Raw genomic sequence first — 115,343 nt, forward strand, 5'->3', positions numbered from 1 at the left:
CAAACCACCCAGGAATAAAATGACAGCCTGCCCGGTAAAATCTCCTTCAAACCAGCCCCAATGAATGCTAAAAAGGGTCGCTTTCATAGCAATGAGGTACGAAATTCCCATCAGCAGGGCGATACGTATAAACATTGCTAAAAACAGACCAATTCGGGTAGCTCGCTTTCGGTCTTCCTCCGGCAACTTTCCGGTAACAATCGATATAAAAATAATATTATCGATTCCCAGTACAATTTCCAGAAAAGTCAGTGTCAGTAAGGCGATCCATGCATCAGGATTTAAAAATACTTCCATGCTAAAAGTGTTTTAGAACATTTAATAGATTATTTACTCCACTCTTACCACCGTACCGCGTTGTTTTTGATCAGAGCCTACCATTCCAAATTCAAAAGTATAAGAATCTTTAGAAGTGGTTAGGATTTTCATGCTGATGGCTTTTTCTTCAGCCATGTTTTTGGGATGTTTTTTCTGCAAAATGTATTCGCAATCACTTACCCAGCGTACGGTTGAAGTATCTGTTTTTCCTTCAAAAGTTTCGATTTCGATATTGTCTTTGCGCTCAAAAACCGTTGTTTTTTTAACGCCATTTACTTCAAACTCAAATTTGAATTTTCCGTTTTTAAAATCTTTGCAGTTGTGTTCTGCATTATAACAGGAGAATAAAGTGATTAAGGGTAATAGGAATATAATTTTTTTCATTTTAAGTTTTAATTATTTTATGGGTAATAGTAGAGAGGGGGGCTTCGACTTCGCTCAGCCTGACATCGGCTTTGCTCAGCTTGGCTTTGACTTCGCTCAGCCGGACATTGAGATTGTTAATCAAAATTCTAAGGCCTCTTCAGTTCATCATCTGTAAAGTTCTTGATTTCTTTTTCTTTGGCAAACTTTTCGGCATTGTAATTTCCGGATTTATTTTTAGGAATGGATAAACTGTCCCAGTCACCTTTTTTTAGCTGTTTGGCATAAAAAACAATCTGCCCGATATGATAAGGATAATGTGCCAGTTGCCGATTGATAGCCTCAATTACGGTGTGACCTTCGTTACGGATGTAGATGATGTCGGAAAGCTGTTCGGGTTCTAAACTGTTTAAGGCATTAAAAAAGCAATCCCAGCCTTTGTTCCAGCTCGTCATAACTTCTTCTTTTGATTGCAGATCATTTTCAAACTCCGAATCACGATTGCGCCATTCTTTTTCGCCGTCAGAAGTCAGAAAATCTGTCCAGCGCGAAAGCATGTTACCCGAGACATGTTTGACAATGGTGGCAATGCTGTTGGTATCTTCATTTAGGGTAACAAAAAGCTGCTCAGGTTCTAATTGTGCGATCGCTTTTTCGCCCAGCATTTTATAGTACAAAAACTGTTTTTTAACGCTTTCTAAATAGGAATCAGTTGCTTTCATAATGATACATTTGGTTTAGCGGAAATAGAATTTTATTCTTTGGCACAAATTTCCGAATGACATTAATTCTTTATCGTAAAAATTATTCGGGAATTCGCGACAGCAAACTATACAATTTTAATATCATATTTGTCTAATAACCCGGTAATTCCCTGAGTTGAAAATTGAGCTTTTCGCATTGGATTAAACTCCGGGTCAATTTTATAATTGTAAGCGGTCCTGAAATCGGTACTTGCCAGTTGTGTATCGTTAAAAATAGCCCCTTCAAGATTACAATTGTCAAATAAAGAACTGGTCAGATTGCATCCAATAAAAGTCACTTCCCGTAAAGAGGAATTGATGAATTTAGTTTTAGGCATCTTTTTGTTCGAAAAAGCAGCATAATCTAAAGTGCTGTCTTCAAAATAAACCTGAAATAAAAAATCATCACATTCGTTAAAAGCGATTCCCAGAAGTTTGCAATTTTTGAAGGTAACATTTTTCAGACTGGTACTAAAGAGACTTGTCATTGATAAATTACAATCAATAAACTCACAGTCTAAAAAGGTATTGTAAGCAAAATTGCTGTTCGAGAAGTCACAATTCTTAAAAACACAATCTTCAAACTCCCGATTGTTTATTTTCTTATCAATATAAGCGACTTTTTCGAAGGTTTTCTGAATGTGAATTAGACTTTCCATGAGTGTTTTTTGGATTTTCGTGCATTGTGACGTACCCTAAGGATATAAATGATTTCCTCTGTTATTTGATAGGAGACGGAGTAATTGTAAACAGTATAAACTCTAAAACTACCATCATTATTGGTTTTTTGTATGTCGGGTTTATAAATTTCAGGTTGTGTTTTAAGAATTTCGGTACTGTCAAAAATAGTATTGACTACTTTATCAGCAATTGCAATTGATTTGCTTTCGAAGAAAATGTAAAAATGAATGTCCTCTAACTGATTTAAAGCATTGCTAGACCAAATTATTTTCTTCCCCATTTTTTCGCAATCTCTTTAGCCTGATCTTCTGTATAAAAGTTGCCTTTTTTGATGTTTTCCAGGGCGTCTTCGATATCTAAATTATATGCTCTGTCTGAATCAACTGTAGTGTTGTTTACAGACTGTAAAAGATGTTTTAGCTTTTCGACAAACGAAGGGTCTTTTACTTTATCAATTTCCTGATGAATCCACTTTAGTTCTGCTTGAATATCCATAATAAAGAATTTGAGTAAAGATACAAATTAGTCATTAAACAAACCTTTCATAATGATTTTCAATCCGTAAAAGATCAAAAACATAGCGCTTAAACAAGCTACAATCCCAATCCCCAGAACCAGATAGTGCCAGTTGGTATGCTGGTTCATAAAAGCATTGTAAATTAATGATGGCCCAATAAACAATAAAGGCAATGAACCCGATAAATATTTAATTCCTTTTCCCAGTAATTCTTTATTTGTTGCCATTTTTTTTGTTTCAGGTTTTTGAAAGTTTCAAGTTTCAAGTTTCAGGTTTCAGGTTTCAAGTTTGAAGTTTCAAGTTTGAAGTTTCAAGTTTGAAGTTTCAAGTTTGAAGTTTCAAGTTTCGGGTTCGAAACCTTGCGAAATTTGCAATCAGATAATCATCTCACATTTCACATCTCACATTTCACATCTTACAAAAAACCTCTGACTTTAAAGATTATAATTATCAACAGCATTTCTAACACTGCCGTATTTTTTTAATAATTCACTGGCTTCTTCGTAGGATACAGGAATTTCCCCATAATCATTTTTACACCACGATCTACCAGTTTTACATTGCTCAATTGCATATCGACCATTTTGTTGCCTTTTACTTTTCCAAGCTGAATCATTGCGGCAGTCGAAATCATGTTGAGTACTAATTTTTGAGCTGTTCCGGCTTTCATTCGGGAACTACCTGTGATAAATTCCGGGCCTACAACCACTTCAATTGGAAATTGAGCCGTAAGCGCCAAAGGACTTCCCGCATTGTTGGTGATACAGCCTGTAAGGATATTGTTTTGATTACAGCTTTCTAAACCACCTATCACATAAGGTGTCGTTCCAGAAGCAGCAATACCAATCACAACATCATTTTTATCAATATTATTGGCCTGCAAGTCAATCCAGGCTTGTGTGGCGTTATCTTCGGCATTTTCAACAGCACGACGAATGGCAGTGTCACCACCGGCAATAATTCCGTTTACCAAATCAAAAGGAACGCCAAAGGTTGGGGGACATTCTGAAGCATCCACTACGCCTAAACGCCCTGATGTTCCTGCTCCGATATAAAATAAGCGGCCGCCCAATTTTAATTTGGAAACCACCTGCGTTATTAAAGTTTCAATTTGCGGAATCGCTTTTTCGACTGCATCCGGAACAGTTTTGTCTTCCTGATTGATGTTAACCAAAAGTTCATGAACTGACATTTCTTCTAAATGTTCGTATTTTGAGGCCTGTTCTGTGGTTTTTGTAAAGGTCATTTTTTCATGTTAATTGAACTGGGTCAAAATTAATCTTTTTTATTGCAATCCCGAAATTTAGAACGTAAACTCACAAAGATTTAGAATCGTAGTGGCTGTAATTTTTGATAAAAGGATTGCTTTATTGGACTTCTGTTGCAACAACTAAAATATTATATTTGTTAAATAATTAAAAAATCGGAATGGATATAATTAGCTTTTTAACGAGTATCGCAAAAATATCAGTTTTTGTTTCATTATTACTCGCCTTCTTTTTACTCAATGTAAAAACGAAAAATAAACTGGCAAACCGGTTATTTGCGTTCTATTTAATATTTTTTGCCATAGACAATAGCGGGATTTTTATCGATGATGAGTTTATTAAAGCTCATTTTAATTTAGAATTTTTCAGATGGTCGGTTTGTTCTTTAGTATTGCCTCCGTTCTATCTGTATGTGTTATCGGTTTGTTTTGCCGATTTTCGATTAAAAGCAAAGCATTTATTGCATGCAATTCCATTTGTACTCATCAATATTTTTTACCTGTTCCGACTTTACTTTTTAACAGATGAGGCTAAAATAGCGTTTTACAACCACCGTGATCAGTCGCCTGAAATGTCTTCTTTGTTTTTGGTTCTGGCGCTGCAAATTGTATTTTATAGTATAGGAGTGTTTTTGGTTTTAAAAAAATACAAAGCAATATATCAGGAAAATTATGCGAATCCCAGAAGTTCTGTTTTTAAATGGCTGCTTCAAATAGCGATTATATTCTTTGTTTTGTACTACTTATGTATCGCCAAGAATTTTTTAAGATATGTTGACTTCGATTCGTTATGGATTTGGACCAATGTTATGTTACAGGGTATGGTTTTAGTAATAACCTGTTGGTTTGTATTAAAAGCCCTGAATCATCCGGAACTTTTTCGCGGGATAGATTCCAAATTGCAATTGGCCAAAGATATTCGTCCAAAAGAGAATGAAAGTACTACCGAGGTAAAAGAACATCAAAGCGAGGCAATTGCAGATCAAATTTCGACCTTGAAGCTTTATATGACCGAAAAAGAACCTTTTCTTGATCCGTCGCTTACCATTCAGGAACTTTCCAACCAAATTAATATTCCGGTTCGTGATTTATCGGTTTTGATTAACCATCATATCGACCAGCACTTTTTTGATTTTGTGAATGAATATCGCATTCAGAAGGCAATGAATATCTTGAAAGATCAGTCCAAAAGCCAGCTTACGGTACTGGAAATTTTGTATGAAGTAGGTTTTAATTCAAAATCTTCGTTCAATACCTCTTTTAAAAAATATACTAATTTAACGCCTACAGCTTTTCGGAACGCCTCATAATAAAGGCTTTGCATAAAGTACTACTTTGTGCTGTAAAAAGTCGAACTCATTTCTTCTGAGAAAATGAGTTCGACTTTTTTTTGTCGGTCGAATTCTCAAAATTTCCAGGGCAACTTTGCTTCAAATTAATCGAACAAGTTTAAAACCAGAAATTATGAAAAAAGTTTGCCTCCTTATTATTTTAGCATTGCCAGTGTTTGGTTTAGCACAAACAACTGCAAAATTAAAAGGAAAAATAGCCAGCGAAACAACTGCATTAGAATGGGCAGATGTTTCGGTATTTAATTCAGAAGGAAAAATTATAGAAGGAACAACAAGTAAACAAGACGGCTCTTTTGAGATGAGTTTAAAAGAGGGTTCTTATAAAATAGGAATAAGTCTGTTGGGATTTGTGGACTACGAAAAACAGATTACGATTGAAAAAGATATCGATTTAAAGACCATAGTTTTGAAGGAGAACACCACCCAATTAGGCGAAGTTGTGATCAAAGCCCAAAAAAGCACGATCGAGCAAAAAACGGACCGTCTGGTTTATAATCTTGAAAACAATGTAACAACGGTTGGCGGTGATGCTTTGAGCGCCATCAATACAGCGCCGGGTGTTGTGGTACAAAAAGACGTGATTAATATTTTAGGAAAAGGCGCTTCCCGCGTGATGATCGATGGACGTATCGTTGAATTAACCGGTGAGGAACTAAACAATTACTTAAAATCGATATCGGCAGCAGATATCAAAAACATTGAGATTATCAGTAATCCTCCGGCAAAATACGAAGCCGAGGGAACAGGTGGACTCATTAATATTATACTGAAAAAAGGTGCCCGAAATTCCTGGAAAAATACAATCACTACCTCTTACGATCAAAATAAGTACGGGGCTCTGACCTTGAGAGACAATTTCTTTTACAACAAAAACAAGTTTCGATTCTCGGCCAGCATTAATGGAAAAACAGGACATAAATATGCTGATGAATTTCTGGACATGTATTTTCCTGATGGACTATCTGAAATGATTATTAACACAAAATTCAAGGATCAGAATTTATCCGGAAAACTAGCCCTGGATTATGATTTTTCAGATCGTATTACAGTTGGTTTTCAGTTTTTAAACGATAGAAGTAACCCGGACTTTAATTCGGATATCAGAATCAATAATTACAATACTAAAAATGAACTGGATAATTTTATTCTGAATAATAGTTTTGTAGATAAGCAGTCCGGTAATCAGACCTATCACGGGCATGTGATTGCAAAACTGGATTCGTTGAACAGAAAGCTGTCTTTTGATGTGGATTACTTTAATTACGATTCAAAATTTGACAGAAGTTCTATTGCCAATAATTACAGACCAGACAACACCTTCGTTGGTATCAATCAGTCTGCCAGAAATATTTCGAATCAGGATATTGATAACTGGAGTTTTAAGGCAGATATGGAGCATCCGCTTGAAGCCTTTAACTTGTCGTATGGAGCAAAAATGAGTTTTACAAACAGCAAAAGTTATATACTTTATTACGATACAATTACGGGAGTACCGGTACTGGATCCTAACCAGTCCAACCGATTTACATATACCGAGAACAATCAGGCGGTTTACATTAACGGAGATAAAAAAATCAACGAAAATTGGAATTTTCAACTGGGTTTACGACTTGAAAATACCAAAACAAATGGTTTTTCGGAGACTTTAAACGAGGAGACCAAGAATAATTATCTGAGATTGTTTCCAACGGTCTATGTTTCGTACAAGAAAAATGAAAACAACAATTTCAGCTTGAATTATGGAAAAAGAATCAGCAGACCTCAGTTTGATCTGATGAATCCATTTCGCAACTACATTAACAGTAACAGTTATTCAGAGGGGAATCCGTTTTTAAGACCTTCTTTCAGTGATAATTTCGAATTTACCCATTCGTACAAAGGAGTTCTGAGAACCAGTGTATTCTTAAATGTTATTAATGATGGTTATGGGGTAATTTTTACTTCAATTCCGGAAACCAGTACACAGATTGTAACGAGAGAAAATTACTTCAGAGATCTTAAATATGGAGTAGGAGAGAGCTATTCTGCCAGTTTTGCAGCGTGGTGGCAGAGTGAAAACACCCTGTATTTCTTAGGATCAAAAACAAAGTTTATAAAAGATATTCATGCCACTCCATCGAACAGTTTAGAAGTTAATTTTTCAACCAATAACACGTTCTCATTAGGAAAATCTTCCAAGCTACAGATTGATTTTAACTACAATACACCTTCTAAAAGCGGTTTGTACAAAACAGGCTATATGTCGAGTTTTGATATTGGTTTTAAGCAGGAACTGTTGGGGAAATCGATGCAAATCGCCTTTTTGGCCAATGATATTTTTAATACCTCTTATTTAAAAGATCTGGTTTCGGTTGTAAATGGTGTAAAGCAGGTGTACAGTCAGAATTTCTCCAACAGATTTTTGCGTTTGTCTGTTATTTATAATTTCGGGAATAAAAAGATAAACGTAAAACAACGTGACTTCGGAAATCAGGAAGAGAAAAACAGAACCGGGAATTAAAAATAAGCTGTAAAGTGATTGCTGATTTTTGATTAACGATTGTAGATTTCGGATTTATGAAATCTGGAAAAATAGATAATAAAGTAACACCAAATTAGAAATCTACAATCGTTAATCTGCAATCTAAAATATTTTAACTTAATGACGTTGGTGTCGAACCTACGGCTCTTTTTATTATGATGTTTGTTTTTTACGACGGATTAAAATCCATCGCTACAATATGGGTCGAACCGATGGTTCTTTTTATTATGATGTCTTTTTCTACGACGGATTTTAATCCGTCGTTACAATATCATTCGAACCTATGGCTCTTTTGCAACGTTAACGCTTTGTTTTATGAAAATCGATTATGTGTAGAACCTATTTTTTATGGTTCTGTTTAGCTTATGTGTATGGATTATGTTCTGTTAACAACAAAAACAATTAAGTTCCGAAGGAACGACAATTTTTGTAGCAACGGATTTTAATCCGTTGAAAATAAGATGTGTTCAAAATAAGTTCCAGCGGAACGACACATTTCGCAACAATTTTAATCCATGACAATGATTTTTGCTTCTTTTTGAGATTAAATTAACCTGAATCATTTCAATATTATTCGAGCCTATGGCTCTTTTGGAACGTTAACGCTTTATTTTATGGAAATCGAATTGTGCAGAACCTATTATGTTTTTATGGTTCTATTTAGCTTATATGAATGGATTATGTTCTGTTAACAACAAAAACAATCAAACAATCAAGTTCCGAAGGAACGATAAATTTGTAGCAACGGATTTTAATCCGTTGAAAATAAGATGTGTTCAAAACAAGTTCCGGCGGAACGACACATTTCGCAGCAATTTTAAGCCATGACAATGATTTTCATTTCTTTTTGAGATTACAGTATAAAGGCCAAAAGAACTCCAAGAACAATCATAGAGACTTTGGCAACATTGAATTTATGTCCTTCGCTGCTTTCGAAAATAATGGTTGAGGAGATGTGAAATAAAATTCCAATTACGATAGCAGTAATCTCTGTGTAATATTTGTTTAAAATAGGCAAATATTCAGAAGCAACCGTACCTAGCGGTGTCATCACTGCAAACGTAAGCATAAAAGCAAAAATGGCTTTTTTATTTAGGTCAGCATTGATAAAAAAAGTAGTCAAAATTACGGCGATTGGCAAATGATGAATAGCAATTCCAAGTGCCAAACCGTGATGGTGACTTACCGGAAAACCTTCCAGAAAAGCATGAATACACAAACTGGCAAACAGCAGCCAAGGGATCTGTGACATTTTAGCATGTCCGTGTACGTGACCGTGTTCGGCTCCTTTAGAGAAAAATTCAAGTATGATCTGGAATAAAATTCCAACCATAATGAAAATCCCAATATTGGCATTGTGTGTTTCGTAAACTTCCGGAAGCAAATGCATTACGGTTAGTGACAATAAAAATGAACCGCTAAAAGCAAGCAATAGTTTTAGATTGGTTTTGCTTTTTGGTTTTAAAAACAAAGCCACCAGATAACCTAAAAGTACAGAAAATAAGGGTAATAGATAATTCATTTTTTATTGTTTAATCGTTGATTTGTTTAATCGGTTAATTGTTTTTTTTGTTCAGCGATCAAACGGTTAAACAATTAAACGATTGCCCAATTTTATTTAAAAATCATGATTAATCGTTCGCTTTCGGTTTTGTGGAATTTTTTTAGTCTGTAATCTCCAAAAATATCCAACAGGAAGATACCGGCTTCGGCCATTAGATCCTCAAAATCTTTTAAAGTTAAGGCTTTTACTTTTTCGGTGAAATGGTACTTTCTTCCCTGATCCTCAAAATCGATTTCTTTAAAAATATGTCCGTCTTCAACATATCGTTTGATTTTAAAATCAATTCCGTCCACATTTTTTACTTCTTCGGGTACCAATGTTTCGATAACCTGAGTAACATTCATGAAATCGATTACCGCAAAACCATATTCAGATAAACTTTCTTTAATGGCTTTAAGCGTTGTCAGATTGTCGTCGTCACTTTCGAAATATCCAAAACTGGTGAACAAGTTAAAAATAGCATCAAATTTTTCGTCAAAAGGCTCACGCATATCGTGTACCTTAAAATGCAGGGTATCGTTGCTGTTTTTAGTGGCTTCGGCGATACTGTTTTCAGATAAATCGGCTCCTAAAACGTTAAATCCTAACTGATTTAAGTAGATGGAGTGACGGCCTTTTCCGCAGGCTAAATCCAGTACTTTTGCTTTTTCAGGAAGATTCAGATAATGGGTCAGATTGTCCATGAAAATCTGAGCTTCGCGATAATTTCGGTCTTTATAAAGGATATGATAATATGGAGTGTCAAACCATGAAGTAAACCAATTTTCGGTATTACGTTCCTGATTTGGTGAGGATGAGTTTGCTGCTTCAGACATTTATTCTATTTCAATTAATTCAAAGTCCCGCAAATTTAGTGTATTTTTGCCGAAAAATAACTATTTCGCAACGATACCTCACGAATCATTGCAGAGATGCAGCAGGTGTACAGAGATGCAGATGCAGAGATGAACAACAGTGCATTTGAAATAATTCAAAAATAAAGATGGAAGAAAATTTTAGAATGATAGCCAAATGTTTTTTTGGTTTTGAAGAAATATTAGAGAATGAATTGCGTGCTCTTGGTGCTCAGGATGTCGAAAAAGGAGTACGAATGGTAAGTTTTAAAGGAGATAAGGGTTTTATGTACAAAGCCAATTTATCGCTTCGTACAGCGCTTAAAGTTTTAAAACCTATTTATTCGTTCAGAGCCAATAACGAACAGGCTTTGTACAAAGGAATCTCAGGTGTAAACTGGTCAAAACTGTTAAATGCCAATCAGACTTTTGTGATCGATGCAACAGTACATTCAACTTATTTTAACCACTCTGAATTTGTTTCTCAAAAATGTAAAGATGCTATTGTAGATCAGTTTAGAGAAAGAACCGGACAGCGTCCGAGTATCGATAAAGCTTTTCCTGATTTAAGAATCAATGTGCATATCGATAAAGATCAGGTTTCGGTAGCACTGGATACTTCCGGAAATTCACTGCATCAACGTGGTTACAGAACTGCGACGAATATTGCGCCAATCAACGAAGTTTTGGCGGCAGGAGTATTATTATTGTCAGGATGGGAAGGGCAAAGTCACTTTTTAGACCCAATGTGTGGTTCGGGGACCTTTTTGGCCGAAGCTGCTATGATCGCTTGTAATATTCCGGCGAATATTAACCGTAAAGAATTTGCATTCGAAAAATGGAAAGACTGGGATAATGATCTTTTCGATCAGATTGTAAACAGTCTGATGAAAAAAACAAAAGAATTTCATTATACCATAAAAGGTTTTGACAAAGCACCAAGTGCTGTAAGCAAAGCCAAAGACAATATCAGAAATGCCAATTTGGAGGATTATGTTACCATAAGTGAAGACAACTTTTTTGATACAGAAAAAGCTGTGGAAGGAAAGCTACACATGGTTTTCAACCCACCTTATGACGAGCGTTTAGATATTCATATGGAGGAATTCTATAAAAGCATAGGAGATACTCTAAAGAAAAGCTATCCAGGAACAAATGCCTGGTTTATTACAGCAAATCTGGAAGCCCTGAAATTTGTAGGCCTAAAACCATCCCGAAAAATTAAACTTTTCAACGGAAGCCTTGAAGCACGTTTGGTAAAATACGAAATGTACGAGGGAAGTAAGAGAACGAAATTTCAAGTTAACGAATAGTTGCAAAGAGGCAAAGGTTCAGAGGTACAAAGAAAATACACTTTGTCGCTTTGAACCTTTGTACCTTTGAACCTTTAAAAAGAGAAAAATGACAAAACTACAAGTAAGAGCTTTTTTATACCAATTAGGGTGTTTCGCAATTCTATTTATTTTAGGAAGATTTTTGGTAGCTTCTTATACCGGATTAACCGGATTTTGGATTCCGATGACCGCTTTTATTGTGGCGACTTTGATTTCGCCTAAATTTCAGTCGGTGAAAACCAAAGACGGAGAAAAGCTTTTCATGAAATGGATTTTTATAAAAGGAATTAGAGAAATTGGATAATTAATTGATTTTTATATGAGGGTAATTGGACTTATAGGCGGAATTAGCTGGGTTTCTACAGCAGATTATTACAAACTTATAAACGAGGGAATTAATGATAAGCTGGGAGGGCTTAATTTCTCAGAGTGTCTGATTTATTCTTTCAATTATGCTGATATTAAAAAAAATAACGATGCCAACGACTGGGATTCGACTTTTAAGATGCTTTTAAAAGGATGTCAGTTTCTTCAGCAGGGTGGAGCCGAAGCTATTGTTTTGTGCGCTAATACCATGCATTTAATTGCTGATCGGTTAGAAGAAGCTATCGACATACCAATCATTCATATTGCAACGGCAACCGCAGTAGAAATTCAGAAGAAGGAAGTTAAAAAAGTAGGTTTATTGGGAACTAAGTTCACCATGGAACTCGATTTTTTTAAAGATAAATTAGCTGCAAACGGAATTGAAACGATTATTCCGAAAAATGATGCCGACCGGGATTTCATGCACACCACAATTTTTGAAGAGTTGGGGAGAGGTTTGGTAACCGAGGCAACTAAAAAACGTTATCTGGAAATTGCCAATCAATTGATCGAAGAGGGTGCGGAGGGAATTATTTTAGGTTGTACCGAAATTCCTTTAGTGATAAAACCCGAAGATGTTACTGTCCCCGTTTTTGATACCACATTAATTCACTCGGTGGCTGCAGTTGAATTTCAATTGTCCTAAATAAAAAAAAATCCAAATTCTAATATAACTATTGGAATTTGGATTTTTTAATAAGTAAGGTTTGTTATTTTCTAATCGTTTCCTTTTTTATTAATTCAGGAATGATTGTCTTTTTCTTATAAAGCGGAATGAAGTAAGAAACGGTATAGTTAAAACCAATTCCGAAACTACCGTCATACGTTCTGTTAAAACCCGGGATATATAGATTATCAAATCCGGAAGGTTTTTGGTTGGCAACTAAAAGTTTCAGTTGAACCCCAAAACCAACAAACACATTGTTAAAAACTTTTGCTTTTATTCCCAATGCAACTTCAGCCCAACCTGCTGTAAGACCATTGTATTTTTCACCGGAAGCAATTGCCGGCTGTTCTCCCCAATACGGATTTGGATTGTAAATCTTATACGTATTCAGTTGCTGACTAAAAGTACTGAAACCGCCTCGCAAACCTATTGTAATTAAATTTTCCATGTCCAGCCAGTTTTGATACAAATTGTAGTCAAAACCTCCTTTAATATAAGTTCCGGTCGTGGTTGAATTTAATCGGTCGTCATCTGTGGTTTTATCTTCAAAACCAAGCTCGGCAGCCAGATAGTATTTTTTTGTCAGACGAAAATCACCTGTAACCTCAATACCTTTGTAGTTTTTATCGTACAGTCCGCGGGTTAATTTGTACAAATCAACTCCTACGCGAAGTCCGTAGCGATCTGTTTTGATACTGTCTCGTTTGGTTTCCTGAATAGCAGGTTTGGCCGCTTGTGACTTCGGTTTTTCTTTTGTTACTGTTGTGGTTGATGTTTCCTGAGACTGACCCAAAAACATTGAAAACAATAAGCAAATACTAAAAATAGATCTCAATGTGTGTTTCATTTTCAAGTTCAACATTAAATTGCTTTACAAAAATCTGTTTGATCCATGCTCCGTCACCTGTCGGATCTGTTTTTACGAAAGGGTTTATTTCGGGAAGAGTAAAAGTGGTCTTAAAACCACAGGCTCTTGATACGTAAACATTTTGATGTGTGTAATTAAAAGTGATAACATCGGTGTTTTTAGCCGCCAGATTGGTGGTTAAAGAGTTATAAACGAATCGATATGTTGTAGTATTCTGATCTGTTCTCAAAGGTATTGAAACAGTGTTTGAATTGGTTACATATCTTGTAAGATCTTTTTCGTCTGTTATGCTTTTATTAAAAACAATTCCTTTGTTATCTCCCTCTGCTCCTCCAATAACCATCAGATCTTTTACATTTTGTTTTTGAGTGGGTTCACTGTCTTTGTAAAATGTAATCACTAATCTTGGAGTAGTGGGAGTGTTGGCATCGCAAATGTCATCTTTCTCACAACTGGACAGACCAAAAGTAAAGATTAATAAAAGAGAGATTATTTTTTTCATTTAAGTTTTATTATCGAAGTTCTAAAAGTACAACATTTTCGACATGATGCGTTTGCGGAAACATATCAACAGGTCTAACACGGGTTACCTTGTATTTCTCGTCCATTAATGCCAAATCACGTGCCTGAGTTGCCGAATTACAACTTACATAAACTACTTTTTTAGGCGCAATTTTCAAAATTTGATCAATAACGGCAGCGTGCATACCATCTCTTGGCGGATCTGTGATAATCACATCCGGTTTTCCGTGCTGAGCAATGAAAGCTTCGTTAAAAACGACTTTCATGTCACCTACAAAAAACTCACAATTGGTAATATTATTGCGTTCTGCATTGGCTTTAGCATCTAAAATCGCTTCAGGAACACTTTCAACACCAATTACTTTTTTTGCTTTTTTAGAAACAAACTGTGCAATTGTTCCGGTTCCGGTGTACAAATCATAAACCGTTTCGTTGCCGGTAAGTCCTGCAAAATCACGGGTTATTTTGTACAATTCATAAGCCTGATCCGAATTGGTCTGGTAGAAAGATTTAGCGTTGATGCTGAATTTTAAACCTTCCATTTCTTCCAGGATATAATCTCTTCCTTTGTACAGTTTAATATCCTGATCGTAAATAGTATCATTTTGCTTAGCATTTACCACATATTGCAAGGAAGTAATCTGTGGAAACTTTTCGTAAAGATGATCTAAAATCAATTCACGGTTTTTAGGGTCATTTTCAAAAAACTGAATCAGGACCATGATTTCACCGGTAGAAGCCGTACGAATCATTACTGTTCTTAATAAACCGGAATGTTCTCTCGGATTAAAGAAAGCCAGATTGTGGTCGTTTGCAAAAGCTCTGATTTCATTTCGGATAGCATTTGACGGATCTTCCTGTAAATGACATTTTTGAATGTCCAGAATTTTGTCCCACATTTTCGGAATATGAAAACCTAAGGCATTTCGGTTGCCTAAGTCTTCTGTACTTTCGATTTCCTTTTCGGTCAACCAACGGCTGTTAGAAAATGAAAACTCCATCTTGTTTCTGTAAAAAAACTGTTTTTCAGAACCTAAGATGTTTTCGAATTCAGGAAGTTCGACTTTCCCGATACGCTGCAAATGATTTTTTACTTCGTTTTGTTTGTAATACAACTGTTGGCTGTATTTCATATTTTGCCATTTACATCCTCCACAAACGCCAAAATGATCGCAGATTGGTTCAATACGATGTTCTGATAATTCGTGAAATTTTACGGCTTTGCCTTCATAATAGGCTTTTCTTTTCTTAAAGGTTTGTACGTCTACTACATCGCCAGGAACGACATTCGGAATAAAGATTACTTTTCCGTCAGGAGCCTTTGCTACTGATACTCCTTTTGCTCCTGCATCAAGAACCTGAATTTGATGAAAGACAACTTTGTCTGTATTTTTTCTTCCCATAGCGCAAAAATAAGGGTTTGTAAACTTTTATAAATTTAATTTTTAAAATATTTTATCAAATTCCCTAATTTAGTGGTTTAATCGAGTTTAAAAGTTAACTTTGTTTATAACAAACCCCCTGAATGCTGCGTTTTTAACCTATTACTATTGTTGTCTTTTATGAAGTTGTATCATAGTCTGTCTCAAATTGGCTTTTTGAAGAAAAGTTATGCGTTTAAATTTTTGTTTGTTGCTTTTATCGGTATTCACATTCCACTGATTGGAATCTTATTTTATGTGCTGTATTACAATCACAGCATTTCGGCTACCTCTATTTTAATTTTCTCTCTCGTCATGACTTTATTGGCGACATTGATCACATTATTAGTTCTAAATCACTTAATTAAACCTATTTCGATAGCTTCGAAAGCTCTGGACGATTACCGAAACAATAGAAGATTATCTATTTTACCTACAGAATATAGTGATGAGGCAGGTTTGTTGCTGTGTAACATTCAGGAATCTATTTATGAATCAGAAAGTTTTATCAATGAAAAACAGGATCTGATCTATATGCTTTCGCATGATTTGAAGAATTTTGCAGGAAATCCGCAAGGGTTGGCGAGGCTGATTATAAGCGAAAATCCATCAGAATCCGTTCGTCAGTTGGCAGAATTGATTTGCGAATCCACTAATCTGCAATTCCGATACATTGAAAACTTCATTAAACTATTGCAGGAACAGGATAGAGTGGTCAAAGGGAATTTAGAGATGAGAATGATTTCATTTCCTAATATTTTGCCTTTTATCAACGAACAGGTCGAACAGCGTTTGATCGATAAGAACATTAAATTGAGTCTGAACTTAGAACTGGTTGAAGCAAAACTACGAATTGACGAAGGTTTACTCGTTCAGGTTCTGGTGAATTTGATTAGCAATGCGGTTAAATTCTCTTATTTTGACAGTGAAGTTAAAGTTCGAATGTACACGGAAGATGGTCGATTTATTGTAACCGTTACCGACAACGGAATTGGCTTTGATAAAACTCAGATTGACGAGCTCTTTAAAAAATTCACAAAAATGAGCCGATTGGGTACTGCTAACGAATCCTCTACAGGAATTGGTTTGTATTTGTGCAAAAAAATAATCGAGAAGAACAAAGGGAAGCTTACAGCATCCAGCGAAGGTAAAAACAAAGGCGCTGAATTTAAAATTGAGTTTGATTTGTAGTCCATAGATATCTCCATTTTCCTGAATATATAAAAAGTATAAAACTGCTAAGACTAATATTGTAAGATATTTTTAGTGACTTTAGGAAATGATTTATCGTATTTATATCAAATTAGGAATTGGCGAAGTATAGTCAAAAGTACTAAAAGACATCAGAAATAGTCATCTTGGACGCATCGTAACCATATCCAGCATTATCATATTACCTCCCCCTCATCAATAAGTGCTAATATTCTTTTTAGGGAACATGTTCAAATTGTTCTACAGTATCTCCACATAATTAAGCTTGTATTAAATGTGGGAAAATGGTAGTGATGTATTAGAAATGGATACTAAAAATATTATAGAAAATTGAGGGATTAACAATTTACATCAGTAAGGAAAACAAAGGTAATTTAGATCTTAAACAAAAAATAGAAAAATTAGAAAAAGAAAACAACACATTTAAATTATTATCTAAAAAGCTCCCTAAGCTTGAGAATTAAATCAAATATTATATCATGAAAAAAACTATACTCAGTACTTTAATTTTAATATCTTCTATATTTTCAATGAAAGCTCAGATATATGGAACAATAAAAGGAAACTCTACTAATGATAACGTAGGTATTGGAACTAAAACTCCTATTGAAAAGCTTGATATTAATGGTGGAACTGGAGATGGGGCTTCATTTGATGCAAGAATGGCATTAACAAAAGTTTCAAGTACGGGAAATGTTTTGAGCGCAAAATTAGTTTTAAACGATGCGGATACTAATTTTGGTAATCTAAGTTTTAAAGTAAAAACAACTCCTAGTGAATGGGAACTCGAAGAGTTCTATACCAATGCTCTGACTATAAAAGGATTTAATGCCTTTGTAGGTATTGGTACCAATAATCCTATCGAAAAACTTAACATTAATGGTGGAACTGGGGATGGTGCTTCATTTGATGCAAAAATGGCATTAACAAAAGTTTCAAGTTCAGGAAATACTCTAGCTGCAAAAATAGTTTTAAGTGATGCAGATACTAATTTTGGTAATTTATCATTTAGAGTAAAAACAACTGCTAGTAAGTGGGAACTTGAAGATTTCTATACAGATGCTCTAACAATAAAAGGATCAAATGCAAATGTAGGAATCGGTACAACAAAACCAGATGAGAAACTTACTGTTAACGGAAAAATTCATGCTCAGGAAATTAGGATAGACCTTTCTGGTCCGATGACTAAGGTTCCTGACTATGTCTTTACTAATGATTACAAGTTAAAATCACTACAAGAAGTAGAAGAATTCATAAAACAAAATAGTCACTTACCAGAAATACCTTCTGCAAAAGAAATTGAGAAAAATGGTCTTATGCTTGCTGAAATGAACATGAGTTTATTGAAAAAAATTGAGGAACTTACACTTTACTCTATTGCTCAGGAAAAGAAAATAAATTCGCAAGCACAAGAAATTGAAATCTTAAAAGATTTTGCTCTTCGCATAGTGAAAATGGAAAATGAATTAGCTAATATAAAAAAAATAAAACAATAGAATTTCAAAATCTAAATTAGGTGTATTCAGAAGTAAGCTAACATTTGAGTAAAACAATAAAAAATGACCGATTTTGATTTTCAAAATCGGTCATTTTTGTATTTCATGTTTTTTATGGATATTCTTAAGTTGAAAAATGATTTTTTGTTCTCAAAAAGACACCGATATTCTGTCGGATTTTGCTACGTCGCTATTTTTAAAAATACTTTTTCCTGTTTCAAGTTCATTTGCGGTATACCGCTCCACCGGAGCTCTTTTGTTAGGGGATAACTGGACTATATTTATTTCGCCCCTTCGGAGCTTACAAAAACTTTTGTTTAATAATAAATAAATCGGTGTCAATTCGCGTTTTCGCTTTAGCGAATCCGTTTCATCCGCGTACCATATTCGCAAAGTTCTTGTATCAAAATTTATAGTTTATGGTTCTGAATCAATCTTACTTTTGGATAAAAATATTTCTAACTCAGAACCATAAAGTTTTTTTAGTCAAATAAATCAGAAGATAAATAACGGTCACCGCGATCGCAAATTACCGCAACGACAACCCCTGACTCCAGTTGCTCAGCAATTTTTAGAGCTACAGCTACAGATCCTCCGCTGCTCATTCCGGCAAAAACGCCTTCTTCAAGAGCAAGTCTTTTAGTCATTTCTCTGGCTTCTTTTTCGCTGACATCAATAACGGTATCTACTTTTGAGGCATCGAAAATTTTTGGTAAATATTCCTGAGGCCATTTTCTAATTCCCGGGATCTGCGAACCATCGCTAGGCTGGGCTCCTATGATCTGAATGTTTTTGTTTTTTTCTTTTAAATAAGTCGATGTTCCTATGATAGTTCCTGTGGTTCCCATAGCTGAAACAAAATGGGTTACCGTTCCGTCGGTATCTCTCCAGATTTCAGGACCTGTTGTTTTGTAATGTGCTTTCCAGTTGTCGTCATTTGCAAACTGATTTAACATCAAATAACCGCCTTCAGCAACTTTTTTGTCGGCATAGTCCCTTGAACCGATAATTCCTTCGCTAGCGGGCGTTAAAATAACTGTAGCGCCATAAGCACGCATGGTTTGAGTTCGTTCTTTTGTAGAATCTTCCGGCAGCACCAATTCAATTTCAATTTGAAACAATTGTGCAATCATGGCCAAAGCGATTCCGGTATTTCCGCTGGTAGCTTCAATCAGCTTGTCGCCTTTTTTAATATCGCCTCTTTCGATAGCGGATGCAATCATGTTGTATGCCGCTCTGTCTTTTACACTTCCTCCGGGATTGTTCCCTTCGAGTTTCAGTAAAAGTTTTACGTTTTTATTTTTAACCAAATTGACAGTTTCCATCAAAGGAGTGTTTCCAATTAGGTTAAGCAATTTCTGTGGACCCATTTTTATCTTTTTTCTTTTATTTTGACTTCAGTAGTAGTGGTGTTTAAAACGATCGAATCTTCTGGAATCGATTTGGTAATCCATGCATTTCCGCCTACAACGCTGTTTTTTCCAATGGTAGTTTCACCTCCCAAAATAGTAGCGTTGGCATAAATGCACACATTTGCTTCTACAGTCGGGTGTCTTTTAGCATTTTTCATTTCTTTGCTTACACTCAGGGCTCCCAAAGTAACACCCTGGTAGATTTTGACATGTTTTTTAATTACGGTAGTCTCGCCAATCACAATTCCGGTCGCGTGATCAATAAAAAATGGAGAGGCAATATCGGCTCCGGCATGAATGTCGGTTCCGGTAATACGATGGGCATACTCGCTCATTAAACGCGAAAAAAGCAATAAATCCAAAAGATACAATTCATGACTTAATCGGTAAATGGCAATCGCGTAAAAGCCGGGATAGCCCAGATAAACTTCGTCGATGCTATTAGATGCAGGGTCGTTTTCAAGGATGTATTCGGCATCATGATTTAGTTTTTCTAAAACCCCAGGCAGTTTCTCCAGAAAACGCTCCCAAATGGATTCACACAGATTTTCCGATTTTTTGCACGCCAGAACAGCGATTTCCTTAAAACGAATTTCCAGTTCTTCGATGCTTTCGTCTAAAGCTGCATTGGAATCAAAAAGGGTGTAAAAAAGCTTTTCGGTAAAATCTTCTGTTTTGGTTTTGATGCCGTAATTGATGTTAGAATGACTTTTTAAAGCTTTTATGTTTTGTATGATAGTGTCTTTTGTCACAATTGTAAAATTGAATGGATAATAAGAAACGCTAAAAGTAAGGTGTTTTTTGTAAATAAAGGCACGAATTATATAAAGAAATTTTCTTTTGAGAACTGTATTTGTGATAAATAAAAGAAATGCAAATGCTGGTGTTTTATGCAATTCTTAAGGAGTTAAATGCGTAAATTAGCAAGTAAAATTTATAAAAATGAAAAACAATTCGACTTTTAAAAGCGCTATCTCTGATATTTCCTTTCCTGAAACCGATAAAATTTACGGAAAATCGATACATGATCCCATATTAGGATTGATCATTAAAGACCATCCTTCTTTTAGTGATGAGGATTGTATTGCTGTAAAAGAATTGAATGAATACCGTCAGCGATACATTTCGAACTATTTATCAACCGAAATAGGAGCGCTTTCCGATCTTGAAAGAAGTGTTATTTCCTCGCTAAAAGAAGACAAGTCGATTGTGAGTACTGTGGAAGATGAAGTGGAAACCCGAAATTTTGGGCAGAGAGTGGCGGATCAGGTGGCAGATTTTGGCGGAAGCTGGACGTTTATCATTTCGTTTCTGCTTTTCATTATAGTCTGGATTAGTGCGAATGTTTATATTTTGGTCAACAAAGGTTTTGATCCGTACCCGTTTATTTTGCTGAATTTGATCTTATCGTGTATTGCGGCATTGCAGGCTCCGGTCATTATGATGAGTCAGAATCGTCAGGAAGAGAAGGATCGAAATCGTGCCAAAAAAGATTATATGATCAATCTGAAATCGGAATTGGAGATTAGAATGATTCACGATAAAATTGACCATTTGATTATGCATCAACAACAGGAATTGATCGAAATTCAAAAAGTTCAAATCGAAATGATGAATGATATTTTGAATCAGATTAAAAAATAATTCTTACAAAATTAAGAAGAAGAGAGCTGATTCGAGATTGTAAAAGAATGAATTTTTTGGTTTAAGCGTATGGACTGTTTTGGGCAATTGAATTTATTCTTTTGCTAAAACAAGAACTTCGGTTTTTGAAAATTAAGATGCGGTAGGGTGAATGAAATGCGCTTTGGGTACTACTGAAAATTAGTGTAAAAAAGTAGGAAGAAAGCAGGTTTTAAATCTACTGGATTGTACTTGTAAAAAGAGACGGTTTTGAAGTGCTGAAAGTGTATTTGTTTTGCTGAAGTTAACGGCTTGTTTTTTTTAGAAAGAAGGAAAGTAGTTTTGGGAGGAGGGAGTTGCTATTTTAAAGTTTCATACTTTTGGACTTTCAATACTTATAAAAAATGAAAGCGTTTAAAATTTTAATAATGATTCTTGCTATTTCGGTAGCGTTATACGAGCAGGTATCAGCAGAAAAAAACATCTACATCATGGTTATTGCGATAGCGGTTTTCATGTATGGAATGATGCAGTTGAGTGCAAAAACACCAAGTAAAAATCAAGATAAAGAAGAGCAGGATGTTGACTAAAGGAGATAAGGTTTCGGTTTTAGACGAAGCCATAAATGGAACAGTAGTTTCAGTGAAAAACAATGAGGTTTTGATTGAAACTGAGGATGGATTTACGATGACATTTTTTGTCAACGAATTACTTAAAGTGCAAGATTCCAGTAATTTAATGAATTCTATTAAAAGAATTGATTTAGATGAGATTTCAAAGGAGAAAACCGAACCAAAACCAAGAAGTTTTGTCAAAGAAAAGAAGGATAAGCGCGAAATTTCAGCTCCTGAATTTGATTTGCATATCGAAAAACTGGTACCAAACAAACGCGGAATGTCTAACTACGATATTCTCACCTTACAGACAGAAACGGCAAAAAGACATATTGAATTTGCGATCAGAAATCGCATTCCGAAAATCGTTTTTATTCATGGTGTCGGCGAGGGAATTTTAAAAGCCGAACTTGACTTTTTGTTGGGCCGTTACGACGGAATCGATTTTCAGGATGCCAATTATCAAAAATATGGCTTAGGGGCTACTGAAGTTTATTTTAGACAAAATCAAAAATAAGGCCTTGTTTCGATAGTAAAATATTGAGGATAAAGCATAAAAAAACGTCCGTTTTTCTTTCTGAATTTGTAGTAAAATCAGACTTGAAAACGGACGTTTTTTTGTAGGAAATAAAGCGTCGGCAAAAAACCGCGTTTTAACTTTTTTATGGGGCAGCTACAACCTCAAGGGTTCCGTAGTTATAAGTGCTTGGTAGTTTAAAGCTGCTGTTGCCTTTTGTGAATCTCACGCCTTTAAGAACAATAGTATGGAAGTAAGTAGTTCCAACAAGTGATGTGCTTACTTCAATAATTCCACTTACATTTTGTTCGCCATTATCTGCGATCCAAACTTCGTTTACCGAAGGAGTACTTGGTAGTGGTGAAGAGCAAAAATAATTCTGATCCAACGAACCGTTGTTATAAGTACGCACAAAAACCCTGTTTGTAGTGGCATTGATTAAGCCTCTTTTAGGCTGATTTGTGGGAGTAACTACCTTTTCAAGTAAAGCGGTATCGATATTGTCAATGGTTAAAGCAGTTGAGGCGCTAAAGTTAAACAGCTGCTTTGTAGTAGGACATTGTCTGACAACACCTAAGAAAGTTGTAGTAGGAGAAGCGTAAGTGGTTTTGAACACTCCGAAAGAGTATTCGGCCTCTACCTGTGGTCCTGAAGGTTTTAGGAAAGTAATGTTCTGGAAAACTAGACTGTGGTTGTAGCCTGTAATTTTAGAACTTCCATCAGGATTGTCTGCTACTTCTGCAGTACTGATATCTATGATTTTTCCGGCTGTAGCCTGCCATTCCTCCGTTACGCTTGGTGTTGTTGGAGGGATCGCACCACAGATATTTGCAGTACCAACCAAACCATTATAGGCTCTGTATACTACACGGGTTGTGGTGTTGTTGATGTCGAAAGATAAGGGTTTGCCTGGTGCTGTTGCATCGTTTACAAGAGTGTTTTCAGGAAACTGAATCATTAAAGATTCTTGTTTTTTAAGTTTGTATATAAGATTATTTGTTGTGGTATTACAGGTCTGAGCTGTAATAGTTGGGTCACTAAAATCAATTGTATCTACTGTTAGATCTCCATCATCGCAGCCGTTTAATAAAAGCGCAAAGAAGAGAAGGCTTGCATATTTTTTCATCGTAATTTTATTTGAGGTCAAAAATAGTGAAAAATTTGGCAAATGATATTCAACATTTGACAATTGATATTTCATAACTTTGCAGCAATGAAAAAAGTATACCTCGATAACGCCTCTACAACCGCCATGCGTCCTGAAGTAATTCAGGAAATGACAAAAGTAATGACAGAAGATTTTGGTAATCCGTCTTCTACACACAGTTTCGGAAGAAATGGAAGGACCATTTTGGAGCTCTCCAGAAAAAGTATTGCCAAGCACTTAAATTGTACCGCACAGGAGATTATTTTTACTTCTGGAGGTACTGAAGCCGATAATTGGATTCTTCGTTCTGCAATCGAAGATCTTAAGGTCGAACGCATCATTACAACCAGAATCGAACATCATGCGGTGCTGCATACCGCAATGGTTTTAGAATCGGAGTACAAGGTTCAGGTTGATTATGTGAATATCAACCCTGATGGGAGTATCGATGTAACGCATTTATCAAATTTATTAGCCGAAGAGAAAAAGACAATTGTTAGTCTGATGCACATAAACAATGAAACCGGGACTGTTTTAGATCTGGATAGAGTTGGTGTCATCTGTAAGCAATACAATGCTTTGTTTCATTCGGATACCGTTCAGTCTGTTGGAAAAACAGAGATCGATTTGCAAAAAATCCCTGTTGATTTTATTGTGGCAAGTGCACATAAATTTCACGGTCCAAAAGGAGTGGGGTTTGCCTTTGTTCGAAAAAACTCCGGATTACAGCCTTTAATTTTTGGCGGAGAGCAGGAAAAAGGACTTCGTGCGGGTACAGAAGCGGTGCATCAGATTGCCGGAATGGCAAAAGCACTGTCGCTTTCGTACGAGAATTTAGATCAGGAAAGAAGTTATATCACTGATTTGAAAATGTATTTGATTGATCAGCTCGAAATTCATTTCCCGGGTTTCAGAATCAATGGCAAAAAAGAGGATTTTTATAACATCATCAACATTATCTTGCCTTTTTCGGCCGATAAAACGTCCATGTTGCTGTTTAGTCTGGATATGAAAGGAATTGCAGTTTCAAGAGGTAGTGCCTGCCAGTCCGGGAGCGTGAAACCATCGCATGTTTTGAAAGAAATGCTTTCGGAGACTGATTTAAAATTACCAAATCTCCGAATTTCATTTAGTCATTTCAATACCAAAGAAGATATTGACTGGTTGATTGAGAGTTTAAAAGGAGTTTAGAGGTGCTGAGATACTAAGGAGCTAAGGTTCTGAGGTTTTATAGTTGCAAAGGTTCAAAGGTTCAAAGCTGCAAAGGTACAAAGGGTTGTATTGCGATTGTTGTAGTGAAACCTGAAACTATTTACTCACGAGTCGCTATTTTTTTTGCATTTAGCGAATCAAAAATCAGCAATCTAAAGTCTACAATCTACAATCTACAATCTAAAATTACTTACGAATCACTTTTACCTGTGAATCCTTTGTTAGTTTTATGATGGTGGAAGGTTTTCCGGCAATTTTATCGTGATATAGGTTTACAACATAATCTACGCCTTTTACAATCTCGGGATTGATATCTTTAAAGGCAATAGGAGTAGGCTGTCCTGAAATATTGGCCGAAGTAGACACCAACGGCTTCTTCATTCGTTCTAGTAATTTGAAACAGAATGGCTCTTTTACCAAGCGTACCGCAAGCGAATTGTCTGCTGCGATAATGTTTGGAGCAACATTACGCGGTTCGTCTAATATTAAAGTAGTTGGTTTTTCGGATAAATCTAAAATTTGCCAAGCTACTTCAGGGATGTCTTTAAATACATTGTACATCATTTTTTCCCGTTCATCAATACAATCATGCTTTGTGTTTCAGCACGTTGTTTGAGTTTGTATATTTTGGCAACAGCCTCCGGATTTGTTGCGTCGCAGCCAATTCCCCATACCGTATCCGTAGGGTAGAGAATGATTCCGCCTTCTTTTATGACTTCGTACGCTTTGGTTATTTCTTCGTTCATATTACAAGTCAATTATTTTGTATGATGGGACTCCTTTTATTTTGAAGTTATGGTGATACATATAAAGATTGATTAATCTTTCGGATATAAAACCAAAAATTCGTGCCTGATAAGCATCTTCCGGAATTGTAATTCGGGATTCCAGTTCAAATAGTATGGAAAAAAGCCAGGTGTAGTAAGCATCAAATTTTTCTTTTGAACTAACCATCATATTTCCCATATGAAACAGAGTTCCTTCATCAAGAAACTGAGTAATGCTGTTTTTGTATTCCGGGTATTTTTCCAGAATGATCTGTTTGGTTAAATCCCAGTCCTCTTTTCTGTGTTCTTCAACATAATTTTGGGTCAAAGATCCTTTTTTGAACTTATAAGGACGGCATAGAATTACATCATACTCTGAAAGAATAGAGGCTATTTTTTTCTCCAGTTTTTCAGAAGATACGTTGTACAGTTTAGTATTTTTGAAATCTTCGTTTTTGATTTTTTTCTGTGCCGAAGGTTTTAAATTGTACCAGTCGTTGTAAAAGTTAAGATATCTTCTGTAATGACAAATCCCTACATAGTCTGCTTCTTTTTCATTTTTCCAAATCCAGTAAGCAGCGGTTAGTTCACAATAATTACTGTTTTTGTTTCCAATATTGTCCTGTGTGTTATCTCTCAGGATAGTAGCAGTGATTGGTTCGTTTGTTCCAACCTGAATTGGAACGAGAATATCATTGGATAATACCGGGTTTTCTTTATGAGTTACGATAAAAATCTTAATCATTTGTCAATTCTGTTTTAGATCGTTTTAAAGCTATGGCGATGATCTGGTGCATGTCGTAATACTTGTATTCAGATAATCTTCCTCCAAATATTACATTCGTTTGTTCTAACGACAACTTTTTGTATTCTTCAAACAGTGTTTGGTTTTTAGCATCGTTTATCGGGTAAAATGCTTCATTAGAAGGATTCCATTCACAAGGATATTCTTTTGTGATAACCGTTTTCTTCTGTTTGCCAAATTCAAAATGTTTGTGCTCGATTATTCGGGTAAAAGGGTAGCTGGCATCGTTGTAATTAATAACCGCATTTCCTTGAAAATTGTCGGTGTCAAGTGTTTCGTTTTCAAAACGCAGCGATCTGTATTCAAGAACACCTAACTTATAATCAAAATATTCGTCAATTTTTCCGGTGTAGACAATTTTATCTGCAAGTCCGTCAAATCTTGCTCTGTCTGAGAAATAATTGGTATTGGTTATTACTTCAATTCCGTCTAATAACTTTTCGATAAGTTTATTATAACCACCAATTGGGATTCCCTGATAGGTGTCGTTAAAGTAATTGTTGTCAAAAGTAAATCGAACCGGAAGTCTTTTTATGATAAAAGCAGGTAATTCAGTAGCTTTTCTTCCCCACTGTTTTTCGGTATATTCCTTTATGAAATTATCATAGATATCTTTTCCAACAAGACTTAGGGCTTGTTCTTCCAGATTTTGAGGATTTTTTACACCATAAGCGGCTACTTGTTCATCAATTTTTGCTTTGGCTTCCTGAGGAGTTTTGGTTCCCCAAAGCTGATAAAAAGTATTCATGTTAAAAGGCAAATTGTACATTTTACCTTTAGAAAGTGACATTGGGGAATTTGTAAAATTGTTGAATTCAACAAATTGATTCACATAATCCCATATCGCTTTATCGTTGGTATGAAATATATGTGCGCCGTATTTGTGAACATTAATTCCCTCGATATTTTCGCAATATACATTTCCTCCTATGTGTTCTCTTTTGTCAATTACCAGGCATTTTTTTCCTGCTTTTGTGGCTTCATGAGCGAACACACTACCGTAGAGTCCTGATCCAATTATTAAATAGTCATATTGCTTTTTCATGATGCAAAAGTAGAGATTAATTAGTAAATTGCAACAAATTACAAAAGTAAAAATGACAGGAAAAATACAAGTAGGCTATCTGGTTTCGTATGATTATGAATTGTTAAAAACGTCACTTCCAACGGTGTATAATGAGGCAGATGCGGTTTTTATCGCCATTGATAAAAATAGAAATACTTGGAATGGCGGAAGCTTTACGATCGACGACTCTTTTTTTGAGTGGATTAAGACCTTTGATGTCGATAAGAAAGTAGTGGTTTACGAGGATGATTTTTATGTTCCGACGCTGACAACAATGGAATGTGAAATTAGAGAGCGAAAAATGCTTGCCGAAAAAATGGGAATCGGAAATTGGATTGTCCAGGTGGATTGCGACGAGTATTTTGTTGATTTTAAAAAGTTCGTTTCAGATCTAAGACGATACGATTCTTATTTGATTAATCCCGAGAAAAATCCAATACAAATTTGTGCTTTTTGGGTGATGCTTTATAAGTATACCGATAAAGGAATTTTGTATGTAGATAAACCGTTAAAAGCAATTTTTGCTACCAATTATCCTAATTATAAAAGCGGACGCAGAATTAAAGAACGTCAGATTTATACCAACAACATTGTTTTGCATGAATCGTTGTCAAGAACCGAAGAGGACTTGCGTTTTAAGCTTGACAATTGGGGACACAATGTAGATGTAGATAAAGGGTTTTTGGACAAATGGCTCGTTGTGAATGAAAATAATTACAAAGACTATAAGGATTTTTACTATTTGCAGCCTAAAAGATGGAAGAAACTGGGATTCTTTTCAACCAAAAGTATTCCTCAGATAAAAGAGATTATTGAAAAGGAAAAAAGATTGAACGTACCTAAGTTTACGCTTTATTTTAAGAATTTCGGACAGTGGTTGAAATACTCTCTAAAAAAGAAAAAGGCATAGGTTAAAAAGCAAATTTAATCTCAGAATAATTGATTTTTCTTAATTATAAGATTAATTTTGCCTGCTTGCATTTCGCGGGCAGTCGGGCGGAAAATAAGCTGCTTTTGGCCGTTCAGGTTGGAATAAGTCCTTTTGGAAACCGGTACTAATTAATATCAAAGATATATTTAATGATCTCAAAATTTAAATTTTCAACAGCAGTAAAAAGCTCCAGGGATATACTGTCTTTTATTAAAAACTTTAAGACTTCAGGCGAGTTGTTTGGAAATGGAGATCGCAATGTGATTAAACTGTTTGATCTTGATGGAAAAACAATCAACATCAAATCGTTCAAAATTCCGAATTTAATTAATAAAGTAGCTTATCGTTATTTTAGAAAATCAAAGGCAAGACGTTCGTATGAATATGCTACAATTTTATTGGAAAAAGGTATTGGGACTCCACAGCCAATGGCATTTTTAGAGAACTTTAATTTTGTTGGTTTGAGAGACAGTTATTATGCGAGTGAGCATTTGGTAACTGATTTAACCTACAGAGAACTTGTAGAAATTCCCGATTACCCGGATCATGATAACATTCTGAGACAATTTACCCGATTTAGCTTTGAGCTTCACGAAAAGGGGATAGAATTTTTAGATCATTCCCCGGGAAATACTTTGATTAAAAAGAAGCCGGACGGAAATTATGAATTCTTTTTAGTCGATTTAAACAGAATGGAATTTCACGAGTCCATGTCTTTTGAGATGCGAATGAAAAACTTGTGCCGTCTGACTCCCTTAAAAGAAATGGTGGCGGTTATGAGTAATGAGTATGCCAAGTTTTATAAAGAATCAGAACAAAAAACATTTGATACTTTATGGAAATACACAGCTGATTTTCAGGAGCAATTTTACAGAAAAAAGCGTTTGAAAAAGAAACTTAAGTTCTGGAAGAAGTAATTCGGGAAAGCTCTTTATAACGGAGAAAAAATACTATTTAAAATTACAAAGAGGACAGAAAATCATCATTAAACAAGATGATTTTCTGTCCTTTTTTTTGTTTATTAATTCTTGTACTCCTGAAAATAAGTGGCTAGTTTTTCAAGCATTAGATCCAGGGGGTACTCGTCGTAGTACTGTAAAGTATGTTCTTTTATGTATTGTTCAGTATGCTGTTGGTATATTTCCGGCTTTAAATCTTTTAAGTGAATGGAGAAATTTTTGGCTTCATTTTCAAATATCTGCCAGGTTTCTTTTCTGACAGAGGGTGTGAAGATTGAGAAAGTTGGAACCTCAAGGGCTTTGGCCATGTTTACGGCTCCGCCTTCATTTCCAATTAACATTTCACATTGCGAAAGTAGCGCCAGAAAAGGTCTTAGTTCGGTGCAATACAAATCAAAAACAATGTGTTTTTTGGTTTCGGCACTGCAATGGTTGTAGACTTCGAGGGCCTGTTCTTTCTGATCCGGAATATAATTGAAAATAATAGTAGCATTGGTTTTGGCAACAGTAAAATTGATTATTTTAGCCATCCCTTCCAACGGATAAGTTTTGTAAACTTCGCTTCCTAAAATTCCAAACATAATTAATGGTTTTTCGCTATCAACCTTATAGCTTTTCAAAAGGTTTTTGGCGTCATTAATTTCAGATTCTTTCAGGAATATCTTTGGTTTTACATCTGTAATCTTTTCAGAAATAAACGGTTTTAAAAGCATTAAACGATTTTCAATGGCCAGTCCGTGTTCAGATTCCACAGCATCTAAGCGTTTGTAGTTGTAGTTGTAGAATATTTGGCTGTACCATTTGTGATACGAAACCTTATATTTTGCTCCCGAAAATAAGGTAATTAAATTCGTTTCCAGCTTAGAGTACACGTCTATAACGGCATCGTATTTATTACGTCGGATTTGAAAAATAAACTTAAACAGAGAAAGAGTTGATTTTCTAACCTTATTCGTCAAAGGAATAATGTTGTCAATATTCTTGTTTTCTTTTAGTACATCGACAGAATTTGGGTAACACATATAATCGATAACCGAATCCGGGTATTTGCTTTTTAGGTTGTTACAGATTATCGTACTTGTTAATACATCTCCAATTCTTTTTTGCTGAATGACTAATATTCTCATTTATCTAAAATTCAATTTGTGTGCTAAATTACTAATAAAATTATGAAGTGTGCAAACGCACGATTAAGATACAGTAACTAAAATAAAAAGCTGTATTTTTGCAAAAAACAAAATTACCCCCTCCAAATGCAAATTAGCGGTCTTATTATTACTTTCAATGAAGAAAAAAACATTGGTAAATGCATCGATGCTTTACTTAGAGTTTGTGATGAAGTGATCATAGTGGATTCATTTAGCAAGGATCGTACGGTAGAAATTGCGAAAGAAAAAGGCGCAATAGTTATCGAACAGGCCTTTTTAGGCGATGGTCCTCAACGTACACATGGTTTACCTTATTGCAAAAATGACTGGATTTTAAATCTCGATGCCGATGAATTTCTGGATCAGGATGCCGAGAAATTTATTGTAGAACAAAAGTATCTTGAAGGAAACTACGATGCTTTTAGTTTTAGAGTAAAAAACTTTCTGGCAGATAAACTCATCGATTTTTCGGGCTGGTATCCTGATCATAAAGTGCGTTTTTTCAACAAACAAACGGCACATCCTTCTGATTCAAAAGTGCATCAGAAAATAATAACTCAAAATGAGAAAAAAGTAGCGGTACACATCTTACACTACGGTTGGGATTCTCTGGATCAGATCATTGCGAAGAAAAACCAATACTCGGGCTGGCACGCACAACAATTGTTTGATCAGGGGAGAAGAATAAATGTCTTCAAGCCAATTACAAACGGAGCTGTTGCCTTTATTAGGTGTTATTTTTTTAAGAAAGGGATCTTTAATGGTCTGGACGGCTTGACGATCGCAATGATTCAGAGCTTCTTTTCTTATATCAAATATGCCAAGCTTTTAAAACTTCAGAAGAAGTTAAAATAAATGTTTTATTACATTTTATAAAATGCACTAAATAGAGACTTATTTAGTGCATTTTTTATTGTAGGACGTTTCCTTAATTGTGACCGTTTAACGGATATTTTATACATCTTGTCGTAAATAATGGTTGAATTTGATCTCCTCGTAAAAGAGGTTTTTTTTCTCTTTCTTTTTTTTTGCTTAAATCTAGTTTTTTTGTGAAATATAATACTATTAATTATAGCTTTGTCAAAAAAAGAGAGATGTCAAAGCTGCCAGTTTTAATGTATCATAATGTCGTTGTAGAGGAAGCGAAGTCTTTAAATTTGAGTGTGTCGGTATCTAAGTTAGAATCTCAGTTTAGATTTTTACAGGAGAACAATTACACCACATTTCATTTTAAGGATTTAGAAGGTTTAAAAGAGTTACCTCAAAAAAGTATCATCATTACTTTTGATGATGTTACCGAATGTCAGCTTCTGTATGCCGTGCCTTTGCTTGAAAAGTACCAATTAAAAGCCTCTTTTTTTATACCGTTTTCTTTTGTTGGAAATTATGACTACTGGATTGAGGGAAAAGAAAAAATCATGAGTGTCGAGCAGTTAAAAGGCTTAGATACTACCTTGATTGAGCTGGGCTATCATTCTTTTGAACATAGAAAGTACAGTTCGTTAGCTGAAGAAGAGTTAGAAGCTGATTTTAACAGGTCTAATAAATTTATACAGGAGAATCACTTAGATATAAAACCAGTCTTGGCTTACCCTTTTGGGAATTATGCGAAGAAGAAGGAGGAGTTTGCTGTTTTCGAGAAAATCATGCGCAAAAATGGCATAAAATATGGTTTGCGAATAGGGAACAGAGTGAATAAATTCCCTTTTAAAGATAACTATTTGGTAAAAAGGATTGACATAAAGGGGGAAGATAGTTTATTTAAATTTAAACTAAAATTGAAAATAGGTAAGCTTAAATTATTTTGAAAACAGTATGAAAATTAGTGGACTTGTAATAACGTACAATGAGGAGAAGAACATAGGTAAATGTATTGATGCGCTGTTTAGAATTTGTGACGAAGTAATTGTTGTAGACTCTTTCAGTAAAGACAATACCGTTAAAATTGCGGAAGAAAAAGGAGCTAAAGTAATTCTGCAGTGCTTTTTAGGTGACGGACCTCAAAGAATTCACGGTCTCTCTTATTGTAAAAATGATTGGATTTTAAATCTGGATGCCGATGAGATTTTGGCTGAAGATGCTGAGAAATTTATATTGTCAGGAAAATATGAAAATCAGGATTATGATGTCTATGCTTTTTGTTTGTACAATTATTTAGGGGATAAGCTGATAAATTTTGCCGGTTGGTACCCAGATAAAACTTCACGATTTTTTAACAAACAAACAGCTTCTCCGTCAAAAGATTTCGTACACCAGAAGGTTTCAGGAAATAAAAAAACATGTGTGAAAGTTCATATTAACCATTATGCCTGGGAGAATTTGGATCAGTTTATTGCTAAGAAAAACCTGTATTCGACCTGGCATGCTCAACAACTTTTTGACCGGAATAAAAGGGTCAACAGTTTTAAGCCTGTATTGAATGGTACAGTATCCTTTTTCAGATGTTATTTTTTTAAGAAAGGATTTTTAAACGGGTTGGATGGTCTTACGTTTTCGATGATTCAGGGGGCTTCTTCTTATATGAAATATGCTAAGCTTTTAAAACTGCAGGAAAAACATAAAAAAATAAAAGGAATAGAATAAAAAAAACGGAATGAGCTTTTTCTCATTCCGTTTTTTTATTATTTATAAGACTGTCAATTAAACCGCAACATCGTATTCGCGAAGCGCATTGTTTAAAGATGTTTTCAAATCTGTTGATGGCTTACGCGTACCGATAATCAAAGCACACGGAACCTGAAACTCACCAGCAGCGAATTTTTTAGTATAACTTCCAGGAATCACAACCGAACGGGCAGGAACAAAACCTTTCATTTCAACAGGTTCGTCACCAGTCACATCGATAATTTTTGTTGAAGCAGTTAAGCAAACATTCGCACCAAGAACAGCTTCTTTACCAACGTGAACACCTTCTACTACAATACAACGAGAACCGATAAAGGCACCGTCTTCGATAATAACCGGAGAAGCCTGAAGCGGCTCTAATACACCACCGATTCCAACACCACCACTTAAGTGAACGTTTTTACCAATTTGTGCGCAGCTACCTACAGTCGCCCAAGTGTCAACCATTGTACCTTCGTCAACATAAGCACCAATATTTACATAACTTGGCATCAAAATTACACCGCTCGAAATATAAGCTCCATAACGTGCTACAGCATTAGGTACTACACGAATTCCTTTTTCAGCATAACCTGTTTTTAGCAACATTTTATCGTGATATTCAAAAATACCTGATTCCCATGTTTCCATTTTCTGAATTGGGAAATACATTACTACCGCTTTCTTAACCCATTCGTTTACCTGCCACTTGTCACCAACCGGTTCAGCGCAACGTAATTTTCCTGCGTCAATCAATGCAATAACCTCTCTGATAGCGTCAGTTGTGGTTGTTTCTTGTAATAAAGCTCTGTTTTCCCAAGCTTGTTCTATTATAGTCTGTAAAGAATTCATAAGTTTTAATTTTTGGCAAAGATAAGGTATTTGCGGAAAAGCAGAAAAGTAAAACCCTTGTAAAATGTTACAGGTATAACTTTTTGTTTGTAATTTGATAAATAAGTCAGCTGTCCTAAAAATGTAAGAATGACATAGATTTATTAACGTTTTTTTAAAATAGAAAAACATGATAAATATCAGATTTTAGACTTTTCATTCTCTTTAATTTCGCGGTATAATTCCCGAAAGATTGGGGGGAACTACAAAATACCATTCCAAAAACAAATTATTAAATTAGTAAGAAATGAATCAAGAAAATCAAGTTCAGAACCGTGTCGCGGTTGTCGATAAAGAGGTCACGTGGGATAAAACACAGGTGATTATGAGTAAAACAAATGCCTTTGGGATTATTGAATATGCCAACGAAGTATTTGTAGATGTATGTGGTTACGAAGATTATGAATTAATGGGGCAACCACACAATATAATTCGTCATCCGGATATGCCAAGGGTTATTTTTAAAGTGCTTTGGGAAAATCTTAAAAGCGGAAAGAATTTCCATGCGATTGTAAAAAACTTAGCCAAATCAGGACGTTATTACTGGGTAATTACCGATTTTGAAATTGCAAAAGACGAGAACGGTGTTATTGTAAATTATTTTGGAAGACGACAAGCGGTTCCTCAGGAAGTTATTGCGCTGCACATCGAACCATTGTATAAAAAATTACTGCAAATTGAAGCAGCAAGCGGTATGGAGTTTAGTGAGAAGTACCTTATTGGGTTTCTGGAAGAAAAGAAAAGAACTTATGTTGAATATATTAAAGAGTTAATATACGAACATGAGAAATCGCAGGCAAAGTTTGCGCAGTATGAAGTACAGGACAATGATGAAGAGGAGGAAAGAGGTTTTTTTAGGAGATTGTTCAATAGATAGAGTTATTTTTTTTAGGTTTTGAATATTTGGGGAAAATCCGTTTTGAGCTTTCAAAACGGATTTTTTAAATTTAATTTGGAAGAGGGAATGAATTGCTTTTTTGAGGTACGTTAAATTATAAAAACATCAATTCAAAAAGCTTTATATTTGTATTGTAAATGAAAGTATTATGGAAGCAATTAGATTAGAGTTTCAACCGGAAATAAAAGAGAGAATATTAAAATTGTTAAGTTCGTTTTCTTCAGAAGAGCTTAAAATAATTCCGGAAGATTCAGGATTTGAAGAGGATAAGAGGAAATTGAGAGAGAGAGCTGAAAAAATTGCAAACGGAACAGCACAATACAGTACGTTTGAAGAATTAGATGTTTTACTTGAAGAGACTATTAAAAAATATGAAAGTTAATTTAACGATTGAGTTTAATTATGATTTGAATGATATAGTGCATTTTATTTCAAAAGATAAACCAATTGCAGCAAGAAATTTTAAAAATGAATTAGTAAAAAAGCTGAAGAAGGATTTGGTAAATCCTTTTCATTTTAAAAAATCTATATATTTTGATGATGAAAATTTTAGAGATTATGTTTTTAAAGGATACACTACAATCGTAAAAATTGATTCTAAGAATGAAATTGTTCATGTTATTGGTATTTTAAAGCATCGAGCACTATTTTAAATTAAGTTTGCAATAAAATAAAATAAAATAAAATGCCAAGAATTCTTTCCATAGACTACGGACAAAAACGTACCGGAATTGCGGTTACCGATGAAATGCAAATTATTGCTTCAGGTTTAACCACAATCCCGACCAATACCCTGATTGATTTTCTGAAAGATTATTTTGCAAAAGAAAAAGTTGAAGCCGTCTTAATTGGAGAGCCAAAGCAAATGAATGGTCAGCCATCAGAAAGTGCTTCGATAATTAAAGGATTTGTTACCCACTTCTCAAACATTTTCCCCGATATGAAAGTGGTTCGTGTAGACGAACGTTTTACATCCAAAATGGCATTTCAAACCATGATTGATAGCGGACTTAGTAAAAAGCAGCGTCAGAACAAAGGTTTAATCGATGAAATTTCGGCTACTATCATGCTTCAGGACTACCTTTCGGCAAAACGTTTTTAAATTTTTTCATACTCAGTCTTCAGACCTTTTATTTTTTAGAAAAACATAACTTTTATCATGCAATTTTAGTTTTTTTTTGCAATTATAAAAAGTACCTTTGCACTTTTAAAACAATACTGTTATGTCTAACGAAACAATACGTTCTAATAGTGAAGTAGTACTGATTGGAGCGGGAATTATGAGTGCCACTCTTGGAGTAATTTTGAAAGAATTACAACCGGATATAAAAATTGAAATTTACGAAAGATTAGATGTTGCTGCTGCCGAAAGTTCAGATGCCTGGAATAATGCAGGAACAGGACACTCAGCCTTCTGTGAACTAAATTACACTCCCGAAAAGGCTGACGGAAGTATTGATCCAAAAAAAGCAATAAGTATAGCAGAATCTTTTGAGATCTCACGCCAATTCTGGTCTTATTTGGTAGAAGAGAAAAAGATACCATCTCCTGATAATTTTATAAAAAGCGTTCCTCATATGAGTTTTGTATGGGGCGAAAAAAATGTGGAATATCTTAAAAAGAGATTTGAAGCATTACAGAGCAATCCGATTTTTTCTCAAATGGAATTTAGTTCTGATTTTGAGCAATTAAAGAAATGGATGCCGCTTGTGATGGAAGGCAGAGAAGCTAATGAAAAATTGGCTGCTACTCATATGGAAATAGGTACCGATGTGAATTTTGGAGCCTTAACCAGAAGCATGTTTAATTATTTAGCGACGCTTGACGGTGTTTCTTTGCATTTTAATCATGAAGTTAAAAAATTAAAACAGCGTGAAGATAAATCATGGCGTATTAAAATTACCGATCTTGCTACTGGTAATGTGAGAAAAGCCTATACCCAATTTGTATTTATTGGAGCTGGGGGAGGTTCGTTGCCTTTATTGGAAAAAGCAAATGTTCCGGAAGGAAATGGATACGGAGGTTTTCCGGTGAGCGGACAATGGTTAAAATGTACCAATCCGGAGGTAATTGCTAAACATCAGGCAAAAGTTTACGGAAAAGCAAGTGTTGGAGCACCTCCAATGTCTGTGCCACATATCGATACCCGTGTAATTGATGGCGAAAAAGCATTGCTTTTTGGTCCGTTTGCAGGATTTTCAACTCGTTTCTTAAAAAATGGTTCTTACTTAGACTTACCATTATCTATAAAACCGAACAATTTAATCCCAATGTTGTCTGCAGGATACCACAACATCCCTTTGACAAAATATTTGATTGAGCAGGTTCGTCAGTCTCCAAAAGACAGAATGAAAGCCTTACGCGAATATTTGCCTACAGCACGTTCTAAAGACTGGAAATTAGAAAGAGCCGGACAACGCGTTCAGGTGATTAAAAAAGATGAAAAAGAAGGTGGAGTTTTGGAGTTTGGAACAGAAGTAATCAATACACATGACGGAAGTCTTGCCGTATTGCTGGGAGCTTCTCCAGGAGCTTCAACTGCCGTTGGTATTATGGTGGATCTGATCAGCAGATGTTTTACCAATCAGGTGAAAACACCGGAATGGCAGGCAAAGATGAAAAATATGATTCCTTCATACGGTCAGACTTTAAATGACAAACCGGAGCTTTTAGCAGAACTTAGAAAACACACCTCTGAAGTTTTAAAACTAAAAAATAATTAAGTTCAGATTTTACTTTGGGAAACTAACGTGCTAATTTGGGTGTAATTGAGATAAGTAGCAAAAGATTGAAATGAAAAAAATCAACATTATGAAGAGCGGAATTGTGTTATCCTTTTTGTTTGCTTTGCAGATTAGTTTTGCACAAAATACGTATAATGGGAATTTTGGTATTGGAGTAGAATATCCTTCGCAAAAATTAGAGGTAGCTGGTAGTGGGTTGTTTAATGGAAGAGTAATCAGTACCGTATCAGGAGATATAGGGGGTGAAATTGTAATCAATAATCCTTCAAAAGTGTCTAATGGTACTGCGAGATCGTGGAGTATCTTAAATATGACTGGTGGTTATGGTAATAGTTTGCAGTTTTGGGCCTATGATTATTTAGGCTGTGCCGCTGGAGGATTATGTGCCAATCGCTTTACTATAATGGACAACGGAAATGTAGGTATAGGGGTTTTGAATCCAAATAATAAATTAGACGTAAAAGGTGTAATTCATTCTCAGGAAGTAAAAGTTGATATGTTAGGGTGGTCAGATTTTGTATTTAAAAAAGGACATAATTTACCAACTCTTGAAGAAGTTGAGAAACATATAGCCGAAAAAGGGCATCTGGAAAATATCCCAAGCGAAGAAGAGGTTTTGAAGAATGGAATTAATGTGGGAGAGATGAATGCAAAATTGCTTCAGAAGATTGAGGAACTTACTTTGTATATGATCGAAATGAAAAAAGAGAATCAAAGAGTTACCGATGAAAATCTTCTAATGAAAAAGAATCAGACAGCATTAGAAAAAAGAATAATTAAGCTTGAAAGAAAGTAAGATAAAAACAAATCCAGATGAATTAATCTGGATTTGTTGCTTTAAATTCCTTTGTAATCTTTAAAATCTTTTCTGCCAGATTGCTCATCCAGATCAATTGCTCAATGACCATTTGAGCTTCCTGCATTTTGGCTTGTCGCGTTTCTTTATCCAAATCATCATCATCGGCCAGACGCTTAAAATTAACACGTTTAAGCTCTTCAAATTGCAAAGTCACATCTTCCTTGTCAAAATAAGTATCGTTTACTATTTTTTCATTTCTTAAAACGGCAATGGCATGGTCCAGATTTGAAAGAATTGTTTTTATAATGTAATTAAACGATTCCGAAGCTGAAGTAGTTTGATGAGACTGAATATAAGTAGATAAAGAGGCCAGAGCCGATAAGATCGAATGGTTTAACACCACCAGTTTGTTGACCAGCGGAAGTGTTTTTTGCTTTGATTTAGGCTCCTGCATCATGCGCTGAAAAGAAGTCATCAGGTTACCGACCTCAACAAAAGCATTTTTTCGGGACAATCGGTATGAGGTAGGAACTTCCCCTTTTTTATTGTAGAAATCGGCAATCTCTTTCAGGTAATTTCGATTGGCACGTATCGAATTTTCAATGTGTATCGGCGTGTTGATAAACTCCCAGGCAGGCCATAAAAACTGATTGGCTAAAAACGCTAAAATGGCTCCGGCAAGTGAATCCAAAATTCGAAACTGAATTACCTGAACTACATCCGGGGTTAAAATTCCATAAATAAAAACCACATACATCGTCACGAAAGTGGCGCTTATTTTATAGTTAATCTGTGTAAACGAAATACCAAGAAGCATACAAACAATAGAGAAGATGCTTAGTACAACGTGATTTTGAACCAAAGAAACGATTCCGAACGCTAACAAACCACCTAAAATAGTACCGAAAATTCGATTATAGGATCGTTCTTTTGTTAAACCGTAACCCGGACGCATGATCACGACTATGGTGAGTAAAATCCAATAGACATTTTGAAACGGAAGAAATTTTCCAATGACAAAACCAATTAAGATAGTTGTCGTTAGTCGTATCGAATGTCGGAAAATAGAAGACGAATACGATAAATTCTCAGTCAGAGTGCGCAATGGATAGTACTGGGGAGTAAGAAACTTTTCCAGCTCTTTGTCCTTGTCCTTTAATTTATAAGACTGCATGGCAAGCGAAAAAGCACGCTGGATAATTTTAATTTTTCCAACCTGATTTTTAGCATATTTCAGCATATTGGTTAACATCAAAACCCCTTCGGCTGCTTCTTCTTTGCCTAAGGTTTTTTCGTAATCAAAAATGGCAAATTCAAGAGCGTCCAGCTCATTCTTTAAATCATTCTTGTCTACATATACACTGATATTGTGCACATTTTTAGAAAGTTTTTTTAAAGTAGAAGCCAGTTTATAAGCCACATTCTGGTAGGTTCGAAGCACTTCGGGATGTGCGGCAAATTTTTCATGCAGTTTATCGTGGTCAAAAGAAGTGTATAAGGCCAGTTCCTGAATCTCCACCAGAGTGATAAAAACAAGCAGCATCTTTCGATTCTGACTTGTAGCTCCCGAGGTATTTTGATTGCCAATAAGCATCTTTCTTAAATCCTCATGAATCAGGTTTAGTTCGACCTGGACACTTAATTGTTTCTCGATAATGGCTTTTCTGTTGGCTTCGGGGTTCCATAAGTCACCTCTGAGTTTTAAATATTTGGCGGTTAGTTTTATGCCTTCAGCAATTTGAAGTTCGACATATTTATACGGCTGTACAAAATGAAATACAAGGGATACGATAAGATACAAAATTCCTCCAATAAAAATAAAACCCGAATACTCAAAAGCTTCCCAGTCTTCATGCAAATGACCAAATGATAAGGAAATCGATAGTAAAGCAGAGAAAGAAACCAAAGTAGCACGCTGACCGTACACCGAAATCATCGAACACAAAAACAATAAAAAGCCTAAAAAGGGATAAAACAAAAAGGGATAAGGGTAGGCGAGATTTACTAGTAAGTTGACTCCCGAAACAATAAAGGAAGCCACAATAAGACCTTTTATTTTATGGCTTAATGAACTCGGAACATCACTTGGGTACGTATAAAATGCACCTAATGCAATGGTAAAACCTATTTCGAAGTGTCCAAGAAAATTTAAAATTAAGACGGGAACGACTGAAGCAATAGTTACTTTTGAGGCATTTAAAAAAGAAGTACTGTTGGTAAATTTCGAGATACGATCAAACATATATTGAGGTTTACAAACAAAGGTAAGAATTGTACGAATTAATTTGGCATAATTATGGATGAGTTTTTGGCGAGATTGCAAAAAATGATATATAATATAGCTTTCGAATTATTCATTGACTATTTTTTACTATTTTTGCCAGCTGAATTAAAGGAATTAAATTCAGTGTTTTTCAGTAGATAATACATTAAAATATTACAAATGATTTTACCAATTGTAGGATATGGTGATCCTGTTTTAAGAAAAGTGGGTGAGGCTATTACGCCGGATTATCCAAACTTAAAAGAAACAATAGCAAACATGTACGAAACCATGTACAACGCTTTAGGAGTTGGGCTTGCCGCGCCTCAGGTAGGTGTGCCTATTCGTTTGTTTGTTATTGATACGACTCCTTTTAGTGATGATGAGGATTTGCCGTTAAATGAGCAGGAAAATTTAAAAGGTTTCAAAAAAACTTTTATCAATGCTAAGATTCTGAAAGAAGAAGGCGAGGAATGGAGCTTTAACGAAGGCTGTCTGAGTATTCCGGATGTTCGCGAAGACGTTTACAGAAAACCAACCGTTACAATTGAATATTGTGAGGAAGATTTTGTAATGAAAACCGAAGTTTTTGATGGTTTAATTGCAAGAGTTATTCAGCACGAATACGACCATATTGAAGGAGTTCTGTTTACAGATAAAATTTCGTCTTTGAAGAAACGTCTGATCCAGAAAAAATTAAAAAACATTACAGAAGGTAAAACATTTCAGGAGTACAGAATGAAATTTTTTGCTGCAAAAAAAGGAAGATAGTATTCTAAAGTATGAATTTAGAATCAAAGAAATATAATAAATCAAATTCTTAATACTAATTTTAATAAACATGAATTTAGAGAAAATTTTAGCCATTTCTGGGAAACCAGGTTTATATGTATTGAAAGTACAAACCCGTACTGGTTTTGTGGCAGAATCATTAACAGATGGAAAAAAAATCACAGTAAACTTAAAAAGTAATGTAAGTTTATTATCAGAGATTTCAATTTATACTTACGAAGGCGAAAAACCATTAACAGAAGTAATGCAGCGTATTGCTACTAAAGAAAATAAAGGGCAAGCCATTTCACATAAAGAAGACAATGCTACATTAGCGGCTTATTTTAAAGAAATTTTACCTGAATACGACGAAGAAAGAGTGTATCCTTCTGATATTAAAAAAGTATTAAACTGGTACAATACACTTCAGGCTAAAGGTTTGGTAACAGATTTGGCTCCTGCTGCGGTTGAAGCGGTTGAAGAAGCTCCTGCTGTTGAAGAAAAACCAAAAAAAGCAGCTGCTCCTAAAAAAGCAAAAGCTAAAAAAGAAGAATAGTAGTTTATAACATTCTTTAAAGGTTCTAAGGCACTAAGTTTTGAAGTGACTAAGTTCATTCTAGATTGTTAAAAAAGGATTAGGCTCAGGATCTTAGAACCTCAAAATCTTAGAACCTCAGAACCTAAAAACTTAAAATATATTAATCCTGTTAAGATGTTTTCTTGACAGGATTTTTTACTTTTACAAACAATCGTCGCAACCCCGATAAAACTTCAAAAATGAGCAAAGAACTTCAACTAAAAGCCTTCGAAAGATTACTAATTATCATGGATGAACTTCGTGAGCAGTGTCCGTGGGATAAAAAGCAAACCTTGCAAACGCTCAGACATCTTACCATTGAAGAAACCTATGAGTTAGGAGATGCTATTTTGGACAATGATTTAAATGAGGTGAAAAAAGAATTGGGTGATTTGCTGCTGCATATTGTTTTTTATGCAAAAATAGGCTCAGAAACCAATGATTTTGATATGGCAGATGTGTGTAACGAGATTTGCGATAAACTCATTCACCGTCATCCTCACATCTACAGCGATACCAAAGTTAAAGACGAAGAAGAAGTAAAGCAAAACTGGGAAAAACTAAAACTAAAAGAAGGTAAAAAATCAGTGTTGGAAGGCGTTCCAAGAAGTTTACCAGCATTGGTTAAAGCCAGTCGAATTCAGGACAAAGTAAAAGGAGTTGGTTTTGACTGGGAAGAACCGCATCAGGTTTGGGATAAAGTGCAGGAAGAACTCGAAGAATTACAAATTGAAGTAAAAGCCGGAGATCAGGATAAAATAGAGGCCGAATTTGGTGATGTACTATTCTCCATGATCAATTATGCCCGATTTTTAAATATAAATCCTGAAGATGCTTTGGAGCGCACCAACAAAAAGTTTATCAAACGCTTTCAGTACCTTGAAAGTAAAGCGGGCGAATTGGGGAAACCTTTAATGGACATGACTTTGGCTGAAATGGACGTTTTTTGGAATGAAGCAAAAAAACTGTAATTATTCTGCCAGTTTTTTTAAAGCTTTGATGTCCTGAAGTTTGATTTTTTTACCGGTTAGTTCAATTAATTTCAGCTTGTTGAAATCAGATAATAGGCGGATGCAGCTTTCTGTGGCTGTACCAATAATACCGGCGAGTTCTTCTCTTGTGAGCTGAACTTTAAGGGTTTTATCCGGGTTTTCACCAAAATCGTCGTGCAATTGCAGTAAAGTTTCTGCCAAACGTTGTTTTACCGTTTTCTGAACCAATGCAATTTTATCGTTTTCAGATTCTTTTAAATCTTCACAAATCGACTGCATCAAATTCATAGAAAACTGATTGTTGTTATTAAAAAAGTGAAGAATTTCAGCTTTCGGAATAAAACAAACCTCCATATCAGCAACCGCTTTGGCCGATAAGTTGGCAGGTTCATTGCTAATCATAGAGCGCTGACCTAAAAGTTCTCCTGATTTTACCAGTTTTACAATTTGATCTTTTCCGTTAGCACTTAATTTAGAGAGCTTTCCAACCCCGTCTTTTACACAAAAAACGCCATTGGTAACTTCGCCTTCCTCAAAAAGAGCATCTCCTTTTTTAATCGTATAGGTCGTCTTGCTATTGGCCAGCTTCACAACTTCATCTTTATTAAGCGCTTTTAGAGAAGAAAGCTGTCTTACGATACATTGGTCACATTTATTCATAGCAAAAGGATTTGCTGCAAAATTAACCAATATTCGCTTTCGCAGCTAGTGTTCGGACAGAAAAAACACATAAAAAATAGGATGTCGTTATTTGGCAGATTTATTTTATTAAATTAGAAATCGATTTCCGGGTAATATGATAAATGTCATATTAAAAGTCACCTCTTATTCTGAATATTTGTAGTATCAAAAAAAAACAAATTATGAGTGAGCAAAGTTGTTTTCATTGTGGTCTTACGATTCCTAAAAATGAAGAGATCAATTTTGATGAAAAAAAGTTTTGTTGTGCCGGTTGTAAAACCGTTTACGAAATTTTTAGTCTTCATGATTTAACCTGTTACTACGATTTTGAAAAGTCCCCGGGTGCTACTCCACAGGATATAAAAGGGAAGTATGACTTTTTAGACAATGAAGCTATCCTTTCAAAAGTACTGGAATTTCAGGAGGGGAATACTGCAATTGCTTCTTTGAATATCCCCTACATTCATTGCAGTTCCTGTATCTGGATTCTCGAAAATTTAAACAGAATTCAGCCCGGAATAAGCCTCTCTCAGGTGAACTTTCCCGAAAAGAGAGTCCGAATTACATTTAATTCGGATACGGTTTCTTTAAAAACTATAGTTTATATGCTCAGCTCCATAGGCTATGAACCCTATATAAGCTTAGAAAATTACGAGTCCGGAAAAAATAATGTTGACAGAAGTCTGACCTATAAATTAGGCGTTGCCTTTTTTTGTTTCGGAAACATCATGTTGCTTTCATTTCCGGAGTACTTCGAAATAAAGGAATTTTGGCTGGACAATTATAAACCCTTTTTCAGAATCCTGATTTTTATACTCGCGCTGCCCAGCTTTTTATATTCGGCAAGTGGTTACTATGTTTCGGCTTACAAGAGTATCAAATCGGGGATGTTGAATATTGACATTCCAATTGCGTTGGGAATTATCGTAATGTTTGTCCGCAGTACTTTTGATATTGTAATGAATTACGGATCTGGTTTTTTTGACAGCTTAACAGGTTTGGTTTTCTTTATGCTGTTGGGAAAGATGTTTCAGATCAAAACCTATAGTTTTTTAAGTTTCGAAAGAGATTTTAAATCTTATTTCCCAATTGCAGTCACAAGAATTAATCCCGACACCTCCGAAGAAAGTGTTCCTGTTTATGATGTTTTAAAAGGAAACAGACTGCTCATTCGAAATCAGGAACTTATTCCGGTTGACGGAATTCTGATTAGCGAAAAAGCCGAGATAGACTATAGTTTTGTAACTGGAGAAGCGGTTCCGATTACTAAAAAGTCAGGCGATAAAGTTTTTGCCGGAGGAAAACACATCGGTAAGGTGATCGAAATGGAAGTATTGCATTCGGTATCTCAAAGTTATCTGACGCAATTGTGGAGTAATGAAATTTTCCAGAAAAAGGTGCTTCAAAAACACAAAACTATCACAGATACGATAAGTCGTTATTTTACTCCCTTATTATTATTAATTGCTTTTGCCGGTTTTGGATATTGGATTTCGATTGATGCCAATACCGCTTTTAATGTTTTTACTGCTGTTTTAATTGTGGCTTGTCCGTGTGCATTAGCCCTTACGGCACCGTTTACCTTTGGTAACATATTGCGAATCATGGGCAAACAAAAAATGTATTTGAAGAATGCTTTGGTTATCGAGCAACTCGCCAAAGTAGACACCATTGTTTTTGATAAAACCGGTACCCTCACGACCAATAAGAAATCGAATATTGTATATGAGGGGAATCCTCTTTCGGAAGAAAATTACAGACTGATCAAAAATGTGCTTCGTGCTTCAAATCACCCTTTGAGCCGAATGTTATATGATTTTCTGCCGGAGGCAACTAAAATTAAAATTGATGATTTTCAGGAGATTACCGGTAAAGGAATTCAGGCAACCGCAGAAAACACCATCTTAAAAATTGGATCGGGAACCTTTGTTGATAGCCCTGGTACGGAATCTTCTGAAATTGAAAAAACAAGTCTCCACATCAGAATCAATGACACTTATTATGGAAAATTTACATTCCAGAATCAATATAGGGATGGTTTAGAAGCGCTTTTTTCGGCATTGAGTCAGGAATATCAAATAAAAGTGCTTTCCGGAGATAATGACGGAGAGCGTACCACCCTCGAAACCATTCTGCCCAAACATACCGAGCTGATCTTTAATCAAAAGCCAGAGCAGAAGTTAGAGTTTATCAAAAAGCTGCAGGAGGATGGCCATAATGTTATGATGGTTGGAGACGGTTTAAACGATGCCGGTGCTTTGGCACAAAGTAATGTAGGAATTTCGATCTCTGAGAATGTCAATGTTTTTTCACCTGCCTGCGATGCAATTTTAGATGCAAGCGAGTTTTCAAGACTGAATTATTTTTTAAAATTATCGCACAAATCGATTGCGATTATTAAGATGAGTTTTGTTTTGTCGTTGCTGTATAATGTTGTAGGACTTTTTTTCGCAATTACAGGAAATTTACTGCCTTTGGTGGCCGCTATTATTATGCCTTTGAGCACAATTACGATCGTAAGTTTTGTGACTTTGATGTCTAACTACTTCAGCAAGAGTAATTTAAAATAATTATAAATAATTCAATTGTTATTTTTTTATAAATTTAACATTTAGACTTAGTCAATGATAATTATCATATTTTACCTGCCAATAACCCAGTAATTTTGTTAATATAAACTTAAGGTATGAGTGTTATCTATCTATTAATTACAGTAAGTATTTTCGTAGCAATCGGGTTCTTCATTGCTTTTATTCTAGCTGTCAAATCTGGACAGTATGATGACGATTATACACCTTCAGTCAGAATGCTTTTTGATGATGAGACTAAAATTGCCCCAGAGAAGAACAATTTACCAATAAAAGAAAAACAAGTATAATTATGGAAATGGAACAGTTTTATTACGACAACAAAATTGTTAAAAAATTCATTTACGCCACTATCTTATTTGGGGTAGTGGGGATGTTAGTGGGGCTTACCTTAGCGGTAATGTACCTTTTTCCCAACATTACAGATGGGATCTCCTGGCTTAGTTATGGTCGATTACGACCTTTACACACCAATGCGGTTATTTTTGCCTTCGTTGGAAATGCCTTTTTTGCCGGAATGTATTATTCCTTGCAGCGTTTGTTAAAAGCCAGAATGTTCAGTGACTTTTTGAGTAATTTACATTTTTGGGGTTGGCAACTTATTATTGTGGCGGCGGCTATTACATTGCCCTTAGGGTATACTTCTTCAAAGGAGTATGCGGAGCTGGAATGGCCAATTGATATTGCCATTGCGCTTATCTGGGTCGTAATGGGGATCAATATGATTGGTACCATGCTGCGTCGTAGAGAACGTCATTTGTATGTAGCCATTTGGTTTTATCTGGCAACATTTGTTACCGTTGCGGTACTGCACATTTTCAATAATATCGAGATTCCGGTTTCGGCTTTAAAAAGTTACTCGGTTTACGCAGGGGTTCAGGATGCTTTAGTGCAATGGTGGTATGGTCACAATGCGGTTGCATTTTTTCTTACTACACCCTTTTTAGGATTAATGTATTACTTCGTTCCAAAAGTAGCCAATCGTCCGGTATACTCTTATAGATTATCAATTATACACTTCTGGTCCCTGATCTTTATTTACATCTGGGCTGGTCCGCACCACTTATTGTATTCTGCTTTACCAAACTGGGCTCAGAATTTAGGAGTTGCATTTTCAGTAATGCTTATTGCACCATCCTGGGGAGGTATGATCAACGGACTTTTAACTTTAAGAGGAGCGTGGGATAAAGTCCGTGAAGAACCGGTTTTGAAATTCTTTGTAGTAGCTATTACAGGTTACGGAATGGCCACTTTTGAAGGACCGATGCTTTCACTTAAAAATGTAAATGCTATCGCGCATTATACAGACTGGATCGTTGCACACGTACACGTAGGAGCTTTAGCCTGGAATGGTTTCATGTCATTTGGTATTATTTACTGGTTGATTCCCCGTATGACCAAATCGGAGTTGTTTTCTAAAAAATTAGCCAACTTTCATTTCTGGATAGGCACCTTAGGAATCATTGTTTATACCATTCCGTTGTATGTAGCAGGTTTTCAACAAGCTTCTATGTGGAAACAATTTAATCCCGATGGAACTTTAGTTTACGGTAACTTCCTTGAGACCGTTACGGCTATTATGCCAATGTACTGGATGAGAGCCATTGGAGGTAGTTTGTATTTAATAGGAATGCTGACATTGGTTTACAATATTATTATGACCGTAAAAGCGGGTAATACCATTGAAGATGAACTGGCACAAGCTCCGGCTTTACAAAGAATTAGCAGTGGAAGACTTAATGGAGAGAAATTCCATACCTGGTTGGAGAGAAAACCAATTCAGTTAACCATTCTGGCAACAATTGCTATTTTAATTGGAGGTATCATTCAAATTGTACCTACGATTATGGTCAAATCGAATATTCCGACGATTTCAAGTGTAAAACCATACACCCCTTTAGAATTGGAAGGACGTGATTTGTATATCAGAGAAGGTTGTGTGGGATGTCATTCACAATCCGTTCGTCCGTTCAGAAGTGAAGTAGAGCGTTACGGACCGCAATCAAAAGCAGGAGAGTTTGTATACGATCATCCATTTTTATGGGGATCAAAACGTACAGGTCCCGATTTGTTAAGAGTAGGTGGGAAGTATAATGACAACTGGCATTTTAATCATATGTGGAATCCACAAAGTACTTCAGCAGGTTCAATCATGCCGGGTTACAAATGGCTGTTTGACAATGAAGCGATGGACATTTCGCTGACGCAGAAGAAAATGAAGGCTATGGTGTCACTTGGAGTTCCTTATACCGAAGCAGAAATTGCAAATGCTCCTAAAACATTAAAGGCACAGGCCATGAAAATCGAAAAAAGCCTGGAGAATGATCCTGATTATGTAAAAAGTTATGAGGACAGTAAGAAAAAAGCAATTGCAAAAGGCGAAAAATTCGTTCCGATGAATGAGAGAGAAATTGTGGCTTTAATTGCTTACATACAAAGACTTGGAACGGATATTAAAGTAAAGCAACCTTCTAAATAACAGCATTATGTTTGAGCAAATAAAACACAATATGGAGAACATTTCGGGTATAGAGATTTACCCGATACTTTCTCTGTTGATATTCTTTTTCTTCTTTGTAGGCCTGGGAATCTGGGTGTTTTCCTATAAGAAAGAAAAAATTGAAGAAATGAGTGCGATACCTTTGAATGAAGGGCTTATTATAATTTCAAAAGATAAATAAAAATGAAAAGATTTTTCCCAGTATATGTAAGAGTGCCATTGATTTTCTTCATTGTCTTTGCTTTGATGGAGTACTTTATAGATTCGGGCGACAAACCAGCTTTTATTAAGTATCCGATGGTTTCTGTTTTTCTGCTTGTTTTTCTGTTTATTCTGATTGCCATCGAAATAACGCTGAGCGCTGTTAATAGGGTCATGTACCAATTGATGTCGCCTGAAGAAAAAGCAAAACTAGAGCATGAAAAGAGTTTAAGCCTCACAGAAAGTACCTGGTACAAAGAGCTGATGCATAAACTTACCAAAACAGAGCCCATTGAAAAAGAAGGCGACTTGTTGATGGATCATGATTATGACGGTATTAAAGAGTTGGATAATAACTTACCGCCTTGGTGGGTGTACCTGTTTTATATCTGTATTGCCTTTGGTGTAATCTATGTAGCACGTTACGATGTTTTTGGTGCTGATGATCAGGAAATGGAGCTGAAAAAAGAAATGGCTCAGGCCAAAATAGATGTAGAAGAATACCTGAAAACAGCCCCGGATTTGATGGACGAAAAAACAGTAGTATTGTTGACAGATGATGCAAGTTTAGCTGCCGGTAAAGAAATCTTTATGACCAATTGCGCAGCTTGCCACAGAGCAGACGGTGGAGGACAAATTGGACCCAACCTGACCGACGACCATTGGATTTTAGGAGGTGGTATTAAAGAGATTTTCCACACCATTACCAATGGGGGACGTGACGGAAAGGGAATGGTTTCCTGGAAAACCAACGGTATGAAACCTAAAGAAATTCAAAAAGTAGCAAGTTACATCTTGTCTTTACAAGGTAGTAACCCTAAAGATCCAAAAGAACCGGAAGGTGAGGTTTGGGTAGATAAAAGTGCTCCTAAAAAGGGCGATACAGCAGAAAAAACAAAAGATAGTACAGAAGTTAAAAAATAATACCATGTCAAATTTACCAGACGAAGCTTTTAGAGATACCATTGGAACTATTGATGAGGGCGGCAAGAGAAAATTTATTTTTCCTAAAAAACCGTCTGGTAAATTTTACGAATACCGGAAAATAGTCAGTTATATTTTGCTGGTCATTTTAATTGCGAATCCGTTTATCAAAATAAATGGAAACCAATTCATGATGTTCAATGTCATCGAACGACGTTTTAATATTTTCGGATTTCCATTTTGGCCTCAGGATTTTTATCTCTTTGTGATCTCAATGCTCGTCGGAATTGTATTCATCATCTTGTTTACAGTGGTTTTTGGAAGAATATTTTGCGGATGGATTTGTCCGCAGACCATTTTTCTGGAGATGGTTTTCAGACGAATTGAATACTGGATCGATGGAGACCGTGGTGCACAAATGCGATTGGCAAAACAGGAATGGAACGCCGAGAAAATTCGAAAAAGAGGAACCAAATGGACCATCTTTTTTCTGATCTCTTTTGGAATTGCCAATGTGTTTTTAGCCTATCTCGTTGGTAGCGATGAACTTTTTTTAATGGTTGAACAAGGACCAATTCAGCAGGCCAGTAATTTTATAGCATTGCTTATTTTTACAGGAGTCTTCTATTTTGTATTTGTTTGGTTTCGGGAGCAGGTTTGTATCATTGCCTGTCCGTATGGGCGACTGCAAGGGGTACTTCTGGACAATAAATCGATCAATGTGGCGTATGATTTTGTACGTGGAGAGAAGGAGGAAGGCCGTGCTAAATTCAATAAAAAAGAAGACAGAGCCTTAACCGGAAAAGGAGATTGCATCGACTGTCACCAATGTGTACACGTTTGCCCGATGGGTATCGACATTAGAAACGGAACTCAGCTGGAATGTACCAACTGTACAGCCTGTATCGATGAATGTGACACTATTATGGAAAACGTTGGTTTGCCTAAAGGACTGATTCGTTATGCATCTGAAGATGAAATTGAGAAAAAAGCACCTTTTAAATTCACCACAAGAATGAAAGGTTATACCGCCGTTTTATTCATCTTGCTGAGTGTGTTTGTCGGAATGCTGTTTTTAAGAACCGATCTGCAGGCTGTTATTCTGCGTTTACCGGGACAGTTGTTTCAGCATAAAGGAGACAAAATCAGTAATGTGTATACCTATAAAATTGTCAATAAAACAGTAAAAGATTATAACGATATTCATTTTGAGCTCATCGATCAGAAAGGGGAGATTAAAAAGGTTGGAAAAACACATTTTAAAGTAGCTAAAGAAGGCATTTCGCAAGGAACATTATTTATAGAAATAGACGAAGTGCTTTTGGAAAGCGATAAAACAAAAGTGAAAATTGGGGTTTACAATGGCAAAGAATTGTTGGAAACCACCACCACTAACTTTTTAGGACCGCGAAGTTTTAATTAAAAAATACGATTATGAAAATAAATTGGGGAACCGGGATTGTCATTGCATTTGCATTGTTTATGACTTTTATTTTATATTTTGTTTTTGAAGTACAATCCAACAGTAAATACGACAACGATTTGGTTGTAGAAGAATATTACAAGCACGATTCACATTTTCAGGAAGAAATGGCACGTGTTCAGAATGCTCAGGATTTACAGCAAAAACCTTCAATTGCCTATCACAAAGATGGAGTTGAAATTGTCTTTCCTGCCACTTTTGAAAATGATAAAGTCAAAGGGAACATCTTATTGTACCGCCCGTCAAATAAAAAGTTTGATTTTAATACCCGAATTGCTTTAACCAACTCAGCCTTGTTGATTCCAAAAAACAAACTGGTAAAAGGGCGCTGGGACGTTAACATGGAATGGCAGTACGATGGCAAAAAATACCTGTCAAAAGAGGTAATCTATGTAAACTAATAGTATAAAATGACTTGTCAAAAGAAGAATTTTTCAATTGACAAGTCATTGTTTTTTAATCCTTATTAAGGATCTAATCTGTAGTAAAAAAAATAAAAAAAAATGTTGTACTCCGCTTTCATATTTGGATTAATCAGCAGCTTACATTGTATCGGAATGTGTGGTCCAATTGCCATGATGTTGCCTGTAGACCGCCAGAATGAAGCTAAAAAGGTAACTCAGATGATTACCTATCATTTAGGACGATTAACCGCTTACGCCACCATCGGACTGATTTTTGGATTGTTGGGAAGAGGATTCTTTTTGGCCGGACTTCAGCAAAAAATGTCCATTTTTATTGGTCTCGCAATGATAGTCGTTGTTTTGGTTCCGGAGAAAATCTTCTCCAAATACAACTTTTCTAAACCAGTCTATAAAGTAATCTCCAGGATAAAATCGAGCTTAGGCAATCAATTTAAAGACCGTAGCTATAAATCTCTTTTTACGATCGGATTGTTGAATGGCTTTCTGCCTTGCGGAATGGTTTATGTAGCCTTATTTGGTGCTATTGCCATGCAAAGCGCCAGTTTGGGAGTGCTGTATATGCTGCTGTTTGGATTGGGCACTGTACCGCTTATGACCCTTGTAGTATATGTAAATTCGTTGATCAAACTTCCTTTTAGAAATAAAATACAAAAAGCAATCCCTTATGTTGCTGTGGTCATTGGTGTTTTATTTATCCTTAGAGGCTTAGGTTTGGGGATTCCTTATATTTCCCCATCTAATATGAGTTTGTTTGTTCAGTCGACTCCTAACTGTCATTAAACAGTCATAGAGAACAGGTTGGTTTCGGGAGATTTTCTTTTTAAGTGCAAATCAAAAGCCATACAGATATTACGAACAAAAGGTCGGCCAGCTTCGGTAATGCTAATTTTGTTTTCTTCAATTACAAGTAATGCATCGCTTTCCATTTCTTTTAAATCCGATAAAACAGTTGGGATTTCTTTAAAATATAAAGAGGCATCAGCCCATGAAGTTTCAAATTCGCAGGTTAAATTTAAAATGTGTTTTCGAATTATTAAATCTTCATCATCCAGTATGTGACCTTTTACCACCGGTAATTTGCCGCATTCCAACAATTGATAATACTCTTCCAGGGTTTTGGTGTTTTGAGCAAAGCTATACCAGCTGTCACTAATAGACGAAACACCCAGACCTATCATCAACTGTGTTTTTGAAGCACTGTAGCCCATAAAGTTTCGATGCAATTCTTTATTTTGAGCTGCTTTGTACAAACTATCCGTTGCAAAAGCAAAATGATCCATACCAATTTCATGATAACCATTTTGAGCAAGCAATTGTTTGCCCACCTCATATAGTTTTCTTTTTTCGGCATCCTTTGGAATGTTTTCATCATTAAATCCACGTTGACCATTTCCTTTGATCCAGGGCACGTGTGCATAACTGTAAAAGGCCAAGCGATCCGGTTTTAACGAGTTTGTTTTCTCAACCGTATCAATAATATTTTCGACAGTCTGAAAGGGCAGGCCAAATATAATATCGTGGCCAATAGAAGTATAACCTATCTCTTTTGCCCACAAGGTAACTTTGGCAACATTGTGAAAAGGCTGAATGCGATGAATCGCCTTTTGAACTTTCGCTGCATAATCCTGAACGCCAAAACTAACCCTGCGAAAACCTAAATCGTATAATTTTTTAAGCTGTTCGTAGGTGGTATTGTTAGGATGGCCTTCAAAACTAAACTCATGATTTTCGGCTTTTTGAGCACTATTGAAAATACCATTAATGAGTTGTTCCAGGTTGTTTTTGGAGAAAAAGGTTGGAGTTCCTCCTCCTAAGTGAATCTCTTTTATAATTGGCTTTTCCGGAAGTAAAGTACAATAAAGGCTCCATTCTTTTAAAAGCGCTTTAATATAAGTTTCTTCCACAGCGTGATTTTTTGTAATTCGTTTGTTGCATCCGCAAAAAGTGCACAAGCTTTCACAAAAGGGTAAGTGAATGTATAAACTGATTCCGTTTTGTGAATTGCTTTCTGCAAAAGCCCTTTGTAATGTTGTCACCCATTTTTGCTCGTTAAAATTACTTTCATTCCAATAAGGAACGGTTGGATAACTGGTATAACGCGGACCGGGAACATTGTATTTCTGTGTCAGTGAAATTTTCATAAAAAAGGATTTTTGGATACTCAAAATTAGAATACCGACACCAAAAATAAAATGACAAATATCATATATAAAAAAAGAGACCCATTTTGAGCTACAGTAAGAACACAAGTATAAAAAGTAACACAAATTGCACGGATTATCACCAATTTGTTTGTGGAATTCATTTTACAAACAAGGTTAACGTATTAAAATTTGTGCAAATTCGTGGAATTTGTGTTCAGACTGTAGCCCATTTTGAGCCTCTTTTAGTGAATTAATTAACTAACATTAAATAGAATCCTGAATGATTTTAAGCCATTTTTTGGCAAACATATGATCCTGATAAGCGCTTATTTGTTTGATGCGGTCATCGTCGAAATCATAGAATGCGATTGTAATTTTTTTAGAAGTTTCTCTGTCCAGAAATTCAAAATCAATTTTTAGTATAGTGTCTGAGTTTCCGTCGGTAGTCAGTACTAGTTTACAGGAAGAGACACTTCTTAGATCAACGTAAGTAGATTCTTCCTGATTTGGATTGAAGTTCATCAGGATAAATTTTCTGTTTTTCTGATCGATCGTCAGCGTTTTATTGCTTTGAGATTCTGTCAGATCAAAGTCTTCCGGATGAGTTGGATTGAATTTCTTTTTTATGTTTAAGATTTTTGTTTTGCTTGCAGCGCTTGATCTGGCTGAAAAATAAATAGGAATGGCTACTATGATGGCGATCACAATACCAATTATGGTTACACTCGTTTCCATTTTTGATGTAAAATTTGATAAATTAGTATGAAATAGTAAGCTGCTTTCAGGATGAAAACGGCTTATGGTTTTGGAAAAGAAAAGTCTTCTCCGCCAGAATTTCATAAAGTAATCTACCAGAAAAAATGGAAGGGATAGAGCATTAAAAGAACCTTTTTGCTCTGGGTATTGAATTGATTGGCAAAGTTTGAAGCTGCATGTACAGCCTGATGCTGTGGAATAGCAACCAATAAAGAGTCAAACCACTTAAGTAAGGCGGGATGATTGGTTTTTATATTTCCGACCAGATTGTAACCCGTTTGTGGCTGTATAAAAGCCAAAGAATCGGTATAGTCGATAGAAAACGTAGTATCCGCTTTTTTGCTTTCCGTTTTTTCAATAGCAGATTCGTTTGCCTGAGCAGCAAAAAATGCGATGATCAAAAGTGATGCAAATATAATGGCCTTACGAATCCAATTCATGGTCGCGAATTTAACTCTTAAAAGACAATTAAAGAAATTTTAAAGGATTAATTAACTTTAAAAAAGGACTAATTATTTTATCCTCAACATTTAATTGGTGCAGTTGAGGATAAAACAAAGTTATTGTTGCATTTTGAAATAATAATCAGCTGAGTGTTTTCCGCTTCCGTAGAATAAAAAGAATACACAAACCAGCAAAACTACAATAGCAAGAATTAAGCTTTCGGAATGCATGTGTCCCATAAAATTAATCAGAATGGCCCCAAAAAGGATGGGCAACTGAGCAGCTATTGCCCAACGGGTGAGTAACCCAAAAACAATCATGATACCACCAATCATATGGGCTGGTGCTATATAATGTAATAAAAACATTCCGCCACCAAACTTGTCAATGGGAGAAATTAAATCATGCAGATATTGAACATTCGTTACAAATGAAACTCCTTTCATAAATAAAAAAATCCCCAATACAATACGTACTAAATCTACAGGTAAATAAGTGTGCGAATTCGCCCATTTATTTAAACTTTTTACATTTTCCATGATACTACGTGATTAAAAATTACCCACTAAAGTTACTGATTTTTAATGATATATTTATTTTTAAGTAACTGAAAATAAGTTTTTTACTTTTAATTTAACGTATTTATAAGAATGATTGAAAATCTAAACCTGTATCACTCCTAAATTGAATGGTTTTTGAATCGGAGCGTGGTTGGCCGCTTCAATTCCCATAGAAATCCAGGTACGGGTGTCTAATGGGTCAATGATAGCATCAGTCCACAACCTTGAAGCCGCATAATACGGAGAAGTTTGTGCGTCGTAACGCGCTTTTATTTTGTTAAACAATTCGGTTTCCTTTTCTTCGTCTACGATTTCTCCTTTTGCTTTTAGCGAAGAAGCTTCGATTTGAGCAAGCACTTTTGCAGCCTGAGTTCCACCCATAACGGCAAGTTCTGCACTTGGCCAGGCAAAAATTAATCTCGGATCATAAGCTTTTCCACACATTGCGTAGTTTCCGGCTCCGTAAGAGTTTCCAACAATGACAGTAAATTTAGGAACAACCGAATTACTTACTGCATTCACCATTTTAGCACCGTCTTTGATGATTCCGCCATGTTCTGACTTTGATCCTACCATAAAACCGGTAACATCCTGTAAAAAGACTAAAGGTATTTTTTTCTGATTGCAATTGGCAATAAAACGAGTGGCTTTATCAGCACTATCCGAGTAAATTACGCCTCCAAACTGCATTTCTCCTTTCTTCGTTTTTACTACTTTTCTCTGGTTGGCTACAATTCCAACGGCCCAACCGTCAATTCGGGCATATCCCGTGATCAGCGACTGACCGTAACCTTCTTTGTAAGCTTCAAATTCTGAATTGTCAACCAAACGATTGATGATCTCCATCATATCGTATTGCTCGTTTCTTGCTTTTGGCAAAATTCCGTAGATATCTTTAGGTTCCAAGGCAGGTTTTTCGGCTTTGATACGGCTGTAACCAGCTTTGTCAAAATCGCCAATTTTATCTACGATGTTTTTTATTTTTTCAAGGGCATCTTTATCGTCTTTGGCTTTGTAATCGGTAACACCTGAGATTTCGCAGTGTGTTGTGGCACCACCCAGAGTTTCATTGTCGATGGTTTCTCCAATTGCAGCTTTAACCAAATAACTTCCTGCAAGGAAAATACTTCCGGTTTTGTCCACAATTAAAGCCTCGTCACTCATGATAGGCAGGTAGGCACCTCCGGCAACACAGCTTCCCATTACGGCAGCAATTTGAGTGATTCCCATGCTGCTCATTTGGGCATTGTTTCTAAAAATTCTTCCGAAGTGTTCTTTGTCCGGGAAAATTTCATCCTGAAGCGGTAAATAAACACCGGCACTGTCTACTAAATAAATGATGGGTAATCTGTTTTCCATGGCAATTTCCTGTGCACGCAGGTTTTTCTTCCCGGTAATAGGAAACCAGGCACCGGCTTTTACAGTAGCATCATTGGCTACCACAATGCATTGTTTTCCTCTGATGTATCCTATTTTAATGACAACTCCTCCAGACGGACAGCCACCATGTTCCGCATACATTCCTTCTCCAACGAAACCTCCAATCTCAATGCTTTTCGAATTTTCATCCAGCAGGTAGTCAATACGTTCACGTGCGGTCATTTTACCTTCGGCATGTAGCTTTTCAATGCGTTTTTCGCCTCCGCCCAATTTTACTTTGGCAAATTTGTGTTTTAATTCAGAAAGTAGTAATTTATTGTGATCTTCGTTTTTATTGAAGTTTAAATCCATAATATTTTAATGTTTTAACAAAATAGTGTTGGCTAATTTACAAAATCAATTGAAACCCACATAATAAATATCATGCGGATATGAAATAAAATTGAGGTGCTGTTATTCCATATTTAAGTGCCTTTTTAGAAGAAATAAAAGGTGTATTTAAGAAGCGTGCATAAAAAAACCAGAAGCTGTCTTCTGGTTTTTTATCATATATTGTTTGGTTTATTTTTTAGAATCGCCAACCATTCGTTTTAGAATGGCCCATTGTTTTAAAGCGTCACGAGCTTCTACAGCAGGATAGCCTAACATGGTTTTTCCGGCAGCAACATCACAGATAACTCCCGAACCTGCTCCAACTACGGCACCATCGCCAATAGTGGTGTGGTCTTTTATAGAAGCACTTCCTCCAATGATAACACCGTTTCCTAAAGTTACAGAACCGGCAAGACCACTGTTTCCAGCCATGATACAAAATTTACCTAATTTACTATTATGTCCGATTTGTACTAAGTTGTCAATTTTACAGCCGTCTCCCACAATAGTCGAGCTGAATTTCCCACGGTCTACGCAGGTATTGGCACCAATTTCAACGCAGTTTCCGATAATTACATTTCCGATTTGCGGAATTTTTACCAGTCCTTTTTCATTGCAGGGACGGAATCCAAAACCGTCTGCACCAATTGTTGCATTAGGATGAATGATGCAATCGTTACCAATATGACAACGCTCACGTACCACTGTCCCTGACCAGATAATAGTGTTTTTTCCAACAGTCGATTCGTCAAGAATGGTCACGTTTGGATAAATAGTGGCATGAGCACCAATGGTTACTTTTGGACCAATGTAGCAACCGGCACCAATTTTTGCGCCTTCACCAATAATGGCGGTTTCATCGACAGTAGCGGTTTTGTGAATATTAGTGTGAAATATTGGGGTAGGTGGGGCAAAAAGGGCTAAAATTTGTGACATGGCTAAATCGGCATTCTTTACTTTGATGAAGGCACGATTTTCCCCTGGCTCTATTGAAATATCTTCGTTAACTACTGCAATCGATGCATTTGAAGTTGACCAGTATTTTTCATATTTTTTGTTTCCTATAAACGAAATTTCTGAAGTTGTCGCTTTTTCTAGTTGCTCTGTGGCTGTAATGCTTTGCGAAGTAGTGCCGTAGATTACGCCATTGATTACTTCGTTAATTTCTTGAATTGAATAGGATTTCATTTAATGAATGTAATAGATTATAGGGTTAATTTTTCCCAAATAAAATCAATTAGATTTTAATTACCTAATATTATTTTTGGGTTTATTGAAATATGTTTAAAATAATAGCTTAAATATTACAATATTAACATTTTAACAGACGATCTGTTAATGGTCTTTTAGTTTGTGTTAAGGTAGTACTGCTGGTTTTTTGATACGAATGTAGAGGGATTCGATTTGAATTTGGAACTTAAAAATAATAGTAAATTATTGGTAAGTAGTGGTTTACAAATATAATATAAATCTTTTAAAAAAAATGCATGAGGTAAAAAAAAATCGATTCGCTTTGTTGAAAGGAATCGATTTTTATTTTTTTAATCTTTTATTTTAGAAAGAGAAATGGCGTTAATGCAATAGCGCAAACCGCTGGGTTCCGGACCATCAGGAAAGACGTGCCCTAAATGTGCATCACAGGTATTACAGACTACTTCAACGCGGATCATTCCGTACGATTTGTCGGCATGGTATCCAATTGCATTTTCTTTTAAAGGTTGTGTAAAGGAGGGCCAGCCTGTTCCGGATTCAAATTTCTCGGAAGCATCAAAAAGCAAAGTTCCGCAGCATTTACACTCATAGATTCCGGGATCAAACAAACTGCAGAGCTCAGAACTGAAAGATCTTTCAGTGCCTTTCAATCGAGTTACCTGAAATTCTTCCGGTGTTAAAAGCTGTTTCCATTCTTCTTCTGTTTTTTCTATTCGCTTTTCCGGGATCGGATTTCCTTTATTGGTAAAACGAATTACATCTGCCCATTTTATCATAACTGTTTTTTTAAGTTTTCGGTTCTCAGTCTCAGTCTCAGTTTTCAGTCTCAGTCTCAGTCTCAGTATTCAGTTTACTGCGACTGTATACTGTGACTGAAAACTAAGCATTCAGTTTACTGCGACTGAGAACTGTGACTGCAAACTAATAAAAAATTACTCTTCCTCTTTCTGTCCCATCATCATTAGAAATGCTTTCAGGAACGGATCGATGTTACCGTTCATTACGCCGTCAACGTCACTGGTTTCATAGCCTGTACGAACGTCTTTTACCAGTTTATAAGGTTGCATTACATAGTTGCGTATTTGCGAACCCCATTCGATTTTCATTTTTCCGGCTTCGATATCGGCACGTTGAGCCTGCTGTTTTTTCAGCTCGATTTCGTACAACTGCGAACGTAACATTTGCATAGCACGTTGTCGGTTGTCTTGCTGAGACCGCGTTTCGGAACATTGAATCTGAATTCCGGTTGGCTTGTGCACCAATTGTACTTTGGTTTCAACTTTATTTACGTTTTGCCCTCCGGCACCACTTGAACGTGAAGTGGTAATTTCGATATCGGCAGGATTGATGTCAATCTCGATACTGTCGTCTACCAATGGATACACATAAACAGAGGCAAATGAGGTGTGGCGTTTGGCATTACTGTCAAAAGGCGAGATTCGGACTAAACGATGTACTCCGTTTTCTCCTTTTAAATATCCAAAAGAATAATCGCCTTCAAATTCTAAGGTAACGGTTTTGATTCCGGCAACCTCGCCAGCCTGAAAGTTCAGTTCTTTTATTTTGTAACCGTAACTTTCTCCCCACATCATGTACATTCGCATCAGCATTCCGGCCCAGTCGCAACTTTCAGTTCCACCTGCTCCGGCTGTAATTTGCACTACGGCGCTTAAACTGTCGCCTTCATCTGAAAGCATGTTTTTAAACTCAATGTTTTCAATATGTGCCTGAGTGGTGTTGTAATGTTCGTCTAATTCTTCTGCAGAAAGCTCGCCTTCTTTGTAAAAATCATACGCCAGTTGCAATTCATCTGTCAGTTCGATTGCTTTGTTGTAGTCTTCGATCCATTTTTTCTTGTTTCGAAGGTTTTTTACAATAGCTTCGGCTTCTTTTGCATTGTTCCAGAAATCAGGCGCAAAGGTCTTTTCTTCTTCGTTTGCAATTTCGATTAGCTTGGCATCAACGTCAAAGATACCTCCTCAACGCACCAAGGCGCTCCACAATACCTTTTATTTGTTCGGTCGTTGTCATAAATTAATAGTAGTTTTATATGTTTTTTACAAATATTACGTTAATTTGGTTCTGTAGTAATAGGGAAGTTAAAATTTACTGAAACTTACCAAAATTAACTAACAGTAATACGTAATTTTGCTGTACAAAAATAAGATATAGTTTTTAGAATATGGAAATAAATTTAATTAGCGATACCATTACTAAACCAACATATGAAATGTTGCAGTATATGTTTAATGCTCATGTTGGCGATGACGTATACAGGCAGGATCCTACAGTTATCGAATTAGAGACTAGAGTAGCTGAGTTTTTTGGTATGGAAGCCGGGCTTTTTTTTCCGTCTGGAACTATGGCAAATCAAACCGCAATTAAATTACACACCCAACCCGGAGAACAATTGATCGCAGATAAATATGCCCACGTTTATCATTATGAAGGAGGAGGAGTTTCGTTTAACAGCGGGGTTTCCTGTTGTTTGTTAGACGGACATCGCGGGATGATCAATGCGAGTCAGGTTGCTGCGGCAATCAATGATCCCGAGTTTTATCACAGTCCATTAACCAGTTTGGTTTGCGTAGAGAATACCACTAATAAAGGAGGTGGGGCTTGTTATGAATTAGAAGATTTAAGAGAGATAAAAAAAGTTTGCGATGCCAATAATCTGAAATTCCATTTAGACGGAGCCAGGATTTGGAATGCCTTGGTCGCAAAAAGACAAAACCCAAAAGAATTTGGAGCAATTTTCGATACTATTTCGGTTTGTTTGTCTAAAGGATTAGGTGCTCCAATAGGTTCTGTGCTGCTTGGAACCAAAGAAGATATCCGTAGAGCGTTGAGAATAAGGAAGATACTAGGTGGTGGAATGCGTCAGGTAGGTTATTTAGCCGCAGCGGGATTGTTTGCTTTGGCACATAATATCGAACGACTGGCAGAAGATCACAGAAGAGCCAAGGAAATTGCCGCTGTTTTAAGCACGAAATCCTGGGTATCAGCAATAGAGCCGTGGAAACGAACATTTTGATTTTCTCTTTGGCAGAGGGATACAGCGATCAGTTGCTGATTGAAAAGTTAAAACAAAAAAATATCCTCATAAGCTCAATGGGACATAATAAACTTAGAATTGTAACGCATTTAGATTATAAAGAGGTAATGCATACTTATGTGATTGAAACGTTGCAGAAGTTTTAGCGAAAAAGGGGCTAAGGTACTAAGGTTCTGAGATACTAAGGCTTGATTCTAAATGCTACAAGTAAAAAAAAGCTGTCCTTTTAGGACAGCTTTTTTTTGAACCTCAGAACCTCAGAACCTCAGAACCTCAGAACCTCAGAACCTCAGAACCTCAGAACCTCAGAACCTCAGAACCTCAGAACCTCAGAACCTCAGAACCTCAGAACCTCAGAACCTCAGAACCTCCGTTATTTAAAAAGATTATCCATCCTGGAATCATTGGCATATCCATTTTAGCAACGGCATCCAGTTCTCTTTCGTTTACGCTTGTTGCTTTTTCTATTGCTTTATTTAACGTTACAATAAGATAGTCTTCCAGTTGTTCTTTATCTTCTAGTAAAGAGTCGTCAATGCTGATTGATGTTACTTTTCTATTTGCGGTTAATGTTACTTTTAATAATCCGTCAGCGCTTTGTTCATCAATCAAAACGGTGTCTAAACGCTTTTTTGTATCTTCAATTTTTTGTTGGGTTTCTTTAAGTTTACCCATCATTCCCATTAAATCCATTTTTGTTGATTTTTAAATTATTTCATACAAAATTAGTATATTGCTGTATGAAAGCAATAGATATTTTATGAAAAAATTAATTTGGTTCTGTTGTGTTTATAGTATTTTTGCTGCTTCGTATTTAAAAACTAATGCTCAATCAATGCAAAACGATATACTGGCTCCAAAAGCCAAAGAGGTTTCAAAATCATTAAAAAAACATAAAGAGACTAGAGTAGACAATTATTTTTGGTTAAATGACCGCGAAAATCCTGAGGTAATTGATTATCTGAATCAGGAAAATGCCTATTACCAAAATATGACTTCGCATACAAAAGGACTTCAGGAAGATTTGTATGAGGAAATGAAGGGAAGAGTGAAAGAAGACGATTCCTCGGTTCCTTATTTTTATAACGGTTATTTTTATATCACCCGTTTTGAGACAGGACAGGACTATCCAATTTTTGCCAGAAAAAAAGGCAGCCTTTCAGCAGAGGAAGAAATTTTATTCAACTGCAATGAATTGGCAAAAGGACATGCTTACTTTAAATTAGGAGGTTTAAGCATTAGTCCCGACAATAAATTTGCAAGTTTTGGAGTGGATATTGTGGGGAGAAGAATTTACACCATTCAGTTTAAAAACTTAGAGACCGGAGAAATTTTATCGGATAAAATTGAAAATGCAACTGGAGGATCTGTTTGGGCAAATGATAATAAAACCGTTTTTTATACCAAACAGGACGAAGTAACTTTAAGAGCGGATAAAATTTTCAGACACAAATTAAATACAGATTCGGCGACCGATGTTTTGGTTTTTAATGAAACCGATGATACCTTCAATGTTTCGGTTAGTAAAGAGAAATCAAGAAAATATATTGTAATTGGTTCCGGAAGTACTCTAACAACGGAATACAGAATTTTAAATTCAGATAATCCCGACGGAGAGTTTGAAGTGTTTCAGACACGTGTTCGCGGGCTGGAGTACAGTATTTCACATTTTGAAGACTCCTTTTATATTTTAACGAATAAAGACAAGGCGACGAACTTCAAGTTAATGAAAACGCCTGAAAACAAAACAGGAAAAAGAAATTGGGTAGACCTTATTCCGCATCGTGAAGATGTTTTATTAGAAGATATTGAAATTTTTAAAAACTATTTGGTTGTAGAAGAACGCTCCAATGGTTTGAACCACATTCGCATTATGCCGTGGAATGGTGAACCGGATTATTACCTTCCTTTTGGAAGCGAAACCTATAATGCCTACACGACAACAAATGTTGATTTTGATACCGATGTTTTGCGCTACAGCTATCAATCGCTGGCAACACCATCTTCGGTAATCGACTTTAATATGAAGACTAAAGCAAAGGAGGTTTTAAAAGAACAACAGGTTTTAGGAGGAAAATTTGATAAAGAAAATTACATCGAAGAACGTGTGTGGGCAACAGCCAGAGACGGTGTTAAGGTGCCAATTTCGATGATTTATAGAAAAGGACTCGAGAAGAATGGTAAAAACCCATTACTTCTTTATGCTTATGGTTCGTATGGAATTACAATGGATACCTATTTTTCTTCTACAAGACTTTCATTGCTGGATCGTGGTTTTGTTTATGCAATTGCCCATATCAGAGGGGGAGAAGACTTAGGAAGACAATGGTATGAGGATGGAAAACTGTTAAAAAAGAAAAATACCTTTACAGATTTCATCGATTGCTCTAAATTTGTCATTAACGAAAAATACACTTCTTCTAAACATTTGTACGCAGAAGGAGGATCAGCCGGAGGACTTTTGATGGGGGTTATCGTAAATGAAGCACCCGAATTGTACAACGGAGTGATCGCTCAGGTGCCTTTTGTAGATGTTATTACCACAATGCTGGATGACAGTATTCCGTTGACAACAGGAGAATATGATGAATGGGGAAATCCCAACAATAAAAAATATTACGATTATATGTTGTCGTATTCACCGTACGATAATGTAAAAGCACAAAATTATCCAAATATGTACGTTTCAACCGGATTACATGATTCGCAGGTACAGTATTGGGAACCTGCCAAGTGGGTAGCCAAATTAAGAAACTTGAAAACAAATAACAATTTATTGTTTTTAGATACCAATATGGATGCCGGACATGGCGGAGCTTCAGGGCGCTTTGAAGCCCTAAAAGACTTAGCAAAAGAATTTAGTTTTTTATTAGATTTAGAAAAAATTAAAAGCTAATTAGAAATTTTTTGTTAAATTTGCAACCTATCAAGGTTATTTTAAAATGCCTTTGATTAACTATTTTTTTATGAAAGAAGAAATAAACGCTTATAATAATGTTTTAGAATTAATAGGTAATACCCCGCTTATTAAGCTAAATAAAATCACCGAAGAGTTAGAAGGAAATTTCTACGCAAAGGTAGAAGCTTTTAATCCAGGACATTCCTCAAAAGATAGAATAGCGTTATACATTATTGAAGAGGCTGAAAAAAGAGGGATTCTATCACCAGGTGATACCATCATTGAAACGACATCCGGTAACACAGGTTTTAGTTTAGCTATGGTAAGCATTATAAAAGGTTATAATTGTATTCTGGCCGTAAGTTCAAAATCATCCAAAGATAAAATTGACATGTTGAGAAGTTTAGGTGCCAAGGTATATGTTTGCCCGGCCCACGTTTCAGCAGATGACGAGAGATCTTACTATAATGTAGCAAAACGTTTACATGAAGAAACAAAAGGCTCTGTATACATCAATCAGTATTTTAATCAGTTGAATATTGATGCACATTACAACTCTACAGGACCAGAAATCTGGGAACAGACAAAAGGAAAAATAACACATCTTATTGCCTGCAGCGGAACAGGAGGAACGATCTCAGGAACTGCAAAATTCTTAAAAGAACAAAATCCGAATATCAGAATTTTAGGTGTAGATGCTTTTGGATCGGTGTTAAAGAAATACCATGAAACAAAAGAATTTGATAGCAAAGAAATTTATCCGTACCGTATTGAAGGTTTAGGTAAAAACTTAATTCCTTCGGCTACTGACTTTGATATCATTGATAAGTTCATGAAAGTGACAGATGAGGAAAGTGCTCACTCTGCCAGAGAGATCACCAGAAAAGAAGGTTTGTTTGTAGGATATACTTCAGGAGCAGTAATGCAGGCGATCAAACAATATGCAGAAGAAGGCGAGTTTACAAAAGACAGTAATATCATTGCCATTTTTCCGGATCACGGTTCTCGTTATATGAGTAAAGTATTCAGTGATGACTGGATGAACGAACAAGGGTTCTTTGACAGTGTCAATGAAGAAGAAGTTCAAAAAATTGAATTTGTAAAGTAGTACATTAAACTGCTTTCTTACTATAACAACTCCATTCGTTTTACGGATGGAGTTTTTTTATGCCTGAATTTGTTTTAAACGGCTGATTTTAACTTTTTTATCGCTTTATAAGTGTTTGTGTAGAATGTTAATTTTTCTTCTTTTGTTGTAAATGATTTTATTATTTGTAGTAATTATATGATTTATTTATGATAAGTTTATATTTTTAACAAAATAAAGTGAAGTATAAGTAAATGTAATTATAGGTTTTAAATCATCAATTTTGGTTATTTAACGGTTATTTTGGTCCGTTGTCGAATAAATTTCCGTCCATATGCATAATAATTTAGTTTAGAGGCATTAGAACGACACTTTGTTTTTTTAATCCCTAAACCTACCTATTATGAAAAAATTACTACTTACTTTGATGTTTGTTAGTTATTTGAATACTAATGCTCAGAATCCAATACAGGAATTTAATTTTAATGCTACTTTAAACAATACCGCCAATACCGCTTCTTTTGTCGGAGCTGCAAATTTTGTTGCAGATCGGGCAGGAGTGGCCAAAAGTGCGCAACGTCTCACCAATAAAGCTCTGGAAGCTGTTGTTGAGAATCTTCCTCAGGGCAATAGCGCCAGATCTGTAAGCATCTGGGTAAAACTAAACGATATTGCATCGGCAAATTATATATGGGGTTACGGAACAGCTTATAATGCACAGTATTTCGGATTGTTGCAGCAAGGTACGGCTTCGTCTAATTCTGATTTAAGTTTAGCAGGCTGGGGTGCTTCCAATGACGTGATCGTTTCTACTCCGCTTGCCAAAGACAGCTGGTATCAATATACAATAACGTATGATGGAAAGACAGCTAAAATATACCGCAACGGTGTTTTGTTAAAAGCCGCAGAAGGGATTAGCCGCTCTACAAAAGGAAATATTTTCAGATTGGGGGAAATAAACACCACCGTGGGTATCAACGCTGATATAGACGATTTAAAAATTTATGATGTTGCGATGACCAGCGAACAGGTTGAAGCTTCTTACGAGAGCTCAAAAGCAATTACTCCTGTTGTAGCAAATGCTGAAACTGTTGCTGTTTCAAAGACAGTAAAAAATACAGCGGTAAAAATTAAGGTTGTACCAACTGCCAGTCCGGCAATGGGGGATTCGAATAAAGTTTTAAAAAATGTTGAGGTATTCTCACAAGGGCAAAAAATTCTGGGAAGCAGCAATACGATCAATATTAATGATCTGCCTGAAGGGACTTATTTGTTGAAAATTACCAATATGCCTCCAAAAAAATAACTTAAAATTAGAGACAAGGTTTTGGTTAATAGGAAATTGTCAATTAGTTTTTATTTTTTCACCGTTGCTTAACAGCAATAAATTTTTTGAATAGTGAGAGAGCCTTCCGAAGTTTAACTAAAGAAGGCTTTTTGATTTTTTACTATTGCTTTTTTTGCTGTCCCGGAGCATAAGCTTTGGCACTTTTGCTTCCTGACATTTTTTTGGCTTGTCCCGGTGGGATTTTTCCCGAACCAGAAGCAGTACTGTGCGTATGAACTGTGCAGCTGATCACACTGAGGATTACAAATACAATAACCAAAAGTATTACTGCGTATTTGGTGTATTTTGATGTTTTCATTGTTTTATTTTTTTGTAAATATAGCAGATAATTTGCATCCAATCTTATTTTTTGAAATCGATATGGAGGCAAAGAGCGAATTTTTTTTTAGACTCTTCCCAACCTTTTGATGTAAAATGTACTCTATAGAAGTATAATCATTGTTGCATGATTTTAACTAAAAAGAGTATAGTATGAAAAAGAAATTCACTTTAGAAATAGCCAACCCTTGTTCTGAAAATTTTGACCAGATGATTCCTAATGCACAAGGTTCGTTTTGCAGTTCCTGTGCCAAGAATGTAATTGATTTAAGCAGAAAGACAAACGCTGAAGTGGCCCGATTCGTTGCCAACAATAAAGACCAGAATATTTGTGCCCGTTTGAAAACAACGCAGTTGGAAGAGGAGTTTACACAACATGAAATTTCCAAAATCAATACGCTGAAGTATGCGGCAGTTGCAGCTTCAATTCTGTTAGCATCAAATGTTACAGGACAGGAGAAATCACCGGTTCAAACGGAAGTAAATGTACCGGTACCCAATCACGCTATTATGGGGAAGATAGCTGTTAATCAAACTGCCGAGCAGGAAATTTTGATTACGATTAAAGGAAAGTTGCTAGATGCCAAAACAAACAGGCCTTTAAGTGGTAAAGTCTATCCAGATTTGACGCTTAGTATCAATGACGCCCAACCTGCGATGCAAATAAATCCAAAAACGGGTGAGTTTTCTATTTCGTCAATGGTTTCTAAAAATAGTGAAGCCCTCATGATCACAATCAAAAGTGGTGATTATTATTTATCCAAAACGATCCCCTTTGATATAAAAAATGTCAAAAAGAATGTTTTGCTGCAAAATATCATCATAAATACCGAAGAGCTGATTAAAGTGTACATTGCCGGAGGATTAGGGATTATTTATACAGAGAAAAAAGTGATTAAAGAGAATTGATTGATTTGTTGTTTTTTGAATAAAAAAAGCTCTGGATTTCCAGAGCTTTTTGTGTTTATTGAAAGTAAATGTTTTGAGAAATAGCGGAGAGTTAATTTTCAAGATATTTAGCAAACAATGTTTTGTCATTTTTGTACAAGTCATAAAGTTTACTGATATTTAATACATCCAAATTACCTCTTGTGTTTTTGTATAAAATATCTTGTTTTTGTGATTCAGGGGCATTCATAGAAGGGGATAAATCACCGAAAATTTGAAGATTTAGATTTTCGAATAAAAAAATAACTTCTGAGATTTGTTTAGACGAAACATCTAATGTACTATCTAATAACTGCGTTTTAATAGTTGATTTACCAGTAGAGTTAATTAAATTATACTTTATTACGGAATAATTTTGACCATTATAATCAATATCAAACTTTGCTTTTAAATAAATAGAATCAGTTGGATTCTTTTTGATGTTAGAAATGATACTAATATTCTTTGCCTGATCGTCTTTATCAAAAGTATTTATTTTAGCACTTTTAAAAACAGAAGTGAAATTTATATTTTTACTTACGTCTAAAACAGTATTGTCATCACAATTATTGTTATCTGTCATAGTAAAAAATCGCTGGTTAACATCATCAAAACTCCAGGTTTGGGTTTGATCGTATAATTTATTGATATCTAAGAAATTGTTAGTACTTAATGTTTTTTGAATAAGATTATTCATTAAGGGATTATTTGTTTTCTGCCCATTTATTAATTGCAAAATTCTACAGGATCTGAAAGTCCACAAGATATCAGTTATTTTTTGTTGGTTTGCCAGATTATAGACGTACCATTTGTTATCTTTTTTTATGCAAGAAAGTAAGGTCGGAAACTTAAAATCGATTCCATCTAAATCAGCAATAAAGTTTATATAACACATCTCAAAACCTTCAAGTTTGTATGAGAGCTTATGCAAAAAAACTACTTTGCTTTTTTCTTTATTTAGTTTTTTTAAAGTACTAAAATGTTTTTCTTCGTTAGGACTAAAACTTTTTTCTTCAAGATAATTATTTTTTAGCCAGTCATTGTTTGCAGCAAAAAAGTAAGACTGGACTAATCCTTCTACAGTTGATCTGTCTACTTTTGTAATATCATCAATTTTGTATTTAAAATTATCTGTAGAATTATAGATATGAAAATCGACCGCATTGTCTCCTGAATATTCTAAAACCAGATTTTGTCCATTTCCAGTTGTGAAGAAAAGAATAATTAAAAGAGTTACATACTTTTTCATTTTGATTTGTTTTTTAATATTAATAAGATTAGGATAAGCGGAATGAGTGAAAGATTAAAATACAAGTTCGCAACAGCATTCATCTTTTCAGAGCTTAAATATTTTTTGTCTTCTAAAAAGGCAATACCATTGATGCTATTTTTTAAGACGTTTATTTTTTCTACCTTTTGATGATAAAAGCTATCTAATACATTTGAATTTACGTACTTACAAGTAATCTCCTGTTTAGTTTTGGAGTGTAACAAATGCCCTCTGATTATAGTGTAATCCTTGAAAGTTGCGGATGATCCCTGATTTGAAGTTGTCTGAGTTTCAATATAGGCGGTATCAACTACAAAAATATCATCTTTCAAATATTCTTCAGGATTGCACAATGCGATATAATTTTCATAATTTTCCTGAAAGTTTTTTTTGATATTTCCTTCAATAAGTCCATGTACGGCCATTGTAGTGGTAACAATAACCGAAACAAGCAGATGTATTAATAATATGATCTTAATGATCTTATATTCTTTAAAAAAAATATTATTTTTTATTTTCATTTTAATTAAATTTTATAGTGTGTTCGTATTTGCCCCATTCGTGTGACCAGCTTAGGCCAAAGATATCAAATTTTGTAATTGGGTTAATTTCAAGAGGAATTCCATCTTCTACCAAAGGAAATGAACTCTTCCATTTTTTAAAATTAAATTCATATAATTTCGCTTTTGCTGAAGATTTAGCAGAAGCTTCTCCCGAAATACCCGGTACCTTTATTACGAATTTTGGGTTAAGTCCAACAGTTCCCTCAATCGCAAAAGTAGAAGGATGACCATAGGTCCAGGTTGAAGTTCGCATTTGAGGATTATCAACCCAATCTCTTGTTGTATTAGTCATTCCAATAGTAGCTGAGGTTTGGGCACCTACAAACCAGTATAAACCAAATTCAACCTTAATTTTGTGTCCAAAAAGCATTCTGTCAATTGAAGGTATAGCACATCCTGGTACAGGCGCTTCGTAACCAATTTTAGCTCCTACTTCAAGTTTTGTGACACTTTCCGTCTCTTTATAGTAAAGTCTGCTTGTTTCCGCTTCTTTATTTTGAATGGTATTTTGATAAGATACATCATATAAGATTCCTTTATCTCCCTCTCCTTTCGGACGATCTCTTCTATTGTAAACTCTGGTACCCAGATAATGTGCCAGCTTCTCTAAGGTTTTCTTAAATTCGGCAATTTTTGATCCTTCAACCGCTAATGTATTAGAACTGTAATTGTGGTCAACCCATTTTACGTAAACATATTTATCTGTTGGATTTGGGGATCCTGCTGTAGAAGTTACATTAGTAAGCTCGTCTTTTTCTGAAATATTTTTAACAAATTGTTTCTTACCTGTAAAGGCTGGGAAAGGAGTACCATTTACAGTCCATTTTATAGACTCTTTATCAACTAATTTTTCAGCATAATTTGGATTGTTTACAAGTAAAAAAGTGGTTTCCTTTTTTTCATTTAGTAGAGAAGCCTTGTTTACATAATATAGAGTCATTCCAGTTTTGGCAACTCTTTTAGGTTCATCTTTACTATTTAAACCTATAGCGTAAAGTTCTTTTGAACTGAAGGGTTTTCCTTCTTTTTTGGGTTCAGTAGTATTAGAGTTTTCAGTTGGCTTAGGAGTATCATTTGTATTGTTTGATGGAACTGGGGTGCCTCCCGTTGGATTTGTTGGGGTATTTGTCACTGGTGGAGTTGTCACATTTGTAACTGGCGGAGTTGCTACATTTGTTGGATTTGGAACAACAGTTGGATCTTGACCAGGATTAGTTGGTACTTCAGCTATTTGAGTTACCTCAGGTTGAGTGATTTCTTTTTGAAGTTCTACGGATTCCTTTTCTAAAGCAGCTGCAATATCATCAGCCAATTTATCAACATCCAAAAAATTATCCCAGTTACCGGCATCATAACCGGCTACGATTTCTCCTGAGATTAATTTAAAATCGGTATTGACACCAATGTTGTCAAAGGTGATTTTGATTCGGGTATTTTCGCTCAGGTTCCATTTTGTGTTGCCTTCTCCGTCTTTTGGACTTAGGGCTTCAGCGGCATCAATCAGTTTTCTGAATTTTTCTAAGAAAGGCAAGGTCACATAACCGTCTCCCGAGAAGTTACCATTGCTTCCCGTAGCATGTAGGACTACAATAGGGAAGTCTCCCGCTGCGATTACATCATTCGGGAAAAGTTCCGGAAGCGGTGTTTGGTTCGCTAAATCGTTAGGGTCTGGTTTGATACCACAGCCGGTAAAGGCAATTTCGTCTTTGGCGATGGTGGTGAATTCAAATATCGTACTGTTAACGTATTTGCCCACGTCACAAGAGGATCCTACGGTATATTCGTAGGTGGTGTTGGGTTTTAAGTTGCTAAGGGTAATATTTTCTCTTGGTGTTACGGCTTTATACCATTCCGAACCGGCGTTTTTCTCGCGATAGCTTACCTGATAATCAAAGTTGTCGATGTTACCGCTCCAGCTTATTTTGGCCTGATCCTGACTGATGCCCGAAGTGGCAATGGCCAATGGCGAGGTACAAAATACTTCGTAAGTAAAAGCGAATATCTCGGTATAACCGTTGTTCTTGAACACTCCAATTTCTTCGGCTCCATAAATGGCTTTTGCCTTTATACGCCACGCATATTTTTTACCGGGAATCAGTTGAGGTTCGCTCATCCCATATTGCAGGGTGGTCATTTTGGTCGTGGTGGTGTACAACGGCGGCGAATATGCAAAGGCATTTTGAACCGGGGTATAATTGTCCCAGATTTCAACTAATGAAAATTCGTATTCTACATTACTAACATTGATGCTTCGCGGTGTCCAGCTAAATACAATGTTCTGAATGTTTTGCTGCATGATCGAAGCATTGTTCAAAGGCAGGTTCAGGAAAGGAGGATCGTTTTGAAAAATAACCGTAGTGGAACCTGTTTTTTTAGACAGTTTTTTTCCTGTTGCAAAGTCATATACTTCTACATAAAGGTTGTAAATACCTTCGGGTAGGGGCTGCGCATATTGATTTGGATTTAATCCCAATAGGTTCTGGTACTGAAAGTAGGGGGCCAGATCAACATTAGTCAGCTGTAGCGGAAATCCTCCTTCGAGATACAAGGGTCTGGATCCAACAACAAAGTCGTTGGTGGTAAAAGAAATTCCATTGCCGTGAAGGTAAAGTTTCAATCGTACCTGACGGTTTGAGATGGTTAAATCGTTTAGTACCAATTGAATTTTTATGGGACTGTTTATGGTAGTCGCATCGGCGTATTTACTCAGATAAATAGGCGAGGGCTGCGTAATTTGGGTGTTGACCGAAATTGGAAAGGTTTGTGCATGACTTTCGAAGCCCGTCAGGGAACACAGCAGCAACAGCAATAGGTATAGTTTTTTCAGCATTTTGGGTAATTGAGGTTTATCCATTTTTTGTCAGGTTAGTATTCGTATTGAATCCTTTATTTTTGAATATGATTAAGATCGATTTCATCAGTTTTTGCATTTTTAAGGGCGATTTCATGATAAAACGGGATCATTTTGACTTCGATATCAGCTATTATTTCAGGGCCGGATTTTTTGTCTTTTATTGCTTTAAAAGCTTCTCCCACTTGCTCTGCGCTAAAAACGACCGCGGTTGGATTTTGCTGTATTTCGGCAGCCGGCAGTTTGGCCAATGCCGAAATTTCTTTTAACATCCATCGGTGGCGGGTTAACTGATCGCGGTTGCTGTTGCTTCTTTCTACCAGTTTGAGATACGATTTGTGCGCTGTTTTGTCGGTAATAGCTGCTTCATCTACACCGTGTAGTTTATGGCTGTTTACTCTTCCTATAGCGGCAACATAAGCGTTTTCAAGACTTTCGTCTTTGTTTTTCATTTCTGATTCCAGTTTTCTGGCTGCTTCCGAAAGGTAGTTGTTGTATTTTTTTACGTTTTCGGCTTCTGTTTGGTAGGTTTCCAGATAATCTAAAACTTTTTCTTTAAACTGTTTGTCGTCAGAGGCAAGGGTAGCCTGTGTGAGTAAATGCTCTAAATTTGTGCTTTCATCTTCCGGTAATGGGTTTAGAGCCAATTGCATTTCTTTGAGCTGGGCCGTAATTTGATCACGTGTTCCTTCCAAAGCTTTTCCGTTAAGGTTTATTTTCAGGATAGGAGTAAGGTTCATGTCTTCCTCGGTTCTTGGCTCTCTTTTCGGACGCATTTTGATTTTGTCGAAAGAGTAGGTATAAGAAAGGGTAGCCGTCAGATCGTTATTTTTGCCCGTGGCTGTTTTGTTGAATAAGGTGATGACACTCATGTTGAAATTGTGTTTTTCAAGATAAATGTAAGATCCGTTCAATCTGAAATTGAAGATGTCGTTTTGCTTTTCGCCATTGTTATAACTGGTGTTGTAACTGGTCGAAGCAGTGGCGTTGAGTTTTTTCTCCAAAAACAATTTGGAAGCTCCGACGGTTGGTCCGATAATAAAATTCTTTCCACCATCCGTTTGTCCGTAAGTGTTGTTTATGGAACCGTTGAAGCTTAAATCTTTTTGCGGATAACCAAGAGAATAGGTAAGGGCAGAGTTGTAATAGGTCGAAGCTCCACCTGCAACTGCTTTTCCTTGTTGCTGGTTTACGGCATCCTGCATCGAGAAATTGGCGCTTATGGCTTTCTTTAGCTGTTTGTCGCTTCTTAATAAATAATTTACCGTCAGTCCCAGGTTTTGATTGACCTGTCTGAAATTCAAGGTGTCTAAGTAATCATAATTGGAAACCTGATTGATGTAATCGAACTGATTACGACTGTTGGTGTACGATTGAAAGTTAGAGTAGTTCAGGTTAAAGTTTAATTTTTGGTTTGGTCTGAAATCGGCATTAACAGAGGATACCAAACGTTTCATCTGGCTTTCTTTCTGTTTCTCTAAATTGTCTTTCTGAAGACCTAAGTTTAAGGCAAGCGATACTTTGTCTTTGAACAGATTTTGCGTGGCATTAACAGTAATGTTTTCTAAGTCATTATTAAAATAGTATCCTCCAAAGGTTCTGTAGTTCGGATCAATACGTTCGTAACCTAACCCTAAAGTACCTTTTCCGGCCGGGTAAGCCAGCTGTCCTTTGAAGGCGCTGTAACTTGTGGTAGTACTATTTCGGCCCAATAAGAAAGAGGAAACTCCTTTTGCTTTTCCAGCTTGTACCACTCTCAAATCTTCCGTAATACTGCTGTTGGCGTATTCGGTAGAAACCTGTAGTTTTTTAAAAAGTTTAAAATTGGTTTCAAAACTAATAGCAGCATTTTCCTTTGGCGTGACATCCAATTCAAATGGTACGGGATTGTTTAAAGAGTTGATTTGATCTCTGGCTTTAAACAAGGTAAGTCCAAGGGTGATTTTTTCTAAAGCATAAGCCGTTTTAAAACCATAACCGAATCTTTTGTAAGCCGGCAGGATATCCGGATAAGCGGAATCAAATTCGTTACTTTTTAACAGTCGTCCGTACATGGCGCTGATTTTAAATTTTCCCTGTGGTGTCAAATCCACTCCAAAACCGGAAAACTGATGACCGCTCAGGGTGTAAGGAGAGAAGTTCATGCTTACGTCTCCAATATGGGCTGTAATCCATTTATAAGAAGGATGTATGCTCAAACGATTCATTAAAACGGGTTTGTTGTACCCGAATTTTTGATTGGTATAGGAGAAAGAAAGCGGAATGTTGTACAGGTTCGCAATGTTGAAATTGATGTTTCCGTTCAAAAAGTAACTAAAGGGTTCTCTTGCTGCATTTCCGGAATAGAATACGGTATTGGCAGATGCACCACCACTGACATTTATTAGCTTGGCTTTGCCTAGTTCCTGCACATTAAAGTTTTGCGAAAAACCAAAAGCAGCTGTAAAAAGCAGTAGTGTAATTAAAATTATTTTCTTTAAAATCATTCTTTAAGGGTATGGAAATCAGGATTGTTGTTTCCTGATTTCCATTAATATTTGAAATTTATAATTTTTACTTGCTGGATAAATTGAGGTTTACTGAATAATGATTTTTCTCAATTTACTTCCTTGCTGTGACTCGAATAACACAAAATATACTCCTGAAGGAAGTCCGTTAAGACTAAAGTTGAACAGGTAATTGTCTTTGCCCTCCTGAGTTTTTGAATCGATTAGCAAATTGTTGCTCAAATTATAAACCTTAACATGTGCAGGCATTACTTTATCAAGCAGTACATCTACAGTAAAAGCTCCTTTTGACGGGTTTGGATAGATTTTCAAATCAAATTTCTTCAAAGTCTCCTCGTCCGGATTGTTTTCTTCATATTCACCTTCAGTTACCAGAACCTGCTTGGTTTGAAAAGCGGTACAGTTTCCTTTTTTGGTGTTTAAGGTAATGTCATATTCTCCGGCCTGACTAAAACTGATTTCGGCAAAATCTTTGTTTTTCGAAATTACGGTTGCGTTTTCCGGGATTACCCATTCGATTTCGTCAGCATCCGGATTACTAATGTCAACGATGATGAATTTCTCGTTTTTGAATACCTGACTTGAGACTGCAAATTCGGCACTAATTGGTGTGTTCTGACTTGATATTTTGATGGTATCGGTAGCCTCACAACCCAATTTGTTGGTCACCACAACGGTATAATTGGCAGGTTGCGAAACGGTAATCATGGCTTTGTTGCTCTTGAAACCTTTGTCAGATGTCCAGGCGTACGTTGCTTTATCGTCGTTGATCGTGGCGTTTATGGTTAAAGTTTGATCAAAACATAAGGTTACGTCTTCTCCAATATTGATAATGTCTTTTGGCGGATTAACGATGGTGTATGTATGGTTGATGATACAGCCTTTGATGTCGGTAACGGTCACGCTATAATTGCCTGCCGAAGCATTGCTCAATACGTTTGATGTTTCACCTGTATTCCATAAATAGGTATAAGGTGCTTTTCCTCCTGAAACGGTCACGGTAATGGTAGCATCAGAACCGGCGTAACAGGTTGGTATTTTTATTTTTTCGGCAGCAGCCAAATGAACAGGTGCTGTGATGGTCATATTTTTTGTAATGCTACAACCGTGTTTGTCTGTTACTTTTACGGAATAATAACCCGGTGGTACATTTTTAATGGTAGCCGTCTGAGCACCCGTGTTCCAGATGTAGGTGTACGGAAGCGTTCCTCCGGACGGAGTCGCGTCAATCGTCCAGTCGTTGAAATCACCACAAAGGGTGTAATCAGCGGTAAGTACATTGTTCAGCACCTGAGGCTCGGTCACAACGAAGATCTGGCTGGTTGCCTTGTTTCCATTTGAATCGGTTGCAATGGTATAGTACGAACCTTTTCCGATACCTGTTAAAACAGTTGTTGTTGCCAATACGGCTGCATTACCTTGAGCAAACCATTGGTAGGTATAGCTTTCTCCTGGTTTTAAGAGTCCACCAATAGTAATTGGTTTTAAGCTTCCGTTTTGGTCTCCATTACATAAAACAACATTTTGTATAGCGACGCTGGTTTCTAAAAGTGGCGGTTCTGTTACTTCTATTAATGAAGAAGTTAAACTACAGCTTTTGGCATCTTTGATCACAATATAGTAAGTTCCGGCAGCCAGGTTTACTGCGGTGGCAGTAGTTTGGTTTAGTGCTGTACCGTCTTTTTTGAACCAGTTGTAGGTATAACTGCCATTGGCTCCCTGTGAGGTTACCGCAATAGATCCGTTGCTTAATCCTTTTCCTGTAGCAGGAGTTGATACGATCGTGCTGATAGTTAAAGCGGTTGGCGATGTAATTTTTACAGTCGCATCTGTACTTTTACATTGTTGGGTGTCTTGTACCTGAACGGTATATGTACCATCGGCTAAACCGCTGATCACTGTTTTTGTTCCGTTAGTAAAATTCGTCCAGTCTCTAACCAGCGTTCCATTTTGGAAACAACGGGATCTGAATATTCCGTTTCCTCCGGCAGCGGTGATGGAAATCGTTCCGTTACTGTCGCCTAAACATTTTACAGGTTCAAGAACCGTTGTAAAGGTGATGTAATCAGGCTGGGTGATGGTTAACGGAGCAGTGGTTACTTCAATTGCTTTTGAATCTTTTACAACCGCATAGTAAGTACCAATTTTTACATTGGTTAATTCGGCTTTGTTTTCATTTGGCAATAACGTATTGTTTCTGTACCAGCTAATCTTTTTAGTTCCAAAACCTCCGGCTACGGTTGCTTTTATGATAGCATTGTTCGATTCAAAACAAGTCATGTCCTGAGTTTGCTGGATAGTGATGGTTAACGGATTATCGGTAAAGTCAAAATCAGTGTATTTGGTACAGCCGGTCGCGTCCTGAACGGATACATAGTAATGATCTTTTACAAGTCCGGTAAAGTCTACCATTTTAGCAGCTGTGTTTGAAATTGTTTTTAACACGGTTACGTTTCCTTGTGCATTTTTAGTGTAGAGTTTATACTCAAAATTTGGTTTTCCTCCTATAATTTCAAAATGCAGTGCACCGTCATTTCCATTTTGAGCAGTAGGGTTGATGTAGGTAATTTTATCAATATCAAATCCAAAATCTGCCGGTTGTGTAATGATTATATTTTCCAGGATCCCAACGCAATGTGTAGCATCACTTGAATTGTAATTGGCATCGCGAACTTCAACTGCATAATCACCTTCCGTAAGGGCATCTAATGCCGTTGGTGTGAAGTTTTCGTAAGAGTTGGTTGCGGTATTTCTCTTTTTCCATTGGTACGTATAAACCGGAGCGCCATTTACAATAAAAGGTGTTCCTCCGGTAACTGCAATTGCAATTGCTCCGTCCTGTCCGGCAAAACAGCTCACCGGGATTTTAGAAGTTAAGCTTACTACAACGGCTGTTGGCTGTTTAAACGTTACGTCAATGGTATTTGAGTCTACATTACCGGCATCTGTAGCGGTAAGTGCATAGTCTCCGTCTGGTATGTTTGTAAAACCGGCTGTGTTTTTGATAATGGTTACTACAGCTCCGGTTGTTTTATTTCTTAATTTATAGGTGTAAATTCTGTCCGCTTGATTTTGGTTGTAGACCGCTCCTCCGGTGGCAACAGCATCTAATGAACCTAGTAAACTGTTACATTTTGCATGTAAATGCGTTTCGGTCAGCTGTGGTTTTGTGGGTTGCTCAATCGTGTAACTGTTTGAGGTTGGACAAAGTTTAGCATCGGTTACCAAAACGGTATAAACGCCGGCAGGGACATTGTTTAAAGTTGGGCTGTTGGTTCCTACAACCGCATTCGAACTATTTCTCCATTGGTAGGTATATCCGGGAGTTCCACCGTCAACAGTAATTACAATTTTACCGGTAGACAGGCCATAACCTGTAGTAGGTGAAGCTACTCCACTGTTGATAAATACAGCTTTTGCAGGTTCTGTAATGGTAGCGGTTTGTACAGGTGTTACACAACCGTTTGCGTCACTTATGAATATGGTGTAACTTCCGTCAGACAATCCCGTAATAAGTCCGTTTTTAGCATCAACTGTTCCACCGCTTGCTATGATAGTGTACGGTTTTGCGATGTCGGCAAACTTAGTTCCTCCAACGATGTTTAACTGCACGGTACCATTATTTCCATTATAACAGGATACTTCTGTTTTGGTGAAAGTAAAGGCCAGTTTATCCGGTTGTGTAATGGTGAAAGTATTTGTTCCAAAAAGAATATTGTTTTGCTGATCTTTTACGGTAATAACATAATCTCCGGCTCCTAATTCTATAGCCTCCGAGCTGGTTAAATCGTCTTTGGTACTTTCGGTATGTTTGTGTTTTACTCCGGTGGTGGTGTTTAACCATTCAAAAGTATAGGCTTTTACACCGCCTCGTACGACAGCCGTAAATATACCCGGCTTATCGCCATTACAGGCAACATTTGTATTCTGAGTTTGTGTGATACTGATGATCTCAAATTTGTCTGGCTGTGTAATTTTGTAATCTACCTGTGGAAGACTACAGCCATTTGCATCTCTTACGATCAAATGATAAGTACCAATAGCTAAATTTCCGATGGAAGAAGTTGATCCAATTATAGTAGCATCGCCATCTTTTGTCCACTCATAGCTATAGTTTGGTTTTCCGCCCGAAACGGTTACAGCTATGCTACCGTTTTTGGTTTCAAAACCGGTTAGGTCAATTAGAGTTGCACTTTCAATTTTTAAAGGTGCAGCAGGCTGTGTGATTACTACAGGCACATCAAGTGTTGCAATACAGCCATGATCGGTCTGATCTTTTACGGTAACGGTATAAGTTCCTATTGTAAGATTTGATAAATCATCCGCTGTGGAATAATTCACACCGTTTTTAGTCCATTGTTGTGTATAAGGTCCGGTTCCTCCTGAAATTGTAATGTCAATTGCAGCTGTTGCGGCACCAAAGCATAAAACATTTGTTTGCTTTGTTAGTTTTACTACTAATTCATCTGGTTCGTTGAGTTTATAGTTGAGTTGTTCTGCTTTTGCAAAAGGACCAGCTGGTTCAGGATTTGCCGTATCGGTTACGGTAACGCTGTATTGACCAACCCCAAGACCTGAAATTTCCGGTTTAGTTTCTGATGGAAGTACCACTCCATTTTTCTTCCACACATATTTGTAAGGTGCAATTCCGCCTTTAACAAGAGCAGTCAATTGTCCGTTAAAATTCCCATTACATTTAATAAATAGGGTTTCTTTAATTTCAACTTCCAATAAGGTCGACTCTTTTACGGTATAATCTTTTGTAACGATACAGCCTGTATTGTCTACGACATTTGCATTAGCATCTTTAATTTCTAAGCGATAAGTTCCCGCTTTCAGCCCTGTAATATCTCTTGTCGTTCTTGGAAAAGTAGGATCACCGGCACGAGTCCAGTTGTATTGGTAAGCCAGAGTACCTCCTGTTGGATCTGCAGGGAATGTTATGGAACCTGTGTTTTGATCAAAAATGGCCACATCTTTAATAGCTGGAGTTGGAACAACGATTGGATTAGGTTGTGTAATTACGATATTGTCTAATCGGGCAGGACAGCCATTTTCATCGCTAACGGCAACCCAATAGGTACCAACAGGAACATTGCTCAGTCTTGAAGCTGTACTGCCGTTACTCCATAAATAACTGTAAGCTCCGGTTCCTCCAAAAACAGTAATGTCTATGGCTCCGTCAGTTCCACCATTACAGGAAACATTACGACGTTGTGCAGTTGAGTTTGTTATAGTAAGAACGTCTGCAGGTTCTGAGATGGTATAAACTATAGAGAAGATACTGTTATTAGCATCGGTTACTTTTACCGTATAATTTCCTTTAAGAATTCCGCTTAGTGTAGCCGATTCTTTACCAGGCATTTCAGTTCCATTTAACAACCACTGAAATTTATAATTTGGGGTAGTAGTGTTTAGCGTTCCGCCACTTGCTACTACGGTAATACTACCAGTTGGCAGGCCTTTACATTTAATGTTTGTCTGATCTTGCAAGACTACGGCCAGCGCTTTTAATTCGACGGTTCCGCTTGGGATAGTACATCCTTTTGCATCTCTAACTGTTACTTGGTACGTACCATTTCCTAAACCAGTAGTAAGTCCTGCACCATTGGTATTAGCGCCAAAAGGCTGACCATTTTTGGTCCATACATAGGTGTACGGAGCAGTTCCGCCTGTGGCTGTTACTGTAATAGTACCGTCGGTTGCAGCAGTCGATGTAGGCTGTGTTTGTGTTATGTTTGTAATGGCTAATGCCGTTGGCGGCTGCGTAATTTTGGTTATGATGCCGTTGGTTAAAGTACAATTATTCTCATCTTTTACGGTATACGAATAATCTAATGCTTTTAAACCCGTTCTGTTTGCACCAGTACCACCGTCACTCCAAAGTACGGTAAGCGTACCGGATCCTCCGCTCAGACTTATCGTAATTTCTCCATCATTACCGCCAAAACAGCTAACGTCTTTTTTAGAAGTTACAGTAGATTGTATTTGAGGATTAGGCTCTAGTAAGACCACAGGGCCTGTAGCGGTATTATTGTTGCTATCGGCAACAACAACTTTATAATAACCGGCACTTTGTCCCGAAACAGTAGAAGTTGTACTTGGTCCCGAAACTTTACTAAGAATATTTCCGGCTGCATCACATTTATACCAGGTATAATTGTAAGTTCTGCTTATTGGTGTTGCGCTATACGGAAAACCTCCAATAGCTGATGCTGTCAGAGTACCTGTTCCTCCCGGACATAATATATTAGTTGGTTTTGGCGTACTAACAACTAATTTCCCAGGTTCGTAAATTATAAAAGGAACATTAGTACTTGTACAAACTTTATTTCTGTCTTTTGCATACATGACATAGCTTCCGGCTGGTAGTGAATTCCAGTTAGTCGGGGTATAAGGCTGCCCGTCTTTGGTAAAGAAATAAACGTAGTCGCCTGTACCGCCTTCAAATACAACAGAGAACGTACCATTGGGGGTGCCATTTTCTTTTGCATCCGTATAACTCAAAGTACCAGCAGTAACTGTAATTGCTTTTGGCGTTGTGATTGTAATGGTTCTGGCTCCGTCAACTGCCGGTTGAGGGTCCGGAGCCTGAGAATATCCCAATAAACTCGTAAGAAACAGTAGTAGTAAGTAGATTTTTTTCATAATGGTATGGTTGTTCGGGAATTTATTGTTCTTCGCAATTGAATTTGTCAATGATTTTAACGGTATGGCCTCCATCAAGGGTTATGGGGATCTGGTGGGTACCGGAAAACTCATTTTTTTTGGGTACTGTCTGGCCGTTTATAACTTCAGTCTGATTGTCTAAAATGTAATAGTACGGAGTTGTTCCACCGGCAGCATGTATTTCTATGAAACCTCTGTTGCCACTGCATTCGGGTTGTATGGCCTTTGCCCAAAAGGTTAAAGGTGTTTTCTCGTCTATGGTAAAAGGATCCGTAATAATAGCACTTAAACCCACTTTTTCTCCACTATCAGATGTGCTTTGGGCCTGGTATTTTATTTTGTAGGTACCCGCCGCTATGCCTTTCCAGGTATAGGTTTTATTAGAAACTTCATTTTCGGAGGCATAAATACTCGTGATAAAGCCTGTATCCGGAGCAACCGGATTGGCATGGAAGAGATTAAGAAGAAGTTTGTTGCCTGCTTTTAGCCCCGTCTTAAATTTTAAAGAGGCACTGCCTGTGGCCGTATTGCTGCATTCAACAGCAGTTGCTGCTGGTTTTTTTTCTTCCAGTTCGGGCGAGCAGCCAATAATACTGTAAAAAACGGTATTTGTAAATTGTGTTTTATAACCCGCCTGAAAGAAAATTTGAGATTTACCATCGTAATCGCCAATGTCTTTGAGGCTAAAAGTAATGGCCCTTTTTCCCTGAAATTGAGAAGGCATGGGTTTCCATCCCGTCGCATCATATTGGTATTGCCAGTCCCATCCATTGGTTAAAGTAACAACATCGTCGGCACAAAGGTTATTGGAGGTAGGTTGTTTAAGATGAATGGTCCAGGCTACCGAATTACCCACACAGCCTCCAAAGTTTTCCTGAGTGCTCACTGCCGGGTTGTACGGAATGGTATATTCCTTTGAACAGTTTACCTGGTCGTTGGTTTTTTGTTCGAGCGCTAAGAAATACAATTCATTGATATCTTTAGTGTAAAAAAAGTCATATTGCACCATTTCCTGAGAAATTAGGGGCTGTATATTACGGGTACTAAAAACCAGTACTTCAGTTTTTCTTCCCTCAATGGTGTATCGGGTTGTCTTGGTACCAGGAGTTTTAGGATTCATTGTGGATCGTATCAATAGTCCATACTCATTCTGCCCCTGAACGAACAGGCTTGTTAAAAAGAATAGGAATACGAGTAATTTTTTGTTCATTATGTTATTTTTCGATGCAATCAGAATTATCTACTACAATTACTTTGTGGCCACCATCTGTAGTAATGGGGATCTTGTCACCATTGGAAAATCTAATTTTTTTAGGGACTGTCTGGCCGTTTACAACTTCGGTCTGATCGTCTAAAATGTAGTAGTACGGACTTGTTCCACCGGTAGCACTTATTTCTATGAAACCCCTGTCGCCACTGCATTCGGGTTGTATCGCCGTTGCCCAAAAAGTTAAGGCTGTATTTTTTTTGATTTCGAATGTACTTATAGTCGACGGAGTAGAGGGAGTACCGTTTCCAAACTGTGTCTGAAATTTAAAATTATATAAACCTACAGGTATGTTTTTCCATTTGTAACTAAGTGCCGAAATTTTTTCTATGTCAGGATCATTTGAAGTTGCCGAACTCGGATTACCATTGCCTACAGGAACGCGATTGAAAAGGAATTTTTCTCCTTTTGCAGTTTCCAGTGGTCTGCTAAACGTAAAAGTTACGCTGCCATTGCTGTAACTGCAAGTGGTTAAGTTTGGGTCTGAAGTAGCAGCTAGTGTAGGAGAACACGGTATGATATAGTAATTAACCACATTAGAATAAACATTTTCATCAGGTGCATTTGGGTCGGAGTCAATTAAAACCCTGAAAATTATAGTTCCCGTATAATCGTTTAGGGCCGGATAATTGGCTTTAACAAATTCGAAGCTTTGATTTGGGGTAGTAGTAATGTTCATAGGAGTGAAATTAATACCATTAGTGCTGTATTCCCATGAAAAACGATAAGGCCCCGGGCAGCTTACCGCAGTAAGGGTTTTTTTATCGCAAAACAAGTTGGTATCTACGTTTGGTTCGGGTAAAACGGCATTGGTTATTCCCCAAAAGCAATCATTCATGTTAATAGTACTTCGCTCGAAGCAGGCCATAGGATCGCGCCAGGCACAGCCAAAACCGGTATCGGCAGTACTAATAAGTTCAACAAAAGTTGGGATTACATTAAACACATGATAATCCCCATACTCGGCAATTGGTCCGATAACTGTATTACCAGACATAAAATAATACGATGACAACCAAGCACATTCGTTGACACAGCTTCCCATACTATGACGGACGATGTACAGTTTTTGCGAATAACTCTTACTGCCGGATAAGAGCATTACAGTGAATAAAAAAAGATATATTATTTTCTTCATAATGTTATTTTTCTATGCAATCAGAGTCGTCTACAACGATCACTTTATGAGCACCATCTGTTGTTATTTTTATGGTATGAGGACTTGTAAAGGCATGTTTTTGTGCTAAAGGCTCACCGTCTAAAAGGTAATAGTAAGAGTTCGATCCCCCGGTAGCTGTTATAAGTATACCTTTTTCGTCTGTACTGCAGACTGGCTGTACTGCTGTTGCCGTAAAAGTTAAGGCTGTACGTTGCTTGATTTCGAACTTCGTTACCGGTGACACTGTAGAAGGCGTATTGTTTCCAAATTGTGTCTGATATTTAAAATTATATACACCCGCAGGTATGTTTTTCCATTTGTAACTAAGCGCAGAAATTTTTTCTACTTCAGGTTCCTCTGAAGTTGCAGAACTCGGATTACCATTGCCAACAGGAATGCGATTGAAAAGGAATTTTTCTCCTTTTGCGGTTTCCAGTGGTCGGCTAAACGTAAAGGTTACACTGCCATTGCTGTAACTGCAAGTCGTATAGTTTGGATCGGACGTATGGTCTAATCTTGGAGAACAGGGTATAATATTATAGGTGACGATTTTGGCAAATTGTTGTTGATATCCGGCTCTAAATCGCACATCACCTGAAGTTTTATAGTTTGGTAAATCTTTTAGTTGGAATGAAATGGATGCTTTTTCCTGAAATTGCGATGGAAACGGTGCCCAATTCAAACCATCAAATTGATACTGCCAATTCCAGCCATTTTTAAGGGTAATAATATCTTCTACACATTTTTGATTGGTTTCCGGATAAACAGGAATTGGGATGTTCAAACTTAGCACTTCAAAATCGCCAATACAGCCTCCAAAACCGTCTCTGCTAAAAGTAGTGATATCAAAAGGAGTAGAGTCTTTAATCTGACAATCGGTGCCGTTTTTGTTTCCGGCTGTTGCACTTCTGTAATCTATTTTGGTAGGATTGTCGGTTACATAGAAAAAATCATATTCAATTTCCTCCTGATCGCCGGTATTACTGCTTTTATGTATGGAATGGTTTCCCAACGTCAGGCTTAAGCTGCCCGCATGACTGCCGTCCCATCCTCGTGAGGGTGATAAAGTAGAAATTACAAGAATTCCATAGTCCGTTTGTCCGTAAACAAACAGATTCCCTAACAAGAATATAAATAAGAGTAATTTTTTTATCATATAATATTATTTTTCTATACAGTTAAAGCTGTCTACGACTATTACTTTATGTTTTCCATCCGTTGTAATGGGTATTAGGTAAGAACCGCTAAACGGGATTCTTTTAGGTACTATAATGTTGTTAACGATTTCCGTTTCATCGTCAAGTATGTAATAATATGGGGGCATTCCTCCTTCAGCAGAAATTAGAATTCCGCCTTTATCGGTACTGCACTCAGGCTGCACGTCTGCTGCTTTAAAAGTTAATGCAGGCGTTCTTGAAGTGATTGTAAAATTGGTAACGGTTGACACTGTAGAAGGTGTATTGTTTCCAAATTGTGTCTGATATTTGAAATCGTATTTCCCCGGAGCAATATTTTTCCATTTGTAACTAAGTGCTGAAATCTTTTCAACGTCAGGATCATCTGAAGTTGCCGAACTCGGATTACCATTGCCTACAGGAACGCGATTGAAAAGATATTTTTCTCCTGTTTCCAGCGGTCGGCTAAAAGTAAAGGTAACTTCACCGTTGCTGTAATTGCAGGCAGTAATGTTTGGATTTGATGTCGCCTCTAATTTTGGAGAGCAGGATATAATGTTATAGGTCGCAATATCCGACTCATAGATTTCAATTTTAGAAGTATTTAGATTTTCATAGTCAACAACAAATTTGATAAACAGGTTTCCTGTGTAATCTTTCAAATCGGGAACATCCTTGAAGTTAAAGTTTAGCCCATTTTCGGTATATTGGGTACCATAGTTAAAATACTTCCATTGGGTGTCGGTACTTTTTTTGTACTGCCACGAATAACCTGCACCCGACAATTGAACCTGTTTTTGTATGGTAAAATTGCCACAGTTGCCAATTAAGCCACTTGGTTCCGGCAGGTCTAAAAGCAGGAAGGTAGTATGGCCGTGACAAGCTCCCATAGCGACACTTTTTGGAGCTGCTAAAGTCGCCTGATCTTTTTGATTGCATTCTGGGCCTCCTAATTGGGTTGGTTTAACAACATTAGAACCGTTGATAACAATTTTAAGAGGGTATTTCGTTTGATCGTACTGTACTAAATCATAGAAAATCTTTTCATCATCGTCATTATTATTAATGTTATAGGCTTTACCAAAAGCAGGAGCTCCGGTAGCGGAAATGTTTACACTATAGGTATTGGATTTGAGGTCAGGACCATATCTTGTTAACTTAGTTTCAATTAATATTTTACCCGTTTGACCATAAATCACCGGAGCCGCAAAAAAGGCGGCCAGAGTCAAAATGTAAATGGTTTTTTGTAAAATATTCATTTTTTAATGTTTAAAACAGGTATCGTATTTTTTTTAAATTAGTTTTCCATGCAATCAAAACGGTCCACGACAATCACCTGATGATCTCCATCGGTTGTAACACTTATGATGTCCGGATTGTTAGTGAGCTCTTTTTTCGTTTCATTATCGATAATGTAGTAGTAAGGAGGTGTGCCTCCTTTTACTGAAATTTCAACGCCGCCTTTATCAGTGCTGCATTGGGGTTGTATGGCTGTTGCTTTAAAAGTTAAGGCCTCTGTATTGTCTATTTTGAAAACCGGAGTTTCTACCGGACTGGAACCAAGTGTGGCATTGGGATCAGAAACGTTTTGCGTTTGGTATTTTATGGTATAAGAACCCGGAGCAAGCCCGTCCCAGCTATAAGCTCTATTGGAAACCTCTGTATCTTTTGCAAACCGGTGGCTTCTGTAAGCACCATTTTCATATAAGGTAAGAAGCAGTTTTTGGCCTGACGGAACGTCCGACAGGAAATTTAACGTCACACTGCCATTCGGTTGATTGTAACATTTGACCTGAGCGGTTACCGGTGCACCATTCAGTTTAGGAGAACAAGGGATAAACCTGTAGGTTAAAATATCAGAGTAATCATTTGCGCCGCCGCTTCCGGTTCTGGTGTATCTCGCCCTCAATTGAAAGTTTTGATTCAATTGCAGGTTAGGGATGGAGGTAAACGTTATGGGGATGTATTGCGCCGATCTTGATGCATAAGGAAATAGCTCTTTCCAACCTGCACTGTTTGGATCATAATATTCAACGGCAAAAGTCATATAACCGCTTTCACCCACAACGGCTACCGTAAAATTGAAAGTTTCGCATTGTTTTAGTTCTGAATTGGAAACATTGTAATTGTTTACCTCCACAAGCGTTTGCAAATAGAAGAATTCGAACTGGGTATTGTGCGTAACTGTAATATTATCAAAGTTATAAGCAAAGTTAGATTGCCAATAACCGGAATACGGACCTGTCATAAAGGGTGCGTGTTTTTGAAAGAATCCCGAAGATCCGTTATCAACCGCTCCACTAAGACGTAATGGACTAGTCGAAACAACAACACCGTCCATCGGACTAACGCCTGAATTTTTTATAACATACGAAAATGAACTGCTTCCGGACGTTGCACTTGCATTGGCATAAGTTCCATTGAAAGGGTAAGTATCTCCGGTATTTAAATAAAAGTAAACGTTACGGCCGCTGCTTGCCGATTTCCTTAAATCCCACTTCACTTTATACTTGTACGTTGTTTGTCCATTGATTAGCTGCATACCAAAAACAGTTAAAAACAGGCAGGCTATTTTTAAGGTTTGGAATATGTTTTTGTATGTCATTAATGGTTTCATGTACTTAGAACTTTACAGTGAAAAAATCCATTTTAGAGGTTCTTCCATCTTTAAATGTTGCTCTGATACCGTATTGGTATGTGGTATTAATTGTAATAGTCGGGTCAGGTAAAAATCGGGTAGTCCCGGTCACAATCTGAATCAGTTGTAACGCATCTTTATCTGAAGCTTTATAAATTTCAAAACCATCGACCTCATTGTTCGAGTAATCCCATGATAAATCGATCGTATTTGTCGTTTTGTTGGGCTGGGCAAAGAAGCCTTTCACCGCTGGCATAACAGAGTATTTAGGCACAAATAGGGTTAATCCCGGTGAAGGATTAGAAACTAAATTGCTCTCATCTTTAGCAAAAATGGCGTAGCGATACGTACTCCCTTCAACAGCCGTTTTATCCTGAAACTTTTCTTCCTTGTTCTTAGTTTCCAAAATCAGCGTCCAGTCCTTTTGGTCATTTTCTTTTCTGTACAATTGGTGTACCGCCACATCTTCACTCTGGCTGTTTACCCATTCGAGAAAAATCGAACCTTCTTTAATTTTAAAACTGGTAAAAACAGGTGAAGTAGGAGGGATTACATCCGGTTTTTTAAGAATTAAAACATCTGAGAAATCAGACATATTGTAATGATAATCTACCGCAATAACTTTGTAGTATACTTTACTATTCAAACTTTTAACAAGCACTTTGTCCTGATAAGAGGTTGGCTCACTAGGACTTACGGTTAACTGCGTAAGTTCTTCTTCAGCAGTGTTTCCTCTATAGATACGATAGCCCAGTAAATCTTTTTCTTTATTCGGATCCCATGTTAGTTTTACAACTCCCAAACTGTCTATTACCCCTTTTAAACCAAGTGGTTTCGAAGGCGGGATAGAATCAACCGGCTGCACAAGCATAGCAAATGAAGTTCTGTTGTTGCCCTGTTTTCCAAGGGCCGTAATGGTAAAATAGTTGGTCGATAAGAGCTTGTTGTACGTCACTGTGCGGCTCTTGGCAGGGATGTTTTTTATCACCGTTTTATAACCATCATCATCCGTATCGGAACGATTTAATTCAAATCCTGTAATGTCATCCTCTCCTTCCTTCGGAAATTCCCAGGTTAAGGTAACGGTGTTTTCATCCTTAAATTCCTTCACCGTAAGATGCGGAACATATTTTAAGATTTCGACACCTTTTCCGGTGACAACCTGCGAATAGGGACCTAGCTCACCAAAAGGAGAAATTCCCTGAATTCTGTAGCTGTACGGTTTATTGTTGGCAATCGAATCCACATAGAAAATCTGACTGTTGTTGGTGTTTTGCTGATTTAAACTGGTATAAGGCTTATCTGTAATTCTTTCAAAAGTTTTTTTGTCTGACGAGCGCTCTACAAAATAATTGGCATAGGTATGCGACAGTATTTTAAAATTCCAGCTTAACATCGCACTGTTGTTCGTAAAGCGAGCAGTAAAATCCATCGGCTTTGGAAGGGGCTGATAATCCTCTAATCCCACAAAGATTCCGCCATACGAAATAGTAGCTTCCTTTTCAGGTACATTTGAAATTACACGATAGGCATATTTTTCGTTTGGTTTAACCGTTTTATCTTCAAATCCAAGACCAGCTTTTTTGGCAATTTCATAATCCCTGTCAGCAGTTAGCAAGGCAAAAGTAAACCTTTGCTCGTTCTCTTCCGAAAGGTTAACGATGTTCTCTAATTTGTCTGTTCCGGTAACCGAAAAGTTTTCTCCGTAAATGGCTTGTGCCACAATAGCGGCATTGTCATTCTTTTCAATTAGTTTTTCCCAGGTTTCCAGTGGTTCCGGTTTTAAGGCACTCACTAAAACCACCTTTTCAGGAGTTGCCAGAGTTTTGTTGCTTCGGGTAACGGTGTAACGCTCTACGGTGTACCCGTATGCATTCAGTTTTTTCCAGGCTATCGCATTGCTGACCGCCCATCGCAACAGAATTCTGTCTTTTTGCACTCTGGCTATAACTTGTATTTCCGATTTTATTTCGTTTGGATTCGATTCTCCCGTGGCATTTTTCTCTTGTGCATAGTTCGTACCAGTGATGATAAAAGTAAGGAGAATTAAAAATTTAAGCTTCATGCTAATTTGTTTTATTGAATGTAAAAATTGAACTGGTTCCAGCCTGTCCGCCTGGCAGAATATAATTTAGTCTGACATTATAAGTACCGTCTTTTATCATCGGAAATCTTCCGGTTATGATATAGTTGTACTTGTCAATCATAGCCCTATTCTGACTGTTCACATATTTATTGACTACTTTATACTGAATTTTTATAAAATCATCTTTATAGTAAAAAGGCTGGTTGTAGCGATACGGCAACCTGTCTCTTAAATAAGGACTTTTCGGATTATTGATTAAATCAGCCAGGTAAGAGGTGATGATTTCCATTCCTTTAACCGGCGGATTTCCTAGAATACTCGTGTTTCGGTTTAAAGTTAAATCGGCTTCAAGAGGATACCCCTTATAGATCAATGGATAAATATCATTTTTAAAATAACTGTCGTCTAACACGGCTTCAACACTTACCAATGGAATGTTCATTGATTGAGGTGTACCGGCGATTTCAATTTCATCAAAAGCTTCAGTTGCGGTGCTTTCTGCATGCAAGGCATGAATATCGGCCTCAATGATTTCTATGTGCGTTTTACGTGCTTTCTTAGCAGCCATTTTTTCCTGAAAAGTATTGTATTGACTGGTATTGAAATTATACTGCAGCAATTCAATACCCTGACCACCTGTTAGCGTTTCAGCCAGTTTATTGCTTTTAACTTCTACATTGGCATTTGTACCAAGATCCTGTTTGTCAAAACTTTCACTCAGGTTTGCATTTGCGTCTTTTACCGTTTCAAGCGTCATTAAGGATAAATTATATGGTTTTACGTTTTCTAAAGCAGGCATACTAACGATTACCTTTTTTAACTCCGTATTGTAGCTTATAGCCCCATTTCCTGTTTTAGTTCCGGTTTTATAGTATGCTTTTTGAGATTGTCCCGGTTTCAGGTCAAATAAATAAGCCTGTCCTATTTTTAGCACTACATAAGCTTCTTTACTCTCGTTTTGATAAACATATTTTTGATCAAAAACAGGATAGCTATAAGCAATATTAGTTACCGGAATATTGTTTGGCGCCACACCTGTGGTAAAAGTTCGGGTTTCTGTTTCCATTGCAACCTGACCCTGATCCATAATCGTTTTCCATGCACCATTGGTGTATTCCTGGAAGCTTACTTTCACAGTTAAGGTTAATTCTGATTTCTCAGGTAATATTTCAAATGAATTAAAACTTACCAAATCACTTGTTTTGTTCCAGCTTAGCGAACCAATTACCGGAACTCCGGCTTTTTTGACGGTGTATTCTTCCAGTTTGAGTCGGTAGGTTTTAACCCCGTCATCTCCTTCAATGTTAAAGTTTTTATCGACCGGCATGTTAAATCCAACCTGAGGTACGGTAAAGACATCTACGTCTTTTGTTCCCTGAGCAGGAGTAATATCGGCAATAGATTTTAAGCCTTCTAACGGATTCGCTGATATGAATTCGCATTGTTCTCCAAATTCAAGTTTGAAACGGAAACTACCTTTCACGGCACCACCAAGCAGACTGAATTCACCCGCCATATAGCCTCGAATCCATACTGGATTAGGTAATTTGGCTTGTAGTAAAACGGCACCTCCACCTTTTATAATGGATATTTTCTTTCGTATAAAAAACAGTTTAATATTAATTCCAAGTTCCCCTTGCATATAGGCATAGGACTGACCGTTGGCATACCAACCGTTTATACCAATTTGCCCCGAACCTTTACATTGTGCTTCTCCATAATCTTTCACCATGATGTCAAATCCAAATCCGGCCTGGAAATTGGCGTAAAACATTAAGAAACTTAAGTTCCCCGTTTTAATGCTAAAATCTGCACCAAAGGCAAATCCTTTTCCTGAAGCAATGCTGTTTTCGTCGCGCATATAATTCAGTTTGGCAACGTCAACTCTTAAAAGTTGGGCCACAATATCCGGTGGCGGCGGACTGCCCGGGATATCATCTCCAAGCATAAAATAACCTCCGGCTTCTACTTCGATAGATCCAATAGCTATTTTTATACCTAATCGGTCGGTAGGATTACCCGCACGGATATACCATTTGTCTGGTCCGAAGTGTAAAACGGCCCAACCGGCTCTGTTTCCTGAAGAACGTCCTTGTATGAAACCTCCCGGAGTGTCAATGTATAAATCGAATGTACCGTGTAATGTTTTGGCTCTAAAATCGTATTCTATCGCAGCAAAGGCGTTGATACCCATACTGTTTTTTACATCATTTGGATAAAGTTGTTCTGCAGCTGCCGATAAATTGCTTGTTTTTAAGGCTTCTGTTGCGATCTGACCCATTATGGATTCATTTTCGGTAACTGTCTTTAAAGCTTTTGTTATCTCTTCCGCTCCCGGAATTTCAAACGGCTGCATGATATGGCCTTCTCCGTAAATACTAATTCTGTTGATACCGGAATTATTATTAAAGGCAATTTCAAAACCGGCGCCTCCCCAGAATGCATTGGCTGTGGCAGTACCTGCAAACTTAATCATGGCTTTAACCCCTAATCCTGATTCGGCATCAGGAACATAATTTGATTTGGATGCCACAAAAGAAGAACTGAATCCGTCTTTTCTCATGCGGTAGTAGGCACCACCACCAAAACCTTTAAAAGTAATCGCTCCGGCAGGAATATTTAAATTGTCCACCATAGCATCCACATACCAGTATCTAAAAGTTGTAGATCCAAAAATAGCATTGGCTTCAACTTTGATACCTCCTGTAAAATCGGCCGATACACTTCCTTTGAAACCATTTCCATAAACCGGATCATTGTCCATTATGGTAATACTTCCTTTGAATTTTACACCTCCTAAGTCGGCAGCAACTTTTATTTCCTCAAACTTAATACGTTCGTATTTCCATTTTTGAATTCCTTTTTCTCTGTCGAACGATCCAATCACATAAAATTTGGTTTGACCGCTAAACTGATTTTGCATGATGTTAATGGCAACGTCTACTTTCAGACTTGCAGATACATCGGTAGCAACCAAAGAGATTTCGTTGATGGTTACAGGGAAATTACTAACCGCGGCATCTTTCTCCTGAATGTGTTTGTAACCAAAATAATCAGCCGTTAGGTAAGGCACGACTGTTTGTAAGGTTAAATTCTGGAAGATGATTCCTTTAAAATTAAGAGCTTCCTTTTTCTCACCATCAGCATTAGTGGTTTCAGAAGATTTAATTGGTGAGGCAGCCAGTTCGGCTGCAGTAGTATTTTTATTGCTGCCTTTTAAAGCTAAACTTCCGTAAAGAACGGCTTTAGGTAAAAACTTACCGTCTTTTACCCTTAATTCCAAATAGGAGTTTTTTTCTAAAGAAGCCGTTGATTTAAAAGCCTGGAAGCAAATATTGTTGGTTACATCAGCTTTAAGGATATATTCGTTGTCTACAGGGTTTATGATCGCATTGTACGCTAACCTTCCTCTTGATTTAGGATCACACTGGGTGTTATCTTCCGAAGAAAGGGGTAAAACAATTTCACCATTGAAAGCGGCTGCTGTCAGGGAATTGGCACGGAACTCCATTTCGATATGGTCTAATGAAAACTGCCAGCCGGAAGCACTTCCTTCTTTAAGGCTAAAAACATTATCACCGATGAATTTTCCGGAAACCCCCATTCGGTCAATTAAAAGATTGGCGGCTTCAAATTTGACCCTTTTGTTTTCGTCTCTTTTATTGAACTGTTCCGGTAATACAACTTTCAGAGATTTTACATAAAAACCTCTCCATAAATTTTCATTGCCTGGTACCAGATAATCTTTGACATAATCGGCATCGGGCCATTCGATTTTATCAGAGTTTCTAATGTCACTCAAATCGATTACGGCATTATTTAGTTCAAAGGCAGGTCCTTTGCCCTTATAAGACGTCAGTTGAAATTTGGGTAATGAAATTTCAATCAGTATATCATTCCAGTTGGATACTATTGTCTTGAAGGAACCTGTTACGCGGGTAGGAGCGGGAATAAGCTTGTACTGATCATCGACGGGTTCTAGATAATTTCTTGAAAACTCAACGTCTGCGGTAATTCCAAGTTCCTTGAAACCGTTACAGTCAATCGTTACATACGTCTTTTTTTCTACAAGTCCGGTAGACATTTCCATGCCTCCTCTTAAAATAAGCAACGAATTCGGACCATTGATGTTAAGTGGAACGTCTCCCAGTAAAACCAGGTTCGTGGCACCAACCAATCCACCTTTGTGCGAAAGTTTAATACCGTTAGCCCCAAAGAATAACTCTTTAGGTCTTCCAAGTGAATCTTTCTGTGGAATTACGATTTTTACAAAAGCAGTAAGCTCCGTGTATTGCGGAGTAAATTTGGCGCTGCTGATTCCTAACATGTACTGAATTCCTCCGATGGTTTTCTTTATACCAAGAGGCAGCATGGATAATTTTTTGGGCTCTAAAAAATCAGTAAGATTATCGTTTTTAGCAATCTCCTTAAAAACGGACATGGCCAGATCACGATCTTTATTGGTTTCCTGCGAAACCGGAAAATTCTTTTTTAGAAACTCATTAGTGAATTCGCTTTCGGGAGCCTGGTAGTAACTCAGCGAATTGTTGAGAAGACCAACATCGTCTTTGGGAAAATTTTTAGAAATAAAAACCTTCTTTGAATTGGTAATGGTATCGGTATACGTATTAGAAAAGCAATTGATGCTAACTAAAAACAAAATAATACATACGATAAAAGGAAATAACTTAAGAGTAGTTTTTTTCAAGTCTTAGTAGGTTTGGTTGGTATTAAGCAATATAGTGACGCGTAAGCGGATCTAAAGCAACTTATTCAGGGGCACCCAAATAGAGGTGATTTTAACAGAAAAGAAATCGTTTTGAGGCTGCAACTTTTCTTTTCATAACATTAGATTTCAGGGACAGAGCCGTAAAGTAATAGGCTCCTTTTCTTTATGTTCATTAGATTATCAAATGTTAGTTTTGTTAAATTTTTGCCAAACATAAACAATCTCTGACTTTATTCTTTACGGGATTCCACATTATGGCAAAAAAAAACTCCTGATTGCTCAGGAGTTTGATTTATACTATAAAAATGTAAGTATTTACTCTTCTTTCATGGTGTGATAAACGTTCATCACATCGTCATCTTCTTCGATTTTTTCGATTAGTTTTTCAACATCCGCAATTTGAGCTTCGGTAAGCTCTTTTGTAATTTGAGGAATACGTTCAAAACCTGAAGATAAAATTTCAAGACCTCTGTTTTCCAGTTCTTTTTGTAAAGCTCCAAAGCTTCCAAAAGGAGCATAGATTAAGATTCCGTCTTCGTCTTCGAAAACTTCTTCAGCACCAAAATCAATTAGTTCTAACTCTAATTCTTCAGCATCGATTTCACCTTTTGCAATTCTGAAATTACAAGTATGGTCAAACATAAATTCAACTGAACCCTGAGTTCCCATAGTTCCGTTGCATTTATTAAAATAGCTTCTGATGTTGGCTACTGTTCTGTTATTGTTGTCAGATGCTGTTTCAATTAAAATCGCAATTCCGTGAGGAGCGTATCCTTCAAACAGAATTTCTTTATAGTTGGCAGTATCTTTATTACTTGCATTTTTTATCGCACGCTCCACATTGTCCTTAGGCATGTTAGCAGCTTTTGCATTTTGTATTACAGCTCTTAATCTAGAATTGGCATCCGGGTTTGGGCCACCTTCTTTAACAGCCATAACGATATCTTTACCGATTCGGGTAAATGTTTTGGCCATTGCCGACCAACGTTTCATTTTTCTTCCTTTTCTAAATTCGAACGCTCTTCCCATTTCTAATTTTTAGTTTTGTGAGGCAAAAATACGGTTATTCCTTATTTTTCCAAAATCAATCGTATTCTTTTTTAGTGATTGTTAGGACTTAGAAGTTAAAAAAGTTTCAAGTTTCAGGTTTCAGGTGGTTAGTACCCATGAAACAAAAGGGCATCTCGTTTTACAAATTGGTCTTTTGTGAACCAAAAAACGTGAAACCTGAAACCTGAAACAAAAAAGTTATTTAGAAGTATTAAACTCATTAATAACATTCACCGCTTCATTTAAATACGGATTTGTTTTAAGGTTGTCGATCTGGTACTGGTTGATGGTTTTATCATTGGGATAAACTCCGAGTAAAAACTGGTTTACCGTTGAATTGTAAACATCTAACGGATTGTTTTCGTCGTTGAAAGTATTGATTTCCTTCCAAAGAGAATTTACGATTTTCTTTTGTTTGAAAACAGCCTCCAGCGTCATCGGAATTTCTGCTTTTGGTTTATTGACCAGCTGGTCAATTTTTTGATTGATTTCTTTTATATTATTAAAAAAGTAATTGTCGGCCAGTCTTGTTGTACTGTTTTTGGCCAGTTTGTCGATCAGCACGCGCTTTACATAAGGTTTGAACTTTAAGAACGGTGTGATACTATCATTTTTAATGGCAGTAGGGAAATCACTTTCTTTTTGATAAACATCTTCGTAAAATTCCGGAAGAACGACATCGGGTTTCACGCCTATATATTGGTGACTTTTACCTGTAACTCTGTAGAATTTATTAATGGTGATTTTTAAAAAGTCGGTATTTTTAGTTTCGTCAAGCGAAAGAATGGTTTGCATCGTAGCTTTTCCAAGCGTATTACTCCCTAATAATAAAGCACGGTTGTAATCTTGTAATATCGTGGAGAAAAATTCGCTTGCAGAAGCGGTGTTGCTGTTTACCAATATTACAATCGGACCTTTATAAATCAATCCTTTATACGGGTCATTGATAACCGATTTCCCCTGATTGCGGTCTACAACAATAGAAAGCGGCCCGTAATCGATAAACATTCCTGCCAGTTTTATGGCTTCTTCCATCGATCCGCCACCGTTGTCAATCAGGTCGATTACCAGTCCTTTAATATCGTCTCTTTCGAGTTTTATAACCTCGCGTGCCACATCATCGGCACAGCCTTTACGGCTATTACCTTCTAAATCGGCATAAAAACTTGGGATTTTGATGTACCCAATTTTACTGTCTTTCCCAATAATAAAGCTGAAAACAGAGTTCTCCTCGTCTTTCATCACCTTCTTTTCGATATAAACATCAAAGCTTTTGCCTGAATTTCGTTTTAAGGTTAGTGTGATGCTTTTATTGGATTCCGATAAAATCAAAGTCGAGATGGATTCCAGCGAAGCACAGGAAACCTGCAAAGTTTCTTTTTGATTGGATATCGAAATGATCTGATCGCCTTTTTTAATCTGCCCCGTCTGATAGGCAGGACCATTAGGATCAATTTCGGCTACAATGATCTCATTTTTTTCATTGAGATTCACGGTCATTCCCAATGAAAGATGTTCTTTTGAGAGTGAGGCCACAAAGCTCGTTTTAGAATCGTCACTAAAATAGGCCGTATGCGGATCAAAATAGGTACAGAAGAAATTATAGAACTTTTCCTCCTGTTTGGTATTCGTTTCCAGTAACGTGTTAATTCGGCAGATCTCGTTTGTCAGAATTAGTTTTTTTGACTTGAGTTCGATAGATTGGAAATTGGCTTTGATCGAATCTAAGTTATCACTTGTTTCGGCTATCTCGTCCAAAATCTGATAGCGGATTTTTTTGAGCCATACTTTTTCGATATCTTCTTTTTTCAGGTAAAAAGGAAATGATTTTTTATAAAATCGTATCGTATCGTTTTTGTTGTAATCAATAGGGTTGGCCTGAATTTTTTCGAGAACCTGTTTGGTTCTCAAAAGCCCTTCTTTGTATTTGGAAGTAATATCGGCGAGAAAACTACAATCGTTACTTAGAATAAAATCATCTAAGTTGGTACGGTATTTTTCGGCCATTTTATCGTATTCCGTTTTGAAAAAAATATTTCGGGAGGGATCCAATTCGTTAATCAGATTATCAAATACGAAAATCGACAAACTGTCATCTACCGGTTTAGGTCTGATATGTTCCTCCTGAATAACTGCATTTATTTTGTTGACTATTTCACAGGTTGGGTCACTACTTTGACTAAACAGAAAGTTTGTGGTTAACATCAATGCCAGTGCAATTTTTTTCATAGATGGAAATCTTCGTTCAGATTAAAATTACGCTTATTTTTTCATAAAAGGCTATACTTTTCTAAAAATTCTTACATTCATATGATTTTTATTCTGGAGAGTTTTTGCCACGAATTCACGAATTTGTTTAGTTTTTTTATGTCTAATCGTACCGGAATTTTTGACGATGAAACTTGTTACGTTCTATAGATTCATTAGAATCAAAAAGAATCAATTTAATCCTTTTAATCTGTGGCAAAAAAAAACTAAAAAAAAAATGCATCACTTGTAAGTAATGCATTTTTAAAATATTAGGATGGAATATTATTTCTTATAAAAAGGTAATTTGACCACTTTTGCAGCTACATCATTTTTTCTGATTCGGATAAAGATATCACTGTCAACAGCACTATTAGGTACGGTTACATATCCTAATCCAATACCTTTATTCATAGAAGGTGACATTGTTCCTGAAGTTACGATACCAATTACAGCACCCGAAGCGTCTACAATTTCGTAATCGTGTCTTGGTACTGCACGCTCCTGCATTTCAAAAGCAATTAATTTGCGGCTAACACCTTCTTCTTTTTGTTTTTTCAGATTTTCTGAATTGGTAAAATCTTTAGTGAATTTAGTAATCCAGCCTAATCCTGCTTCTAATGGTGAAGTGGTATCGTTAATATCGTTTCCGTACAAACAGAATCCCATTTCAAGACGTAAAGTATCACGTGCTGCCAGTCCGATAGGTTTAATTCCGAAAGCTGCACCCGCTTCGAAAACTTTCTTCCAAATAGCTTCGGCATCAGCATTTTTGCAGTAAATTTCAAATCCACCAGAACCGGTATAACCCGTTGCAGAAATGATTACATCACTAAAACCAGCAAAATCAGCTACTTCAAAATGGTAATAAGTAATAGCTGCAAGGTCTATAGAAGATAAAGGCTGCATAGCCTCAACCGCTTTTGGTCCCTGAATAGCCAGTAAAGAATAGTCATCAGAAAGGTTTTTCATTTCAACACCCAAATCATTGTGTGAAGAAATCCAGTTCCAGTCTTTTTCGATATTTGAAGCATTTACAACCAGTAAATACTCTTCTTCTTTCATTTTATATACAATCAAATCATCTACAATTCCACCTTCATTGTTTGGCAGACAAGAATATTGTGCTCTTCCAATAGTCAAAGTTGAAGCATCGTTTGAAGTTACTTTTTGAATCAAAGCCAAAGCATTTGGGCCTGTCAGTAAAAATTCTCCCATATGCGAAACGTCGAAAACGCCCACGCTGTTGCGAACTGTTTCGTGTTCAGCATTTACACCCTCATAGGTAATGGGCATATTATAACCGGCAAAAGGTAGCATTTTCGCTCCCAAACTCTCATGTATGTGCGTAAGCGCAGTATTTTTCATTGTGTTGTTTTATAAAATTGTGTCGCAAATTTATTTAAAAAATACCGAAGATTTATATACTAAATTATTAAAATTCGCAATATTCTTGCCTAATTTATGCATACGTAGCAATATCCTCTAGTTTGGGCAGCCTGTTGTGTTTTTGTTTTTTAGGGATTAAGAGAAACAGCACAGCGGTAATACAATCTGAATTTTAGGGCTGCATGAAGTGTCTCTTTCTTCATTTTTTATGTAACTTTAAGACATTAAATCAGTTCGATGAAAGATCCATTTTTAATCACAAAAGAAGAGATTCTGAAATTCTACAAACCGGTAAATCCGTTGACACATAAAGGACTTCAGGGGCATGCGGTTATAATTGCGGGAAGCTATGGCAAAATGGGAGCAGCGGTTTTGGCCTCAAAATCCTGCTTAAAATCGGGTTGTGGACTCGTAACTGCTTTTATACCCAAATGTGGTTATCAAATTCTGCAAATCTCGATTCCCGAAGTGATGGTGCTTACCGATGAAAACACCAATTTTATGACTAGTATTCATCTTCCGTTACTGCCTCAGGCCATTGGACTAGGTCCGGGAATCGGGCAGGAGCTGGGTACGCAAAAGGCTTTATTTGAATTTCTAAGAGTTAATAAATCTCCTTTAGTACTGGATGCCGACGCTTTGAATATTCTGGCGGAAAACCTCTCCTGGTTAGAACTGCTTCCCGAAAACACGATTCTCACACCACATCCCAAAGAACTGGAACGTTTAATTGGGAAGTGGAATTCGGAATCCGAAAAATTTCAAAAGACGATTGCTTTTTCAGAAAAATACAAAGTTATTATGGTCATGAAAGGAGCACCGACCTATATCATCATCAAAACTGAAATCTACGAAAACACGACCGGAAATGTAGCTTTAGCCACTGCCGGAAGCGGAGATACTCTCACCGGAATGATTACAGGCTTATTGGCTCAGGGCTATGAACCTAAGTATGCAGCAAAATTGGGTGTTTTCCTTCACGGATTAACCGCCGATATTACACTGCCAGAAACCGGTTACCAGTCGTTTATAGCATCAGATATCATCGAAAATCTTGGGAAAGCCTTTTTGTTTTTAGAGCATTAGGTTTTTAGATTGTCAACATCTAAACCCGACAGGTTTTTAAAACCTGTCGGGTTTGATAACGGTTTGTTATGACGAGGATATTAGTTTTCAATTTTTTAAAATGTGTCGCCCCTATAGGGCTCTTTAAATTTGAGGTATGCATTTGAAACCGGATTAAAATCCGGTCTTACAATATCTAGTCGAGCCAATGGCTCTTTTTATCCAACTAAAGCAACACTCTAAACCCGACAGGTTTTTAAAACCTGTCGGGTTTGCTACATTACGGTATCAAACATTCCACATCAAACATTTCACATTTCACATCTTACCTTTAAAATCTGCAATCAAAAATCAGTAAGTTTGTATCTATGAAAAATACTTTTGATCTGAGAACGGTAAATGTTACCCGTTACATCACGCCTTTGCGCGAAGGCGGTTCCTTACCCGCTTTGGCAGAAGCCGATGACGATTTTAAATACGTCTTAAAATTCAAAGGAGCCGGTCATGGCGTAAAAGCTTTGATCGCCGAATTGGTAGGCGGACAAATAGCCAAAGCTTTGAAACTGAAATTGCCGGAGCTGGTTTTCGCCAATCTTGATGAAGCTTTTGGAAGAACGGAAGCCGACGAAGAAATTCAGGATTTACTGCAAGGAAGTCAGGGATTAAATCTGGCGCTTCATTTTTTATCGGGAGCGATAACATTCGACCCTGTTGTTACAACTGTAGATGCCAAACTGGCTTCGCAAATTGTTTGGCTGGATGCTTATATTACAAACGTCGACCGTACCTTCAAAAATACAAATATGCTGATTTGGCATAAAGAATTATGGTTAATTGATCATGGTGCATGTTTGTATTTCCATCATTCCTGGAACAATTGGGAACAGCATGCCAAAAGCCCGTTTGCTTTGATTAAAGACCATGTTTTATTGCCACAAGCGTCACTTTTAAAGGAAGTTGATGCCGAATTTAAAGCGCTTTTATCACCGGAAATACTAGAAGAAATCGTAAACACAATTCCGCTGGAATGGCTGCAATGGGAAGATACCGACGAAACGCCGGAGACCTTGCGCAACGTATATTTACAGTTTTTGCAGACCCGATTAAATCATTCAGAAATCTTTGTAAACCAGGCACAAAATGCAAGATAGTCACTTATATGAGTATGCCGTAATTCGCGTGGTGCCTAGAGTAGAACGTGAAGAGTTTCTGAATATCGGAATCATTTTGTTTTGCAAAAAAAGCAAATTTATAAAGGTTCTTTTTCGTTTGAATAAAGAAAGAATACAAGCTCTTTCTGCCGATTTTGACATCGAACAGTTAGAATGTAATTTAACGTCATTAGAAAAAATTGTTAGGGGTACTAAAGATGGAGGACCGATCGCTGCATTTGATATTCCGGAACGTTTTCGATGGTTGACCGCAATTCGAAGCTCGGCCATACAAACCTCAAGGCCACATCCGGGTTTGTGTCAGGATTTAGAAAAAACGATCCAAAGATTATTTGAAGAATTAGTTCTTTAGGAGAGGTTCAAAGGTTCAAAGGTTCAGAGTGGCAAAGGTTTTATACTCTTTGTCTTTTCTTTACTGTTTTGCCAATAAAAAAAACAACCACATAAATAATTTAAGAATTTGTAAGGCTAACGGCCTGACAGGCTTAAAAAATTTATGTGGTAAAAAAAACTAAGTTGGATTTCTAATTAAAAGGACCCGCAGATATTGCCGCCTAAAGTTGCTCCTGCATTGGCAGAGATATCAGCTTTAACAGCAGTTTTGTTCAATTTTACGATCGAATAGGGTGGAGTAAAAGCAGTGCCGCTTCCGGCTTGATTTCCGGTTGTATTGGTAAAAACATTGTCCGTTGCTGTAACAGCAGTAAAACCGCTCATTAGATCGATTGGAGTTTTTACACCTTCAAAAACGTTGCTTTCTACATTTAAATTAGCTTCAAAACCTGCCGCAATACATTTATTACTTACCGTGCTGTTAAAGAAGTTGTTTACCAGATGTACTTTTCCAAAACGAACTCTTGGCATTCTTTCTTTGCAACCAGGAGCCCACCAGCAGCGAGCGAAAGTGATTCTTAATTTTCCGCGATCGGCAGTTGCACCGTCACTGGAACCAATCAAATTAGAGTACCTGTGATCGTCAGAACCTCCGGGACCTCCGGCTTTGGGAGCTTTTAAATAACCGAATTTTGTATAAGATACCGTAATGTAATCTGATTTATTTTTGATGTCGAAGTTTCCGTCAACTCCATCTCTGAATTCACAATGGTCCACCCATACATTTTGACAATCATCTAAAATAGCATTGTCCCAGCCATCTGTATCATAAGCTCCGGGTCCTTCAAAAATAAGGTTTCTGATAATTAGATTCGTGCATCTTTTGATGTTGATGATACCCGAACCATCTTTCGTTTGATTGGTAGAAACCAGTTTTGCACCGCTTGCACCGTAAATGGTTTTACCGCTTTGGTCCTGTAGTGATAATCTTGTAGTAACCGTAATTGTACCACTAACTTTGATCACTTTTACAGCACTGTTTTCAATAGCCGATTTCAATTGAGCATAATTCGTTACTACTTCTTCTGCTGATGTACCTCCACCAGTCGTTCCTCCATTTTGAGAAGCCCATCCGGGAACCTGAGCACAGTTTCCAATTTTTGCCGTCAAATTGCCTGAGGCAGTTGTGGTGGTTTCTAAAAGAGCATTTTCACTGCTTTGTGGTGTTGCAATTTCTTCGGTATTACAGGCTGCAAAACCGAGAACCAGCGTTAGTAAAAACGCTGAGAATGTTGATTTAAATTTCATAATAATTAAGTTTGGTTAAATAGTTAATAGTGCAAATCTGCTTATAATTAGTATGAAAAAAGTTGAACTTGTTCAATGTTTTGAAAATATTTTACTATTAATTGTGCCCGCAGTAACCTTTACATTACAAAAAAGTATATTTTTGCGTAATCGATTACATTATTTTTCATTCATTCACATACTTACGCCCCTGAGTAAGAATAAAAAGTAAAAACCACATGTATAAAAACCTACGATTGAGTATTGAGCGCAAGATTCCGTTAACGGACGAAGAATGGAATTTGGTGGTGGAAAAAGTAAAGTTTATTAAACTTAAAAAAAATGAATTTCTGCAGATTCAGGATTCAAACAGTTCTTATGAAGGTTTTATTTTAAAAGGTACTTTCAAAACGTATATTCTAAATGATAATGGTACCGAAAGTGTCATTTTCTTCTCTTTCGAAAACGAGTGGATCTGCGATCTCGAAAGTTTCTATCATCAAAAACCAACCACCTATAATATTAAAGCGATTGAAGACAGCGAGATTTTAGTGATTAGTAAAGCCAACAAAGCGCTTTTGTTTGAACAGGTACCCAAGTTGATTCAGTTTCACATTTTAATGGTTGAAAGGGCCAATATTGCCATTCAGCAGAGACTTATTGATGTACTAAACAAAACTTCAAAGCAAAGATACCTCGAGTTTATAGCACGGTATTCGCACAAGGCGGAGAAAATCAATAATCGAAATTTATCCTCTTATCTTGGGGTTTCACATGAATTTTTATCGAAGATTAAGAGGAGTTGCTAAGGTTCTAAGGGGTTAAGTTTTTTTTGTAGTGTGGTTTTGAAAAATAGAGGCAAGAAGAAAGAAGCAAGAAGCATAAACTTTGCGTCTTCGCGTCTTTGCGAGCATATGCTGTACCAACCAAAAAAACTTTGCGAATCTTTGCGTAACCCTTCGCTAACGTTGCGGTTAAATTCATTCCGGGATTAAAAATCCAATATCCCAAACAGACATTTATCAGAAAAGTGAAGTGTTATATTTTCCTTTTCCGGATTTTCAATTACCAACAAATCATAAGACTTTAGATCGTATGATTTCTCATTAATTTTGATAACTGCTGTATGTAACGAAAATAAAAGTACTATTTGAGCATTACAACTTTGATTGCCATCTGTTACTTTCAGCTTGTGATGGGATGTTTTTTCAGAAACCATCCAATTAAAGTCAATGCCTTTTGTATAAGAAGTCACTTCATCATCCGAATTAAATTCCATGATTTCATATTGTTTATATTCTTTTTTTTCTTTGTTTATCTCAACATGTAATTGGTTGTCAAGCATAACCAAGTATCGATGATAGCCCTTAAATTGGGTAAACTCTGAAGGCTCTTTCTCTATGGTGGCACTGCTTATTCTGAATGTAAAATCTCTATCGGCATAATTTGCTGTTTTCGGATAGATCATATATTCGTAGGTCAATCCACCACTCCAAACAGAGGCTTTACTATTTTCTTTAGGTAAAAGGTGTAGGTTCATTTTTTATTATTGGAGGTTCAGAGTGGGATAATAACAAAGGTTCAAAGGTTTTTATGAGGTACTAAGGTCCTAAGGTGCTGAGTTGTTAAGTTTTTTTAGCTTTTACTCTCAAACCTGAAACCTGAAACTTGAAACCTGAAACTTGAAACATTAAACATTAAACTTGAAACTTGAAACAAATAAAACTAAATAATCTTCTCTAAGAAAATAAACTCCAGAGGATTCTCTGAAATAGTAACGTGAATCTCGCTTTCAGGAAAAGCTTCTCTTTCGCCTGTATCAACATAGCCATGACGTTTATACCAGGCAATAAGCTCTTCGCGAACCGATATCACCGTCATGATAATACTTGACAATCCTAAAGCTTTTGCATGATTTTCGGCTTCCGACAGCATCTTTTTTCCGATACCGCTATTTTGTAATTCCGGTGAAACCGTTAACATTCCCAAATACAATTGATGTCCTTTTTCGACTAGTAAAACCGAACCAATAAGGGTATTATTCTCCGTATATTTCAGAATTGTGTTCTTAGGATTTTGAATTGTTTGGGTCAATTCTTCTTCGTTGGTTCTTTTTCCTTCTAATAAATTGGCTTCGGTCGTCCAGCCTTTTTTAGAGGTTTCGCCTCGATATGCTGAATTGATTAAGATATTCAAAGCAGGAATATCGGCTAATGTTGCTTTTGAGATCATGAAATGTGTTCTGTAATTATAAAGTATATTTTAAAAAATTTTTCTTGCCTCCAGCTTTAGCCGGAGACAAGAAAATTGCATTAGAAGATGGCTTTAGCCTCATCTTTAGTATTTTGCAGGTTGCCCGGCTTTAGGTAAGGATTGTTTTATAAAGGTTCTGATGTCTTCGTTTGCAGCTTCTAAGTCTGCTTTTCTTAAATACATCATATGACCGCTTCTATACCCTTTCCATGACATTCTACCGGTTAGTTTTCCACTTGGGTCCATTTGCCATAAATCGTATTTAGAATTAAAGTAGTCACATGCACCATCATAATATCCGGATTGCACCATTACATGCAAATATGGATTTTGTGCCATAGCTTGTCTCAGGTTTTCTCCTGTTCTGTCATTAGATCTGTCCCAAGGATGCACAGAGCCAAACATATTGTATTTAAAATCAGTTTTGTAATTCAGATTGTTGCGCAAGTACATATTGATGGCCGGTGTAAACGAATGCAACCAGGAAGTAAGTTCGGCATTAAAATCAGGGCTTTCGCCTGAATCTTTGCGGTCAATTCCTTTGTATCTGGAATCAAGTCTTCCTACCGTATAGCCCTTATCTCTCAATAATTCTTTCCAAAAATAATCGTAAGGAACATCTAAATTGTTTTGCTGGATTACTTTCTCCGGAATACCTGAATAACGTGCTATTTTAGCACCAATTTCTTTTCTTTTTTGTTCGTCCAGAGAGCCTCCTTTGGTCAATGCAGGAAGAAGCTCATTTACGGTAAAATCTTCAACTTCGGGTAACATATCAGTTAAATCTTTGTTTTGCAGATCAGGAGGAAGCATCTTGTGATACCAGGCAGTAGCTGCAAAATAAGGCAATTTAAGAGCAGCATCAGAAACGACTCCGCGTGTTATTCCTAATTCAGTTGGGGAAACCAAAATCACTCCGTTAAGATACATCCATTGGTTGTTTTGCAATTGAAGCGCTAATCCCGAAACGCGGGTAGTACCATAACTTTCGCCTATCAGGTATTTTGGTGAAGCCCAGCGATTGGTGCGGGTTACAAACCCATTGATCCAGTCGGCCAGGTATTTAATGTCGGCATTTACACCAAAGAATTTTGTAGTAGGAATGTCTTTGCTGGTAGGTCTTGAATAGGCTGTATTAACAGGGTTAACAAAAACGATATCAGCAACGTCTAAGATCGAATACGGATTTTCCTTTATTCCGTAAGGCTGCAAGGGGTAGCCCTCATCATCAATATTCAACAAACTTGGCCCTGTATAAGCAATCTGCATCCAAACCGAAGCAGAACCCGGACCACCGTTAAATGAAATAACCAAAGGACGCGAAGTCTGATCTTTTACATCCGAACGCTCATAATAAGTATAGAACAATCCGGCAATGGCTTTTCCGTCTTCATCCCAAACCGGCATCGTACCCGTTGTGGCTTTATAAGGAACTTTTTGTCCTTTTATGGTAGTCGTATGATTTGTGATGACATTAGAATCCGGATTGAAAGTAAGATTAGAAGGCGAATTTTCTTCTTTTGCAGGGGCTTGGGGAGCTTTTGGTTTTGATTCCTGAGCATAGGAAGCAAAAAATCCAGCCAGAAGGAATGTAATTAGTGTTTTTTTCATAGAAATAGAGAGTTGTTTTAATGATGGGATTTCAATGCTCTAAACTGGTAAATATTTAGAGTTTTTAAAGATATAAAAATAATAATAAGTGATGATTTTTAATTTTTAGGATAGACCAGGTAATTTTAGGAAGGATGGTGCAGGGTAGGGATGTGCATGTTTTTTTTGAATGACCTCCCGCTCAATGTCATTTGGCTAAAGCCCAATTCTTATTTTGAATACAAAACCCCCAGCTGAAGCTGAGGGCAATTGAATTGACCTGTTTTAAGGTTTATTTTTCAGATTTTTTTGAATAGCCTCCAGCTTCAGCTGGGGGAAAAAGGAAAAAGATCGAATAGGGTAGAATGGCTTTAGCCGAAATTGTTGCGATTGTTAGCCCGATGAGAAACAAATTGCTATATTTCATTTTTTTTGTGATTCAAAATAAGCCAAACGGGTTTTAATTCTTTCGACGATATTTAAGTCACTGTCGCCATGAATATCTCTTATGTTGTAATTCGGATTTCTCGGATCAGTAGTTTCCTGAAATTCATTTACGCCAAGATTAAAAAGCGCTTGTCCAAATCTTTGACTTGGATTTTTTTCTAAATAAGATTCTATTAGGTCCAGTATAAGTTTATGTTCTTTTTTCATTGGAGGTGTTTTGACTTAAATTTTCTAAAAATTTTATTGGGTCAGTGAGAAAGGATGTTGCATTTGAAGTTTTGATACTTTTAAGAATATCTTCTAATTGTGGTTGAAAAATAGCTCCTTTTAAATCGATTAAAACAAATTGATTTTTTTTGCAGAGGTTTAGAATAGATTGAAGGACTTTTATAATATTTGATTCCTTTCTTAAATCAATTCGAAACTGAAATTCTTCAACTTTGGATTTATCGGCACTTAAACAGATACAGGCATCATTATCTTCATCATTATCTGCATTTCCTTTCCAGCTTAAATAAGTTTCATCGTTCCAGTCAGCTTTTGGAATAATTTGATCAAGTTCAGAAATAATCGAAGAAATATCACCATTGAAATTTTTCCATAAAGAATTTGTAGGAGGTAAAAAATCTGATTTGTTATTTTTGAAAATGCATTTATAGTTACTATCAATTGAATTTTGAGGAACTACAATTAAAAGATATTGCCAGATTGCCATTAGTTATATTATTTAGGAGTGCTCTTTATTATTTTCTCAATCAATGCGTTTTGATTCTTAATGACCTTTTCGAATGAGGATTTCTTAGGGATATTTTCATTCTGATATTTTTCCATTACCGGAATTGTCAGAATAATTTTTAAGGCCGTATGATAATCACTAATAGCTTTACGTTTTTGATAAATTGTTTTGAGTAATTGGTTTAGTTCAGTTGTTTTTTGAATGTATTTTTCATTACTTTTTTCTAAAACATTAAGTATTTTGTTTTTTAAAATGGTGTCTCTTATTAGATTTACTTTACTATCTGCGTATCGATAATAATCTTCTGATTTTTCATTATAATTATCAAATAGATTTAAAGTGTCTTTTGGATTAAATTTTTCTAATTCACTCTCTAAGGTTTTCAGTTCAATAGAATTACTTACAAGTTCTTGATAAATTTCTTCAGATAAATCATCGTGGCTTCGATATCTTCCAATACTTATAGTTGTTTGTTCTTGCAAGGCTTCTGGGATTTGGTTTTTCTGAACTTTATGAGTTGGCTCAGTTTTATTGCAAGAGATTAAGGTTAATATCGATAGGATAACTATTTTTTTTAGCATTTATATATTTTTTACATTAATTAATTCTAAATCAAACATAAGAAACTTATAAAAAGAAAGCCACAAATTACGGTAAAATAAATTTCTGTAATTTGTGGCTTTAAAATTTTATAAAGAGATGAAACTACCCCAAAAAGGCTTTCAACTCTTCATAACTCTTAATCTTCACACTAACTTTCTCCTCATTGATAACACTCTCAATTTGAGCAGGAATAGGAAGTGTAATTCCTAAAGCGGGTTCAACCACATCCAGGAACTTGATAGGATGTGCTGTTTCTAAGAAAATACCAATTGCATTGGGGTGTTTTTCCAATTCTTTTTTCAAACCTAAATAGCCAACAGCACCGTGTGGTTCTGCAATATAGCCGTCTGTGGTATAAATATTTTTTAGAGCAATAAGTGTTTCTTCGTCGGTATAACTATATGAAGAGAAGTCTTTTTCGAAAGCTTTTAAGTCGTTGTTATACAATTCCTGAATTCGGATAAAGTTACTTGGATTTCCAACGTCCATAGCGTTTGAAATTGTTGTTTTTGAAGGTTTTGGATCGTATTTTCCGTTTTCTAAGAATCGGGGTACGGTGTCGTTTACATTGGTAGACGCTACAAAATGTTCGATGGGTAATCCTAATCTTTTTGCCATGATTCCGGCGCAGATGTTTCCGAAGTTTCCACTTGGACAAGAGAAAACCAACGGTTTGTTTTGACTTTTCAAAGCTTTATAAGCAAAGAAAAAATAGAACATTTGCGGTAACCAGCGCGCAATATTGATAGAATTGGCCGAAGTCAGATTTTTATGTGCTAACGTTTCATCTAAAAACGCTTTTTTGACCATATCCTGACAATCATCAAAAACTCCGTCAACTTCAAGGGCTTTAATGTTTTGTCCTAAAGTGGTCAATTGTTTTTCCTGAATGTCGCTGACTTTACCTGATGGATATAAAATCACGACATCTACACCGTCAACGCCCAAGAAACCACTGGCAACAGCACCCCCGGTATCTCCGGAAGTAGCTACAAGGACAGTGTTTTTACTGTCTTTTTTGTCTTTGTTAAAATAGGCCAGACAGCGTGACATAAAACGTGCTCCAACATCTTTAAAAGCCATGGTTGGGCCGTGGAATAATTCCAGGGAATAGATATCTTTTTCGACTTTCACCACCGGAAAATCAAAACATAAAGTCTCGGCAATAATTTCTTTTAACGTCGAAGCGGGAATTTCGTCGCCAACGAATTGCTGGATAGCTTCAAAAGCAATTTCTTCATTGCTTAAATTTTCAATGGTGTCAAAAAAGGAGACGTCTAAAGCGGTGATGTTTTCGGGGAAGTACAATCCTTTATCACTCGCAAGTCCTTGTATTACGGCTTCCTGAAACGAAACCTTTGGAGCATTATGGTTTAAACTATAGTATTTCATTGTTGTTTTTGCTTTAGGCTTTAGGCAGTAAGCTTTAAGCTTTTTTGCCTTGCATATAATTTATTCAATTCGTTTTAATCGTATTTTTTGTCAGACTGAGCGAAGTCGAAGTCTGGGCTAAATAGGTAATTCCACAATCTTGTCATTTCGAGGAACGAGAAATCACATTAGGAACTCGCCAACAGTGCGTCATCATTGGTGTGATTTCTCCTTCGTCGAAATGACAAACTAGGCGTGGACTTCGACTTCGCTCAGTCTGACAATCTATCTCTATATTTTTTTAATTCTAAATTATTTATTGCTTTAAAGAATCCTCACGCCATCGGGATTAATCTTCGAAACATGAATTTCATATGGCAAATTCATTTTTTTATAAACATCGCTCATGGCTTTGGCGATTTGATCGGCGGTATTTTTTCCTCTGCTTAAAGCGAAAATCGAAGGACCAGAACCTGAAATTCCTGAGCCTAAAGCACCGTTTTCAAGCGCCGTTTGTTTGATTTGATCAAATCCCGGAATCAAGACACTTCTTAAAGGTTCAACGATTTCGTCATGAAGCGATCTTCCAATCAAATCGTAATCTTTGGTGTATAAGCCTGCTACAAGCCCGCCTACATTTCCCCACTGCATGATGGCACTTTTGAGTGAGACGTTTTGTTTTAGTACCGAGCGCGCATCCGAAGTTTTCAATTCAATTTGAGGATGAACCACGGTAGCGAACAATTCTTCGGGGCTGTCAATTCGAATAATGTCTAAGGGCGCGTAACTTCTTACGAGCGTAAAACCGCCCAAAAGGGCAGGAGCCACATTATCGGCATGCGCATTTCCGCTGGCTAGTTTTTCACCCTGCATGGCAAATTGTACCAAATCTTTACGGGAATAAGGACGTCCCAGGAGCTCATTGATTCCAAAAACCGCTCCGGCAGAACTGGCAGCACTGCTTCCAATTCCGCTTCCGGCTTTAATATGTTTGTAAATTTCGATTTCGAAACCAAAATCCAGTTCGTCTAAAGTTTCCAGCATCGCCAGAGCCGCAACCCCTGAAACATTTTTATCGGTTTCTAAAGGCAAATTGGCTCCTTCAATTTTAGTAATTCGGACTCCTTTCTGAGCGACTTTTCGAACAATCATTTCGTCGCCCGCATTGTCTAAGCAAAGCCCAAGCACATCAAATCCACACGAAAGATTCGCAATAGTTGCTGGGCAAAATAGTTTTATTTCTTTCATTTTTATAGGTTCAGAGTGGCAAAGGTTCAAAGGTTCAGAGGTTTTACTACTCATTATTTTTATTTTAAGATTCAAAGAGACAAAGGATCATAGGTTGAAAGCTTTTAACTTTGTTGCTTTGAACCTTTGATCCTTTGTACCTAACTAAACGTTTCCAATACGAATCACATCCGCAAAAATTCCTGATGCGGTTACGGCGGCACCTGCTCCGGCGCCTTTGATCAGTAATGGCTGATCTACGTAGCGATCGGTGTAGAAAAGTACAATATTGTCTTTTCCTTCTAAATTGTAAAAAGGATGCTCTTTTGGAATGAATTGCAGACCAACACTTGCTTTTCCGTTTTCGAATTGTGCTACATATTTCAATCTGGAATCTTTGCTCAATGCTTCGTCATATATTTTAGCAAAATGAGGAGCATGTTGCGTTAAAGAAGCAAAGAAATCTTCGTTGTTGGTTGTGGCAAGACATTCGGCTGGTAGGAACGATTCGTTGGCGATTGCATCAATATCCATTTCGTAACCGCTTTCGCGAATCAGGATCAGGATTTTACGGGCTACGTCGATTCCGCTTAAGTCAATTTTAGGATCCGGTTCGGTAAAACCTTGTACTCCGGCTTCTTTTACAACATCATGAAAAGAATTGTCTTTGTCGAAATTGTTGAATATGAAGTTCAGACTTCCGGATAAAACAGCCTGAATTTTATGTACTTTATCTCCCGAAGCAATTAAGTTTTTTACCGTATCTATAATTGGTAATCCAGCGCCAACATTGGTTTCAAACAAAAATGGAGCGTTGTATTGACGGGATAAGTTCTTTAATTTTTTATAATTGTCATAGGCAGACGAACAGGCAATTTTGTTGCAGGTCACTACCGCAATACTCTGTTTTAAGAAATTTTCATAGGTTTCAGAAACACTCGCATTTGCAGTGATGTCGACAAAAATGCTGTTGCGTAAATTCAGTTCTTTCGCACGGGCGATAAAGGCTTCTTTATTGGCGTTTTCACCTTTGTCGAGAGCCGATTGCCATTCTTTTAAGGAAATTCCGTCCTCGTCAAAAAGCATTTTTCGGGAATTAGACAAAGCGATCACGCGTACGTTAATCTTCAAATTGTCTTTTAAAAACCTTCTTTGATTGTGAATTTGCTCGATGAATTTTTCACCCACATTTCCAACACCCATCACAAATAAATTGAGCTGTTTGGTGTTTTCTTCAAAGAAGTTTTCGTGTAAAGTGTTCAATGCTTTTTTAACGTCTCTTTCGTTGATTACTGTAGAGATATTGCGCTCAGATGCTCCCTGTGCAATAGCACGGATGTTGACATTGTTTTTTCCTAAAGTACTAAACATTCTACCACTCAAACCTTGATGGTTTTTCATGTTTTCACCTACCAAGGCAATAATGCAAAGGTCTTTTTCGACAATACAAGGATCGATTTTGTTTTGTGAAATCTCTACTTCAAAAGCTCTGTTGATTGCAGCCTCTGCATTTTCGGCATCCGAATTAAGGATTCCGATACAGATAGAATGCTCAGAAGAAGCCTGAGTAATAAAGATCACGTTGATTTTTTCCTGCGACAATACTTCAAACAAACGTTTTGACGAACCCGAAACTCCGATCATTCCAGGACCTTCAAGTGTTACTAATGAAATATTATCGATATGACTGATCCCTTTTACAACCGTATCTTTCGACGAAACCTGATCGGAAATTAGCGTTCCTTCGGCTTCCGGTTCAAACGTGTTTTTGATTAAAATGGGAATGTTTTTTCTTAAAACAGGCTGAATGGTTGGCGGATACAGCACTTTGGCTCCAAAATGCGATAACTCCATCGCTTCCTGATACGAGATGGTAGCAATAGGGTGGGCCTGCTTTACGATTTTAGGATTGGCAGTAAACATTCCGTTAACATCCGTCCAGATTTCCAATTGTTCAGCTTCAAGTGCTCCGGCAATAATGGCCGCAGTATAATCAGAGCCTCCACGACCCAAAGTAGTAGCGATTCCGTCAAGAGTTAAAGCAATAAATCCCGGAAGTATATTGATTTTGGATTGGTTTTCGGCAAAATATTCCCTGATCAGCTGGTTGGAAACTTCGAAATTAACAACTGCTTTTCCAAAATTGTTGTTGGTCTTAATCAGTTCACGGCTGTCTTTGTAAACCGCATTTTTATTCGTTTGCTGGTACGCCTGTGCAATGATGTAAGACGAAAGTAATTCTCCAAAACTTAAAATGGTATCTGAAGTTCGGGGAGATAATTCGCCCAGTAAAAAACAGCCGTCCAATAAAGTTTCTAAGTGATTGATGATTCTTTTTACATGGCTTAACAAGCTGCTTTGCTCGCTAACCGGAATCAATTCTTTTAAAGTGTCAAGGTGTTTTTTCTCGATTTCGGCAACAATTTCTCTGAAACTTTCATCGTTAGCTGCCGCTTTTGCAGCTGCCAATTGCAGTAAATCAGTGACTTTGCTTAACGCAGATACTACCACAACCAATTGATCCTGCTTCGATTTTTGGTTTATAATTTCGAGAACTAGTTTTATATTTTGTGCATTGGCAACCGAAGTTCCGCCAAATTTTAATACTTTCATTTTTGATGTTTTTTAATAAGGTGCAAAGATTTTTAGTAACAAAGGTTCAAAGGTTATCAACTGTGAACTGAAACTGAAAACTGCGACTATTTTTTTCTTTGTAAATGTTTTTTATGTATCCAATAACTCTCTTCTTCTTAGAAAAAAGTACTAGGTAACCTGGATGATATGTAAAATGTATACCCCTAAGGGGTAGTAGTTGTTGTAGAAATGGTTGTAGCAGCAATTGCAACTCCGGTTTGAGTTGTTAGTGTAGAATGATATTTTGCGCTGTTACTTTTCATTTAGGTTTTTCAAAAGTACAGTTTTTTATAAAAGTTAAAAATCTTTCGGGCCTTTTTGTGAATATTTTAAAAAATCAAATGGCATCAAATTAATATTGAGCTTTTGTCAGAATTGAGTCTGTTAAATTATTGGATTCGTATAAATATACGGGTTTATATTTGGTGTGGACAGAGTTAATAGGTTGATTTTTAATCCCAAATAACACTGAAAAACGTCATTAGTCTATAAGTTTACTAGGAATTGAGTGCTTTTTTTAATTTTCTTGTTAAAATTTGAAGGGATCATTTTGACATAGAAAAAACGATCCCGATTTTGTATGATTACTATTGTGAAAAGAACAAAATCGGGGAATTTGTGAGAATCAAATTTTAATTATTAGGAATAAATGTTGCTTTTTAATATTGATTTGCTGAATTTTGAAGTCTTAAATTTAAAACAACATGAGAGAAATCCATTATATAAGTACGGAGACCTTAAGTTTAGAAGCTTTACAGGAAATTATTGTCAACCAGAAAACGCTTGAGCTATCAGAAGAAGCAAAAGTAAACGTTCAGAAATGTCGTGATTATTTAGATAAAAAAATGGCTTCCCATTCAGAACCTATCTACGGAATCAATACTGGTTTTGGATCACTTTGTAATGTGAAAATTTCAAATGAAAACTTATCTCAGC

At 36.6% G+C, this 115,343-nt stretch carries 97 protein-coding genes and 4 pseudogenes (2 of these 101 running past the window's edge); 43 read left to right on the forward strand and 58 right to left on the reverse strand.

From position 1 onward, the window contains the following. The 8 genes and pseudogenes from OLM61_RS15070 to murQ all read right to left on the reverse strand — a co-directional run. Positions 1–297 carry the 5' end (the start) of a TerC family protein gene (locus OLM61_RS15070; protein ID WP_264523455.1) on the reverse strand. It extends 477 nt beyond the left edge of the window, so 297 of the gene's 774 nt are visible here — the first part of the coding sequence; the start codon lies at positions 295–297; its stop codon lies beyond the left edge, outside the window. 33 nt (positions 298–330) lie between these two features. Further along, positions 331–702 (reverse strand): DNA topoisomerase IV, encoded by a 372-nt coding sequence (locus OLM61_RS15075; protein WP_173966758.1) that lies wholly within the window; start codon positions 700–702, stop codon positions 331–333. A gap of 128 nt (positions 703–830) precedes the next feature. Then, complete coding sequence (locus OLM61_RS15080) at positions 831–1,403, reverse strand: DUF1572 domain-containing protein (RefSeq protein WP_264523456.1); 573 nt, start codon at positions 1,401–1,403, stop codon at positions 831–833. Between the two features lie 107 nt (positions 1,404–1,510). After that, positions 1,511–2,083 (reverse strand): pentapeptide repeat-containing protein, encoded by a 573-nt coding sequence (locus tag OLM61_RS15085; RefSeq protein WP_264523457.1) that lies wholly within the window; start codon positions 2,081–2,083, stop codon positions 1,511–1,513. Next, complete coding sequence (locus tag OLM61_RS15090; protein ID WP_264523458.1) at positions 2,071–2,385, reverse strand: type II toxin-antitoxin system RelE/ParE family toxin; 315 nt, start codon at positions 2,383–2,385, stop codon at positions 2,071–2,073. Before OLM61_RS15090 ends, OLM61_RS15085 begins: the two co-directional genes overlap by 13 nt. Then, complete coding sequence (locus tag OLM61_RS15095) at positions 2,370–2,600, reverse strand: hypothetical protein (protein WP_264523459.1); 231 nt, start codon at positions 2,598–2,600, stop codon at positions 2,370–2,372. The genes OLM61_RS15090 and OLM61_RS15095 overlap by 16 nt, the downstream gene beginning before the upstream one ends. Positions 2,601–2,627: 27 nt before the next feature. After that, positions 2,628–2,849, reverse strand: coding sequence for a DUF6095 family protein (locus tag OLM61_RS15100; RefSeq protein ID WP_017498392.1), 222 nt, complete (start codon positions 2,847–2,849; stop codon positions 2,628–2,630). 207 nt (positions 2,850–3,056) lie between these two features. Continuing rightward, a pseudogene (gene murQ / locus OLM61_RS15105) lies at positions 3,057–3,868 on the reverse strand (N-acetylmuramic acid 6-phosphate etherase). A gap of 182 nt (positions 3,869–4,050) precedes the next feature. Here murQ and OLM61_RS15110 point away from each other — a divergent pair. After that, positions 4,051–5,199: a helix-turn-helix domain-containing protein gene (locus OLM61_RS15110; protein WP_264523460.1), complete on the forward strand. Its 1,149-nt coding sequence runs from the start codon at positions 4,051–4,053 to the stop codon at positions 5,197–5,199. Positions 5,200–5,353: 154 nt separating this feature from the next. Continuing rightward, complete coding sequence (locus OLM61_RS15115) at positions 5,354–7,741, forward strand: TonB-dependent receptor domain-containing protein (protein ID WP_264523461.1); 2,388 nt, start codon at positions 5,354–5,356, stop codon at positions 7,739–7,741. Between the two features lie 874 nt (positions 7,742–8,615). Here OLM61_RS15115 and OLM61_RS15120 read toward each other — a convergent pair. Then, positions 8,616–9,284: a ZIP family metal transporter gene (locus OLM61_RS15120; RefSeq protein ID WP_264523462.1), complete on the reverse strand. Its 669-nt coding sequence runs from the start codon at positions 9,282–9,284 to the stop codon at positions 8,616–8,618. Positions 9,285–9,376: 92 nt separating this feature from the next. After that, the gene (locus tag OLM61_RS15125; protein ID WP_264523463.1) at positions 9,377–10,141 is read right to left on the reverse strand and encodes a class I SAM-dependent methyltransferase; all 765 of its coding nucleotides are present in this window, start codon (positions 10,139–10,141) and stop codon (positions 9,377–9,379) included. Between the two features lie 167 nt (positions 10,142–10,308). Here OLM61_RS15125 and OLM61_RS15130 point away from each other — a divergent pair, with 167 nt between their 5' ends. From OLM61_RS15130 to OLM61_RS15140, 3 genes are all read left to right on the forward strand, one after another. After that, positions 10,309–11,472 carry a THUMP domain-containing class I SAM-dependent RNA methyltransferase gene (locus OLM61_RS15130; protein ID WP_264523464.1) on the forward strand — a complete coding sequence of 388 codons (1,164 nt, stop codon included), beginning with the start codon at positions 10,309–10,311 and terminating at the stop codon, positions 11,470–11,472. A gap of 88 nt (positions 11,473–11,560) precedes the next feature. Continuing rightward, entirely contained in the window at positions 11,561–11,797 is a 237-nt protein-coding gene (locus OLM61_RS15135; RefSeq protein ID WP_017498385.1) for a hypothetical protein, read from the forward strand. A 15-nt stretch (positions 11,798–11,812) separates the two neighbouring features. Continuing rightward, positions 11,813–12,505, forward strand: a complete 693-nt coding sequence (locus OLM61_RS15140) for an aspartate/glutamate racemase family protein (RefSeq protein ID WP_264523465.1) — start codon at positions 11,813–11,815, stop codon at positions 12,503–12,505. Positions 12,506–12,569: 64 nt separating this feature from the next. On the opposite strand, the gene OLM61_RS15145 is transcribed toward OLM61_RS15140, so the two are convergent. Genes OLM61_RS15145 through rlmD form a run of 3 tightly spaced genes read right to left on the reverse strand, consistent with a single transcriptional unit; the run spans position 12,570 to position 15,319 of the window. Beyond that, the gene (locus tag OLM61_RS15145; RefSeq protein ID WP_264523466.1) at positions 12,570–13,373 is read right to left on the reverse strand and encodes a DUF6048 family protein; all 804 of its coding nucleotides are present in this window, start codon (positions 13,371–13,373) and stop codon (positions 12,570–12,572) included. Next, positions 13,345–13,896: a DUF6452 family protein gene (locus OLM61_RS15150; protein WP_264523467.1), complete on the reverse strand. Its 552-nt coding sequence runs from the start codon at positions 13,894–13,896 to the stop codon at positions 13,345–13,347. The genes OLM61_RS15145 and OLM61_RS15150 overlap by 29 nt, the downstream gene beginning before the upstream one ends. Positions 13,897–13,906: 10 nt before the next feature. Then, positions 13,907–15,319, reverse strand: coding sequence for a 23S rRNA (uracil(1939)-C(5))-methyltransferase RlmD (rlmD, locus tag OLM61_RS15155; RefSeq protein WP_264523468.1), 1,413 nt, complete (start codon positions 15,317–15,319; stop codon positions 13,907–13,909). 159 nt (positions 15,320–15,478) lie between these two features. Here rlmD and OLM61_RS15160 point away from each other — a divergent pair, with 159 nt between their 5' ends. Together OLM61_RS15160 and OLM61_RS15165 are read left to right on the forward strand one after the other, a co-directional pair. Further along, complete coding sequence (locus OLM61_RS15160; RefSeq protein WP_264523469.1) at positions 15,479–16,528, forward strand: sensor histidine kinase; 1,050 nt, start codon at positions 15,479–15,481, stop codon at positions 16,526–16,528. A 500-nt stretch (positions 16,529–17,028) separates the two neighbouring features. Then, positions 17,029–18,045, forward strand: a complete 1,017-nt coding sequence (locus OLM61_RS15165) for a tail fiber protein (RefSeq protein WP_264523470.1) — start codon at positions 17,029–17,031, stop codon at positions 18,043–18,045. Positions 18,046–18,527: 482 nt separating this feature from the next. On the opposite strand, the gene cysM is transcribed toward OLM61_RS15165, so the two are convergent. Next, a complete protein-coding gene (cysM, locus tag OLM61_RS15170; protein ID WP_264523471.1) occupies positions 18,528–19,415 on the reverse strand; it encodes a cysteine synthase CysM in 888 nt (295 codons plus the stop codon). A gap of 2 nt (positions 19,416–19,417) precedes the next feature. Continuing rightward, positions 19,418–20,209, reverse strand: a complete 792-nt coding sequence (locus OLM61_RS15175) for a serine O-acetyltransferase (RefSeq protein WP_264523472.1) — start codon at positions 20,207–20,209, stop codon at positions 19,418–19,420. A 190-nt stretch (positions 20,210–20,399) separates the two neighbouring features. Between OLM61_RS15175 and OLM61_RS15180 the strand changes: the two genes are divergently transcribed. The 3 genes from OLM61_RS15180 to OLM61_RS15190 all read left to right on the forward strand — a co-directional run bounded on the left by OLM61_RS15180 (position 20,400) and on the right by OLM61_RS15190 (position 22,211). After that, positions 20,400–21,101, forward strand: a complete 702-nt coding sequence (locus tag OLM61_RS15180) for a DUF1003 domain-containing protein (RefSeq protein WP_264523473.1) — start codon at positions 20,400–20,402, stop codon at positions 21,099–21,101. A 383-nt stretch (positions 21,102–21,484) separates the two neighbouring features. Beyond that, the gene (locus OLM61_RS15185) at positions 21,485–21,670 is read left to right on the forward strand and encodes a hypothetical protein (RefSeq protein ID WP_017498305.1); all 186 of its coding nucleotides are present in this window, start codon (positions 21,485–21,487) and stop codon (positions 21,668–21,670) included. After that, positions 21,660–22,211: a Smr/MutS family protein gene (locus tag OLM61_RS15190; RefSeq protein ID WP_264523474.1), complete on the forward strand. Its 552-nt coding sequence runs from the start codon at positions 21,660–21,662 to the stop codon at positions 22,209–22,211. Before OLM61_RS15185 ends, OLM61_RS15190 begins: the two co-directional genes overlap by 11 nt. Positions 22,212–22,356: 145 nt before the next feature. On the opposite strand, the gene OLM61_RS15195 is transcribed toward OLM61_RS15190, so the two are convergent. Further along, positions 22,357–23,337, reverse strand: coding sequence for a hypothetical protein (locus OLM61_RS15195; protein ID WP_264523475.1), 981 nt, complete (start codon positions 23,335–23,337; stop codon positions 22,357–22,359). An 87-nt stretch (positions 23,338–23,424) separates the two neighbouring features. On the opposite strand from OLM61_RS15195, the gene OLM61_RS15200 reads away from it, so the two are divergent. Beyond that, complete coding sequence (locus OLM61_RS15200) at positions 23,425–24,549, forward strand: cysteine desulfurase family protein (protein WP_264523476.1); 1,125 nt, start codon at positions 23,425–23,427, stop codon at positions 24,547–24,549. A gap of 207 nt (positions 24,550–24,756) precedes the next feature. On the opposite strand, the pseudogene OLM61_RS15205 reads toward OLM61_RS15200, so the two are convergent. The 3 genes and pseudogenes from OLM61_RS15205 to glf all read right to left on the reverse strand — a co-directional run bounded on the left by OLM61_RS15205 (position 24,757) and on the right by glf (position 27,187). Then, positions 24,757–25,316 (reverse strand): annotated as a pseudogene (locus OLM61_RS15205) (L-threonylcarbamoyladenylate synthase). Position 25,317: 1 nt separating this feature from the next. Further along, positions 25,318–26,082, reverse strand: a complete 765-nt coding sequence (locus OLM61_RS15210) for a DUF4422 domain-containing protein (RefSeq protein ID WP_264523477.1) — start codon at positions 26,080–26,082, stop codon at positions 25,318–25,320. Next, complete coding sequence (gene glf / locus OLM61_RS15215; protein ID WP_264523478.1) at positions 26,075–27,187, reverse strand: UDP-galactopyranose mutase; 1,113 nt, start codon at positions 27,185–27,187, stop codon at positions 26,075–26,077. Before glf ends, OLM61_RS15210 begins: the two co-directional genes overlap by 8 nt. 52 nt (positions 27,188–27,239) lie before the next feature. Here glf and OLM61_RS15220 point away from each other — a divergent pair, with 52 nt between their 5' ends. Both OLM61_RS15220 and OLM61_RS15225 read left to right on the forward strand, forming a co-directional pair. After that, complete coding sequence (locus OLM61_RS15220; RefSeq protein ID WP_264523479.1) at positions 27,240–28,118, forward strand: hypothetical protein; 879 nt, start codon at positions 27,240–27,242, stop codon at positions 28,116–28,118. Between the two features lie 170 nt (positions 28,119–28,288). After that, on the forward strand, positions 28,289–29,056 hold the full coding sequence (locus OLM61_RS15225; RefSeq protein ID WP_264523480.1) for a Kdo domain containing protein: 768 nt from the start codon (positions 28,289–28,291) through the stop codon (positions 29,054–29,056). Between the two features lie 104 nt (positions 29,057–29,160). Here the strand turns inward: OLM61_RS15225 and OLM61_RS15230 are convergent, their stop codons facing one another. Continuing rightward, positions 29,161–30,225 carry a glycosyltransferase family 9 protein gene (locus OLM61_RS15230; RefSeq protein WP_264523481.1) on the reverse strand — a complete coding sequence of 355 codons (1,065 nt, stop codon included), beginning with the start codon at positions 30,223–30,225 and terminating at the stop codon, positions 29,161–29,163. A 126-nt stretch (positions 30,226–30,351) separates the two neighbouring features. Here OLM61_RS15230 and OLM61_RS15235 point away from each other — a divergent pair, with 126 nt between their 5' ends. The 3 genes from OLM61_RS15235 to OLM61_RS15245 all read left to right on the forward strand — a co-directional run bounded on the left by OLM61_RS15235 (position 30,352) and on the right by OLM61_RS15245 (position 32,829). After that, positions 30,352–31,101, forward strand: coding sequence for a glycosyltransferase family 2 protein (locus OLM61_RS15235; RefSeq protein ID WP_264523482.1), 750 nt, complete (start codon positions 30,352–30,354; stop codon positions 31,099–31,101). A gap of 194 nt (positions 31,102–31,295) precedes the next feature. Next, positions 31,296–32,054, forward strand: a complete 759-nt coding sequence (locus tag OLM61_RS15240; RefSeq protein ID WP_319800526.1) for a polysaccharide deacetylase family protein — start codon at positions 31,296–31,298, stop codon at positions 32,052–32,054. A gap of 7 nt (positions 32,055–32,061) precedes the next feature. Continuing rightward, a complete protein-coding gene (locus tag OLM61_RS15245) occupies positions 32,062–32,829 on the forward strand; it encodes a glycosyltransferase family 2 protein (protein WP_264523483.1) in 768 nt (255 codons plus the stop codon). Between the two features lie 57 nt (positions 32,830–32,886). Here OLM61_RS15245 and OLM61_RS15250 read toward each other — a convergent pair whose 3' ends face one another. Continuing rightward, positions 32,887–33,702: a 2,3,4,5-tetrahydropyridine-2,6-dicarboxylate N-succinyltransferase gene (locus tag OLM61_RS15250; RefSeq protein ID WP_264523484.1), complete on the reverse strand. Its 816-nt coding sequence runs from the start codon at positions 33,700–33,702 to the stop codon at positions 32,887–32,889. A gap of 286 nt (positions 33,703–33,988) precedes the next feature. Here OLM61_RS15250 and OLM61_RS15255 point away from each other — a divergent pair, with 286 nt between their 5' ends. The 6 genes from OLM61_RS15255 (at position 33,989) to OLM61_RS15280 (ending at position 38,179) form a co-directional block, all read left to right on the forward strand. Continuing rightward, on the forward strand, positions 33,989–34,618 hold the full coding sequence (locus tag OLM61_RS15255; RefSeq protein WP_264523485.1) for a PAS domain-containing protein: 630 nt from the start codon (positions 33,989–33,991) through the stop codon (positions 34,616–34,618). A 169-nt stretch (positions 34,619–34,787) separates the two neighbouring features. Next, positions 34,788–35,021: a hypothetical protein gene (locus OLM61_RS15260; RefSeq protein WP_264523486.1), complete on the forward strand. Its 234-nt coding sequence runs from the start codon at positions 34,788–34,790 to the stop codon at positions 35,019–35,021. After that, on the forward strand, positions 35,011–35,292 hold the full coding sequence (locus OLM61_RS15265; RefSeq protein ID WP_264523487.1) for a type II toxin-antitoxin system RelE/ParE family toxin: 282 nt from the start codon (positions 35,011–35,013) through the stop codon (positions 35,290–35,292). Before OLM61_RS15260 ends, OLM61_RS15265 begins: the two co-directional genes overlap by 11 nt. Positions 35,293–35,324: 32 nt before the next feature. Then, positions 35,325–35,741 (forward strand): Holliday junction resolvase RuvX, encoded by a 417-nt coding sequence (gene ruvX, locus OLM61_RS15270; RefSeq protein ID WP_264523488.1) that lies wholly within the window; start codon positions 35,325–35,327, stop codon positions 35,739–35,741. Positions 35,742–35,862: 121 nt separating this feature from the next. Next, positions 35,863–37,362: a malate:quinone oxidoreductase gene (locus OLM61_RS15275; protein WP_264523489.1), complete on the forward strand. Its 1,500-nt coding sequence runs from the start codon at positions 35,863–35,865 to the stop codon at positions 37,360–37,362. A 70-nt stretch (positions 37,363–37,432) separates the two neighbouring features. Continuing rightward, positions 37,433–38,179, forward strand: coding sequence for a hypothetical protein (locus OLM61_RS15280; RefSeq protein ID WP_264523490.1), 747 nt, complete (start codon positions 37,433–37,435; stop codon positions 38,177–38,179). A 22-nt stretch (positions 38,180–38,201) separates the two neighbouring features. Here the strand turns inward: OLM61_RS15280 and OLM61_RS15285 are convergent, their stop codons facing one another. Continuing rightward, entirely contained in the window at positions 38,202–40,424 is a 2,223-nt protein-coding gene (locus tag OLM61_RS15285; protein ID WP_264523491.1) for an FUSC family protein, read from the reverse strand. Positions 40,425–40,625: 201 nt separating this feature from the next. Between OLM61_RS15285 and def the strand changes: the two genes are divergently transcribed. The 3 genes from def to mazG all read left to right on the forward strand — a co-directional run bounded on the left by def (position 40,626) and on the right by mazG (position 42,764). Beyond that, complete coding sequence (gene def / locus OLM61_RS15290) at positions 40,626–41,216, forward strand: peptide deformylase (protein WP_264523492.1); 591 nt, start codon at positions 40,626–40,628, stop codon at positions 41,214–41,216. 70 nt (positions 41,217–41,286) lie between these two features. Further along, positions 41,287–41,772 (forward strand): DUF5606 domain-containing protein, encoded by a 486-nt coding sequence (locus OLM61_RS15295; RefSeq protein ID WP_264523493.1) that lies wholly within the window; start codon positions 41,287–41,289, stop codon positions 41,770–41,772. Positions 41,773–41,993: 221 nt separating this feature from the next. Then, the gene (gene mazG / locus OLM61_RS15300) at positions 41,994–42,764 is read left to right on the forward strand and encodes a nucleoside triphosphate pyrophosphohydrolase (protein ID WP_264523494.1); all 771 of its coding nucleotides are present in this window, start codon (positions 41,994–41,996) and stop codon (positions 42,762–42,764) included. Here the strand turns inward: mazG and OLM61_RS15305 are convergent, their stop codons facing one another. Beyond that, complete coding sequence (locus OLM61_RS15305) at positions 42,765–43,445, reverse strand: Crp/Fnr family transcriptional regulator (protein WP_264523495.1); 681 nt, start codon at positions 43,443–43,445, stop codon at positions 42,765–42,767. Between the two features lie 203 nt (positions 43,446–43,648). Here OLM61_RS15305 and OLM61_RS15310 point away from each other — a divergent pair, with 203 nt between their 5' ends. From OLM61_RS15310 to OLM61_RS15345, 8 genes are all read left to right on the forward strand, one after another. Further along, on the forward strand, positions 43,649–46,036 hold the full coding sequence (locus tag OLM61_RS15310) for a heavy metal translocating P-type ATPase (RefSeq protein ID WP_264523496.1): 2,388 nt from the start codon (positions 43,649–43,651) through the stop codon (positions 46,034–46,036). 116 nt (positions 46,037–46,152) lie between these two features. Beyond that, complete coding sequence (gene ccoS / locus OLM61_RS15315; protein WP_264523497.1) at positions 46,153–46,344, forward strand: cbb3-type cytochrome oxidase assembly protein CcoS; 192 nt, start codon at positions 46,153–46,155, stop codon at positions 46,342–46,344. 2 nt (positions 46,345–46,346) lie between these two features. Further along, positions 46,347–48,533, forward strand: a complete 2,187-nt coding sequence (gene ccoN / locus OLM61_RS15320; RefSeq protein WP_264523498.1) for a cytochrome-c oxidase, cbb3-type subunit I — start codon at positions 46,347–46,349, stop codon at positions 48,531–48,533. A 7-nt stretch (positions 48,534–48,540) separates the two neighbouring features. After that, positions 48,541–48,735 (forward strand): CcoQ/FixQ family Cbb3-type cytochrome c oxidase assembly chaperone, encoded by a 195-nt coding sequence (locus OLM61_RS15325; protein WP_264523499.1) that lies wholly within the window; start codon positions 48,541–48,543, stop codon positions 48,733–48,735. Between the two features lie 2 nt (positions 48,736–48,737). Next, on the forward strand, positions 48,738–49,679 hold the full coding sequence (locus OLM61_RS15330; RefSeq protein ID WP_264523500.1) for a cbb3-type cytochrome c oxidase N-terminal domain-containing protein: 942 nt from the start codon (positions 48,738–48,740) through the stop codon (positions 49,677–49,679). A gap of 4 nt (positions 49,680–49,683) precedes the next feature. Continuing rightward, the gene (ccoG, locus tag OLM61_RS15335; protein ID WP_264523501.1) at positions 49,684–51,102 is read left to right on the forward strand and encodes a cytochrome c oxidase accessory protein CcoG; all 1,419 of its coding nucleotides are present in this window, start codon (positions 49,684–49,686) and stop codon (positions 51,100–51,102) included. An 11-nt stretch (positions 51,103–51,113) separates the two neighbouring features. Continuing rightward, positions 51,114–51,563: a FixH family protein gene (locus OLM61_RS15340; protein WP_264523502.1), complete on the forward strand. Its 450-nt coding sequence runs from the start codon at positions 51,114–51,116 to the stop codon at positions 51,561–51,563. Positions 51,564–51,665: 102 nt separating this feature from the next. Then, positions 51,666–52,367: a sulfite exporter TauE/SafE family protein gene (locus OLM61_RS15345; protein WP_264523503.1), complete on the forward strand. Its 702-nt coding sequence runs from the start codon at positions 51,666–51,668 to the stop codon at positions 52,365–52,367. Here OLM61_RS15345 and hemN read toward each other — a convergent pair. The 8 genes from hemN to prfB form a co-directional block, all read right to left on the reverse strand. Further along, the gene (gene hemN / locus OLM61_RS15350; protein WP_264523504.1) at positions 52,364–53,728 is read right to left on the reverse strand and encodes an oxygen-independent coproporphyrinogen III oxidase; all 1,365 of its coding nucleotides are present in this window, start codon (positions 53,726–53,728) and stop codon (positions 52,364–52,366) included. The genes OLM61_RS15345 and hemN overlap by 4 nt on opposite strands. Before the next feature lie 267 nt (positions 53,729–53,995). Continuing rightward, on the reverse strand, positions 53,996–54,466 hold the full coding sequence (locus OLM61_RS15355) for a hypothetical protein (RefSeq protein WP_264523505.1): 471 nt from the start codon (positions 54,464–54,466) through the stop codon (positions 53,996–53,998). A gap of 113 nt (positions 54,467–54,579) precedes the next feature. Continuing rightward, positions 54,580–54,927 (reverse strand): hypothetical protein, encoded by a 348-nt coding sequence (locus OLM61_RS15360; protein ID WP_264523506.1) that lies wholly within the window; start codon positions 54,925–54,927, stop codon positions 54,580–54,582. A 120-nt stretch (positions 54,928–55,047) separates the two neighbouring features. After that, entirely contained in the window at positions 55,048–55,470 is a 423-nt protein-coding gene (locus tag OLM61_RS15365; RefSeq protein ID WP_264523507.1) for a DoxX family protein, read from the reverse strand. A 123-nt stretch (positions 55,471–55,593) separates the two neighbouring features. After that, entirely contained in the window at positions 55,594–57,222 is a 1,629-nt protein-coding gene (locus OLM61_RS15370) for an acyl-CoA carboxylase subunit beta (RefSeq protein ID WP_264523508.1), read from the reverse strand. Between the two features lie 210 nt (positions 57,223–57,432). Next, a complete protein-coding gene (gene lpxD, locus OLM61_RS15375) occupies positions 57,433–58,431 on the reverse strand; it encodes a UDP-3-O-(3-hydroxymyristoyl)glucosamine N-acyltransferase (protein WP_264523509.1) in 999 nt (332 codons plus the stop codon). Positions 58,432–58,784: 353 nt separating this feature from the next. Beyond that, entirely contained in the window at positions 58,785–59,231 is a 447-nt protein-coding gene (gene msrB, locus OLM61_RS15380) for a peptide-methionine (R)-S-oxide reductase MsrB (RefSeq protein WP_264523510.1), read from the reverse strand. A gap of 156 nt (positions 59,232–59,387) precedes the next feature. After that, positions 59,388–60,486 (reverse strand): peptide chain release factor 2 gene (gene prfB, locus OLM61_RS15385; protein WP_173966704.1). Its coding sequence is split into 2 segments (ribosomal slippage): positions 59,388–60,422 and positions 60,424–60,486, totalling 1,098 coding nucleotides; the frame shifts between segments, so codons are not numbered across the junction. A 151-nt stretch (positions 60,487–60,637) separates the two neighbouring features. On the opposite strand from prfB, the pseudogene OLM61_RS15390 reads away from it, so the two are divergent. Next, positions 60,638–61,656: pseudogene (locus OLM61_RS15390) on the forward strand (threonine aldolase family protein). Positions 61,657–61,883: 227 nt separating this feature from the next. Here the strand turns inward: OLM61_RS15390 and OLM61_RS15395 are convergent. Next, positions 61,884–62,203, reverse strand: a pseudogene (locus OLM61_RS15395) (YbaB/EbfC family nucleoid-associated protein). A gap of 67 nt (positions 62,204–62,270) precedes the next feature. Here OLM61_RS15395 and OLM61_RS15400 point away from each other — a divergent pair. From OLM61_RS15400 to OLM61_RS15410, 3 genes are all read left to right on the forward strand, one after another. Next, positions 62,271–64,406, forward strand: a complete 2,136-nt coding sequence (locus OLM61_RS15400) for a S9 family peptidase (protein WP_264523512.1) — start codon at positions 62,271–62,273, stop codon at positions 64,404–64,406. A 70-nt stretch (positions 64,407–64,476) separates the two neighbouring features. Continuing rightward, on the forward strand, positions 64,477–65,517 hold the full coding sequence (locus OLM61_RS15405) for a PLP-dependent cysteine synthase family protein (RefSeq protein WP_264523513.1): 1,041 nt from the start codon (positions 64,477–64,479) through the stop codon (positions 65,515–65,517). A gap of 382 nt (positions 65,518–65,899) precedes the next feature. Continuing rightward, positions 65,900–66,802, forward strand: coding sequence for a LamG domain-containing protein (locus OLM61_RS15410; RefSeq protein ID WP_264523514.1), 903 nt, complete (start codon positions 65,900–65,902; stop codon positions 66,800–66,802). Positions 66,803–66,944: 142 nt separating this feature from the next. Here OLM61_RS15410 and OLM61_RS15415 read toward each other — a convergent pair whose 3' ends face one another. Further along, complete coding sequence (locus OLM61_RS15415; protein WP_264523515.1) at positions 66,945–67,142, reverse strand: hypothetical protein; 198 nt, start codon at positions 67,140–67,142, stop codon at positions 66,945–66,947. A 173-nt stretch (positions 67,143–67,315) separates the two neighbouring features. On the opposite strand from OLM61_RS15415, the gene OLM61_RS15420 reads away from it, so the two are divergent. Then, positions 67,316–68,071 carry a hypothetical protein gene (locus OLM61_RS15420; RefSeq protein WP_264523516.1) on the forward strand — a complete coding sequence of 252 codons (756 nt, stop codon included), beginning with the start codon at positions 67,316–67,318 and terminating at the stop codon, positions 68,069–68,071. A 91-nt stretch (positions 68,072–68,162) separates the two neighbouring features. Here OLM61_RS15420 and OLM61_RS15425 read toward each other — a convergent pair whose 3' ends face one another. The 15 genes from OLM61_RS15425 to gcvT form a co-directional block, all read right to left on the reverse strand. Next, complete coding sequence (locus OLM61_RS15425; protein WP_264523517.1) at positions 68,163–69,338, reverse strand: hypothetical protein; 1,176 nt, start codon at positions 69,336–69,338, stop codon at positions 68,163–68,165. Continuing rightward, positions 69,335–69,880 carry a hypothetical protein gene (locus OLM61_RS15430; RefSeq protein ID WP_264523518.1) on the reverse strand — a complete coding sequence of 182 codons (546 nt, stop codon included), beginning with the start codon at positions 69,878–69,880 and terminating at the stop codon, positions 69,335–69,337. Before OLM61_RS15430 ends, OLM61_RS15425 begins: the two co-directional genes overlap by 4 nt. A 1-nt stretch (position 69,881) precedes the next feature. Beyond that, complete coding sequence (locus OLM61_RS15435) at positions 69,882–72,776, reverse strand: fibronectin type III domain-containing protein (protein WP_264523519.1); 2,895 nt, start codon at positions 72,774–72,776, stop codon at positions 69,882–69,884. 32 nt (positions 72,777–72,808) lie between these two features. Next, positions 72,809–75,259 (reverse strand): hypothetical protein, encoded by a 2,451-nt coding sequence (locus tag OLM61_RS15440; RefSeq protein WP_264523520.1) that lies wholly within the window; start codon positions 75,257–75,259, stop codon positions 72,809–72,811. Between the two features lie 90 nt (positions 75,260–75,349). Further along, positions 75,350–81,928 carry a T9SS type A sorting domain-containing protein gene (locus tag OLM61_RS15445; RefSeq protein WP_264523521.1) on the reverse strand — a complete coding sequence of 2,193 codons (6,579 nt, stop codon included), beginning with the start codon at positions 81,926–81,928 and terminating at the stop codon, positions 75,350–75,352. A gap of 22 nt (positions 81,929–81,950) precedes the next feature. Then, positions 81,951–83,159, reverse strand: a complete 1,209-nt coding sequence (locus OLM61_RS15450) for a hypothetical protein (protein WP_264523522.1) — start codon at positions 83,157–83,159, stop codon at positions 81,951–81,953. A 4-nt stretch (positions 83,160–83,163) separates the two neighbouring features. After that, complete coding sequence (locus OLM61_RS15455) at positions 83,164–84,354, reverse strand: hypothetical protein (RefSeq protein ID WP_264523523.1); 1,191 nt, start codon at positions 84,352–84,354, stop codon at positions 83,164–83,166. Between the two features lie 4 nt (positions 84,355–84,358). Beyond that, positions 84,359–85,531: a hypothetical protein gene (locus tag OLM61_RS15460; RefSeq protein WP_264523524.1), complete on the reverse strand. Its 1,173-nt coding sequence runs from the start codon at positions 85,529–85,531 to the stop codon at positions 84,359–84,361. A gap of 6 nt (positions 85,532–85,537) precedes the next feature. After that, positions 85,538–86,809 (reverse strand): hypothetical protein, encoded by a 1,272-nt coding sequence (locus tag OLM61_RS15465; RefSeq protein WP_264523525.1) that lies wholly within the window; start codon positions 86,807–86,809, stop codon positions 85,538–85,540. A gap of 38 nt (positions 86,810–86,847) precedes the next feature. Continuing rightward, positions 86,848–88,167, reverse strand: a complete 1,320-nt coding sequence (locus OLM61_RS15470; protein WP_264523526.1) for a hypothetical protein — start codon at positions 88,165–88,167, stop codon at positions 86,848–86,850. Positions 88,168–88,171: 4 nt separating this feature from the next. Next, complete coding sequence (locus OLM61_RS15475) at positions 88,172–90,253, reverse strand: fibronectin type III domain-containing protein (protein WP_264523527.1); 2,082 nt, start codon at positions 90,251–90,253, stop codon at positions 88,172–88,174. Position 90,254: 1 nt separating this feature from the next. Then, positions 90,255–94,982: a hypothetical protein gene (locus OLM61_RS15480; RefSeq protein ID WP_264523528.1), complete on the reverse strand. Its 4,728-nt coding sequence runs from the start codon at positions 94,980–94,982 to the stop codon at positions 90,255–90,257. Between the two features lie 336 nt (positions 94,983–95,318). After that, positions 95,319–96,032, reverse strand: coding sequence for a YebC/PmpR family DNA-binding transcriptional regulator (locus OLM61_RS15485; RefSeq protein ID WP_180909594.1), 714 nt, complete (start codon positions 96,030–96,032; stop codon positions 95,319–95,321). 219 nt (positions 96,033–96,251) lie between these two features. Next, the gene (locus OLM61_RS15490) at positions 96,252–98,282 is read right to left on the reverse strand and encodes a S41 family peptidase (RefSeq protein WP_264523529.1); all 2,031 of its coding nucleotides are present in this window, start codon (positions 98,280–98,282) and stop codon (positions 96,252–96,254) included. Between the two features lie 303 nt (positions 98,283–98,585). Further along, the gene (gcvT, locus tag OLM61_RS15495; protein WP_264523530.1) at positions 98,586–99,668 is read right to left on the reverse strand and encodes a glycine cleavage system aminomethyltransferase GcvT; all 1,083 of its coding nucleotides are present in this window, start codon (positions 99,666–99,668) and stop codon (positions 98,586–98,588) included. Positions 99,669–99,926: 258 nt separating this feature from the next. Here gcvT and OLM61_RS15500 point away from each other — a divergent pair, with 258 nt between their 5' ends. The 3 genes from OLM61_RS15500 to OLM61_RS15510 all read left to right on the forward strand — a co-directional run bounded on the left by OLM61_RS15500 (position 99,927) and on the right by OLM61_RS15510 (position 102,278). Continuing rightward, positions 99,927–100,775 (forward strand): NAD(P)H-hydrate dehydratase, encoded by an 849-nt coding sequence (locus OLM61_RS15500; RefSeq protein WP_264523531.1) that lies wholly within the window; start codon positions 99,927–99,929, stop codon positions 100,773–100,775. 347 nt (positions 100,776–101,122) lie between these two features. Then, complete coding sequence (locus OLM61_RS15505; RefSeq protein WP_264523532.1) at positions 101,123–101,905, forward strand: HipA family kinase; 783 nt, start codon at positions 101,123–101,125, stop codon at positions 101,903–101,905. After that, complete coding sequence (locus tag OLM61_RS15510; protein WP_264523533.1) at positions 101,895–102,278, forward strand: DUF3037 domain-containing protein; 384 nt, start codon at positions 101,895–101,897, stop codon at positions 102,276–102,278. Before OLM61_RS15505 ends, OLM61_RS15510 begins: the two co-directional genes overlap by 11 nt. A gap of 176 nt (positions 102,279–102,454) precedes the next feature. On the opposite strand, the gene OLM61_RS15515 is transcribed toward OLM61_RS15510, so the two are convergent. Continuing rightward, positions 102,455–103,567: a polysaccharide lyase family 1 protein gene (locus tag OLM61_RS15515; RefSeq protein ID WP_264523534.1), complete on the reverse strand. Its 1,113-nt coding sequence runs from the start codon at positions 103,565–103,567 to the stop codon at positions 102,455–102,457. Positions 103,568–103,785: 218 nt separating this feature from the next. Here OLM61_RS15515 and OLM61_RS15520 point away from each other — a divergent pair, with 218 nt between their 5' ends. After that, positions 103,786–104,355: a Crp/Fnr family transcriptional regulator gene (locus tag OLM61_RS15520; protein ID WP_264523535.1), complete on the forward strand. Its 570-nt coding sequence runs from the start codon at positions 103,786–103,788 to the stop codon at positions 104,353–104,355. Positions 104,356–104,537: 182 nt separating this feature from the next. On the opposite strand, the gene OLM61_RS15525 is transcribed toward OLM61_RS15520, so the two are convergent. The 9 genes from OLM61_RS15525 to thrA form a co-directional block, all read right to left on the reverse strand. Beyond that, positions 104,538–105,086 (reverse strand): HutD family protein, encoded by a 549-nt coding sequence (locus OLM61_RS15525; RefSeq protein WP_264523536.1) that lies wholly within the window; start codon positions 105,084–105,086, stop codon positions 104,538–104,540. Between the two features lie 185 nt (positions 105,087–105,271). Further along, complete coding sequence (locus tag OLM61_RS15530) at positions 105,272–105,778, reverse strand: GNAT family N-acetyltransferase (RefSeq protein ID WP_264523537.1); 507 nt, start codon at positions 105,776–105,778, stop codon at positions 105,272–105,274. Positions 105,779–105,883: 105 nt separating this feature from the next. Then, positions 105,884–107,410, reverse strand: coding sequence for a S10 family peptidase (locus OLM61_RS15535; RefSeq protein ID WP_264523538.1), 1,527 nt, complete (start codon positions 107,408–107,410; stop codon positions 105,884–105,886). A gap of 402 nt (positions 107,411–107,812) precedes the next feature. Next, the gene (locus OLM61_RS15540) at positions 107,813–108,043 is read right to left on the reverse strand and encodes a hypothetical protein (protein WP_264523539.1); all 231 of its coding nucleotides are present in this window, start codon (positions 108,041–108,043) and stop codon (positions 107,813–107,815) included. Then, a complete protein-coding gene (locus OLM61_RS15545; RefSeq protein ID WP_264523540.1) occupies positions 108,027–108,551 on the reverse strand; it encodes a hypothetical protein in 525 nt (174 codons plus the stop codon). The genes OLM61_RS15540 and OLM61_RS15545 overlap by 17 nt, the downstream gene beginning before the upstream one ends. 8 nt (positions 108,552–108,559) lie before the next feature. Beyond that, positions 108,560–109,153 (reverse strand): hypothetical protein, encoded by a 594-nt coding sequence (locus OLM61_RS15550; RefSeq protein ID WP_264523541.1) that lies wholly within the window; start codon positions 109,151–109,153, stop codon positions 108,560–108,562. A 124-nt stretch (positions 109,154–109,277) separates the two neighbouring features. After that, positions 109,278–110,567 carry a threonine synthase gene (thrC, locus tag OLM61_RS15555; protein ID WP_264523542.1) on the reverse strand — a complete coding sequence of 430 codons (1,290 nt, stop codon included), beginning with the start codon at positions 110,565–110,567 and terminating at the stop codon, positions 109,278–109,280. Positions 110,568–110,870: 303 nt separating this feature from the next. After that, positions 110,871–111,794, reverse strand: a complete 924-nt coding sequence (locus OLM61_RS15560) for a homoserine kinase (RefSeq protein WP_264526391.1) — start codon at positions 111,792–111,794, stop codon at positions 110,871–110,873. Positions 111,795–111,938: 144 nt separating this feature from the next. After that, entirely contained in the window at positions 111,939–114,386 is a 2,448-nt protein-coding gene (thrA, locus tag OLM61_RS15565; protein WP_264523543.1) for a bifunctional aspartate kinase/homoserine dehydrogenase I, read from the reverse strand. Positions 114,387–115,111: 725 nt separating this feature from the next. Between thrA and hutH the strand changes: the two genes are divergently transcribed. Beyond that, positions 115,112–115,343: the 5' end (the start) of a histidine ammonia-lyase gene (gene hutH, locus OLM61_RS15570; RefSeq protein WP_264523544.1), read on the forward strand. 1,283 nt of this gene lie beyond the right edge of the window; the window shows 232 of its 1,515 coding nt (coding positions 1–232); its start codon is at positions 115,112–115,114; its stop codon lies beyond the right edge, outside the window.

Origin of the sequence: Flavobacterium sp. N502536, assembly GCF_025947345.1 — a bacterium.
Lineage (GTDB): Bacteria > Bacteroidota > Bacteroidia > Flavobacteriales > Flavobacteriaceae > Flavobacterium.

What these genes read in the sequence shown, in the direction of transcription:
- thrC (WP_264523542.1), bottom strand. Translation starts at nt 110,567, where the DNA reads ATGAAATACTATAGTTTAAACCATAATGCTCCAAAGGTTTCGTTTCAG.
- OLM61_RS15535 (WP_264523538.1), bottom strand. Translation starts at nt 107,410, where the DNA reads ATGAAAAAAACACTAATTACATTCCTTCTGGCTGGATTTTTTGCTTCC.
- msrB (WP_264523510.1), bottom strand. Translation starts at nt 59,231, where the DNA reads ATGATAAAATGGGCAGATGTAATTCGTTTTACCAATAAAGGAAATCCG.
- OLM61_RS15085 (WP_264523457.1), bottom strand. Translation starts at nt 2,083, where the DNA reads ATGGAAAGTCTAATTCACATTCAGAAAACCTTCGAAAAAGTCGCTTAT.
- OLM61_RS15530 (WP_264523537.1), bottom strand. Translation starts at nt 105,778, where the DNA reads ATGATCTCAAAAGCAACATTAGCCGATATTCCTGCTTTGAATATCTTA.
- OLM61_RS15165 (WP_264523470.1), top strand. Translation starts at nt 17,029, where the DNA reads ATGAAAAAAACTATACTCAGTACTTTAATTTTAATATCTTCTATATTT.
- OLM61_RS15120 (WP_264523462.1), bottom strand. Translation starts at nt 9,284, where the DNA reads ATGAATTATCTATTACCCTTATTTTCTGTACTTTTAGGTTATCTGGTG.
- OLM61_RS15370 (WP_264523508.1), bottom strand. Translation starts at nt 57,222, where the DNA reads ATGGATTTAAACTTCAATAAAAACGAAGATCACAATAAATTACTACTT.
- OLM61_RS15455 (WP_264523523.1), bottom strand. Translation starts at nt 84,354, where the DNA reads ATGAAGAAAATAATATATCTTTTTTTATTCACTGTAATGCTCTTATCC.
- OLM61_RS15425 (WP_264523517.1), bottom strand. Translation starts at nt 69,338, where the DNA reads ATGAAAAAGTATGTAACTCTTTTAATTATTCTTTTCTTCACAACTGGA.
- OLM61_RS15150 (WP_264523467.1), bottom strand. Translation starts at nt 13,896, where the DNA reads ATGAAAAAAATAATCTCTCTTTTATTAATCTTTACTTTTGGTCTGTCC.
- OLM61_RS15540 (WP_264523539.1), bottom strand. Translation starts at nt 108,043, where the DNA reads ATGAAAAAAGAACATAAACTTATACTGGACCTAATAGAATCTTATTTA.
- OLM61_RS15515 (WP_264523534.1), bottom strand. Translation starts at nt 103,567, where the DNA reads ATGAAATTTAAATCAACATTCTCAGCGTTTTTACTAACGCTGGTTCTC.
- OLM61_RS15305 (WP_264523495.1), bottom strand. Translation starts at nt 43,445, where the DNA reads ATGAATAAATGTGACCAATGTATCGTAAGACAGCTTTCTTCTCTAAAA.
- OLM61_RS15325 (WP_264523499.1), top strand. Translation starts at nt 48,541, where the DNA reads ATGTTTGAGCAAATAAAACACAATATGGAGAACATTTCGGGTATAGAG.
- thrA (WP_264523543.1), bottom strand. Translation starts at nt 114,386, where the DNA reads ATGAAAGTATTAAAATTTGGCGGAACTTCGGTTGCCAATGCACAAAAT.
- OLM61_RS15365 (WP_264523507.1), bottom strand. Translation starts at nt 55,470, where the DNA reads ATGGAAAATGTAAAAAGTTTAAATAAATGGGCGAATTCGCACACTTAT.
- OLM61_RS15410 (WP_264523514.1), top strand. Translation starts at nt 65,900, where the DNA reads ATGAAAAAATTACTACTTACTTTGATGTTTGTTAGTTATTTGAATACT.
- OLM61_RS15415 (WP_264523515.1), bottom strand. Translation starts at nt 67,142, where the DNA reads ATGAAAACATCAAAATACACCAAATACGCAGTAATACTTTTGGTTATT.
- OLM61_RS15195 (WP_264523475.1), bottom strand. Translation starts at nt 23,337, where the DNA reads ATGAAAAAATATGCAAGCCTTCTCTTCTTTGCGCTTTTATTAAACGGC.
- OLM61_RS15450 (WP_264523522.1), bottom strand. Translation starts at nt 83,159, where the DNA reads ATGAACAAAAAATTACTCGTATTCCTATTCTTTTTAACAAGCCTGTTC.
- def (WP_264523492.1), top strand. Translation starts at nt 40,626, where the DNA reads ATGATTTTACCAATTGTAGGATATGGTGATCCTGTTTTAAGAAAAGTG.
- OLM61_RS15250 (WP_264523484.1), bottom strand. Translation starts at nt 33,702, where the DNA reads ATGAATTCTTTACAGACTATAATAGAACAAGCTTGGGAAAACAGAGCT.
- OLM61_RS15505 (WP_264523532.1), top strand. Translation starts at nt 101,123, where the DNA reads ATGAAAAATACTTTTGATCTGAGAACGGTAAATGTTACCCGTTACATC.
- OLM61_RS15360 (WP_264523506.1), bottom strand. Translation starts at nt 54,927, where the DNA reads ATGAATTGGATTCGTAAGGCCATTATATTTGCATCACTTTTGATCATC.
- OLM61_RS15485 (WP_180909594.1), bottom strand. Translation starts at nt 96,032, where the DNA reads ATGGGAAGAGCGTTCGAATTTAGAAAAGGAAGAAAAATGAAACGTTGG.
- OLM61_RS15080 (WP_264523456.1), bottom strand. Translation starts at nt 1,403, where the DNA reads ATGAAAGCAACTGATTCCTATTTAGAAAGCGTTAAAAAACAGTTTTTG.
- OLM61_RS15560 (WP_264526391.1), bottom strand. Translation starts at nt 111,794, where the DNA reads ATGAAAGAAATAAAACTATTTTGCCCAGCAACTATTGCGAATCTTTCG.
- OLM61_RS15265 (WP_264523487.1), top strand. Translation starts at nt 35,011, where the DNA reads ATGAAAGTTAATTTAACGATTGAGTTTAATTATGATTTGAATGATATA.
- OLM61_RS15230 (WP_264523481.1), bottom strand. Translation starts at nt 30,225, where the DNA reads ATGAGAATATTAGTCATTCAGCAAAAAAGAATTGGAGATGTATTAACA.
- glf (WP_264523478.1), bottom strand. Translation starts at nt 27,187, where the DNA reads ATGAAAAAGCAATATGACTATTTAATAATTGGATCAGGACTCTACGGT.
- OLM61_RS15255 (WP_264523485.1), top strand. Translation starts at nt 33,989, where the DNA reads ATGAATCAAGAAAATCAAGTTCAGAACCGTGTCGCGGTTGTCGATAAA.
- OLM61_RS15295 (WP_264523493.1), top strand. Translation starts at nt 41,287, where the DNA reads ATGAATTTAGAGAAAATTTTAGCCATTTCTGGGAAACCAGGTTTATAT.
- OLM61_RS15510 (WP_264523533.1), top strand. Translation starts at nt 101,895, where the DNA reads ATGCAAGATAGTCACTTATATGAGTATGCCGTAATTCGCGTGGTGCCT.
- OLM61_RS15235 (WP_264523482.1), top strand. Translation starts at nt 30,352, where the DNA reads ATGCAAATTAGCGGTCTTATTATTACTTTCAATGAAGAAAAAAACATT.
- OLM61_RS15220 (WP_264523479.1), top strand. Translation starts at nt 27,240, where the DNA reads ATGACAGGAAAAATACAAGTAGGCTATCTGGTTTCGTATGATTATGAA.
- ruvX (WP_264523488.1), top strand. Translation starts at nt 35,325, where the DNA reads ATGCCAAGAATTCTTTCCATAGACTACGGACAAAAACGTACCGGAATT.
- OLM61_RS15140 (WP_264523465.1), top strand. Translation starts at nt 11,813, where the DNA reads ATGAGGGTAATTGGACTTATAGGCGGAATTAGCTGGGTTTCTACAGCA.
- OLM61_RS15475 (WP_264523527.1), bottom strand. Translation starts at nt 90,253, where the DNA reads ATGAAGCTTAAATTTTTAATTCTCCTTACTTTTATCATCACTGGTACG.
- OLM61_RS15430 (WP_264523518.1), bottom strand. Translation starts at nt 69,880, where the DNA reads ATGAAAATAAAAAATAATATTTTTTTTAAAGAATATAAGATCATTAAG.
- OLM61_RS15470 (WP_264523526.1), bottom strand. Translation starts at nt 88,167, where the DNA reads ATGAAACCATTAATGACATACAAAAACATATTCCAAACCTTAAAAATA.
- OLM61_RS15075 (WP_173966758.1), bottom strand. Translation starts at nt 702, where the DNA reads ATGAAAAAAATTATATTCCTATTACCCTTAATCACTTTATTCTCCTGT.
- OLM61_RS15525 (WP_264523536.1), bottom strand. Translation starts at nt 105,086, where the DNA reads ATGAACCTACACCTTTTACCTAAAGAAAATAGTAAAGCCTCTGTTTGG.
- OLM61_RS15500 (WP_264523531.1), top strand. Translation starts at nt 99,927, where the DNA reads ATGAAAGATCCATTTTTAATCACAAAAGAAGAGATTCTGAAATTCTAC.
- OLM61_RS15435 (WP_264523519.1), bottom strand. Translation starts at nt 72,776, where the DNA reads ATGGATAAACCTCAATTACCCAAAATGCTGAAAAAACTATACCTATTG.
- ccoG (WP_264523501.1), top strand. Translation starts at nt 49,684, where the DNA reads ATGTCAAATTTACCAGACGAAGCTTTTAGAGATACCATTGGAACTATT.
- OLM61_RS15405 (WP_264523513.1), top strand. Translation starts at nt 64,477, where the DNA reads ATGAAAGAAGAAATAAACGCTTATAATAATGTTTTAGAATTAATAGGT.
- OLM61_RS15465 (WP_264523525.1), bottom strand. Translation starts at nt 86,809, where the DNA reads ATGAATATTTTACAAAAAACCATTTACATTTTGACTCTGGCCGCCTTT.
- cysM (WP_264523471.1), bottom strand. Translation starts at nt 19,415, where the DNA reads ATGGGTCCACAGAAATTGCTTAACCTAATTGGAAACACTCCTTTGATG.
- OLM61_RS15135 (WP_017498385.1), top strand. Translation starts at nt 11,561, where the DNA reads ATGACAAAACTACAAGTAAGAGCTTTTTTATACCAATTAGGGTGTTTC.
- OLM61_RS15520 (WP_264523535.1), top strand. Translation starts at nt 103,786, where the DNA reads ATGTATAAAAACCTACGATTGAGTATTGAGCGCAAGATTCCGTTAACG.
- OLM61_RS15190 (WP_264523474.1), top strand. Translation starts at nt 21,660, where the DNA reads ATGTTGACTAAAGGAGATAAGGTTTCGGTTTTAGACGAAGCCATAAAT.
- OLM61_RS15115 (WP_264523461.1), top strand. Translation starts at nt 5,354, where the DNA reads ATGAAAAAAGTTTGCCTCCTTATTATTTTAGCATTGCCAGTGTTTGGT.
- gcvT (WP_264523530.1), bottom strand. Translation starts at nt 99,668, where the DNA reads ATGAAAAATACTGCGCTTACGCACATACATGAGAGTTTGGGAGCGAAA.
- OLM61_RS15185 (WP_017498305.1), top strand. Translation starts at nt 21,485, where the DNA reads ATGAAAGCGTTTAAAATTTTAATAATGATTCTTGCTATTTCGGTAGCG.
- OLM61_RS15490 (WP_264523529.1), bottom strand. Translation starts at nt 98,282, where the DNA reads ATGAAAAAAATTGCACTGGCATTGATGTTAACCACAAACTTTCTGTTT.
- OLM61_RS15345 (WP_264523503.1), top strand. Translation starts at nt 51,666, where the DNA reads ATGTTGTACTCCGCTTTCATATTTGGATTAATCAGCAGCTTACATTGT.
- lpxD (WP_264523509.1), bottom strand. Translation starts at nt 58,431, where the DNA reads ATGAAATCCTATTCAATTCAAGAAATTAACGAAGTAATCAATGGCGTA.
- OLM61_RS15100 (WP_017498392.1), bottom strand. Translation starts at nt 2,849, where the DNA reads ATGGCAACAAATAAAGAATTACTGGGAAAAGGAATTAAATATTTATCG.
- ccoN (WP_264523498.1), top strand. Translation starts at nt 46,347, where the DNA reads ATGGAAATGGAACAGTTTTATTACGACAACAAAATTGTTAAAAAATTC.
- OLM61_RS15445 (WP_264523521.1), bottom strand. Translation starts at nt 81,928, where the DNA reads ATGAAAAAAATCTACTTACTACTACTGTTTCTTACGAGTTTATTGGGA.
- OLM61_RS15460 (WP_264523524.1), bottom strand. Translation starts at nt 85,531, where the DNA reads ATGATAAAAAAATTACTCTTATTTATATTCTTGTTAGGGAATCTGTTT.
- OLM61_RS15130 (WP_264523464.1), top strand. Translation starts at nt 10,309, where the DNA reads ATGGAAGAAAATTTTAGAATGATAGCCAAATGTTTTTTTGGTTTTGAA.
- OLM61_RS15180 (WP_264523473.1), top strand. Translation starts at nt 20,400, where the DNA reads ATGAAAAACAATTCGACTTTTAAAAGCGCTATCTCTGATATTTCCTTT.
- OLM61_RS15125 (WP_264523463.1), bottom strand. Translation starts at nt 10,141, where the DNA reads ATGTCTGAAGCAGCAAACTCATCCTCACCAAATCAGGAACGTAATACC.
- OLM61_RS15245 (WP_264523483.1), top strand. Translation starts at nt 32,062, where the DNA reads ATGAAAATTAGTGGACTTGTAATAACGTACAATGAGGAGAAGAACATA.
- OLM61_RS15550 (WP_264523541.1), bottom strand. Translation starts at nt 109,153, where the DNA reads ATGCTAAAAAAAATAGTTATCCTATCGATATTAACCTTAATCTCTTGC.
- OLM61_RS15440 (WP_264523520.1), bottom strand. Translation starts at nt 75,259, where the DNA reads ATGATTTTAAAGAAAATAATTTTAATTACACTACTGCTTTTTACAGCT.
- OLM61_RS15210 (WP_264523477.1), bottom strand. Translation starts at nt 26,082, where the DNA reads ATGATTAAGATTTTTATCGTAACTCATAAAGAAAACCCGGTATTATCC.
- OLM61_RS15310 (WP_264523496.1), top strand. Translation starts at nt 43,649, where the DNA reads ATGAGTGAGCAAAGTTGTTTTCATTGTGGTCTTACGATTCCTAAAAAT.
- OLM61_RS15355 (WP_264523505.1), bottom strand. Translation starts at nt 54,466, where the DNA reads ATGGAAACGAGTGTAACCATAATTGGTATTGTGATCGCCATCATAGTA.
- OLM61_RS15280 (WP_264523490.1), top strand. Translation starts at nt 37,433, where the DNA reads ATGAAAAAAATCAACATTATGAAGAGCGGAATTGTGTTATCCTTTTTG.
- OLM61_RS15285 (WP_264523491.1), bottom strand. Translation starts at nt 40,424, where the DNA reads ATGTTTGATCGTATCTCGAAATTTACCAACAGTACTTCTTTTTTAAAT.
- rlmD (WP_264523468.1), bottom strand. Translation starts at nt 15,319, where the DNA reads ATGGGAAGAAAAAATACAGACAAAGTTGTCTTTCATCAAATTCAGGTT.
- OLM61_RS15095 (WP_264523459.1), bottom strand. Translation starts at nt 2,600, where the DNA reads ATGGATATTCAAGCAGAACTAAAGTGGATTCATCAGGAAATTGATAAA.
- OLM61_RS15330 (WP_264523500.1), top strand. Translation starts at nt 48,738, where the DNA reads ATGAAAAGATTTTTCCCAGTATATGTAAGAGTGCCATTGATTTTCTTC.
- OLM61_RS15340 (WP_264523502.1), top strand. Translation starts at nt 51,114, where the DNA reads ATGAAAATAAATTGGGGAACCGGGATTGTCATTGCATTTGCATTGTTT.
- OLM61_RS15145 (WP_264523466.1), bottom strand. Translation starts at nt 13,373, where the DNA reads ATGAAACACACATTGAGATCTATTTTTAGTATTTGCTTATTGTTTTCA.
- OLM61_RS15420 (WP_264523516.1), top strand. Translation starts at nt 67,316, where the DNA reads ATGAAAAAGAAATTCACTTTAGAAATAGCCAACCCTTGTTCTGAAAAT.
- mazG (WP_264523494.1), top strand. Translation starts at nt 41,994, where the DNA reads ATGAGCAAAGAACTTCAACTAAAAGCCTTCGAAAGATTACTAATTATC.
- OLM61_RS15260 (WP_264523486.1), top strand. Translation starts at nt 34,788, where the DNA reads ATGGAAGCAATTAGATTAGAGTTTCAACCGGAAATAAAAGAGAGAATA.
- hemN (WP_264523504.1), bottom strand. Translation starts at nt 53,728, where the DNA reads ATGAAAATTTCACTGACACAGAAATACAATGTTCCCGGTCCGCGTTAT.
- OLM61_RS15400 (WP_264523512.1), top strand. Translation starts at nt 62,271, where the DNA reads ATGAAAAAATTAATTTGGTTCTGTTGTGTTTATAGTATTTTTGCTGCT.
- OLM61_RS15545 (WP_264523540.1), bottom strand. Translation starts at nt 108,551, where the DNA reads ATGGCAATCTGGCAATATCTTTTAATTGTAGTTCCTCAAAATTCAATT.
- OLM61_RS15160 (WP_264523469.1), top strand. Translation starts at nt 15,479, where the DNA reads ATGAAGTTGTATCATAGTCTGTCTCAAATTGGCTTTTTGAAGAAAAGT.
- OLM61_RS15200 (WP_264523476.1), top strand. Translation starts at nt 23,425, where the DNA reads ATGAAAAAAGTATACCTCGATAACGCCTCTACAACCGCCATGCGTCCT.
- OLM61_RS15275 (WP_264523489.1), top strand. Translation starts at nt 35,863, where the DNA reads ATGTCTAACGAAACAATACGTTCTAATAGTGAAGTAGTACTGATTGGA.
- OLM61_RS15225 (WP_264523480.1), top strand. Translation starts at nt 28,289, where the DNA reads ATGATCTCAAAATTTAAATTTTCAACAGCAGTAAAAAGCTCCAGGGAT.
- OLM61_RS15110 (WP_264523460.1), top strand. Translation starts at nt 4,051, where the DNA reads ATGGATATAATTAGCTTTTTAACGAGTATCGCAAAAATATCAGTTTTT.
- OLM61_RS15090 (WP_264523458.1), bottom strand. Translation starts at nt 2,385, where the DNA reads ATGGGGAAGAAAATAATTTGGTCTAGCAATGCTTTAAATCAGTTAGAG.
- ccoS (WP_264523497.1), top strand. Translation starts at nt 46,153, where the DNA reads ATGAGTGTTATCTATCTATTAATTACAGTAAGTATTTTCGTAGCAATC.